Origin of the sequence: Qipengyuania sp. SS22 (assembly GCF_025736935.1) — a bacterium.
GTDB lineage: Bacteria > Pseudomonadota > Alphaproteobacteria > Sphingomonadales > Sphingomonadaceae > Qipengyuania.
The window spans coordinates 2,577,791-2,680,032 of sequence record NZ_CP107048.1; the positions used below are offsets into that span (position 1 = coordinate 2,577,791).

69 protein-coding genes, 1 tRNA gene, 1 pseudogene and 1 riboswitch (1 of these 72 cut by a window edge) are annotated in these 102,242 nt (G+C 64.4%); of the genes and pseudogenes, 46 read left to right on the forward strand and 25 right to left on the reverse strand.

What is annotated here, in order from left to right; genetic code table 11:
• On the forward strand, positions 1–1,678 hold the 3' portion of the coding sequence (locus N6L26_RS12895) for a RelA/SpoT family protein (RefSeq protein ID WP_263607314.1). 413 nt of this gene lie to the left of the window's left edge; only the last 1,678 of its 2,091 coding nucleotides appear in the window; its start codon lies off the left edge, out of view; it ends in the stop codon at positions 1,676–1,678.
• Positions 1,675–2,037 (forward strand): VOC family protein, encoded by a 363-nt coding sequence (locus N6L26_RS12900; RefSeq protein WP_263605955.1) that lies wholly within the window; start codon positions 1,675–1,677, stop codon positions 2,035–2,037. Before N6L26_RS12895 ends, N6L26_RS12900 begins: the two co-directional genes overlap by 4 nt.
• On the opposite strand, the gene N6L26_RS12905 is transcribed toward N6L26_RS12900, so the two are convergent.
• Together N6L26_RS12905 and N6L26_RS12910 are read right to left on the reverse strand one after the other, a co-directional pair.
• On the reverse strand, positions 2,034–2,351 hold the full coding sequence (locus N6L26_RS12905) for a DUF1905 domain-containing protein (protein WP_263605956.1): 318 nt from the start codon (positions 2,349–2,351) through the stop codon (positions 2,034–2,036). The genes N6L26_RS12900 and N6L26_RS12905 overlap by 4 nt on opposite strands.
• Complete coding sequence (locus N6L26_RS12910; RefSeq protein WP_263605957.1) at positions 2,348–3,334, reverse strand: peptidylprolyl isomerase; 987 nt, start codon at positions 3,332–3,334, stop codon at positions 2,348–2,350. Before N6L26_RS12910 ends, N6L26_RS12905 begins: the two co-directional genes overlap by 4 nt.
• 341 nt (positions 3,335–3,675) lie before the next feature.
• Here N6L26_RS12910 and N6L26_RS12915 point away from each other — a divergent pair.
• From N6L26_RS12915 to N6L26_RS12980, 14 genes are all read left to right on the forward strand, one after another.
• A tRNA-Ser gene (locus N6L26_RS12915) sits at positions 3,676–3,766 on the forward strand.
• 304 nt (positions 3,767–4,070) lie between these two features.
• Positions 4,071–7,019: a TonB-dependent receptor gene (locus N6L26_RS12920; RefSeq protein WP_263605958.1), complete on the forward strand. Its 2,949-nt coding sequence runs from the start codon at positions 4,071–4,073 to the stop codon at positions 7,017–7,019.
• A 152-nt stretch (positions 7,020–7,171) separates the two neighbouring features.
• Entirely contained in the window at positions 7,172–7,912 is a 741-nt protein-coding gene (locus N6L26_RS12925) for a FadR/GntR family transcriptional regulator (protein ID WP_263605959.1), read from the forward strand.
• 105 nt (positions 7,913–8,017) lie between these two features.
• Positions 8,018–10,279 carry a polysaccharide lyase 6 family protein gene (locus N6L26_RS12930; RefSeq protein ID WP_263605960.1) on the forward strand — a complete coding sequence of 754 codons (2,262 nt, stop codon included), beginning with the start codon at positions 8,018–8,020 and terminating at the stop codon, positions 10,277–10,279.
• Positions 10,276–12,447: an alginate lyase family protein gene (locus N6L26_RS12935; RefSeq protein WP_263605961.1), complete on the forward strand. Its 2,172-nt coding sequence runs from the start codon at positions 10,276–10,278 to the stop codon at positions 12,445–12,447. Before N6L26_RS12930 ends, N6L26_RS12935 begins: the two co-directional genes overlap by 4 nt.
• Before the next feature lies 1 nt (position 12,448).
• Positions 12,449–12,811, forward strand: coding sequence for a cupin domain-containing protein (locus N6L26_RS12940; protein ID WP_263605962.1), 363 nt, complete (start codon positions 12,449–12,451; stop codon positions 12,809–12,811).
• A 5-nt stretch (positions 12,812–12,816) separates the two neighbouring features.
• Entirely contained in the window at positions 12,817–14,088 is a 1,272-nt protein-coding gene (locus tag N6L26_RS12945) for an MFS transporter (RefSeq protein ID WP_263605963.1), read from the forward strand.
• A gap of 31 nt (positions 14,089–14,119) precedes the next feature.
• Positions 14,120–14,875 carry an SDR family NAD(P)-dependent oxidoreductase gene (locus N6L26_RS12950; RefSeq protein ID WP_263605964.1) on the forward strand — a complete coding sequence of 252 codons (756 nt, stop codon included), beginning with the start codon at positions 14,120–14,122 and terminating at the stop codon, positions 14,873–14,875.
• Between the two features lie 24 nt (positions 14,876–14,899).
• A complete protein-coding gene (locus tag N6L26_RS12955) occupies positions 14,900–15,787 on the forward strand; it encodes a sugar kinase (protein WP_263605965.1) in 888 nt (295 codons plus the stop codon).
• 217 nt (positions 15,788–16,004) lie between these two features.
• Positions 16,005–17,867, forward strand: a complete 1,863-nt coding sequence (locus N6L26_RS12960) for a DUF294 nucleotidyltransferase-like domain-containing protein (RefSeq protein ID WP_263605966.1) — start codon at positions 16,005–16,007, stop codon at positions 17,865–17,867.
• Positions 17,860–18,534: an exonuclease domain-containing protein gene (locus N6L26_RS12965; protein ID WP_263605967.1), complete on the forward strand. Its 675-nt coding sequence runs from the start codon at positions 17,860–17,862 to the stop codon at positions 18,532–18,534. Before N6L26_RS12960 ends, N6L26_RS12965 begins: the two co-directional genes overlap by 8 nt.
• A 116-nt stretch (positions 18,535–18,650) precedes the next feature.
• Complete coding sequence (locus tag N6L26_RS12970) at positions 18,651–18,929, forward strand: DUF4212 domain-containing protein (protein ID WP_263605968.1); 279 nt, start codon at positions 18,651–18,653, stop codon at positions 18,927–18,929.
• 10 nt (positions 18,930–18,939) lie between these two features.
• Complete coding sequence (locus N6L26_RS12975) at positions 18,940–20,715, forward strand: sodium:solute symporter family protein (RefSeq protein WP_263605969.1); 1,776 nt, start codon at positions 18,940–18,942, stop codon at positions 20,713–20,715.
• Between the two features lie 102 nt (positions 20,716–20,817).
• On the forward strand, positions 20,818–24,183 hold the full coding sequence (locus N6L26_RS12980; RefSeq protein WP_263605970.1) for a PAS-domain containing protein: 3,366 nt from the start codon (positions 20,818–20,820) through the stop codon (positions 24,181–24,183).
• On the opposite strand, the gene N6L26_RS12985 is transcribed toward N6L26_RS12980, so the two are convergent.
• Positions 24,153–24,788: a LuxR C-terminal-related transcriptional regulator gene (locus tag N6L26_RS12985; protein ID WP_263605971.1), complete on the reverse strand. Its 636-nt coding sequence runs from the start codon at positions 24,786–24,788 to the stop codon at positions 24,153–24,155. The two genes, N6L26_RS12980 and N6L26_RS12985, sit on opposite strands and share 31 nt — an antisense overlap.
• 5 nt (positions 24,789–24,793) lie before the next feature.
• Positions 24,794–26,725, reverse strand: coding sequence for an acetate--CoA ligase (gene acs, locus N6L26_RS12990; RefSeq protein ID WP_263605972.1), 1,932 nt, complete (start codon positions 26,723–26,725; stop codon positions 24,794–24,796).
• A gap of 169 nt (positions 26,726–26,894) precedes the next feature.
• On the opposite strand from acs, the gene N6L26_RS12995 reads away from it, so the two are divergent.
• A complete protein-coding gene (locus N6L26_RS12995) occupies positions 26,895–28,256 on the forward strand; it encodes a DcaP family trimeric outer membrane transporter (protein ID WP_263605973.1) in 1,362 nt (453 codons plus the stop codon).
• Positions 28,257–28,323: 67 nt separating this feature from the next.
• Here the strand turns inward: N6L26_RS12995 and N6L26_RS13000 are convergent, their stop codons facing one another.
• The gene (locus N6L26_RS13000; RefSeq protein WP_263605974.1) at positions 28,324–29,301 is read right to left on the reverse strand and encodes a GAF domain-containing protein; all 978 of its coding nucleotides are present in this window, start codon (positions 29,299–29,301) and stop codon (positions 28,324–28,326) included.
• A gap of 429 nt (positions 29,302–29,730) precedes the next feature.
• Here N6L26_RS13000 and N6L26_RS13300 point away from each other — a divergent pair.
• The 3 genes and pseudogenes from N6L26_RS13300 to N6L26_RS13020 all read left to right on the forward strand — a co-directional run.
• Positions 29,731–30,864: pseudogene (locus N6L26_RS13300) on the forward strand (hypothetical protein); the annotation flags it as partial.
• A 63-nt stretch (positions 30,865–30,927) separates the two neighbouring features.
• The gene (locus N6L26_RS13015) at positions 30,928–32,958 is read left to right on the forward strand and encodes a hypothetical protein (RefSeq protein WP_263605977.1); all 2,031 of its coding nucleotides are present in this window, start codon (positions 30,928–30,930) and stop codon (positions 32,956–32,958) included.
• 162 nt (positions 32,959–33,120) lie between these two features.
• Positions 33,121–34,446, forward strand: coding sequence for an alkaline phosphatase PhoX (locus tag N6L26_RS13020; RefSeq protein ID WP_263605978.1), 1,326 nt, complete (start codon positions 33,121–33,123; stop codon positions 34,444–34,446).
• Positions 34,447–34,511: 65 nt separating this feature from the next.
• Here the strand turns inward: N6L26_RS13020 and N6L26_RS13025 are convergent, their stop codons facing one another.
• Positions 34,512–36,365 carry an ABC-F family ATP-binding cassette domain-containing protein gene (locus N6L26_RS13025; RefSeq protein ID WP_263605979.1) on the reverse strand — a complete coding sequence of 618 codons (1,854 nt, stop codon included), beginning with the start codon at positions 36,363–36,365 and terminating at the stop codon, positions 34,512–34,514.
• Positions 36,366–36,456: 91 nt separating this feature from the next.
• On the opposite strand from N6L26_RS13025, the gene N6L26_RS13030 reads away from it, so the two are divergent.
• Positions 36,457–36,717, forward strand: a complete 261-nt coding sequence (locus N6L26_RS13030; protein ID WP_263605980.1) for a hypothetical protein — start codon at positions 36,457–36,459, stop codon at positions 36,715–36,717.
• Positions 36,718–36,739: 22 nt separating this feature from the next.
• On the opposite strand, the gene N6L26_RS13035 is transcribed toward N6L26_RS13030, so the two are convergent.
• The 9 genes from N6L26_RS13035 to N6L26_RS13075 all read right to left on the reverse strand — a co-directional run bounded on the left by N6L26_RS13035 (position 36,740) and on the right by N6L26_RS13075 (position 49,135).
• Entirely contained in the window at positions 36,740–38,155 is a 1,416-nt protein-coding gene (locus N6L26_RS13035; RefSeq protein WP_263605981.1) for a sigma-54-dependent transcriptional regulator, read from the reverse strand.
• A 2-nt stretch (positions 38,156–38,157) separates the two neighbouring features.
• Positions 38,158–38,691, reverse strand: coding sequence for a heme NO-binding domain-containing protein (locus N6L26_RS13040; RefSeq protein WP_263605982.1), 534 nt, complete (start codon positions 38,689–38,691; stop codon positions 38,158–38,160).
• Positions 38,692–39,090: 399 nt separating this feature from the next.
• Entirely contained in the window at positions 39,091–40,119 is a 1,029-nt protein-coding gene (locus N6L26_RS13045; protein ID WP_263605983.1) for a hypothetical protein, read from the reverse strand.
• Positions 40,120–40,121: 2 nt separating this feature from the next.
• Complete coding sequence (locus tag N6L26_RS13050; RefSeq protein WP_263605984.1) at positions 40,122–41,006, reverse strand: CsgG/HfaB family protein; 885 nt, start codon at positions 41,004–41,006, stop codon at positions 40,122–40,124.
• Position 41,007: 1 nt separating this feature from the next.
• A complete protein-coding gene (locus N6L26_RS13055) occupies positions 41,008–41,259 on the reverse strand; it encodes a hypothetical protein (RefSeq protein ID WP_263605985.1) in 252 nt (83 codons plus the stop codon).
• A gap of 682 nt (positions 41,260–41,941) precedes the next feature.
• On the reverse strand, positions 41,942–42,976 hold the full coding sequence (locus N6L26_RS13060) for a glycosyltransferase family 4 protein (protein ID WP_263605986.1): 1,035 nt from the start codon (positions 42,974–42,976) through the stop codon (positions 41,942–41,944).
• Positions 42,973–43,959 (reverse strand): glycosyltransferase family 2 protein, encoded by a 987-nt coding sequence (locus tag N6L26_RS13065; protein WP_263605987.1) that lies wholly within the window; start codon positions 43,957–43,959, stop codon positions 42,973–42,975. Before N6L26_RS13065 ends, N6L26_RS13060 begins: the two co-directional genes overlap by 4 nt.
• Before the next feature lie 462 nt (positions 43,960–44,421).
• On the reverse strand, positions 44,422–46,083 hold the full coding sequence (locus N6L26_RS13070; protein ID WP_263605988.1) for a response regulator: 1,662 nt from the start codon (positions 46,081–46,083) through the stop codon (positions 44,422–44,424).
• On the reverse strand, positions 46,076–49,135 hold the full coding sequence (locus tag N6L26_RS13075; RefSeq protein ID WP_263605989.1) for an ATP-binding protein: 3,060 nt from the start codon (positions 49,133–49,135) through the stop codon (positions 46,076–46,078). Before N6L26_RS13075 ends, N6L26_RS13070 begins: the two co-directional genes overlap by 8 nt.
• A gap of 366 nt (positions 49,136–49,501) precedes the next feature.
• Here N6L26_RS13075 and N6L26_RS13080 point away from each other — a divergent pair, with 366 nt between their 5' ends.
• Together N6L26_RS13080 and N6L26_RS13085 are read left to right on the forward strand one after the other, a co-directional pair.
• Positions 49,502–50,833 carry a sugar MFS transporter gene (locus N6L26_RS13080; protein ID WP_263605990.1) on the forward strand — a complete coding sequence of 444 codons (1,332 nt, stop codon included), beginning with the start codon at positions 49,502–49,504 and terminating at the stop codon, positions 50,831–50,833.
• Positions 50,834–50,902: 69 nt separating this feature from the next.
• On the forward strand, positions 50,903–52,090 hold the full coding sequence (locus N6L26_RS13085) for an MFS transporter (RefSeq protein WP_263605991.1): 1,188 nt from the start codon (positions 50,903–50,905) through the stop codon (positions 52,088–52,090).
• A gap of 46 nt (positions 52,091–52,136) precedes the next feature.
• Here N6L26_RS13085 and N6L26_RS13090 read toward each other — a convergent pair whose 3' ends face one another.
• Positions 52,137–54,530 (reverse strand): glycoside hydrolase family 3 protein, encoded by a 2,394-nt coding sequence (locus N6L26_RS13090; RefSeq protein ID WP_263605992.1) that lies wholly within the window; start codon positions 54,528–54,530, stop codon positions 52,137–52,139.
• A 490-nt stretch (positions 54,531–55,020) separates the two neighbouring features.
• Here N6L26_RS13090 and N6L26_RS13095 point away from each other — a divergent pair, with 490 nt between their 5' ends.
• Entirely contained in the window at positions 55,021–57,921 is a 2,901-nt protein-coding gene (locus N6L26_RS13095; protein WP_263605993.1) for a TonB-dependent receptor, read from the forward strand.
• Positions 57,922–58,006: 85 nt separating this feature from the next.
• Positions 58,007–59,581, forward strand: a complete 1,575-nt coding sequence (locus N6L26_RS13100) for a tryptophan halogenase family protein (protein ID WP_263605994.1) — start codon at positions 58,007–58,009, stop codon at positions 59,579–59,581.
• Positions 59,582–59,618: 37 nt separating this feature from the next.
• Here N6L26_RS13100 and N6L26_RS13105 read toward each other — a convergent pair whose 3' ends face one another.
• On the reverse strand, positions 59,619–60,641 hold the full coding sequence (locus tag N6L26_RS13105; RefSeq protein WP_263605995.1) for a LacI family DNA-binding transcriptional regulator: 1,023 nt from the start codon (positions 60,639–60,641) through the stop codon (positions 59,619–59,621).
• A gap of 203 nt (positions 60,642–60,844) precedes the next feature.
• Here N6L26_RS13105 and N6L26_RS13110 point away from each other — a divergent pair, with 203 nt between their 5' ends.
• The 5 genes from N6L26_RS13110 to N6L26_RS13130 are packed head-to-tail and all read left to right on the forward strand — an operon-like array spanning position 60,845 to position 66,514.
• Positions 60,845–61,942: an FAD-dependent oxidoreductase gene (locus N6L26_RS13110; RefSeq protein ID WP_263605996.1), complete on the forward strand. Its 1,098-nt coding sequence runs from the start codon at positions 60,845–60,847 to the stop codon at positions 61,940–61,942.
• 45 nt (positions 61,943–61,987) lie between these two features.
• On the forward strand, positions 61,988–64,126 hold the full coding sequence (locus N6L26_RS13115) for an FAD-dependent oxidoreductase (RefSeq protein WP_263605997.1): 2,139 nt from the start codon (positions 61,988–61,990) through the stop codon (positions 64,124–64,126).
• 27 nt (positions 64,127–64,153) lie between these two features.
• Positions 64,154–64,585, forward strand: a complete 432-nt coding sequence (locus N6L26_RS13120; protein ID WP_263605998.1) for a DoxX family membrane protein — start codon at positions 64,154–64,156, stop codon at positions 64,583–64,585.
• Between the two features lie 20 nt (positions 64,586–64,605).
• Complete coding sequence (locus tag N6L26_RS13125) at positions 64,606–65,889, forward strand: NupC/NupG family nucleoside CNT transporter (RefSeq protein WP_263605999.1); 1,284 nt, start codon at positions 64,606–64,608, stop codon at positions 65,887–65,889.
• A 19-nt stretch (positions 65,890–65,908) separates the two neighbouring features.
• Positions 65,909–66,514, forward strand: coding sequence for a CDP-alcohol phosphatidyltransferase family protein (locus N6L26_RS13130; RefSeq protein ID WP_263606000.1), 606 nt, complete (start codon positions 65,909–65,911; stop codon positions 66,512–66,514).
• On the opposite strand, the gene N6L26_RS13135 is transcribed toward N6L26_RS13130, so the two are convergent.
• From N6L26_RS13135 to N6L26_RS13145, 3 genes are all read right to left on the reverse strand, one after another.
• On the reverse strand, positions 66,504–67,301 hold the full coding sequence (locus N6L26_RS13135; protein ID WP_263606001.1) for a DUF1499 domain-containing protein: 798 nt from the start codon (positions 67,299–67,301) through the stop codon (positions 66,504–66,506). The genes N6L26_RS13130 and N6L26_RS13135 overlap by 11 nt on opposite strands.
• Positions 67,302–67,372: 71 nt before the next feature.
• Positions 67,373–68,350 (reverse strand): GTP 3',8-cyclase MoaA, encoded by a 978-nt coding sequence (moaA, locus tag N6L26_RS13140; RefSeq protein ID WP_263606002.1) that lies wholly within the window; start codon positions 68,348–68,350, stop codon positions 67,373–67,375.
• A gap of 62 nt (positions 68,351–68,412) precedes the next feature.
• Positions 68,413–70,440 carry a glycoside hydrolase family 3 C-terminal domain-containing protein gene (locus N6L26_RS13145; protein ID WP_263606003.1) on the reverse strand — a complete coding sequence of 676 codons (2,028 nt, stop codon included), beginning with the start codon at positions 70,438–70,440 and terminating at the stop codon, positions 68,413–68,415.
• Positions 70,441–70,570: 130 nt separating this feature from the next.
• Here N6L26_RS13145 and N6L26_RS13150 point away from each other — a divergent pair, with 130 nt between their 5' ends.
• The 15 genes from N6L26_RS13150 to N6L26_RS13220 all read left to right on the forward strand — a co-directional run bounded on the left by N6L26_RS13150 (position 70,571) and on the right by N6L26_RS13220 (position 93,836).
• A complete protein-coding gene (locus N6L26_RS13150; RefSeq protein WP_263606004.1) occupies positions 70,571–71,542 on the forward strand; it encodes an ArsR/SmtB family transcription factor in 972 nt (323 codons plus the stop codon).
• A complete protein-coding gene (gene metF / locus N6L26_RS13155; protein ID WP_263606005.1) occupies positions 71,539–72,465 on the forward strand; it encodes a methylenetetrahydrofolate reductase [NAD(P)H] in 927 nt (308 codons plus the stop codon). The genes N6L26_RS13150 and metF overlap by 4 nt, the downstream gene beginning before the upstream one ends.
• Entirely contained in the window at positions 72,462–73,502 is a 1,041-nt protein-coding gene (locus tag N6L26_RS13160; RefSeq protein WP_263606006.1) for a homocysteine S-methyltransferase family protein, read from the forward strand. The genes metF and N6L26_RS13160 overlap by 4 nt, the downstream gene beginning before the upstream one ends.
• Positions 73,499–74,026, forward strand: coding sequence for a GNAT family N-acetyltransferase (locus tag N6L26_RS13165; RefSeq protein ID WP_263606007.1), 528 nt, complete (start codon positions 73,499–73,501; stop codon positions 74,024–74,026). Before N6L26_RS13160 ends, N6L26_RS13165 begins: the two co-directional genes overlap by 4 nt.
• A 3-nt stretch (positions 74,027–74,029) precedes the next feature.
• The gene (metH, locus tag N6L26_RS13170; RefSeq protein WP_263606008.1) at positions 74,030–76,633 is read left to right on the forward strand and encodes a methionine synthase; all 2,604 of its coding nucleotides are present in this window, start codon (positions 74,030–74,032) and stop codon (positions 76,631–76,633) included.
• A gap of 57 nt (positions 76,634–76,690) precedes the next feature.
• A riboswitch (glycine riboswitch) is annotated at positions 76,691–76,787 on the forward strand.
• A gap of 151 nt (positions 76,788–76,938) precedes the next feature.
• Positions 76,939–78,114, forward strand: a complete 1,176-nt coding sequence (gcvT, locus tag N6L26_RS13175; RefSeq protein ID WP_263606009.1) for a glycine cleavage system aminomethyltransferase GcvT — start codon at positions 76,939–76,941, stop codon at positions 78,112–78,114.
• A 5-nt stretch (positions 78,115–78,119) separates the two neighbouring features.
• Positions 78,120–78,491 carry a glycine cleavage system protein GcvH gene (gcvH, locus tag N6L26_RS13180; RefSeq protein ID WP_263606010.1) on the forward strand — a complete coding sequence of 124 codons (372 nt, stop codon included), beginning with the start codon at positions 78,120–78,122 and terminating at the stop codon, positions 78,489–78,491.
• A 35-nt stretch (positions 78,492–78,526) separates the two neighbouring features.
• Positions 78,527–79,894, forward strand: a complete 1,368-nt coding sequence (gcvPA, locus tag N6L26_RS13185) for an aminomethyl-transferring glycine dehydrogenase subunit GcvPA (protein ID WP_263606011.1) — start codon at positions 78,527–78,529, stop codon at positions 79,892–79,894.
• The gene (gene gcvPB, locus N6L26_RS13190) at positions 79,891–81,462 is read left to right on the forward strand and encodes an aminomethyl-transferring glycine dehydrogenase subunit GcvPB (protein WP_263606012.1); all 1,572 of its coding nucleotides are present in this window, start codon (positions 79,891–79,893) and stop codon (positions 81,460–81,462) included. The genes gcvPA and gcvPB overlap by 4 nt, the downstream gene beginning before the upstream one ends.
• Before the next feature lie 94 nt (positions 81,463–81,556).
• A complete protein-coding gene (locus tag N6L26_RS13195) occupies positions 81,557–83,653 on the forward strand; it encodes an adenylate/guanylate cyclase domain-containing protein (RefSeq protein WP_263606013.1) in 2,097 nt (698 codons plus the stop codon).
• Entirely contained in the window at positions 83,640–84,365 is a 726-nt protein-coding gene (locus N6L26_RS13200; protein ID WP_263606014.1) for a hypothetical protein, read from the forward strand. The genes N6L26_RS13195 and N6L26_RS13200 overlap by 14 nt, the downstream gene beginning before the upstream one ends.
• 84 nt (positions 84,366–84,449) lie before the next feature.
• The gene (locus tag N6L26_RS13205; RefSeq protein ID WP_263606015.1) at positions 84,450–85,853 is read left to right on the forward strand and encodes a cytochrome c family protein; all 1,404 of its coding nucleotides are present in this window, start codon (positions 84,450–84,452) and stop codon (positions 85,851–85,853) included.
• A 23-nt stretch (positions 85,854–85,876) separates the two neighbouring features.
• A complete protein-coding gene (locus tag N6L26_RS13210) occupies positions 85,877–87,832 on the forward strand; it encodes a heme-binding protein (protein WP_263606016.1) in 1,956 nt (651 codons plus the stop codon).
• Positions 87,832–89,682 (forward strand): hypothetical protein, encoded by a 1,851-nt coding sequence (locus N6L26_RS13215; protein ID WP_263606017.1) that lies wholly within the window; start codon positions 87,832–87,834, stop codon positions 89,680–89,682. The genes N6L26_RS13210 and N6L26_RS13215 overlap by 1 nt, the downstream gene beginning before the upstream one ends.
• On the forward strand, positions 89,682–93,836 hold the full coding sequence (locus N6L26_RS13220; protein WP_263606018.1) for a multiheme c-type cytochrome: 4,155 nt from the start codon (positions 89,682–89,684) through the stop codon (positions 93,834–93,836). Before N6L26_RS13215 ends, N6L26_RS13220 begins: the two co-directional genes overlap by 1 nt.
• Positions 93,837–93,893: 57 nt before the next feature.
• Here N6L26_RS13220 and N6L26_RS13225 read toward each other — a convergent pair whose 3' ends face one another.
• From N6L26_RS13225 to N6L26_RS13240, 4 genes are read right to left on the reverse strand one after another with little or no spacing between them, the layout of a single operon-like run.
• A complete protein-coding gene (locus tag N6L26_RS13225; protein WP_263606019.1) occupies positions 93,894–94,745 on the reverse strand; it encodes a metallophosphoesterase in 852 nt (283 codons plus the stop codon).
• A 31-nt stretch (positions 94,746–94,776) separates the two neighbouring features.
• Positions 94,777–96,540, reverse strand: coding sequence for a cytochrome c3 family protein (locus N6L26_RS13230; RefSeq protein ID WP_263606020.1), 1,764 nt, complete (start codon positions 96,538–96,540; stop codon positions 94,777–94,779).
• Positions 96,541–96,550: 10 nt separating this feature from the next.
• Positions 96,551–97,447: a hypothetical protein gene (locus tag N6L26_RS13235; RefSeq protein WP_263606021.1), complete on the reverse strand. Its 897-nt coding sequence runs from the start codon at positions 97,445–97,447 to the stop codon at positions 96,551–96,553.
• Entirely contained in the window at positions 97,447–99,897 is a 2,451-nt protein-coding gene (locus tag N6L26_RS13240) for a cyclic nucleotide-binding domain-containing protein (RefSeq protein WP_263606022.1), read from the reverse strand. Before N6L26_RS13240 ends, N6L26_RS13235 begins: the two co-directional genes overlap by 1 nt.
• A gap of 126 nt (positions 99,898–100,023) precedes the next feature.
• Between N6L26_RS13240 and N6L26_RS13245 the strand changes: the two genes are divergently transcribed.
• Entirely contained in the window at positions 100,024–100,941 is a 918-nt protein-coding gene (locus N6L26_RS13245) for a tetratricopeptide repeat protein (RefSeq protein WP_263606023.1), read from the forward strand.
• Here N6L26_RS13245 and N6L26_RS13250 read toward each other — a convergent pair.
• Positions 100,938–102,206, reverse strand: coding sequence for a lipopolysaccharide biosynthesis protein (locus N6L26_RS13250; protein ID WP_263606024.1), 1,269 nt, complete (start codon positions 102,204–102,206; stop codon positions 100,938–100,940). The genes N6L26_RS13245 and N6L26_RS13250 overlap by 4 nt on opposite strands.
• Positions 102,207–102,242: the final 36 nt, after the last annotated feature.

The window sequence follows — 102,242 nt, forward strand, 5'->3', positions numbered from 1 at the left end:
TGACCGGTTGCACAACATGCGCACGCTGCATTTCATCAAGAAACCCGAGAAGCGCCAGCGGATCGCGCGCGAGACGATGGATATCTACGCCCCGCTGGCCGAACGGATCGGGCTGTACGAATATATGCGCGAGATGCAGATGCTCGCCTTCGAGCAGCTCGAGCCCGAGGCTTACGAGACGATCACGCAGCGGCTCAACCAGATCCGCAGCGAGGATGGCGGACAGGTCGATGCGATCGCGCTCGACATGAAACACGCGTTGTCCGAGGCGGGCGTCACCACCGAAGTGTCGGGGCGCGAAAAACATCCCTATTCGATCTGGCGCAAAATGGCCGAACGGCATGTATCGTTCGAGCAGGTCACCGACATCATGGCCTTCCGCATCATCTGCGAGGATGTGGCCGACTGCTATCGCACGCTGGGGGTCCTGCACACGACCTGGCAATTCCTGCCGGGCAAGTTCAAGGACTATATCTCGACGCCGAAGAACAACGGCTATCGGTCGCTGCACACCTCGCTGATCTACGGCAAATCGATGCGTGTCGAAGTGCAGATCCGCACGCAAGAGATGCACCGCGTGAACGAGTTCGGCTTTGCCGCACACTGGGCGTACAAGCAGGACGACCGGCCCGACGGACAGGTCGGCTGGCTGCGCGACCTGATCGAGATCGTCGACGCGAGCCACGATCCCGAAGAATTGCTCGAACATACGCGCCTGGCGATCTACCAGGATCGGATCTTCGCCTTTACCCCCAAGGGCGCGCTGTTCCAGCTGCCCAAGGGCGCGACCCCGGTCGATTTCGCCTTTGCCGTGCACACCGATCTGGGCGCACAGACAGTCGGTGCGAAGATCAACGGGCGGCACATGCCGCTGCGCACCCAGCTCAACAATGGCGACGTGGTCGAGATCATCAAGAGCGACAATGCCGATCCGCAGCTGAGCTGGCTGGGCTTCGTCGTGACCGGCAAGGCACGCGCTTCGATCCGCCGCGCCGTGCGCCTCAAGGAACGCGCCGAAGTGGCGGAAATCGGGCAGAAGCTGTTCGACGAGATCGCGCTGCGTGTGCCCGCCAAGATCGGCAAGAAGGCGCTGCGCGAGGCCTTGAAGCGGCTCGATATGGAAGAGGAGGAAGACCTCTATTACGCCATCGGTGCGGCCAAGATCGAGGATCGCGCCGTCATGGAAGCGCTGGTCCCCGGCTGCACCGCCGAGCTGGAAAACGAGCCCGACTGGGCCAAGAGCGGCAGGGCGCTGTCGATCCGCGGGCTTACCCCGGGGGTCGGCTTCCAGCTGGCCGAATGCTGCCACCCGGTCCCGGGCGACCGGATCGTGGGCCTGCGCAAACCCGGCGAAGGGGTCGAGGTCCATACGATCGACTGCAATCACCTCGCCAGCGGGATCGATAACGACTGGCTCGACCTGTCGTGGGGCAAGCGCTCGCGCGGCGCGGTCGGGCGGCTGCGTGTCACGCTGTACGACCGGCCCGGCACGCTGGCCGAAATGGCGGGCATCTTCGCGCAGAACCACGTCAATGTGACCAGCCTCGAGCAGACCCAGCTCGACCATCCCTTCACCACTTACGAGATCGACCTCGAAGTGCAGGACGTGCCGCACCTGACGCGCATTCTCAGCGCGCTCAGGGCCAGCGATTCGATCGCCCAGGCCGAGCGCGTATGACCGGCGTGCTGGGCATCGACCATGTCCAGCTGGCTATGCCGCATGGCGGGGAAGACCGGGCCCGCGCTTTCTACACCCTTCTGCTCGGCATGCGTGAAGTGGCCAAGCCGTCCAACCTTTCCCCCGCCGGATGCTGGTTCGAATGCGGAGCGGTGCAGCTACACCTAGGGGTCGACCCCGATTTCCGCCCGGCGCGCAAGGCGCATCCGGCGTTGCTGGTTGCCGATCTGGCCGATTTTCGCGCCAGGCTTTCGCAAGCGGGGTCAATCGTCAGGGAAGGCAAGCCGATCGCGGGCTATCACCGCTGCTTTACCGAAGACCCTTTCGGCAACCGTATCGAGTTGATGCAGAAGCTCTAGACAGGTCGCAGCGTGACCGCGACCGGATCACCCTCGGCGAGTTTCTCGGCCTTGCGCACCGGCGCCTTGACCGGCAGCATCCAGCCGCCCTCATCGTGCGGAAAGCATGATGTTTGCCAGACGGTTTTCCCGATGCATGCCTCGACCTTGAGCGAGCGGAAGCCGCGCTGGCCCCCCAGTTCGAGCCGCCGCATCGCTTCGGTTGCCGACAGCTCCTCGCCAGCATCGCCGTCCAGGGTCACGAAGAACCAGCTGACGCCGTTCTTCGCGGTCCACCGCCACAGCGGCGCGGTGACGGATACACTCTCGCTCAATCGGCCATCTGGCGCACGGGCACCGGAATGTTGCAGATATCCGCGCCGCCTGCGGCATGGATGAAGAACGGGTCGCGGCGGTTGGCGCGCGCTTCGGCATATCGCGCGAAGGTTTCGCCTTCAGTGGACAGATATTCGAACGCAGGACGCTGCGCTGCGGGCAGGTCGCTGGCGACGCGGACCGAACGGATCGGCATACGCTTGCCCGCCTCCTCGGCAGTGTAGAAGCCCAGCGCACCCGAACCGCGCGGCAGCGAAGACAAGTGCTCCATCCCTTTCAAGATGCGACCGACCAGCGCGATATTGCGGTCGAGATGGCGCGGTGCATGGCCGATCACGGTGTAGAGCTCTGCGCCCGATCCGGTGTCGGGCGAATAGCCGCGTCCAACGCCGACCATGCCGTAGCAGTGGACGGGAAAGCTGCGCACAACTTTGGTGTTTTCGGCAATCTCGATACCGATGGGCCACCCTTCGGAGAAGGTTGCGATGGCAGCATAACTGTCACTGAGAGCCGGTTTCGGATGCCAAAGCACGATCGCGTCTTCATCGGATTCTGCCCCACGGGCCGAGTTCACATAATCGCTTTCTGGCATGGTCCGGAGACCTTCCGGCAGCGGTTTAGCCTCGCCCTCAGCCTCGGGATTGTCGTAATTGGGATCGCCCCATTGGACGACGTAATTGTCCTGCACGCGGTTGATCGTGATGCCGTCATACCATTCGGCGCGCGCTAGCGTGCGGATGTTCTCGACCCAGCCTTGCGAGAACGGTTCGGGCATCAGCTGGATCACCACCTGACGCGCGCTGCCGTCCGTTGCCGGTGCGAGCGTCATCACCAGCAGGTCCTCGGGCGCGATGTCGACCCATGCATCGCGCGGGGCCTCGGCAACGATCTGGCCCGGGGACGGCGCGGCTGCCTCTTTCTGCGCCATCACGGGTGAACCCAGCGCAAGCAGCGCGGCGAGCGGGAGAAGCGATCTGGTCATGGCGGAAGGGGTGCCACTCGCGCGGACAAAACGGAAGCCTTATCCGATCGTGGGGGAGGCCAGCGCAAGCGCGCGCCGCTGGCGCACTGAGTTGCATAACCAAAAACCCCCTCTCGCACATTGAAGGGGCGGGAGGGGGCTTCGAGACGGTGTTCGCAGGGGATGCCTGATCCGCGCAGCACCGTCGTTAAACCGGCTTGTACCATGAAAAACGCCTGCCCGACCATCCCGGTTCCGCAGCGGCTTGCGATTCCCCTGCAGCGCCGCTAGACGCGCGCCTTCCTGTCAGCGCTATCGCCGCGCCCTCTGGGCGTCGGGATCGGTAGGCCGGACAGGAATGCGGAGCAGTGGCCGAGTGGTCGAAGGCGCACGCCTGGAAAGTGTGTATACGGTAACCCCGTATCGAGGGTTCGAATCCCTCCTGCTCCGCCACCTTCTGCTACCAATTATCACGCTATCCCGCTTCTCGTCTGGAGAAGGGTGGCTGCGGCGTTACCCGCATTAGTGTTTCTCCAACCGCATACCGACCCTCTCACGCGCTGCGTAAATTGGTATGACAGAAGATAACCGATGGGTATGTTATTACGGTTGACATATCTGGACTAGGCATTATCCCAAGCAACATAACAAAAACCCTTGGGAGGGAATTATGTCGAATACCGTCGATGGCGGCCGTTTGGCCGTGTGCAATGCTCGTTCTCTGACTCGTTTTCTTACCGGTACCGCGCTTGCGGCCATGGCGCTTCCTGGCGTCGCGGCGGCGCAGGCGGTCGAGGAAGATGCAGGTGTCGTCGACGAGGTGGTGGATGATGAATTCGCGAATGCCGCCGCTGATGGCGACGTCATCCTGGTCACGGGGATCCGCAGTTCGCTGCAGAGCGCGCTGACCGAGAAGCGCGATGCCGCAAGCCTGATCGAGGTCATCCAGTCGGAAGATATCGGCAAGCTTCCCGACCAAAACCTCGCCGAAGTGCTCGAGAATGTGACCGGTGTGCAGATCACGCGCGAAGCCGGTGTCGGCACCGGTGTGCAGATTCGCGGTACCAATGACAACCGCATCGAAATCAACGGGGTCTCCACCGTCGGTTCGGGTACCGGCCGCGGCGGGATAAATTTCGAGGACGTCAACGCCGCAATCATCGCTTCGGTCGAAGTGATCAAGGCGCCCGAGGCCAAGACGGTCGAAGGTTCGGTCGGCGGGACGATCAACCTGCGCACCATCCGCCCGCTGGATTTGCGCGAGCCCTTGCTCGTCGTGCGCGCGCAGGGCGAGTATAGCGAGTTGTCCGACGGCATCTCGCCCCGCTTCGCCGCAAGCTTTGGCGATGTTTGGGAAGTGGGCGGGGGCGAAATCGGCGTTGTGCTCGCGGGTAGCTACTCGAAGCAGGAAGCGACCTCGTTTCGTCCGCGTGTCGACCGCGACAATGTCGTACCCGCTGGTGGTGCGGTCACGGCGGGCGGCGCGGCAGGCCCGACCACGCCCTTCCTCGGCATCCAGTTCCTCAACCAGGAGCTGGAGAACTTCGAGTACGAAACCATCAATTTCGCCGGCAGCCTCGAGTGGGCTCCGAGCGACAATGTGAAGGTCTATTTCGACGCGATCATCAACGATCAGGAGCGCCGGCAGGACAGCTCGCGCGTGCAGGGGTCGGGCGTCAGCGCGCTCATCGGCAACAATGTTCCGGACACGTTCGAAACGGTCGATTTCGGCTCGCTCGACGGGGTGGCTCTCGGCAGTATCGATGCGGCCGAATCGGGCACCATCCAGCCGAATCTCGCGGTCGACGAAGACGACCCCAACCTCCGGTTCTCGAGCGATACCGGCGCGCGCCTGACCGACAGCAAGATATTCCGGCTGGGGACCGAATTCACTACCGGGCGTTTCTGGGGACGGGTCGAGGCATCGACCTCGCGGTCGGATTCGCGTAGTCCGGACCTCAGCACCACGCTGAATTTCATCAATCCCAATACGCCGACCAACGGGACCAGCAACGACAATGCGGTGCCGTTCCGCTACGACCTGTCAGGCGGGGCGCTGACCTTCGGCATCGACTTCGATTCGCCGTTTGCGCCTACGGTCGAGCAATTGCTCGATCCCAATAACGTCGTGCTCGACGCGGTCACGGTCGGCAACAATCGGACCGAGAACAAGGAAGATGCGTTCCGGCTCGACGGTTCGCTCGATCTCGACGGGTTGACCGGCTTCTTCACCTCGTTCGATGCCGGCTACCGCTATAACAAGACCTCGACCAATTTCGATCTTGTCCGTTCCAGTTTCGGAACCAGCGCGATTGATTCGAGCCCCAACGGCTCGGCTTTTGCCGATCTCCTGGTCCCTGGACCGAGCAATTTCGGCGAGTTCGACGGGCGCGAATTGGCATTTCGCAACTTCCTGTTGATTGATCCGGATCGCGCATTCTCGGATCCCGATGGCACGCTGGAGACGCTGCAGGCCGTGCTGCTGCAGACGCCGAATATGGTGGTCCTGGACGATGCGTCCTCGGATCCGGCAGGCTTCTTCGACATCAGAGAGACCACGCATTCGGTCTATGGCCAGCTCAATTTCGAAGCAGGCATATTGCGCGGCAATGCCGGGGTGCGCTGGGTTACGAGTTCGGTGGAATCGCTCGGCAATAGCGTTGCCGACGGCGTGGTTACGCCGGTCACCGCCCAAGGGAACTATGCAGAGTGGTTGCCGCGGGTCAATCTGAGCGCCGAACTCACGCCCGATCTGGTGTTGCGTGCCAGCTATACCGAGGACATCAATCGGCCGGACTTCAACGATCTGTCGCTATCGGTGAATTTCCCGACAGGGCCGAACAATGCCGTGGCGATCGGCAATCCGAACCTCGCGCCCGAAACGGTACAGAGCTACGATGCCTCGCTTTCGTGGTATTTCGCGCCCGCCTCGGTCGTCAGCGTCGGGGTCTTCCACAAGAAGCGCAAGAACCTGTTCGTGACCCAGCTCGAAGATGCCTTCGAAGATGCCGATGGCTTCCGCGATATCACTGCGCCGTGCGAACAGGGTGGCATTTTCAATCCGCTCCCTGATCGCAACGTGCTGTCGCCCGTCCCGGGCAACGGGCTGTGCGTCCCGATCCAGACGACTATCAACGATACCGGGAGCACCACGCAGACCGGGATCGAGGTTGCCGTCCAGTATGATTTGTCGCAGTTTGAAAATACTCTCGGCTTCGCTTCGGGCTTCGGCATCCTCGCCAATTACACCTATCAGGACTTCGGAGGTGGCGAGGCCACCAACGAGGCCTCGGGTCGCGGCGAAGACATCTTCCAGGCGATCAACCCCGGGATTGCAACGCCGGTCACCGCGGTCCAGGGCCTGCTCGATTTCTCGCCACATGCGTACAATGTGACGCTTTATTATGAGAAGTTCGGGCTCTCGGCGCGGGCGCGTTACACCTGGCGGGATTCTTTCCGCACGCTCGACACCGCGGGCGGCGCGACGCTCAACAGCACGCTGGGCTTCCCGGTCGTGACTCGCGCGCGCGGCCAGCTCAATGCGGGCATTACCTACGACGTGACCGATTGGCTGAATATCGGCGTCGAAGGCGTGAACCTGACCAAGTCGAAGATCGAGCAATATTGCGTCAACGACGGGGCCTTGCTTTGCTTCCAGGGCCTGCCCGACCGCCGGATCACCTTCGGCGCTACACTTAAACTCTGATCAGCGCGGGCCACAGCGCAGGATCAAGCAAACCGCCGGTGCCGCATCTCTCTCCCGGCATCGGCGGTAATGCTGTCTGGTCAGAGCCTCGCAGAGTGTTTAGGGAAATTGGTATAGTATCGAGCGGCTGAACTTATCGGAGACACGGGCGCATGGCCAATAAGAGACTCTTCCAATCTGTCGCAGAACAGATCGCTGAGTTGATCGACCAGGGCGCCTATCCTCCGGGGACAAGGCTGCCGGGCGAACGCGAACTGGCCGAGAAGCTGGGCGTCAGCCGCGTGACCATCCGCGAGGCGGAAATCGCTCTGCAGGCGGTCGGGCGGCTCGAAATCAAGACCGGATCGGGCGTCTATGTCAGCGAGAAGAAACCCGCGAGCATCGGTGCGCTGCCGCAGGCGAGCGCGTTCGAGGTGACCGAGGCGCGGCTGATGATCGAAGCGGAATCGGCAGCGCTGGCGGCGCATAACATTTCCGAAGAAGGGATCGCCAAGCTGGAGCGGCTGATCGAGCAGATGAGCTCTCCCGATGAGGAAGCGGCCAATGCCGCGGACGAACAATTCCATCTCACCATCGCCGAAGCGTCCAATAATGCGGCCATGGTCCATACCGTCAAATCGCTGTGGCAGATGCGCGAAGGTCTGCCCGAGGTGAAGGCAACCTATGAAGCGGTCTGCGTCCATGATGCTGCATCGCGCACCGAAGAGCACCGCGCGATCTTCGACGCACTGAAGGCGCGTGATCCGGGCGCTGCCCGTCAGGCCATGCGCGAGCATTTCCAGCGCCTGCTGGAATCCATGCTCGAGGCGACCGAGCGCCAGGCGCTTGAGGAGGTCCAGCAGCGTGCATCGCGCAGCCGCGAGCGCTTCCTCGCCGCCTCCAAGTTCGGTTAAGCCAAACTGGTATTACAAATAAATTCGATTCTATCAGTCCAGATTGATTGACAAGACGGAAAGGCTCCGTATGGTTTGCGCATAACTATACGAAAGGGCTGAGGGATGTTTGCAGGGCGTAGCCTTGTTTGCGCGATATTGGGGCTTGCTGCCGCGCCTGCCGCAGCAGACCAATTTCTCGTCCATGATCAAGCCGACTATGCCCGCGCATTGAAACGCGCGGAAGCGGGCGACACGATCATGCTGGCCGATGGCGAATGGCATGATTTCGACATGGTGGTGACCGGGTCCGGGGATGAGGACGCACCGATCATGGTCACCGCGCAAACCAAGGGCGGGGCGATCCTGACCGGTCGGTCGAGCCTGAGGATCGGTGGTGAATACCTCCTGGTGTCGGGTCTGGTATTCAAGGACGGTTACAGCCCGCGCGGCGAAGTCATCGCTTTTCGTGTGAGCGAAGACAATCTGGCCCGCCACAGCCGCGTCACCGAAGTAGTGATCGATGGCTTCAGCAAACCCGATCGCTACGAATCCGATTACTGGGTCGGCATCTACGGACGCGGCAATCGCTTCGATCACAACCATCTTGTCGGCAAGACCAACAAGGGGGTTACGCTGGCGGTCCGCCTCGATAGCGAGGAAAGCCGCGAGAACGCGCACCGCATCGATCACAATTATTTCGGTCCGCGCCAGTCGCTTGGCTCCAATGGCGGCGAAACGCTGCGGATCGGCACCAGCCATTATTCGATGTTCAATTCGAATACACTGGTCGAGAACAATGTCTTCGATCGCACCGATGGCGAGGTCGAAATCATCTCGTCCAAATCGGGCGGCAATATCTTTCGCGGCAATCTCTTCCTGCGCTCGCGCGGGAACCTGACGTTGCGCCATGGCGACGGCAATCTCGTCGAACGCAATGTCTTCATGGGCCATGGCAAGGATTACACCGGCGGTATTCGCGTTATCAATCGCGACCAGATCGTGCGTGACAATTACATGGAAGGTCTGCGCGGCACGGGCTTTTCCAGCGCGCTGGCGATCATGAACGGCGTGCCCAACTCGCCCGTCAATCGCTACGTCGAAGTCGAAAATGCGCGAGTGACGAACAATTCGATCCTCGACAGCGCGCGTATCGGGTTTGGCGTCGGGGCCGACGAGGAACGCTCCGCTGTGCCCAGCAAAACGGTGTTCGCCGGCAATCTGATGAGTGCGAGCGGGAGCGATGCCTTCATCACGGTCGACTCCCCGGTTTCGGGTATCACTTTCAGCGATAATCGGGTGCTTTCCGGCGATATTGATCCCGCGCTATCCGCGCTCAAGAGCGGCGCTGCCGAACTGCTTCGCGCGGAGAATGGGCTGCTTTATCCAGCTGATCCGGCGCTGGCGGGCGTGGGTGCGCCGCGTGATCTGGCACCTGTTGCGCTCGAGGATGTCGGGGTGACCTGGTATGCCAAGCCGGACGATGGCAGCCCGTTCGGCGCGAGCGGGACCGTCACCCCGGTCGCGCCCGGCAACGACACGTTGGTGGACGCAATTACCGCGGCGCAATCGGGCGATGTGCTTGAACTCGCGGCGGGCCGCTATGTCGTCGAACGCACGATCGGTTTGGACAAGGCGGTGACGCTGAGGGGCGCGGGCGACGAGGCCACGGTTATCGTCTTCGCACGCCCATCGCTGATCGAACTGCGCGAAGGCGCACACCTCCAGCTCGCCAATTTGCTGATCGACGGCGAACTCGCCCCGGATTCGGTCGGCAATTCGGTAATCCGGACCACGATCTACCCAATCCAGTCGAACATGCAGATCGAGATGGATGGGGTAGCGGTACGCAATCTGACGGTGAATAAGTCCTTCAGCGTACTGACGCTGGGCAAGAGCACTTTTGCTGACCGCATTAAGATTAGCAGGAGCAGCTTTTCGGATATTTCCGGAGCGATCGTCTCCGCCGCCGCCGAGACCGAAGATTACGGGCAATACAATGTCGAATATCTCGACATCACCCGCAGCAGCTTCGCCAATATCGGCGGTCCGGTCGCCGATATCTATCGCGGAGGCCGCGACGAAAGCACCTTTGGCCCTGCGGTCACGATCGCCCGCAACACGTTCGTGAACGTCGGCCAGGCGGCCACCAATGGCTTGAGTGCATCGGTGAATCTGCACGGCGTCCAGACCGCGACCATTGCAAGGAATGCGTTCACCGCGTCGGCTCCGCTGCGCGTGGTCCATACGGTAGGCACGCCGATGACTTCGGTGGCCAAGAACAGCTTCACCGACACGCCCGCACCCGTGCTTGTCGAACTTGTGTTCGACGGCGAACCGCGCGTTTCGCTCGCGGACAATGCGTTCGGCGGGGTGGGGGTCGAATGAGGCATCTCCTGCTCCTTTTCGCCGCGATCATGCTGGCGATGGCCGGTCTGATCGCACCCATCAGTGCCACGGGGCAGGATGTCGCCCAATCCGATCTACCGCCGCTTTACCGCGCGGAGATGACGCGGGCGCAGACTTTCGTGTCGGAGATGATGGAGCAGGGCGTTGTGGTGCCCGTGCCCCAGGACCCGGGCGGGGGCTACACGCATGAACAGCACAAGCGGAACTACCGGGCGATCTATCTGGCGGGGCAGCTTTATCGCATCACGCGCGAGCAGGCCTATGCCGATTACGTCCGCGATATGCTGCTCGCCTATGCCGCGCTTTATCCGACGCTTGGCGATCACCCCGCCAAGGCGAACCAGAATGTCGGCCGTATCTTCTGGCAGGTGCTCAACGATGCCGTCTGGCTGGTCCATGCAGTGCAGGGATATGGCGATATTCGCGACGGGCTGAGCGATGCCGACCGCACCCGGATCGATGAGGACGTGTTCCGCCGCGCGGCGCATTTCCTCTCGGTGGAATCGCAGCGGACCTTCGACCGCATTCACAACCATGCGACCTGGGCCACCGCCGGTGTCGGGATGACCGGCTATCTCCTCGATGACCAGGACCTGATCGACCGCGCGCTGCTGGGATCGGACAAGACCGGTACCACCGGCTTCCTGCGCCAGACCGAACTGCTGTTCTCGCCCGACGGCTATTATACCGAGGGTCCGTATTACCAGCGCTATGCGCTGATGCCCTTCATGGTATTCGCCGATGCGATTGCGCAGAACGATCCCGATCGCCGCATTTTCGCCTATCGCGACGGGATCCTGCTCAAGGCGCTGCGGACCACGATCCAGCTCACCTACGGGGGCTATTTCTTCCCCTTCAACGATGCAGTTCGCGACAAGAGCCTCAACACCGACGAACTCTATCACGGTGTCGCCATTGCTTATGCCGAAACGCACGATCCCGGGTTGCTGGCGATCGCCGAGTGGCAGGACCGCACCATCCTGACCGCCGACGGGCTCGAGCTTGCGCGCGATCTGGCTGCAGGCAGGGCGCAGCCGTTCGACTTCGGTTCGATGCTGCTGTCTGACGGACCCGAAGGCAAGCAGGGCGCGGTGGCCATTTTGCGTCATGGCGAGGGGCCCGATCATACTGCGCTTGTTGCGAAGAACAGCTCGCAAGGCATGGGCCACGGCCATTTCGACAAGCTGAGCTGGCAATTCTACGACGATGGTCACGAGATCGTGCGCGATTATGGCGCCGCACGCTTCCTCAACATCGTTGCCAAGGATGGCGGGCGTTACCTCCCGGAGAACGAGAGCTGGGCCAAGCAGACCGTCGCGCACAACGCGCTGGTGGTGAACCAGGCGAGCCATTTCGGCGGCGATGTGGATCTGGCCGACAGGCACGCCCCGACGCAGCTCCATTTCTCGGCAGAACCTGACCTGCAGGTCAGCACGGCGCGTATCGACAGCGCCTATCCGCAAGATCATGTGACCATGCTGCGCACGCTCGCGCTGCTCGATGTGGCGGGGCTCGAGGCCCCCGTGGTGGTGGACCTATTGCGCGCCGAGGGTGAGGGCGGGCTGACCTTCGATCTGCCGCTCCACTATTCGGGCCACATCGTCGAAACCGGCTTCGCAGCCGACCGCAATCTGACGGGGCGCCCGGTGCTAGGCGCGGACCATGGTTACCAGCATATCTGGGTCGATGGCACCGCCGTACCCAACGCCGACGAGGCCTTCATGACCTGGATCCTTGGCGGGCGCTTCTACACTTATCGTTTTGTGCCGCAGCCCGGCGCGCAAACGATCCTCGGCGAAAGCGGCGCGAACGACCCGGCCTTCAACCTGCGCCGCGAACCGCTGGTGATCCAGCGCGTGTCAGGCGCCGCCGATGCGACATTCGTCAGCATGCTTGAGCCGCACGGGCTCTATGATGGGGCGACCGAGCAGACTGTCGACAGCCGCAGCCTGATCGCCTCGCTGCGCCACGAGAAATACAACAGCTACGATCTGGTGATCGTCGAAACCAAGGGCGGCGAACAGACCGTTCTCGCGATCTCCTATGACGACGACCCTGCCCAGCGCCACAACGCGACCGTCGATGGTCGCACGTTGAGCTGGACGGGCTTCGCCGCGCGGATCGAGCTCGACCAGGAGAGGAACTGACATGGCCACGAAAGTGCGCGAACACAGCGAGGCCTTCGTTGCGGCCAACAGGGTCGCGAAAGAAGACCTTGGCGGCGGGATCGCCCGCCAGATTCTTGGCTACGGCCCCGATCTGATGGTGGTCCGCGTATGGTTTGAAAAGGACGCTGTGGGCGAAGTCCATGCGCATCCGCATAGCCAGTCGACCTATGTCGAAAGCGGTCGCTTCGAAGTCGTGATCGACGGCGAGAAACGCGTGCTCGGCGCGGGTGACGGCTTCTATGTTGCGCCGCATCTCGACCATGGCGCGGTATGCCTCGAAGCGGGTGTCCTGATCGACACCTTCAGCCCCGCGCGCGAAGACTTCCTAGGACGGGGAGACTGACCGTGATGAAGGGCAAGCTCCGCTACTGGATCGTCGCATTGGTCGCGCTGGCGACCATCATCAATTACATCGACCGCGGCGCGCTGGCGGTGCTGTGGCCCGAGATTTCCGAAGAACTCGGGCTGACCAAGGTCGAATATGCGATCATCATCAACGTCTTCACCTTCGCCTATGCCTTCGGGCAGACGATCTTCGGCAAGATATTCGACTGGATCGGCGTGCGGCTGGGCTTTGTACTGGCCATCGCGGCATGGTCGCTCGCAACGATGCTCCATGCGGTCGCCAGCGGGCTGACCAGCTTCGCCGTATTCCGCGGGCTGCTGGGCGTCGCCGAGGCGGGCAATTGGCCCGGGGCGACCAAGGCCAATGCCGAATGGTTTCCGATCAACGAGCGGGCCCTCGCGCAAGGCATCTTCAATTCGGGCGCGGCAATCGGCGGGATCGTTTCCGCCCCGATCGTCGGGCTGCTGTTCGTCTTCCTCGGCTCGTGGCAGGCGACTTTCATCGCCATCGGCGTGTTGGGCCTGCTGTGGCTGTTGCCCTGGCTGATCGTCTACAAGAGCGGACCCGAAGCGCACCCCTGGATCAGCGAGGAAGAGCGTCAGTTCATCCTCACCGGCCAGCGCAACAAGGATGTCGGCGAGGTTGCCGATTATGCCCCGGGCTCGGGCGAGATCCTCTCGCGCAAGGAAAGCTGGGGCGTGATCATGGCGTCCTTCTTCCTCGATCCGATCTGGTGGCTGTTTGTCGGCTGGCTGCCGCTCTATCTCTACGAAACATACGGCTTCGGGGTCGAAGAAATCGCCACTTATGCTGCGGTCCCCTATGTCGGCGCCATGTTCGGTGCCTGGTTCGGCGGACTGCTGGCGCAGAACCGTATCAAGGCGGGCTGGACGGTCAATCGCACGCGCAAATCGGTGATCGGCCTTGGCGGGTTGATCATGCTGGTCGCGCTGCTGGCCACGACGCAGGCGGCCACGCCGTTGATCGCCGTGCTGTTGATGGCGGTCATCCTGTTCGGTTTCCAGACCGCGGTGGGCAATATCCAGACGCTGCCGAGCGATTTCTACAGTGGCGCTTCGGTGGGGACGCTGGCGGGTTATGCCGGCACCGCTGCCAAGCTCGCCGTCGTCGGCCTCAACTTCCTGATCCCGATCATCACCGTGGACAGCTATGCGCCGGCCTTCGTCGTCGGCGCGGGGCTCGCGATCATGACCGTGCTTTCCGTGCTCGTACTGTGCCCGGAAATCAAACCTCTCAAACCCAGATCCGCCTAGCGCGGCCAACCCAAAGACGGGGACAAATCACATGAAATTCCAAGGCAAAACCGCAATTGTCACCGGTGGCAGCCGCGATATCGGCCGGGCCATCTCGGTCAAACTGGCCAGTGAAGGCGCCAATGTCGTCGTCAATTACTTCAGCAATGAAGGCGATGCCGATGCCACGCTGGCAGCGATCGAGGCCGCTGGCGGCGGCAAGGCGATCAAGGTCCGTGCCGACGTGACCAAGCCCGATGACGTCGCCAAGCTGGTGGCGGCTGCGACCGATGCGTTCGGCGAAGGGATCGACATTCTCGTCAACAATGCCGGCGGGCTGGTCGCGCGCAAGCCGCTTGCCGAGATGGACGAGGAGTTTTTCAACCACGTCATGCAGCTCAATTTGACCTCGACCTTCCTCGCGACCAAGGCTGCGGCCGAGCACATGGGTGAAGGCGGCGCGATCGTCAATCTCGCCTCGCTCGCAGGCCGCGATGGCGGCGGCGGTGGTGCCGCGGCCTATGCGACCTCGAAGGGCGCGGTGATGACCTTCACTCGCGCGATGGCGAAGGAACTGGGTCCCAGGGGAATCCGTGTGAATGCCCTGTGCCCGGGAATGATTGCGACGGCCTTCCACGACAAGTTCACCCCCGATGCCGCGCGCGAAAACGTCGCCAATTCGACCCCGCTGCGCCGTCAGGGCCGGGCGGAAGAAGCCGCGGATGCGGTCGCCTATCTCGCGTCGGACGAGGCGTCGTTCATCAATGGTGCGAATGTCGATATCAACGGCGGCCTCGGCTTCTCCTGAGCGCCGCGCAAGTCGGGATCCACGATGACCACTTTCATCTTCGGCGAGGCAATGCTGGAGTATCACAGCCATGGCGGAGCAGGGCTTCGCTATGGCGGTGATACACTCAACACGGCGATCCATCTCGCGCGTGCGGGGCATGAGGTCGCTTATGTCACCGCAGTCGGGACCGATCCGATCAGCGATGCGCTGGTCGCGGCATGGGCGGCCGAGGGTATCGATACGCGCCATGTCCTGCGCCACCCCGATCGCAATCCCGGCATCTATGCGATCCATTTGGACGAGCATGGCGAACGCAGCTTCCTCTACTGGCGCGACCGCAGCGCCGCGCGGGAAATGTTCGCGCTTCCGGGAATGGCAGAGGCGCTTGAGGCGGCGGCTTCGGCCCGGCTCGTCTATTTCAGCCTGATCTCGCTCGCGATTGTCGACGATGCGGGGCGCGATGCGCTGATTACGCTGGGGGGCCAACGCAAACGAGCGCGGCAGGCGGTCGCCTATGACAGCAATTTCCGGCCCAATCTGTGGCCGGACCATGCAACCGCCGCCGCCATATCGCAGCGCGCCGTGCACAATTGCACCATCGGCCTGCCGACCAACACGGATGAGCGTGACCTATGGGGCTCGGACGAAGGGGAAGGCGCCATCGCAAGCCGCTGGGCGGCCGGCGGGTGCGATCTGGTCGCGGTGAAGGCGGCAGAGAAGGGCTGCGTGCTATCGACCTCGGAGGCGGGAGAGCCCGAGATCATTGCCGCAGTGCCAACCGATGTGGTCGATTCGAGCGGGGCAGGCGATGCCTTCAACGGCGGCTTCCTCGATGGCTGGCTGAGAGGCAAGGCGGTCGGCGAATGTGTGGAATCGGGCCAACAAAAGGCGCGGGAAACGCTCGCGCACAGGGGTGCGATCCTGCTCTGAGCGGGAACTCTTGGAATACTTTCTTTGACCGACCTCAATCGGTCGCTGCGTAGCGTGGAGACGCTGAGCGACGTGCGCCGCATCGTCACCCCGTCGAGTCTTGACGGAATAGAGGTCGAGGTCTGGGTGGCCGTGCCGCCCGATTATCTCTTAGGCCCCATCCGATCGTACTAAAGTCGATACGGCCAAATGGCGCCAGTCGTGCTATCCTGGCCCGATGGTCAGCGAGCTGAGCGATATCCGGTCTTTTCTCGAGCACACGGCCCCGTTCGACGCACTCGACCGCGACACGCTGGTCTCTGCCGTACGCCGGGTGACGGTTCGCTATTACCGGTCGGGCGAGGAAATCCTGGCCAGCGGCGGACACAATGAACATCTCTATGTCGTCCGTTCGGGATCGGTCGAACTGCGGCTTGCTGGAGACGATCTGATGGCGCATCTCGATGCGGGAAGCTGCTTTGCCTTTCCCTCGCTTCTGCGCGAGGGCGAGGTGCGCAATACGACCGTCGCGCTGGAGGATACGCTCGCCTATCTTTTGCCGGGGGACCTTTTTCGCGAGCTGCGCCAGAAATCGACCCCCTTTCGTGAGTTCTTTGCCGAGAACGAGAGCGCGCGCATCCGCAATGCCGTGCGCGACCTGAAAAGCAGGCATTCCAGCCTGCTGGGGCAGCGCAGTATCGGGGAACTCCTCACGCATCGCCGACCGGTCTCGTGCAATCCGGATACGCTTGTTTCGGATGCCGCCACGCTGATGAGCCATCACGATGTGAGCACGCTGGCCATTTGCACCACCGAAAAGCTTGTCGGGATCTTCACCGATAAGGATTTGCGCAACCGGGTGGTCGCCACGGGGCGCAGTTTCGATACGCCTGTCAGCGCCGTGATGACCTCGGCGCCATGCACATTGCCCGAAAGTGCGACTATTTCGGAGGCGATGGCCATGATGGCGGCCGGGGGTTTCCGCCACATACCCGTGCTCGGCCCGGGCGGTGAACTGCTCGCCATTCTGAGCGCGACCGACATCCTGGCCCATCTCGGCGACAGCGCGATCGATACGGGAATGCTCGTCGCACGCGCGGCAACGCCGGGGGCGCTGGTTGCTGCAGCCGAGCGTATTCCCGAAGGTTTCACACGGATGGATGCGGGCGGGTTTCACGCCGAGCATACCATGCGTTTCACCTCCGCGCTGGGCGAGGCAGTGCACCGCCGGGCGGCAGAGCTGGCGGAGGCTGAGCTTGGTCCCCCTCCGGTCCCCTATGCGCTGATGGTGTTCGGCTCGCTTGCGCGGGGCGAACAATTGGTCGGGTCCGACCAGGACAATGGCCTGGTAATCGACGACCGGGTCGACGCGGCCGGAAGAGCCTATTTCGAGGCGCTGGGCACGCGCATATCCGATACGCTGCATCAGGCGGGCTTCGTTTACTGCAATGGCGGGATCATGGCTCGCAATGCCGACCAGCGGCTGACCTTGGGCGAGTGGCAATCGCGGTACGACGACTGGATCGACAATCCCGACGAGGACAAGATCCTGCGCGCGACGATCTTCTTCGACATGCGCGTGGTCCACGGGCGGCTCGAGGTGGAGCGCGATTTGCGCGACTATGTCCTCGGGAGAGTGGCGAGCAACCGGCTGTTCCTGAGTTACCTCGCGCGCGATGCGCAGCGCAGCCGCATCCCGCTCGGCATCTTCCGCAACCTCGTGCTGGAAAAGACCGCCGACGGCGCCAAGGGCTTCGATGCCAAGGCACAGGCGATCCTGCCGCTGATCGCCATCGCGCGCACTTTTGCCCTGTCCGAAGGCCTATCGGCAGTCGGCACGCTCGAACGGCTCGCTGCGCTGGCCGCAGCGGGACGCATGGCCAAGGGCGATGCAGAGAGCCTCAAGGACGCGTTCCTGCTCGTCAACGAGCTGCGGATCACCCACCAGGCGGCACAGCTTCGCCGGGGCAAGGCGCCCGACAATGTGATTGCCCCCTCATCGCTGTCCCCGCTGGAGCGGGATTATCTCAAGGATGCCTTTTCCGTCATTCGCGGCGGGCTGGAATCGCTCAAGCGCAATCTGGCGGGCGGCATTGCGTGAGGCGCTACGGTCGTGGCGTTTTGCGCGCGGCCTCAAGGCCTGCGCGGCCAAGGGCGATGCGCGGCTCGCGCATTATGCGCAGGCCGACTGGCCCGAAGCTGACACGCTCATCGGCGATGCATCCTTGCTCGCGCTCGATTTCGAGCTTGATGGTCTGTCGAGCAATGCGCATGTGCTGCAGGCCGGTTGGCTGGCGTTCGACGTGCGCGAAATCGATCTGGGCACTGCACAATCCTTCGACGTCAAAAGCGCTCGCAGGCTCGATGACGATGCGGTCGTGGTCCACGGGATCGGCGAGCAGCGGGCGCGTGCCGGGGATAGTCTCGACGGTGTCGTAGGCGAATTGGTCGCGGCGCTCGCTGGTCGCATCATGGTTGCCCATAGTGCGTCGATCGAACGCGAGGTGATTGCCCGCGTGACCCGGGCGCGCTTCGGCCTTGCGCTCCCGGTTCGGTCGATCTGCACGCTGGCGCTCGAGCGCAGGCTCAATCCCAACCTCGTCGGCAGCGGGGCATATCGTCTCGCTGCAACCCGCGCGCGGTACGGCCTGCCCGCCTACAGCCAGCATGATGCGCTGTCCGATGCGCTGGCGGCCGGCGAGCTGCTGCTCGCGCAGTTATCCCGCATGCCGAGGGACACCCGCCTCGGCCGTCTGGAAGCGCTCTAGACCCGCCCCCATTAGACTTATGTCGCGCTCGCCGTGTGTCTGCGCGCAGCATAGCCTCCCTTCGCAAAGCTTCCCAATTCCTGGGCGCTTTGCACATATGAGAGGGAGGGGATGCCATGTCCGACGAGAACGAAACCCATCAGACGAGCGAAGCGGAGGGCGCCTACTGGCGCGACAATATCCGCCTGCTGGTCACGCTGATGGCGATCTGGTTCGCCTGTTCATTCGGCGCCGGAATCCTGTTCCGCGACTTCCTCGACCAGTTCATGGTCGGCGGATATCCGCTCGGCTTCTGGTTCGCCCAGCAGGGCTCGATCTACATCTTCATTGCTCTGATCTTCTACTACGTCGTCAAGATGAGGAAGCTCGAGCGCAAGTACGATCTCGACGATTGAGGAGGGGACGATGGACACGCAAACTCTGATCTATCTCTTCGTCGGCGCCAGCTTCGCCCTCTACATCGGCATTGCCCTGTGGAGCAGGGCAGGTTCGACGAAGGAATTCTACGTCGCCGGCGGCGGGGTCAACCCGGTCGTCAACGGCATGGCGACCGCCGCCGACTGGATGAGCGCGGCAAGCTTCATCTCGATGGCTGGCCTCATCGCATTCCTCGGCTATGACGGGTCGGTCTACCTGATGGGCTGGACCGGCGGATACGTCATGCTGGCGCTGCTATTGGCGCCGTACCTGCGCAAGTTCGGACAGTTTACCGTGCCCGATTTTATTGGCACGCGGTATTATTCCAACGCAGCGCGGGTGGTCGCGGTGATCTGCCTGATCTTCATCAGCTTCACCTACATCGCGGGGCAGATGCGCGGTGTGGGAATCGTGTTCTCGCGCTTCCTCGACGTGGACATCACCATGGGCGTGATCATCGGGATGGGGATCGTCTTCGTTTACGCCGTGCTCGGCGGGATGAAGGGCATCACCTATACGCAGGTCGCGCAATATTGCGTGCTGATCTTCGCATATATGGTGCCGGCCTTCTTCCTCAGCTTCATGATCACGGGCAACCCGATTCCGCAATTCGGCCTCGGTAGCGAGATCAACGACGGGTCGGGGCTATACGTGCTCCAGAAACTCAATCTGGTGCTCACCGATCTCGGTTTCGGCGAATATACCGACGGGTCGAAGAGCATGGTGGATGTGTTCTGCATCACGCTGGCGCTAATGGTCGGGACCGCGGGTCTGCCGCATGTGATTGTGCGGTTCTTTACCGTCCCCAAGGCGTCCGATGCTCGCAAGTCGGCCGGTTGGGCGCTGGTGTTCATCGCACTGCTCTACACCACGGCGCCGGCCGTGGGTGCTTTCGCCCGCCTCAACTTCATCGATACGGTGAACGAGACGAGCTATTCGGAGGCACCCGGCTGGTTCAAGAACTGGGAGCGCAACGATCTCATCGCCTTCAAGGACAAGAACGGCGACGGTGTGATGCAATATCGCAGCGGGGCTGCCTTCGAAGGGGCACCCGCCTTTGGTGAAGGGACCGGGCCTTCGGGAGAACGCGTGGTCACCAACGCACCCGACGCCGACAGCGCGAACGAGGTCTATGTCGACCGGGACATCATGGTTCTTGCCAACCCGGAAATCGGCAATCTGCCGGGCTGGGTCATCGCGCTGGTCGCTGCCGGGGGTCTCGCCGCGGCTCTGTCGACCGCAGCCGGTCTGCTGCTGGTGATCTCCAGCTCGATCAGCCACGATCTGCTCAAGTCGACCTTCAAGCCCGACATAACGGAGAAAGGGGAATTGCGCGCGGCGCGTATCGCGGCGACCGCGGCGATCGTGGTTGCCGGCTATCTCGGCATCTACCCTCCGGGCTGGGTGGCACAGGTGGTGGCATTCGCCTTCGGGCTTGCTGCAGCCAGCCTGTTCCCCGCCATCTTCATGGGCATCTTTTCCAAACGGATGAACAAGGAAGGAGCGATTGCGGGCATGGTGACCGGCCTGGCCTTTACCTTCGGCTATATCTTCTACTTCAAGCTGGCCAATCCGGAGGCGAATGTAGCGGAGAACTGGCTGTTAGGAGTTTCGCCCGAAGGGATCGGTGTGGTCGGCATGGTGCTGAACTTCGTGATCGCCATCGTAGTCTCGAGGATGACGGCAAGCCCGCCGGTCGAGATCCGCAAGCTGGTGGATTCGATCCGCGTGCCGCGCGGTGCCGGAGATGCCCACGCACACTAGGGCCTATCGGGCCGGTCGCAGGGAAGGGCGGTGCTGCCGGGCGCCGCCCTTTCTTGCATGAAGCGCCAGTTGCGATAGTCTGGTACACGGAGGGAGACAGCCATGCTGTTCGGTGCAGCGATCATTGCGGCGACGCTCTACCTGGCGCTGCTGTTCTGGATCGCCGCGCGGCAGGACCGGCTGGCCGACGCGGGACAAATCGTGTCCGCGCGCAGGCGCGACTGGACCTATGGTCTCAGCCTGGCGGTCTATTGCACCAGCTGGACCTTTTTCGGCGGCGTGGGTTCGGCCGCAAGTTCGGGCTGGCATTACCTGCCGATCTATCTCGGCCCGGTGCTGGTCTTCACCCTCGGCTTCGGATTGGTGCGGCGCATTCTCGCGCAGGCCAAGGCGCAGCACTCGACCTCGATCGCCGACTTCCTGTCTGCCCGTTATGGTAAGAGCGCCATCGTCGCGGCACTGGTGACGATCTTCGCCACGATCGGTTCGCTTCCCTACATGGCATTGCAGCTGCAATCGGTGGGCGCCTCGCTGCTCGCGCTCGATCCCGAGCTCAAGGCCAGGGTTTCGGCCAACGAGCTGGTCCTGCTGGTCGCAGGCAGCATGGCGCTGTTCGCCATCCTGTTTGGCTCGCGCCGCGTCGGCCGGGCGGGCGACAATGCGGGCCTGGTGCTCACCATCGCGGTGGAATCGGCGGTCAAAATTCTCGCGCTATTGGCCGTGGCGGCATTCGCGCTGACAATCGTCGCCGACCGGCCGGAGGTGATTGCACCCTCGGTTTCCCCGTTTTCGGCCCGCCAGTTCGATGCCCGGTTTGCCGTACTCACATTGATCGCGGCCTGCGCCGCATTGTGCCTTCCGCGCCAGTTCCACATGAGCTTCGTCGAGGCCCAGACCGACCGCGCCGGCCCGCGGATGCAGTGGATCTTTCCCGCCTATCTTGTGGTCACTTCGCTGGTCATCGTGCCGATCGTGCTGGCGGGGATCGCCGTGCTTCCCGCTTCGACGCCCGCCGACCTGATCGTCATGGAGCTGCCGCTCAAAAGCGGCAATGCGGTGCTCGCGCTATTCGTCTTTATCGGCGGGTTTGCCGCCTCAACCGGCATGATCGTGGTCGCCAGCGTGGCTCTCTCGACGATGATCACCAACGACCTCGTCTCGCCGCTGGTGTTCCGGCGCGAACTCAAGGGCCGGGGCGACCGGACCCGGCTCGCGACCCGCCTGCTGATGATCCGCCGGCTCGTCATCGCCGCGCTGCTGTTTTTCGCCTACCTCGTCTATCTCGGCTTCGGCAACACGGCGAACCTTGCCGGTCTCGGGACACTGGCCTTTGCCGCCATGGCGCAATTCGCGCCGGGGCTCGTGCTCGGCATGATCACGCGGAACGGCAACAAGGTGGGCATGGTCTGCGGCTTGCTGGCTGGCTTTGCCTGCTGGTTGGTGCTGCTCATTCTCCCGCCCGCTACGGGACAGATGCCGATATTCCTCATCCACCCGGATCCACTGGTCTCGGGCGTTCTGATGAGCCTTGGCGCCAATACAGCGGCCTTCTGGGCAGGTTCGGCACTGGGGCGCGAAACGCTGGTCGATGCCGCGCAGGCGGCGGCCTTCGTCGGCACGGCGGCACCGGGAGCGCGCCCGGCCTTCACTACCGCCAAGCGCATCGCCGACGTCCGCCTGCTGCTCGCCCAGTTTGTCGGGGAGAAGCGGGCGAGCGAGACGCTCGGCGCGGGGTATCGCGACAGCGATCCGGCCGATCCCCAAATCCTCGCGATGGCCGAGCGGACCATTGCCGGCGTGGTCGGCACCCCTTCGGCGCGCATGCTGATGTCGAGCTGGTCGCAAGGGGATCCGGTACCGCTCGAGCAGGTCGTCGCCATGTTCGACGAAACCAACCGCCGCCTCTCCTTCAGCGGCGACCTGCTGCAGCTTGCGATCGAGAACATCGACCAGGGCGTCGCGCTTGTCGATCTGGACATGAACCTCGTCGCCTGGAACAGCCGCTACCAGGATATGTTCTCGCTGCCCGACGAAATGGCGAGCGTGGGCACGCCTATCGCCGACCTCATCCGCTACAATCTCGAACAGGGCGGCGTGCCCGAGCGGGAAATCGAGCTACAGGTCGCTCGCAGGCTCGAACATATGCGCGCCGGGCGCACGCATCGCCTCGAGCGCGAACAGCATGATGGGCGGGTCATGCGCATCATCGGCAATCCCGCACCCGGCGGCGGCTATGTCACCAGTTATAGCGATGTCACTGCCGACCGCCGCGCCGAGCAGGCGCTTGAACACAAGGTCGCCGAACGGACCCGGCAGCTGAGCGAGGCGAATACCAAGCTGGAGGCGGCGACCCGTTCGAAGACCCGCTTCCTCGCCGCGGCCAGCCACGATCTCATCCAGCCGCTCAACGCCGCGCGGCTCTTCGCCTCGGCGCTGGGCGAGGAAGTTCGGGGCCGCGAACCGCTCGAGGCGCTGGTCAAGGATCTCGACGGGTCGATCACCTCGGCGGACCGGCTGATCCGCACGCTGCTCGACATCTCCAAGCTCGACGGGGGAGGGATCGAGCCGAAGCACGAACCCGTCGCGCTCGACGATATCTTCGACGAAATTATGCGTGAGTTCTCGGTGCAGGCGGAGAACAAGGGGCTCACCTTTCGCCGCGTCTCGACAAGCGCGTGGATCCAAACCGACCGCGCGCTGCTCGCAAGCGTAGTGCGAAACCTGATGAGCAATGCGATCCGCTACACCGAAAGCGGGGGCGTGTTGCTCGGCGTGCGACGGGTGGGCGCCGACATCGAGCTTTGCGTCTTCGACACCGGACGGGGCATTGCCGAGGAGGATGTCGAACGGCTCTTCGGCGAGTTCCAGCGCGGGCGAACGCCCGACCGCGAGGGCCTTGGCCTGGGCCTGGCCATCGTACGGCGCATCACCGCGCTACTTTCGATCGACATTGTCACCCGCTCTGTTCTCGGGCGCGGAAGCAGCTTCTCGGTCCGGCTGCCGGTCCTGCGCTGGAGCGCCCGCGCAGAACCCGAGCGCCGGGGGCGCAAGGCGTCGACAATTGCGAATGCGCGCATCCTCGTGGTCGACAACGATCCGGGCGCTCTCAACGCGACCGCCGCGCTACTCGACCGATGGGAGCTCGAGGTGACCTGCGCTTCGGGCGAGGCGGAAGCGCTCGCAGTCGCGCCGACCGCGCCGGATGTGGTTATCATGGACTTCCGTCTCGATGACGGCGCGCGTGGCGACGGTGTTTACGAGGTCCTGTGCGCTGCATGGGGCACCCGCCCGCCAGCGATCCTGCTGACTGCCGAAGCGAGCGAGGAAACCGAGGCAGCCGCGGCGCGCATGGGGGCGAACCGGCTGCTGAAACCGTCCTCGCCAGCCGCGCTGCGAGCACTCTTTTCGGATTGCGTGGCGCGCAGCAGGCCCGAAAATCAGGCCGAGGTCGGGGTCGCTAAGTCCTGAGCCACCTCCAGCTTGCCCGCCAGCAGGACCGCCTGCGTACGGTTCACCACGCCCAGCTTGCGGAAAATGGCGGTGATGTGCGCCTTTACGGTCGCCTCGCTGATGTCGAGCTCATAGGCGATCTGCTTGTTGAGCAGCCCCTGGCTCAACTGGCCGAGAATCCGGCGCTGGGCGGGCGTGAGGTTGGCAATGCGGGCGAGGTCGTCGTCGGTTGCGCCGTCGCTTTCGGGAAACCAGTCGTCTCCCTCGCGCACGCACGACAGCGCTTCGCGCATGAGTTCCAGGCTCGCCGACTTGGGAATGAACGCCGCCGCGCCCAGCTGGCTCGCCGCATCATACACGCGGGGCTCCTCGCTCGCGGAGATGATGGCAACCGGAAGCGCGGGAAAATCCTGCCGGAAGTCCATCAGGGCGCTCAGTCCGTTCGAATCCTCCATGTGGAGGTCCAACAGCAGGACTTCGGCGCCCCGGTCCAGCTCGCGCCGTGCTTCGGTCGCGCTCGACGTTTCGACGATCTCGGCCCCGGGCCAGACCTTGGCTACCGCGTGGCTTAACGCCGTGCGGAACAAGGGGTGATCGTCGGCGATGATGATGCGACTTGCCATCTCGATCAGCGGTTCTGCCTCCCTTCGATCAGGCGATCAACCAGGCTTGGATCGGCAAGCGTCGATGTGTCGCCGAGCGAGCCGTAATCGTTCTCGGCAATCTTGCGCAGGATGCGGCGCATGATCTTGCCCGAACGCGTCTTGGGCAGGCCGTCGGTGAACTGGATGTGGTCGGGCGAAGCGATCGGGCCGATCTCCTTGCGGACATGGCTGCGCAGGTCGGTGTGGAGCGCGTCCGATCCCTTCTCCTTCGCGTTGAGCGTGACGTAGCAATAGATGCCCTGTCCCTTGATGTCGTGCGGGCATCCGACCACCGCGGCCTCGGCGACCTTGGCATGGCTGACCAGCGCGCTTTCGACTTCGGCCGTGCCCATGCGGTGACCCGAGACATTGATGACGTCGTCGACGCGGCCGGTGATCCAGTAATAGCCGTCTGCGTCGCGGCGGCAGCCGTCTCCAGTGAAATATTTGCCGCGGTAGGTGCTGAAATAGGTCTGCTCGAAGCGTTCGTGATCGCCATAAACCGTACGCGCCTGACCGGGCCAGCTGTGCGTGATGCACAAATTCCCCTCGGCGACGCCGTCGAGCACTCCACCTTCGTTATCGACCAATTGTGGTCGAATGCCGAAGAATGGCTTGCCCGCGCTGCCCGGCTTCATGTCGTGGGTAGATGGTAGGGTGGTGATCATTACGCCGCCCGTCTCGGTCTGCCACCAGGTGTCGACGATGGGGCAGCGCTTTTCGCCGACCACGTCGAAGTACCATTGCCAGGCTTCCGGGTTGATCGGCTCGCCCACCGTGCCGAGCAGGCGCAAGGATGACCGGTCGTGCGCTGTGACGAAACCATCGCCCTCGCGCATCAGCGCGCGGATTGCAGTGGGCGCAGTGTAGAGAATGTTGACCTTGTGCTTGTCGACCACCTCCCAGAAGCGGCCGTGGTCCGGATAGCTGGGCACGCCTTCGAAAATCACCTGCGTGGCGCCGTTCAACAGTGGGCCGTAGGCAATGTAGCTGTGGCCGGTGATCCAGCCGATGTCGGCGGTGCACCAGAAGACCTCGCCTTTCCGATAGTCGAAAGCGTAGGAGAAGGTCGTCGCGGTCCAGACACCATAGCCTCCGGTCGTATGCACGACGCCCTTGGGCTTGCCGGTCGAACCCGAGGTGTAGAGGATGAACAGCGGGTCTTCCGCGTTCATCGGCTCGCACGGGCAATCGGCACCGCTCGCAACCTCGTGATACCAGTGATCGCGGCCTGCGGTCATCGGAATGTCCGCGCCCGTATGGCGAACCACTAACATGCCGTCGATCGGCGTTTCGTGATCGGGCTCGGCGATCGCTGCGTCGACATTCGTCTTCAAGGGGACGCGCTTGCCGCCGCGCAGCCCTTCGTCGGCAGTGACCACGAAGCGGCTGCCGCACCCTTCGATGCGTCCGGCCAGTGCTTCGGGTGAGAAACCGCCGAAGACCACCGAGTGGACCGCGCCGATGCGTGCGCAGGCCAGCAGGGCAAGGACCCCTTCGACGATCATCGGCATGTAGATGGTAACGCGGTCGCCCCGTGTTACTCCGATCGCCTTGAGTGCGTTGGCCATGGCAACGACTTCGACGTGGAGCTGGCGATACGTCAACGTGCGGCTGCCGGCTTGCGGATCGTCGGGTTCGAAGATGATTGCAGTGTCGTCGCCGTATCGATCGAGATGGCGGTCCACCGCATTGTGGCACAGGTTCAACTTGCCATCGGCGTACCAGGCGATCTCTACTGGATCGTAAGACCATTCCCCTGCCTTGGACGGGTTATCGAACCAGTCCAGCCGCTTTGCCTGTTCGAGCCAGAAGCCGTCGCTGTCTTCGATCGACCGCTCGTACAGGCTGTCGAACTGTTCGAGCGTGCACCGGCTTGCTTCGGCGTTGCCAAGACGGCGGACAACATCGCGCATGAAATGTCTCCCTTCTTTATCGACCCAGATAGCAGCCCCGGCACCATACGCGCTGTCAGACCAAGGTCTTACGACCATCTGCCGATTTATCTGTCCCACCCGAAGTGCATCATCCCCCGGATAATATCTGAGGGAGGCTAACATGGGTGGCAGCGCATTCGGAAAATTCATGCGGGCAGGACTTCTTGCCGGAACCTGCCTTGCGGCGGCCCCGGCGGCAGCACAGGACGACGATGTCGAGGCTCGGTTGGACCGGCTCGAAAGGCTGGTCACGCAATTGGTCGAACGGCTTGACGCCAAGGACGGCGAACTGGATGCCCGGCAAGCCGAAACGGTCGCCCAGACGCAGCAGGCGCTGGCCGAGACCCGTATTCTCCATGAACGCCAGGAACAACTTGCCGCGCAGATCGACGAGCCGAAGAAGGACGAAGGCAAGGGTTTCCGGGTTGGCAGCACGCTCGTCTCCTACGCCGGTTATGTGAAGCTCGATGCGATTACCCAGCGCACCAGTGCCGGGCAGGTGGGCTCAAGCAGTATAGTGCGCGATTTTCTCATCCCCGGCGCCATCCCCGTGGGCGGGGATGCATCGGGTTGGGACACCGATTTCAACGCGCGCCAGAGCCGCCTTGTGTTCAAGACCGCGACCGATGTCGGGGGCGAGCATACGCTCGGCTCGCAGATCGAACTCGACTTCATGGTCACACCCGATGGCGATGAGCGCATTTCCAACAGCTACCAGCCGCGCTTGCGGCAAGCCTTCGTCACCTATGACAATTGGCTGTTCGGTCAGGCATGGTCGACCTTCCAGAATGTCGGCGCTCTGCCCGAAAGCCTCGACTTCATCGGGACCACGCCGGGCACGGTATTCGTCCGCCAGCCGATGATCCGATATACCGCCGGCGGCTTCATGCTGGCGACGGAGCAGCCGGAAACCACCGTGACCGCGAGCAATGGCGCGCGCGTGCTGCCCGGCGACGACACCATTCCCGACATGGTGGTGCGATATAATCTCACCGGCGACTGGGGCTCTCTCACCGCAGCGGGCATCCTCAGGAACCTGCGTATCGCAGACGATGACTTCGGGACGGGTTCGGACAGCGCGTTCGGCTATGGCCTGAGCGTCTCGGGCAGGGTCCGGCTGGGCGAGCGCGACGATTTCCGATTCATGGGGACGGCCGGCGACGGGCTGGGGCGCTACATCGGGCTCAACATCGTCAACGATGCCGCAGTAGACGCTGATGGCGACCTCGACCCGATCTTTACCTATTCGGGCTTCGGCGCCTTCCGCCACCAATGGTCGGACCAGCTGCGTTCGAGTATCGCGGGGTCCTATTTCAAGGCCGACAACCCGGTCCTGCTGACATCGGGCGCAGTCACCGACGAAAGCTGGAACGTCCTGGCGAACCTCATCTATTCGCCCGTCCGCCCGATCGATATCGGGATCGAGTACATGTATGCCGAGCGGACCACCGAAGACGGCCAGTCGGGCAATCTCCAGAAGGTCCAGGTCTCGACCAAATATTCGTTTTGAGCGCGGCCCGTTTGCTGGATTTCCGGTTAGCCGCGGGTCTTATCGATTTCCTGCTTCCGCCCCCCGGTTAGGCCCCCAAGCGGCGGCGTAGTTCGGCGGTCGAGGTGCGGGAGACCGGGGCCGGTACGGGGCAGCCCTTGACGAGTAACTCAAGATCCTGCCCGCCCGGGCGGCGGCGCAGGAGTTCGACCAGCCGGATATTGACGAGGGTCGAACGATGGACCCGCAGGAAATCTTGGTCGGGCAGGACCGACTGCCACCAGCGCAGCGGGCGGTCGTCGGTCAGTTGGGTGCCGTCGCGCAGGCCGACCAGCGACCCGTCGCGATCGGCGCGAACCGACGCGATAGACGCCAATGGCACGCCGCGGGCCGACCTGCCCGACTGGAGATAGATCGGGACCGAGAATTCCTCGTCCGCCGGTTTGCGTTTGGGGGCGCCTTCGGTGTTCGCCACCCCCATCAACGCAGCGATCTGGATCAGCGCGTGGACTTCGTCGATGGTCCAGCGGCGCGGGCTGCGCGCGGCATCGAGCCCGATACACGCGATCAACCGGCCGTCATCATTATGGACCGGGACCGTCAGCGTGCTCTGGATCTGCTGATGCCTGAATTCGACCTGCAGGCTGCGCAGGCTGCGGGGCAGCGTGGCCACATCGTTGATGGCGACACTGCGCCCCTCCCGCAGGGGGGCCAACATTTCTCCCATCATGCTAACCGGGACGTTCTGCAGATTCGCGACATGCGACGACACGCCCTCTTGGCACCATTCGTTCGAATTGCGCAGCAGCGTGACATCGTCGTTGAAACGCATCACCCACGCGCGATCGACCCTGGCCGCCACCCCGATATATTCAAGGACCTGCGGAATCGCCTCCTCGAACGGGAGCGACAGCAGGAACCGCGAGGCGATGACCGCCCAACACGGCGGATCGAGATATTCGGGCAATTGGGCCAGCTGCCAGATGTCCACCTCGCTGCCGAAACGTCGAGGTCCCCCTTCGAGCTCGATCAGGTTTTCACTCCATTCAGATGCCATGCTTGCCATTCGCCGGAATCCCCCTTGCCTGAATTCGTCCGAAATTGTCTGCCTTCGCCGAGCTAACTAGCCGCTTGGGCTCGTATTCAAAGGTTTCAGGGATTCGGGAAGATCAAGTAAACGAGGGAGCATAAAACGCGCGCAGCGATCGGGAGCTGCGCGTCACCTCGTGTGCGGGTCTTTGCTGGGCCTCGCATGCGCCGGGCTGCGAGCATCTGCGACAGATAGCCTCACCCGGCCACGTCACCGCCTGCCCACCGGCGCGGCGACAAGGCGTGTTTCCAAGCGATTGATCACATCCAGCAGCGGCCGCGGGCCGCGGCGGATCCAATTTGACTACCTGGGAGGGGGATAATCATGTCTATTTCTACGAGAGATTTCCGGCGCAGCTTGCTCGTCGCGACCGGCATCGGCGCGATCGCGGTATCCAGTCCGGCCATGGCCGAGGATTGCTTCCTCGACCGGGACGACGATGGCGCCATCGATGCAGCCACCGACGATGACGGTGGCGCGGATTCCGGCGATCTCGACACTAACCTTGCCTGCGGTGTCGACGCGACGGCGACGGGCGCTGACAGCACGGCGACGGGTGCATCCAGCACGGCGACCGGCGTCAGCAGCACAGCGACCGGGGCTGGAAGTGTCGCCAGTGCCACGCAAAGCACGGCAACCGGACGGTTCAGCACGGCCAGCGGAATGAATGGTACCGCCACGGGCGCCTTCACCTCCGCCGGGGGGGTAAGTTCCACAGCCACGGGTGCGTTTAGCAATGCAAGCAACCAGAATAGCACAGCGACCGGGGCGAACAGCGCGGCAACAGGCAATCTAAGCACGGCCACCGGAAAAAGTAGCGCGGCTTCGGGCACAGACAGCACCGCCACCGGCGGGAGCAGTGCGGCGAGCGCCACGAGCAGCACGGCCACCGGGGCGAGCAGTCTCGCAAGCGGTGTGCAAAGCACGGCGACCGGCGCCAGCAGCGAAGCCAGCGGTTTCAACAGCACGACGACAGGCGCATACAGCACCGCCACAGCCGTTAACGCGACCGCAAACGGATACGACAGTGACGCCACCGGCATGGACAGTACCGCAGCCGGCGCTTTCAGCGAGGCGAGCGGCGCAAACGCCACTACCACCGGTGCATCCAGCGCAGCGAGCGGCGAGAATGCCACCGCAAACGGCTATTCCAGCGCCGCCAGCGGAACCGACAGCACCGCCCTCGGCGCAGAAAGTACCGCATCCGCCGTCAGGAGCACGGCCACAGGGGCGAACAGCACGGCCAGCGGGCTGCAAAGCATGGCCAACGGCTATGGCAGTCAGGCCACGGCGTTCAACAGCCTTGCCGTGGGGGCCTTGAGCAGCGCGACCGGCAACAAGTCTACGGCCGTCGGGACCGATAGCACCGCGAGTGCCGAGAACAGCACTGCCGCGGGTTTTTCCAGCGTAGCGACCTTCTTCGACAGCACTGCCATCGGTGCCAGCAGCTCCGCCACCCAAACGAGCGCCACCGCGACCGGCGCGAACAGCACGGCCAGCGGCCAGAGCAGCACCGCTACCGGCACCAGCAGCACAGCTTCTGGTAGCAACAGCACCGCCACCGGGGCGAGCAGTGCGGCAACCGGGACCCAGACCGTCGCCATGGGTACGGCCAGCCAGGCGACCGGCTTCGATGCCAGCGCATTCGGTGCTTCCAGCAAAGCCACCGCTACCTTCACGACAGCGATCGGCGGTTTCAGCGAGGCTAGCGGCAGCAATAGTACCGCCGCCGGCACCTATGCAGTGGCGAGCGGTACGCGGTCGATCGCCATCGGCAGCGATGGTAGCGACAGCGGCTTTATCGGCGCGATGGCATCGGCGACCAATAGCATCGCGATCGGGAATGATGCGCTCGCCGATTTCGCCAGTGCCATAGCGTTGGGCGGGAACGCGCAGGCCAGCGCGGCCAATGCGGTTGCGCTGGGCACGGGCTCGATCGCCGACCGCGCCAATACGGTCTCTCTCGGAAGCACCGGCAGCGAGCGGCAGATCGTCAACCTTGCCGCCGGAACGCAAGCGACCGATGCAGTCAACAAGGGCCAGCTCGACAACGTGGCGACATCGGCCGCCACCGCGCAGACGACTGCGAATACCGCAGTAGCCAACGCTGCCACTGCCCAGGCCACCGGGAATACCGCGCTTGCCGATGCCGCGACGGCTCAGGCCGCGGCCGAAGCGGCGCAGACGACCGCCGACACTGCGGTGACTGCTGCCGCCTCGGCTCAGGCCACCGGGGATACAGCCCTCGCGAATGCGGCGACGGCTCAGGCTGCGGCGGAAGCTGCGCAGACGACCGCCGACGGTGCGGTGACCGCTGCCGCGTCGGCTCAGGCGACCGGGGATACGGCCCTAGCGAATGCAGCGACGGCTCAAGCTACTGCGGCGACGGCGCAGACAACCGCCGATACGGCGCTCACCAATGCCGCTGCCGCGCAGGGAACTGCCAACACGGCGTTGGACAATGCCGCGACGGCGCAGAGCACGGCGAACACCGCTCGCACCGAAGCGGCAAATGCTCAAAGCCGCGCGGATGCCGCGTTCGACACCGCAGCCACCGCGCAGAGCACTGCCGACACGGCGCGTGCCGAAGCGCGCGCGGCCCAGCAGGCGGCCGATCAAGCTGGGTCCGGCGCGATAGCGGCCCAGGCCCGGGCCGATGCCGCTTTCGAAAATGCGGTGGATGCGCAGGCGAGCGCCAACCTAGCACGCACCGAGGCGCAGCAGGCGCAAACCGACGCCAACACTGCCCTGGCACGGGCCGAGGCGAACAGTGATGAATTGGCGTTCTTCGACAGCAACAGCAGCGGGCCGGGGGCATCGGCCACCGGCACCGATGCACTCGCGATCGGTACGGGCAGCCTTGCCAGCGGCGAACAGTCGGTGGCGATGGGGGCGAACGCGCAAGCGATAAACGGGCAGGCGGTCTCGATCGGGGCGGGCAATATCGCTTCGGGCAACGGCGCCGTCGCGATCGGCGATCCCAATTTGGCAACCGGCACCGGTGCAGTGGCGCTGGGCGCGGACAACACCGCGACCGGCACCGGCGCGGTTGCCATCGGCAATCTGAACAGCGCGGTGGGGAATGGCGCTATCGCGCTGGGCAACGGCGCCTCCGCCAATGGCGCCGGTGCAATAGCGATCGGCAATGGCGCGATTGCGGCGCTGGACGGACAGGTCGCTCTGGGCGGCAGCGACAGCACCTATACGTTCGCCGGGTTGAATTCGGCCGAAAGCGCCGCGCGCCAGTCCGGGCCGGTGGCCCTGGTTACCGCGGATGCTGCGGGCAATCTGGGCGTAAGCACCTTCGACGTGGGGTCCCTTCAGAACATGGCCGGGCAGATGGATATGCTCCAGGGCAGTGTCGACACACTGTTCGATCTGGCAGCCGTCGAGCGTCGCGAGACCAATCGCGGGATCGCTGCCGCAGTGGCGCTGACGCCGGCGCCCATGCCGTCGGAAGTGGGCCGGGTCAGCTATGCGGCTAACGCTTCGGTCTATCGCGGAGAGCTGGGTCTGGGCGCATCGCTGGCGGCGCGGGTCAATTCCGAGACGCCGCTCGCAGTCACGATGGGCGTGTCCTACAGCGGCGGCAAGAATACCGCCGCGCGGGTCGGAGTGGCGGGCGAGTTCTGATTATTTGACCTCGGGGAGGGGCGGGCGGCTTGGGGCCGGCGATATGCCGGTCTCAAGACGCTTGCCACCGAACTGTCGCTAATCCAGCATATGTGTGGGCCGGCAGAGGCTTTGCGCCGGGACAGCGAGGTGTTGTCCGGGAGGCTTGCGAGGAGAAGCGAAGTGCAGATCGATCGTCGAGGATTCATGAGCGCGACCGGGGCGGCCTTCAGCGGGTTGCTGCTGAACGGGTGCATGGGCCGGACCGGCTCAGCCATGGCGACGCGGGCTTCTTTCTCGGATTACGGGCCGCTGGTGTCCGATCCGGCGGGAATGCTCGATCTGCCCCGCGGGTTTACCTACTGGCTGCTATCGAGCCTGGGCGATGCCATGGCCGATGGCGGGGCCGTACCCGACAAGGCGGATGGCATGGGCTGCCTGCCTCTGGGCGGGGATGAAATCGTCCTCATCCGCAACCATGAACTGGTCCCGGGCGACGATGCGGGCGGCACGCTCGCCCATGGCTATGGCACACATAACGGATCAATCGTCCCCGGTGGAACGACCAATGTGGTGCTCGATGCGCGCACGCTCGAAGTGAAGCGCGAATTCCGCACTCTGGCGGGCACGATCCGCAATTGTTCGGGGGGGATTACCCCGTGGGGCAGCTGGCTGACCTGCGAGGAAGCGCCGACCGGCCCCGGACAGCGCTATGGCGACGGGCTCGCGCTCGACCATGGCTGGGTGTTCGAAGTCCCTGCAGCTGCGACGGGGCTGGTCGACGCGGTGCCGCTGAAGGCGATGGGCCGGTTCAACCACGAAGCCGCCTGCGTCGATCCTTCGACGGGTGCCGTCTATCTGACCGAGGATCGCGGCGACAGCGTGCTCTACCGGTTCATTCCGAACTCGCCGGGGCGTCTGGGTGAAGGCGGGCGGCTGCAGGCCATGGTCGTCGATGGCCTTGCGGATACGCGCAATTGGTCGGCGCCCGATATGCCCGTCGGTGCGAGCTATCCCGTGCGCTGGGTCGACTGCGACCACGTCGAAGCGCCCGAAGATGATTTGCGCCAGCGGTCGGCAGCGCAAGGCGCCACCCTCATCGCCCGGGGCGAAGGTATCCACATGGGCACCGATGAACTGTTCATCTGCTCGACCAATGGCGGGCAGCGCAAGCTCGGCCAGATATTCAAGCTCGTCCCGGGGCGGGGCGGGGGCCATGACACGATCGAGCTGTTCTTCGAGAGCGAAAGCGAGGACCAGTTCAATTACGGCGACAACCTCACCGTCGGTCCCAACGGCCATCTGATCGTCTGCGAAGACCAATATACCGATGTCGTCGACAACCATTTGCGCGGCATCACGCCCGATGGCCGGGCCTATACATTCGGCCGCCTGCGGATGCAGACCGAACTGGCCGGCGGGTGCTTCTCGCCCGATGGCAAATGGTTCTTCGTCAACGCCTATTCGCCGACCCGGACGCTTGCGATTACGGGGCCTTGGGCAGTGTAAGGCGCCTGCCCGACGGCAGCGAGAAGGGCTAAGAGATCGGCCGTTTCCGCGGTCGGAAGGGCAGCTTATCTCTGCTCGGCGGCCTCCAGCGCGGCGCCCGCCGCCAGCCACTTCTCCTCGGTCGCGGCCAGTGTATCGGCGGCGTCGGCGCGCGCGGTGAGCAGGTCCTGCATCTTCGCGCCGTCCTGCGTGTGGTCGAGGATCAGCCGGTCGAGCTTTTCCAGTTCGGCTGTCAGGCGCGCCATCGCCTCTTCCGCCTTGGTCAGGTCCGACTTGGCCGAGCGAGCCTGCGCCGCCGTGTCCGCGCCGTTCGACCCGCGTTTCTTGCCTGCCCCGCCGCGCCGGCTTTCCTTGGGTTTGCGGCCCAGGACGAAGTCGATGTAATCCTGCATGCTACCGACATATTCGCGCGCGGTGCCTTCATCGACCAGGACCAGCCGGTCGGCGGTCAGTTCGACCATGTGGCGATCATGGCTGATGAGGATGACCGCACCCGAATAAGCGTTCAGCGCCTGGATCAGCGCCTCGCGTGCATCGACATCGAGATGGTTGGTCGGCTCGTCGAGGATGAGGAGATGCGGCGCATCGCGCGTGATCAACGCCAGCGCCAGCCGCGCCCGTTCCCCGCCGGACAATTTGTCCACTCGCGTCTGCGCGCGCGAACCCGAAAAACCGAAGCGGCCCAACTGCGCGCGTACAGCGCCCTGCGCCGCGCCTTCCATCGCGCGGTTCATCAGGTCGAGCGGCGTGTCTTCGCCGGCCAGTTCCTCGACCTGATACTGCGTGAAATAGCCCACTTTCAGCCGCCCCGGCGCATTGACCTCGCCCTCTGCGGGCGCAAGTTGCGATGCGAGGAGCCGCGCCAGCGTGGTCTTGCCATTGCCATTGCGGCCAAGCAGCGCGATGCGGTCGTCGGCCTCGATGCGGAAGTTCAGCCGCCGCAGGATGGGCGGCGCTTCACCATAGCCGACCGCCGCTTGTTCGAGCGTGATCATCGGCGACTTCAGCTCTTCCGGGTCGGGAAAGTCGAAGCTCAGCGTGGGGTCTTCCATCAGTGCCGCGATCGGCTGCATCCGCGCCAGCATCTTGGCGCGCGATTGCGCCTGCTTTGCGGTGGAGGCACGTGCGCTGTTGCGCGCGACGTAATCCTGCAGCCGCGCGCGCTGCGCATCCTGCGAAGCCTTCGCAGCGGCGAGTTGTGCGGCGCGTTCGGCGCGCTGCTTTTCGAACGCATCGTAGCCACCCGAATACAGCGTCAGCTGCCCGCCCTGCAGATGCAGGATATGGTCGACGACCTTGTTCAGCAGGTCGCGTTCATGGCTGATGACCACCAGCGTCGCGGGATAGGAGCGGAGGAAATTCTCGAGCCACAGCGTCGCTTCCAGGTCGAGGTGGTTGGACGGTTCGTCCAGCAGCAGGATTTCCGGCTCGGAAAACAACAGTGCCCCCAGCGCGATGCGCATTTTCCACCCGCCGGAAAAGCTTTCCACCGGGCGCTGCTGCATCTCTTCATCGAAGCCGAGGCCGTTGAGGATCTTGGCCGCACGTGCGGGCGCGCTGTAGGCGTCGATTGCCAGCAGGCGATCATGCACATCGCCCATCCGGTCCATGTCGGTGCAGGTTTCCAGCTCGGCCAGCAGTTCGGCGCGTTCGGTGGCCGAGGCCAGCACGACTTCCTCGGGCGTCATTGTGCCGCTGGGCGCTTCCTGCGCGATATAGCCGATCCGCGCGCGCGAGGGTTTGGTGATGTCCCCGTCATCGGGTTCGATTTCGCCGATCAGCGCCTTCATCAGCGTCGACTTGCCTGCGCCGTTGCGACCGATCAGCCCGACGCGTGCGCCCACCGGCACCGTCGCACTGGCGCGTTCGAGAATGGTCCGGCCGCCAAGCCGCACTGTGACACCGTCGATGGTAAGCATGCGCGGCCCCTTAACAGCCAATTGCGCTGTGCCCAAAGGAAATAGGGGCGGGGGAGTTTGCACCCTGCGCCCGGTGCGCTAGCGCGGGGGAATGGAGATGCAAGATTTGTTGCAGCGCTATTTCGGAACGCCCGATCTGGCCGAGGTTGATCCGGTGGCACTGCCAGCGGGGATCGATCGCATGCGTGTCGATTTCGGGCTCGAGCGCGACAGCGGTCGGCGGTTTGCGCTGTGGACGTTGCTCTACATGCTCGACGCCGCTCCCGATCTGGATGTCGCGTTCGAAGACCCGGCCGAGCGCGAGGCGGCACGCAATATCATGGACATGATCGCCAGCGCCTCACCGTCCTGACGCGAGCGACCGAGGCATGCGCTCAATTGGTTTCGGCGCGCTGCTTTTCCAGTTTCCGGTAGATCGTCGAGGGGTTCACCGCCAGCTCCTTGGCGGCGCGGGTTACATTGCCGCCGTGTCGCTGCAGCGCCGCCTCGATCGCGATCTGCTCGATCTGTGCCAGCGTCATGCCGTCGAAGGCCATTGCGGTCGGGGGGGAAGGCAAGGGCTGCGCGGGCGTGCTCGCGAACTCGGAATATGCCGGCTCGAACGAGGCGGGAGGCAGGGCTTCCGGCATCGCAGCATGACCAGTCGGCAGCGAGATGTCGATCTCGTTGCCTTCGCCGATCACAACCGACCGCCGCAGGGCGTTCTGGAGCTCGCGGACATTGCCCGGCCAGGAATGGGCGCGAATTTTCGCCCGGCTTGCTGCACTCAGCTGGAGCCCGGGGCGGCGCTCTTCCTGGGCGATCGTTTCAGTCAGCCGGTCCGCCAGCAGGACGATGTCGTCGCCGCGATCTCGCAAGGGCGGCAAGTGGATCGGGATGACATTGAGGCGATAGAGCAGGTCTTCGCGAAAGCGCCCCTCGGCGACTTCGCGCAAGGGATCGCGATTGGTGGCGCAGACGATGCGGACGTCAACCGGTTCGGCCTGGGCCGATCCGACCCGCTGGATCATCCCGGTCTGGATGAACCGCAGCAGCTTGACCTGGAGCTTGAGCTCCATCTCGCAAATCTCGTCGAGGAACAGCGTGCCGCCGTCGGCCGCCTTGGCGGCGCCGATGCGGTTCTCGACCGCTCCGGTGAAAGCGCCTTTGACATGGCCGAAGAGCTCGCTTTCGAGCAGGTTTTCGGGAATGGCGCCGCAATTGATCGCGACAAAAGCCTTGTTCCGGCGGCGCGATTCCGCATGCAGCGCTTCGGCGGTTACTTCCTTGCCCGTCCCGCTCTCGCCGGTGACGAAGACGCTCGCGCGCGAATCGGCGACCTGTTCGATCGTCCGGAACACCGCGCGCATGACGGGCGACTGGCCGATAAAGCCATGGAAGCGCGTGCCGTCCTCGACCGGCTTGATGACTGCCTTGGCGGGTGCGGTCTTCGATTGTTCGACCGCTGCCCGGATCGTCGCCAGCAGGCGGGTGCCTGCAACCGGTTTGACGAGGAAGTCGAACGCCCCCAGCCGCATCGCCGCGATCGCGCGCGACAGCGAACCATCGGCAGTGATGACGACAAAGGCGGGTGAGGTCTCGTCGCGCTGTTCGAGCAGCGAGAGGCCATCCCCGTCGGGCAATTGCAAATCGAGCAGCGCAGCGGAAAACCGCGTGTTGGCGAGCGCATCGCGCGCTTCGGCAAGCGTGGCGGCAAGCGCGACTTCATACCCCGCCTCTTCCAATTGGGCGGCAAAGCCGAGGGCCAGCGAAGCGCTGTCCTCGATGATCAGAATGGCGGGTTTCGACATACTTATCCCGTCAGTGCGAATTCGGCGCGCGAGCCATCGTCATTTGCGCCGACCCAGTTGAGCGCGCGGTGGTCGCCGAAATGGGTCATAGCCCCGGCCACCAGCCCATGCGCGATATGCGCGAAGGGGCGATGCGAGGCGTATTCGACGCGCAATACATCGCCTTCATCGTAAACGGTCACCTGCGGCGGCCGCGCATCGGGATAAAGAATCCGCACTTCCTCGTGGATGTGATCCCCGACATGCAACAGCAATTCCTCTGCGCTGGCATAGCGGCCGACGATATCGCCATAGAGCACGGTAAAGCGCTCGAAGAGATACGCGCCGAACTGATGACACAGATCGGCGAATTCGGCCCCCGTCTCGCGCGAGGCGGCTTCGACAACGCGGACGGCTTCCTGCCACGGATACTGGCCGACACGCGTATAGGCGCCGCCATGCGGCAGGCCGGCATCGGCCAACACCTTCTCGGCGAGCTCGGGCCCGCCGGCGCGATCGAGAAAACCGACCAGTTCCGAAAAGATAATACCTTTCACCGTAACCTCCGAATGCTTTGCCAAGATGTGAAAGCATCGATGCAAAGGCCGTGCCGGAATGAGGACAGGCGTATCGGGGCAAAACGGCGTCATAATTGCCGTACTATGCAACAGTCCCTTGCATTTTGCAAAAACGACTCTCGCATATTGCAACGAAGCTTTGGCGATTTGGCTTTTTGTGAGGTTCGCGATGCGAAATGCGGCTGGCACAGTCTGGGGGGTAACCCCATGGTACTCGTGAAAATCGCAGATGCTCGCGAAAATATGATCGTCGCTACCATGCTTCCGGCGCTTTGCGCTGCGGAGATGGACGAGTTCATGAGAGCCGCTCGGCTGGCCGGGTAGTTCGTAAAGTTTGGTGGCCCGCACTGCGCTTGCAGTACGGGCCACCGGGGGAAGTTATTCGACGTTGATGCTGACACTGTTGCCGATAGCGGCCGCAGTCGCGGCGGCGTTCGTGCTGGCACCGATGCTGGCAGCGACCTTCGCGACCTGACCGCCGTTGTTCCACTGGTTCATCGAGCTGGAAACGTTGCCTGCGATATCGCTGTCGACGCTGGTCAGAGCATAGCTGTTGCCGATCGCCGCCGCGGTCGCGGTGTAATCGACGGTAGCCCCGATCATGCCCGTCAGATCGGCGATCATCGTACCGGAATTGCTCTGCGCGGCGGTTACCGTGCTGCCACCCGGCATCTCCACGGCCAGGGAATTGCCGATCGATGCAGCCGTGCTCGTGGCCTCGGAGACCATGTTCTGGATGGTAACCAGCTGCGAGGTCTGACCACCAAGATTGGTCTGGTCGATCGCCAGGTCGAGGAGCGCGCCTTCGGCATTGAACGACGCCGAGTTTCCGATCGTCGCGGCAGTCTCGGTCACTTCGCTGACGGCGTTGTAGGCAGTCGCAACCGAACTGGTGCCATTGCCACGGTTGGTCTGGGTCAGGTCCGCCACGACATTTGCAGCTGCATCCAGCGCAAAGCTGTTGCCGATGCTGGCTGCGGTCGCATTGACGCTGGCAACCGAGTTTGCCGTAGCATTGAGGATCGAATCCTGGTTGCCATCATTGGTCTGGCCAGTGACATAGTCGGCGGTGCGGGCAGTGGTGCCAACAAGACTTTCGAACGCGCTGACCAGTTCCGAGCCGCCCAGTGTCTCCAGAGCGGTGAGGATGGTTCCGTCGAGCAGCTGAACATTGCTGCCGCCGGTCGAGCCTTCGATCAGGCCAAGATAGACGTTGAGCAGTTCGTCGCCGCCAACCTCGACCACCGCATCGAGAACCGAGCGGTCGCCGAGAAGCGCGCCCGTCGAAAGACCAATATCGACCGCAACCAGCGGGTCGGGTTCGGTCGGCAGCGAAACCTGCGCGGTTGCAGGGGCTGCGGCCATGGCGAGCAGGCCCGCCGTCGTCATCAGGTAAAACTTCGTCATTTTTAGTCTCCTTCAGGTTGAGTTTGCGGGCTTGCCGCTTGTTCTACGGCGTAGCTCACCGATTGAACGTTGGTTGGACAGAGAGGCGCGTCGGCGCCCCTTTGTTCGCGCATCAGATCGATCACCGCCTTTTCGACGATAGCTCTGATCGCTCCATGCACCGGCTCCTGGCGGCGGCGTCCGACGCCGAGATCCAGAGTAGTGTTGCCGATGAATTCGAAGATGCCGGCGCGGATTTCACGGCCGCGGATCTGTTTTTGCAGGCTGGCGACGTTGACGACGCGCAGGCTGCGGGCATCGATCAGGCGCAGGTCCACGCCGACCGACATGACATAGGAACGTGCTCCGCCGCCGACCGGACCGATCGAGGCTTCGGCCACATCGCTGCGAATATTGAAATCCAGTTCGGTGATACCGCCCAAGACGATCAAATCGGCTTCCGCAATCGACCCCGAATAGATCCGCCGGTAGTCGTCGGTTGGCTGCCCGTCCGGGCCGAGCAACTTGCTGTTGGCGTAATCGAGTTCCTGCAGGGCAATCCGCAGGTCCAGTCTTTCGGCAAGCGGAAAGCCTCCCTTGGCCAGAGCGGAAATCACCATGAGCGCAGCCCCTTGGGGAGCTACCGAACCGTTCAGCCCATCCAGGCGACCGGTGTAATCAGCAACTTCCCCCACCGCGATCCGCGGTTGCGCGGCAGCGCGTGTTTGCGAAGCCATGCAGCGCAGAATGCTCGAATAGGCGGTGTCACCATCGATAACGCGCGCGCCGCTGAGAGGCGTGATCCGCTGGGGAGGCGTGTCGGCAAAGCTTGCGCAGCCCCCCAGTGACAGGCCAGTCGCTGCAAGCGCGATTGCCCGATGGATGAGTTTCTTTCCCCCGATCATCATCTTACCCTCCCTGGCCGAGCGAGGAAGCGCTGGTCGCGACAACGGCCCGCTGGTTGCCCGAGCTGGCTTGGCGGGCGTTCACGACCACCGTGTTGTTGCTGCCGTGAACCGTGACGTTGATCATGTTGGCGATCGCAATCGCGCGGCTATCCTGACGATTCCGCAGAGCGGGATTGGTCATCAGTTTGCCGCCTTGCGAGGCGGAGCCCGCAATGATGACGCGATTGTTGTCGGCATCGCGCTCGAAAGACATCGGCGCGCTCTGCGGCCGGCCGGCGTCGGAGGCCTGCGTACCTGCCAGAGCTGCTGCTTGTGCGAGAACTAGAAGTATCATGTGTCATCCTCATTCGAAGTGATCTGGCCCTTGCTTTTCACAACCCGTGCCAAAAACACATAAAGGTCTAAAATCAGCTACTTATGCTCCTAGCCCACCGATGGCGGATTGCATTCCGCACCGCTGGCCTTGCAAAATGCGACAAGCAGGCGCCGCAGATTGCGAAACGCGCATCGGGCTCACACCCGAAACTAGAGCGAGGGAAAGCTGTCAGATTATCAGTGCCTTGCCGTGATTGGCGTGGGGGCCTCGGCTTCAAGGCAACTTTGTCCGACGAGTCCGGCGACGCGGAGCTGTTGGGCTAGGAGGGTCTATGAGGAGGTGGACGAACCTTCCCGGCGATCAATTCCCGCTCGATGTTGGCCGATGCGGACGCGCGGTGCGCGGCTTCTCGCCCGATCGATGGCGGAAACTGCTGCAAGATGCGGGTTGACCTGGTCTCGCACGGCGCCAGCGACCCTAATCATCGGCAAGGCGCTGGCTGCCGTTCATCCGCCGGCGTTCGATCCGGCGTTCCGGTCATACCCCAAAGGAAAACCGCCCCGCCCCCATCCGCAAAGCGGAGGGAACGAGGCGGCCCTGCGGCGCCTGGGGTCGCAATTCAGGCGCCAGCAGCCATGGCCGGTTGCATACCGGCTTTCTTTGGGAAGGGTTTGGCCGCACGGTGTGCCACCGCCTGCCAACCCGAGATAATCTCATCGTGCTGCCTGAGAACCCCCGCGCGTGCGGCCCGGCCCATTGTCGGCAAGTCCGCACCTTTCAGCCGGATGATCGCGCAGGCGATCTCGGCGGCATTGCGCATTGGTGCGGCAACCCCGCCGCCGCTGCGAACCTGTTCGGGCAGACCGTCGATATCGGCGACCAGCACCGGGCGGCCCGCCATGCGGGCTTCGGTCGCGACCAGGCCGAAGGCTTCGTAGCGCGACGGAACGATCACCGCGGAACAGGTAGCAAGCCGCGCGTCGATCGCATTGGTGGCTGGCAGCAGCCGGACGTTGTCACGCTCGCTGGCGAGTTCCGCCAGCCGTGCCTCTTCGGGGCCCGAACCGAACAGCGTCAGCGTGACTTCGTCAGCGCGGAACGAACGCATGGCTTCGATCAGTGCGGCGAAGTTCTTCTCCGGAGCCAGTCGCCCATAGGCGAGCAGGCGGAGCGGGCCATCGCGCGGCTCGAGATCGGGAACCTTGTACAGATCGTCGCGCCCGCTCCACGGGTGGATCGAGCGGAGTTTCTTCGAAGGAACGCCGGCCTCGGCAAGCCACCGATGCTGGGCCCGCGAAACGGCGATTACTTCATCAACCGGCCGTGCGGCAGTCTGCAGCAGCGTACGGAAACGTCCCGAGGAGGGCATCGCATTCGCCTCGAAAGCGCGAGTGTAGGAATGCTCGACCTGGACGATCCGCGCATGCGGGTTCTTGAGCCTGAGCGCCGCCAGGTAAGGCAGCCGGCCCCACGAGGGCGGCACGTGGATGATGATAAGATCGCTATCGAGCCGCACGGCGCCAGCCGGGCCGCGGCCCATGCGGACGGTCCGCGATTCGGCCTCGCGCGTCATGCGCGGATCGTTGAACAGCGATAGCGCGCGGGTGACCCCGCCCATGCCGAAATCGTCGAGGAGATGGGTGATCCGGATCATGCTGCCGCCTTGAGATAGGGGCGTGCCAGGCGGCGGAAACGTTCGGGTCCGGTCAGCCGGGCCAGCTTGATGGCGCCCCAGGTCGCTGCCGATTTGACCGGCTCTTCGAGGAAGATCCGCGGGGCGAGGCTGGCGGCGCGACTGATCAGGTCGTTCGCCAGGGCGACATTGCCGAGCTGGACCGACCGGCGCGCAAGGTAGCGCAGCTGGTAAGCGCGTGCCGCGTCGCCGTGCTTGGCGACCAGTTCGGGCGCATTGTCACGCGCGATGTCGAGCATGCGCGACCAGCTGAGGTATTGCTTGACTACATTGGCGGACAGCGCGCCGCCGATGATGCGGTAATCGGTCAGCAGTCCTTCAATGCCTTCGAAGCTGACGTCATGCAGCGAGGCGAGACGCACCCACAGCTCGATATCCTCAGACTGGCGGAAGCTTTCGTCGAACCAGCAGGTCCGCGTCCGCTCCTGCGGGTGGGGGAAAGCCGCACGGTCGAGCGCTGTGCGGCGCAGGACGGGTGCGCTTACATTCCCGATCGGATTGCGGCACAAAATGTCGCGCGCGGTGACATCGGTCAGCTTGGGCCGCATGGCGACCGACATCGCCGCACCGTGCTCGTCGATCATGCGCGAGCCGGCATAGCTCACCCCGATATGCGGGTTCGCCTGCAGGTGAACGAAATGCAGCATCAGCTTGTCCTGATGCCAGCGATCGTCGGAATCGAGCAGCGCGATATAGGGTGCCTGCGCTTCGGCGATGCCGATGTTGCGCGCGCCGGCGAGACCGCGATTTTCCTGCGGGACGATGCGGATACGCGGATCGTCGAAACTGCGTGCGAGGTCCATCGACCCGTCCTGGCCACCGTCGTCGACGATGATCAGTTCGAAGTCCTCGAAAGTCTGGTCGAGGACCGACTGGATGGCCTCTGCAATATAGGCCTCGACATTGTAGACGGGCATGACGACAGACATGCGGGGGGCGGTCATGGCTGGTCTCCTAAGTGTTGGATCAGGCGAGAATCGCGCCGCGGGCGCGGGCCGGAATGGCGCTGCCGGCAAGCGCTGCACCGGCGGTCATCACGCCGCGCGCGTCGTCTGACTAAAAGGCTTTGTGCTCGCGGGTAAGGCAGCGGCGGACGAAGGTGCGAGAAGGGACGGTGGTTGGGCCCGACCGCAGTGCCAAGTGCGATCACGCAGGTCCCGGCTTCGGCTAACGCAAAGGCGAATAGCCCTCGCACCAGAGGCGAAGCGGCGAGCGCGTGAGTTGACGTGCGAAAGGGGCATGGGGGTCCTTGGCGTGTGGTCGCCAAGTATTATTCAAGGTCCGTGCCAAACCCTGCATCCACGCAATTCCGTCGCTTCTGGACGCGGAGCTCTTCATGAATCGCAATTTGCGGCGGTCTGATTGCAAATTGCATGCTCGACTGCCGCATATTGCGAGCGTGGGGCCTACTGATCCCCCGCGATCAGCGCTTCGTAGAGGTCGTCGACTGCCAGCAGGCAGGCGGCGACCGCTTCGCGAAAGGCTTCGATCGACGCCTCGCCCTGGCCCCGTGCCTCGCGATAGTGCGCAAGTTCCTCGACGATCCCGACCGCCCCGATATTGAGCGATACCCCGGTCAGCGCATGTGCCGCGCGGGACAGGTCTTCCTCATCATCGGCCTCGACCGCGGTGAGCACTTCGCCCGCATATTTGGTGATGTCCTTCTTCGCGGCATCGCGCATCCGGTCGCGGTAGGCATCGGGCAGATCGGTGAAGGTCCGGCGGAAAAGGTCATGATCGAACCGCGCCTGGTTCTGGCGAACGTCGCGGCCCGAGATCAGCGCGGTGCGGATCGCGGTTTCGAGCGCTTCCTTCTTGACCGGCTTCGCCATGCAGGCGGTCATCCCCGCCGACAGCAGTCGCTCGCGCTCCGATTGCAAGCTATGCGCTGTTACCCCAATGATCGGCGTGCGCGCGGCGGGCCCGTTGAGGCCGCGGATTGCCTGCGTAGCCTGCTCGCCATTCATGATCGGCATCATCACGTCCATCAGCACGAGGTCGAAACTCTGGCGTCTGATCGCCTCGACTGCGGCTGCGCCGTTTTCCACCGAGGTGACGAGGCAGCCGAGATCGGCAAGCATGCGCTCCGTCACATAGCGATTGCTCTCGGTATCCTCGGCCAGCAGGATACGCGGCTGGTCGGGCAGCGCCGAGGCGGTTTCCGGTGTGGGCGTGCCGACGCCGCTGGCATAGGCGACCGGCTCTGCCTCGCCATCCGATGCCGCTTCCTCGATCAGCCGGGAGGCGAGTTCCCCCAGTTGCTCCGCCGCCTCGCGCGCGACCGAGAGATCTTTCCCGCCATCCACGCGGACCTTCGTGCGGAGCAGTTCCAGCCCGCCGCTCAACGCCGCCAGCGGGGTGCGGATGGCATGCGCCATCTCGGAAATGAACCGGTTGCGCGCGCTGAGCGCCTCTTCCACCCGATCCTTCGCACCGGCCAGCTCCAGCTGGAGGTGGGCAAGCTCGCGCACTCTTCTCTCAGCTCGCAATTGCAGCGCCCGCACACCGCGCTCGTTCTGACGCTCTTCGGTGATGTCGCGCATCGTCGCCATCAAATGGCCGGGACGATCCTCGGTGCCGGTTTCGCGCGTGATCGACCATCTGAGCCAGCGGGTCTCGCCCGTGTCCTGCCGGACGATGCGATGTTCATAAGCATGCGCCACCCCCGGCACGGCCTCGGTGAAGAACGCCAGCCCCACCCGCATGATCCGGTCGCGATCGAGCGGATGGAGCGTCGCGGCGAGCTTCTCGATCGTGGGCTCCTCGCCATCGGCCAGCCCGAGGATCGGCCCGGCGCTTTCGGACATGGTGAACCCGCGCTCGCGTTCGCCATACAGCGTGGCCATCCGGATGGTAGACAATGCGCCAAGCAGGAGCGCACTTTCGATCTCGAGCTTTCGCGCCAGTTCGCTCTGGCGCAGGCTGAGGTCCTGATTGGCGCGGAAGAGCTGCTTCATCCGCTTTTCGAGCGCGGCTTCGGCATCCCTTAGCGCGCGCTCGCTACGCTCTAGCCGCGTGGTGAGGATCTCGGCGCGGCGCTCGGCGGGAATGTCGTCCATCTTATCCATCGGCGACCTCGTCGAGGATACGGGAAAGCATGTCGAGCAAATCCGCTTCGCTGGCCACGATGCGCTTGCCGTCGCGCACGCTCTCCGCCGCTTCGGCGAGCTGGATGCTCCATTCGGCACCGCTTTGCGCGACGAATTCCGCATCGTCGCTGACCACTATATCGGCGGTAGCACTGGCGTCGTCAGCAGCGGAGTCGAGAACGGTGAAGCCCTCCGCATACGCGATGACTTCGACGCGCACGGCGAGCGAAGCGCGGGCCAGCCTGATCGCGATTGTGCCGCGAGCGGGGACTTGTTCCTCGTCAGGTCCGGCAGCCTGCAGGGGCAGCGTCAACGTCATTCGCGTCCCGCCGCTTGCCGAACTTTCGGCCGCGACCGTGCCGCCCATTTGCTCTGCAAGATCGCGCGTGATCGACAGCCCCAGGCCGCTGCCCGAGGACCGGCCGAGCGTATCGGGCGCGCTGCCGGAGAATGGCTCGAAGATGGTCTTCATCCGCTCGGGATCGATCCCGCCACCGGTATCTTCGACGTAGAATGTCCAGAGATCGGACCCGGGTTCGGGCGCGCTGAACGACAGCGTGACCTTGCCGATCGGTGTAAACTTGATCGCGTTGGAAACGAAGTTAGCGAGTACCTGCTGGATACGCGCCGGCTGGCCGCAAGCCCGGTCGTCGGAACCGGCCAGAACGTCGATGGCGAGGCCCTTGCGGCGGGCCAGCGGGCGAAACAGCTCGGCCACGCGCTCGACCAGCGCGGCGGGACTGAACTCCTCGTCCTGCGGTACCGATTGCTCGCGTTCCGAACGGGTGCGCTGGAGCGTCGCATCGAGCGTCTTGAGCAGCGCTTCGGAAGAATCCTCCACCAGCGTGAGCGCGCGGCTGCGCTCGCTTTCCGACCGTTCGCGGCGGATCTGGTCGATCAGGCCGAGAATGCCCGAAATCGGCGTGCGGATTTCATGCGAGATGACCGCGAGAATGTCGGTTTTGGAACGGGCTTCGGCGCGGGCCTCGTCGCGCGCGCGCAACAGCGCTTCGGCGGCTTTTTTCTGTTCGGTGATGTCCTGCGCGACCCCGTAAAAGCCGACCAATTCTTCCGTATTGTCGGCATCCTGGAACACTGCGGTCCCGCGCACGACGATCGGCAGGCGGTCGCCCTCGGCGCCGATCGCCAAAGTTTCGAAGGCGAATTCGGTGCGGGCTTCGATAGCCGCAGCGATCTCGCCCATGGTTTCTTCGCGCTTGCTCTCGTCCACCAGCGCGGCGAGGGCGTCCAGCGGAATGGTTGGCGTTTCGACGCCCAGCTTTTCCCGCAGCCATCCCGAGAGCGACAGTTCCATGGTGTGCGGATCGAGCGCGAAATGCCCCGCCTGCGCGCTCGACTGCGCCAGTTCGAGATAGAGCAAATTCTCCTCGATTGCGCGCTGTGCGGTATGCTTTTCGGTGATGTCATGGCCGATATACGCCGTCCCGAAGGGCGCGCCGAGATCGTCCTCGAGCGAGATCAGGATTTCCTCGAGCCAGACTTCGCGCCCGTCCGCCAGCTTGCGCGCGATGATCCGCGGCTGCGGTCCCGGCCTGGCAGGGTGGCCGGTCGCAGGCGCGGCCTCGGCCGACAGGCCCCATTCGCTCAGCAGCTTGACCAGCTCCTTCTCGCCGAACAGGTCGAGCGCGCCCTTGCTCGCCCGGATCAGCTGCCCGTGGTCGTCGAACAGCACCATGGCGTAGCGTTCAGCCGCATTGACCAGCACATCGAACGAATGCTGTTCGCGCGAGCGTGCCGTGGCCAGGCGGTCTTCCATCTTTTCGAAGGCATGCTCGAGCTGGCGGATCTCGTCCGTGCTGCCGGCATCCAGCGCCACGCCCTCTGTGGCCGAAACGCGGTCGATCCGTGTTGCCAGCCGCGCAATCCGCGAGGCTACCGTCCGGTGGAAGATCGCCGATAGGACCAGACCCAGCGCGAGCGCCCCGGTCAGCGCGATAAGGATGACCCGCTGCGCCAGCGACCATGCGCGCGCGCTCAGCGCCTGTTCGGGCAGCACCGTCAGCACATACCAGTCGGGTGCCTGCAACTTGCGCGCCGAGACATAGGCGTCGAGCGGCTTCGCGAAGACCGTGTGATCGTCGATCCCCGCATTTACATAATCCCAGATGGCGCGGAGCAGGGGCTCTTCCGAAGTCGCCAGATCGACATTCGCCTCGAGCCGCCGACTGTCGTCCCCGGCAACGCCCGAATGGTGGATCAGCTTGCCGTCCTGGCTTACGATGATCGTGAAGGCATCTTCGGGCGGGGGCGTAAGCCGCCGGGTGAACTGATCGAGCGGGATGCTGATGCCCCAGGCGCCGATATGCCGATTATCGACGCGGATCGGCAGCATGCAGCCGGTGGTCCAACTGTCGCCCGTCTCATCGTACAGCGGGCGTTGCAGGCTGGTGCAGCGTAGCATTCCGGCGGGATTTTTTGCCGGGGAGGTAATCCGGCTGAATTCAGCCTCCTGAAAATCGAAATCGGCGGGGGCCATGCGATAGAAGATCAACCCGTCCGGGCGCTGCGGCGCATAGATCAGCAGGTCATTGTCGGGCGAAAAGAAATAGAGGCTTTCGATATCGCTCGGCAGGCCATTGGTCATCTGCCGCAGGGTGTCGAATGCGGCCACAATCGTCGCCCGCCGCTTTCCGACGGGTTCGGGCGGAGCGGCGAAACCGCCGATCCCGCGCAGCTGGATCGCTCCTGCAGATGCCCGGCCCTCCCAAAAATCGTCACGGCTATGGAAGGCCCCGTCCGCTGCGGGAGCGAAGATATCGTCGAAATCGGTCGGGCTTGGCTGCTCCAGCTTGCGCGCCATGGTGGCGACCGCCTTTTCCTCGGTCTCGGCAATCAGCGAGATCTCGCGGCGGAGCGTGTCGGTGGCGGCGGCATTGGCGATATCGAGTTCGCGCACCGCATTGGCGCGATCTTCGTCGATACTGCCGGCATAGATGCTCCAGGCCATGGCGCCGATGACCAGCGCGACGATCGGCAGCGCGATGAACAAGCCTCGGAACGACAGCGACATCGGTCGGGTTCTCGCCTATTCTTTCACGTCGCACAACGGTCTTGAGAAACGGGCGCGACCGCGACGCTGAGTATCGCCAATAATCGGGACGCTCAGCAGTTGGTCTATCTATCCGGCATCTTCCTTCGGCCAGGTTTCGATACGGGGCGCAAGCCTGTGTGCTTCGCGCTCGTTGTCTGAACTCGTCGTCACCTTTGCTGCGCGGCGACAGGCTCTTCGTCTGCGGAGATATTTGTCAGAAATCGAGCGCCCACGAAGGCGGCTCGCCACTACCTCACGCCAATTTCTGTCAACGTTGACAGACGTGGCGCTCCCTCCTAATTTCCGCCCGCGTCAGACCGCACTTTACAGTGGATGCGGCGGCGAATGGGAGAACGATACGTGGTGACGGCAACGGGGGCCGCGGCGGACGCCGCGAAGCATTATTCTTCAAGCGATCCCGTGGGTGACGGGGCAGAGGGCCATGTGCATGCGCCAAGCCTGCCGCCCTTCGTCTTCGCGCTGTTCTTCATCTTCGGCGGGATCACCAGCCTCAACGATGTGCTGATCCCCAAGCTGAAAGAGCTGTTCACGCTCAATTACACGCAGGCGATGCTGGTGCAGTTCTGCTTCTTCGCCGCCTATCTGGTGATCGGCATTCCGGGCGCGAAACTGGTCAAGCGGATCGGCTATATGCGCGGCGCGGTGGCGGGCCTGCTGACGATGACGCTGGGCTGTCTGCTGTTCATCCCCGCAAGTACCACTGCGACCTATCCGCTGTTCCTGCTGGCGCTGTTCATCCTCGCGAGCGGGGTGGTAATCGTGCAGGTCGTGGCCAATCCGCTGATCAGCCTGCTCGGCCCGCAAAAGACCGCGCACAGCCGGCTCACTTTCGCGCAGGCGTTCAACTCCTTCGGTACCTTCCTCTTCCCGCTGATCGGTGCGGGACTGATCCTCGGCACCTTGGCGGATGTTTCCGCAGAAGATTTCGAGGGGGCTGCGCTGGCCGCCTATCGCACCGCGGAATCGGCGATGATCGTGAAGACCTATCTCGGCATCGCGATCGCGATCACCGTGGTGGCAGGCGCAGTGTGGCTGTTCCGCAACCGGCTGCAGGGCGAAAAGCACGAACCCTCGAGCGGGCTGGCGGGCTTCGACCTGCTCAAGCGCCCGCGGTTCGGCTTCGGCGCGCTGTCGATCTTCCTTTATGTGGGCGCCGAAGTGGCGATCGGCTCGATCGTCATCAATTACCTGCTGCTCGAAGATGTGCTCGGCCAGCCCGAAAACATCGTCGGCTGGATGGTCAGCCTCTATTGGGGCGGCGCGATGGTCGGGCGCTTCATCGGGTCGGCGCTGCTGCGCATGGTGAGCCCTGGCCTGATCCTGACCGCGGTGGCGATCGGCGCGATCACGCTGATCGCGATCTCGACCAACAGCAGCGGCACGCTGGCCGCCTATAGCCTGCTGGCGATCGGATTGATGAATTCGATCATGTTCCCGACTATCTTCTCGCTTGCCTGCGAGCGGTTGGGCAGCCGCGCAGCGGACGGTTCGGGAATCATCAATGTGGCGATCTTCGGCGGAGCGGTGGTCCCGCTGGCCACGGGCGCGCTGGCCGACCTGACCGGCAGCCTTGCGCTGTCGCTGGTGCTGCCCGCGTCCTGCTATGCGATAATCGCGGTGTTCGGCTTCTACGCACGGCGACCCGCGACCGCATAATTCGCGCAACACCGGGCGCATTGCCTTCCGCCTGCGCGGGAGGCAGGTTGCCGCGCGATGGAGCGGCACTTGCCCAAATTGCGGACCAATCCCCTGCTGACTGCGGTCGCACTGGCGCATGCCGGCGGGGTGGTGGCCTATCTGCCGCTGGTGACGCTGCTGCTGCCGCTGCAGGTCGAGGCGCTCGACAAATCGGCGAAGATCGACCTGCTCACCGCTGCGGTACTGATCGGCGGGGTCGCAGCGAGCGTGGCCAATATCCTGTTCGGCTGGCTGAGCGATCGATCGGTCGAGGCGGGCGGCGGGCGGCGGCGGTGGGTCGTCATCGGTCTGTGCGCGCTGGCGCTCTCCTATCCGGCGCTCGCGCTCGCCCGCTCGCCCGCACAATTGCTGATCGCCATCGCGCTGGCGCAGGCGGCGATCAATGCGGTGCTGGCCCCGCTGTTCGCGATTATCGCGGAGGAGGTCCCTACTTGCCAGAAGGGCACGGCGGGAGGGCTGCTGTCGCTCGGCAATCCGGTCGCGGCGACATTCGCGGTCATGCTGCTGGCGATTCCCGGGCTGTCCGACATGGCGCGCTTCGCGCTTGTTCCGGTCGCCGCGGCGGTGCTGTTGCTTCCGCTGCTTGCGCTACGCACGCGCCGCTTCGACCATGCGCCGGAAGCGGTGCGTAGCTGGGACCGGCGCGACCTCCTCGTCGCTTCGGGTTCGCGCCTGCTGGTCCAGCTGGCATGCGCCACGCTGGGGCTGTATTTGCTCTATTACTTCCAGACGCTCGTGACCGACGATTTCGATGTCGCCGCGGGCGTGGGGACCCTGCTGATGATTTCCTACATCATCCCCCTGCCGGTCGCTGTGATCGCCGGGCGGTGGTCCGACCGCTCAGGCACGCGCCGCCCGTTCCTGTTTGTCTCGGCAGCGGTCGGGGCTGTGGGGCTGCTCGGGATGGCTGCGGCGGCAGATGCCTGGCAGGCAGCGATCGCCTTCTGCGTCTTCGCCGCGGGAACGGCAGTCTTCTTGAGCCTGCATGCGACCTTCGCGATGCAATTGCTGCCGAGGCCCGATCGCCGGGGCCGCGATCTGGGGCTGGTCAATCTGGCCAATACGCTGCCTTCGATGATCGGAACGCTGATTGTGTGGCAATTGGCCACGCCCGAGGACTTTACCCTCGTCATGCTGGCCTTTGCCGCGCTGACGTTTGCCGGGGCGGTAATGATCCTTGGCGTACGCGAGCGCCCGCCGATCGCGGCCGACTAATCCAGCCACACGCCCGATCAGCGAGGCGAGGGCATTGCCCTCAGCCCTATTCAGTCGGGCATTGCGCGATCACATCGGCCTCGGACAGGCTGCCGAGCGCGATCCGCGCGAGGCTGAACTGCGCCGCATCGCTTGTCGTCAGACGGAATGGCGCGGTGATCTGCGTCATATCCGCGCCGCCCGCCCGGAAGCATTTGAGCAACACGCCGACCGTCTGCCACTGCCCCACGGCCAGATCGCCGAATTCGGCAATGGGAACATCCGCGCCGCATGAGGATCCCTCGCAGAGGACCGACATGCGCAGCGGCGCGGCAAGCGGTGCGTCGAGCCGGACCGTCGTCAGCAGCAGCACGTCGCCATTGGTCTCGCGCGACAGGTCAATCGCGTCATGCGTGCCGAGTTCGACGGCGGCCCCTGCCGGATGCGCGTCGATGGCGAAGCTGCGCGCGCCTTCCTGCACGTCATGATCGGTGGCCGATATGCGCGCCCGCCCCGACAGCGCGGTCGCAGGAACGGTCGTCACGCGAAGCGAATTGCCGCCATCCGCGCGCGCAACGGTGAGCGACCACGACGAAGCCGGTACGCCCTTGTCGAAGAAGACCCCGCCGCCACTGCCATCGTCATCAACGCCATTGTCTTCGGGCAGAGTGGTCCATGCCCGCGCGCCTTCGGCATAACGGAGGCCATAACCGAAGGGGAACAGCGTGGCCCCGCCGTGCTGGGCGGTCGCGGGCCAGGCTGTGGGCAGCCGTCCCTGAAATTCGAAAGCGGGTTCGCCATTGGCCCCGGCGAACAGCATATCGGCAACCCCCGCGCCTTCCGAACCGGGAAGCCAGGCGACCACGAAGGCGTCGGCGCTGTTCAGCGCCTCGTTCACATAGAGCGGGCGACCGGTGATCATTACCGCCACGGTCGGAATGCCTTCCGCCTTCAGCTTGCGCATGGTCTCGATCGGACGGCGCAGCTCGGGGCGCAGCTGAAGCGAGGCGATGTCGCCCTGGAACTCGGCATACGGTGTTTCGCCGAACACGATGATCGCGGCGTCGGGTCGCTGTTCGTACTCGCCATCGGGCGCCAGTTCGGCGCTGCCGCCGCCGGCCTCGACCGCTTGCTCGATCCCGCGCCACAGCGAGGTGGCGCCGGGGAACTGGCTGTTGTCCATACCGGTGCCCTGCCAGCTCAGCGTCCAGCCGCCCGATTGGCGCGCGATATCGTCGGCCCCGTCACCCGCGACGAGGATGTGCCCTTCCGGCTTGGCCGGCAGCACGCCATTGTTCTTGAGCATCACCAGCGATTTGCGCACCGCTTCACGGGCCACCGCGCGGTGATCGTCGGCACCGAGCAGTTCGTACTCACCCGACAGCGCGCGCGCGGAGGGCTTGCCGGCTTCGAACAGTCCGAGCCGCTGTTTGACACGGAGAACGCGGGCAACCGCATCGTCGAGCCGCGCCATCGAGATCGTGCCGTCGCGCGCCTCTGCCAGCGTGCTGTTGTAGAGGCTGCGCCAACTGTCGGGGGCCATGAACATGTCGATCCCGGCATCGACTGCCTTGGGGCAACTGGCATTGCTGCAACCGGCCACCTGTCCGTGCGCATTCCAGTCGGTAACCACCAGCCCGTCAAAATTCATGCGCCCCTTGAGGACATCGGTCACCAACCCGCGGTGCCCCGAAAGCTTGACGCCGTTCCAGCTCGAGAAACTTGTCATCACGGTGGCGACCCCGTTTTCCATTGCGGGCAGGTAGGGCGCGCCGTGGATCAGTCGCAGCTCGATTTCGGAAATGGCGGCATCGCCTTGGTCCTTGCCGTCGGTGGTCGCGCCGTCAGCAAGGAAGTGCTTGGTGCTTGCCGCGACGTACGGCCCCGCAAGGATCGGCTCGGTCGATGGTGGCCCTTGCAGGCCGCGGATCATGCTGCCGACATAGGATGCGACAAGCGCAGGGTCCGAGGAGTAGCCTTCGTAGGCACGGCCCCAGCGGTAGTCCTGCGGTACCGCAACGGTCGGGGCGAAGGTCCATTCCTGCCCGGTGACGCGGATTTCGACTGCGGTGACCCGCCCGATCCGCTCGATCAGATCGGGGTCGCGCGCCGCGCCAAGCCCGACATTGTGCGGAAAGATCGTCGCGCCGACGATATTGCTGTGGCCGTGCACTGCATCGGTGCCCCAAACGATCGGAATGGCGGGTTCGCCCGGGGCGGTATTCATCGAGGCGGCGTAGAAGGCATCGGCCAGCGCCAGCCATTCTTCCGCGGGGGCAAGATCATCGCCGCCGGGTCCGGAGTTGCCGCCGTTGAGTACCGATCCGAGCCGGTATTCGCGAACCTCTTCGGGGGTCACGCTGGCGATATCGGCCTGAATGATCTGACCGACCTTCTGCTCCAGCGTCATCTGCGCGAGCAGCGCCTGAACATGCGCTTCGCCTTCTTCGGTCAGGACCATAGGGAAGGCGACTTCGGGCCACTGCTCCGGATGAACGATAGCTTGCGGTGCCGAAGCCGTTACCGCTTCGTCCGTCGACGGTTGGGCCGACAGTGCCGACACTGCGAACGCCGCCGTGGCGGCGCCAGAAAAGATTGTTTTCGAAAGCATAAACCCCGTCCCATCATCCGGCTCTGGCCGGTACACTCGAGGCCGGGTCGCGTCTGACAACCTTGACAGAAAAGTCACACAAACGCCCGGCTACAGTCCAAATGTGAGGCGATGTTTGACAACGTTGACAGAAATATGCAACCAGTAAGTCGCGAACGGAGGTTGCCCCGCGAGTCGTGGGTGCAGCTGCCGAGACGTACGAAAGTCCGCACGCAAAGATGCGGCTTGGGAGGGATAGAGAAAGATGAACAGCGGGATTTTGCGCAACCGTGCGGCTTTGATGGCCGCCGCGTCGATATTTGCATTGGGGGCAACCGGTGCGCCAGCCTTGGCGCAGGATGTGACCGACACTGGGCCCGAGGCCGCCGACGAGACGGAAAACGTTATCATCGTCACCGGCTTTCGCGCATCGCTCGAAAACGCGCTGAATGCCAAGCGCGATTCGAACCTCATTATTGAATCGGTGACAGCGGAAGACATCGGCAAGTTCCCCGACCAGAATGTCGCGGAATCGCTCCAGCGCCTGCCGGGTATCCAGATCGACCGCGAGAATGGCCAGGGCTCGAAAGTCCGCATCCGCGGGCTCGATCAGAACGTGACGCTGCTCAATGGCGAGCTCTTCGTCAGCGGCCTCGAGGTCTACAAGGTCGGCGAGGGCAATTATAACCGCAACGACAGCCTCGAAGGGGTGCCTTCCGAATTGATCGGCGGGATCGAGGTCTTCAAATCGCCCAATGCGTCACTGCTCGAAGGCGGGCTTGGCGGGATCGTCAACCTCAAGACGCGCAATCCGCTCGACCTCAAGGAAGGCCTGACGCTGGCGGGCAACGTCAAGGGCAGCAAGGGCAGCGAGATTTCGGGTTGGGAGCCGGCGGGCGCCGCCGTGCTCGGCTACAATTTCAACGACCGTCTCGGGGTCATCGCTACCTTCAGCTACGAGAAGACGAACAATCACGTCAACGTGCTGGGCGGCGACAATCGCGGCAACTGGGCCTTCGACGAGGGCCGCCGCGACACCGCGACCGTGCCGACCAATTACTACGCACCGGAATATCGCTACGTCACCGACCGCGACCAGTATCGTCGGCGTTGGGGTGCTTCGATCGGCATCAATTACCGCGCGACCGACGAGCTCGAGGTCAGCGCGCAATATTTCCACTCGGACCTGAAGATCGACACGCGCGAAGCGTCGGTCAAATTCCCCTTCGGACAGGGCGAATCGCAGGGTCTCATCGGAGATTATTCGATCGACGGCAACGGTGTGCTGACCGATGGTACGGTGCGCGCGCAGTCGGCCGAAGCCATTTCCTTCGTCGATGTGTCGAATATCAAGTCGGACAATCTGCAGTTCGGCCTCGACTGGGATAACGATACCAATTTCCGCGCCTCGGTGATGGCCAATTATTCATCATCGAATATGAAGCGTGAGGTCGCCAATAACGACGTGCGCTATACCGCCTATGGCGTGCGCGGGCCGGGCACTTCGGGACCGCAACCTGGCTTCACACCCAATTCGGCTGCACCGCCGACCTTCGACTTCACGTATCGCAATGGCGAGTTTCCCAGTTTTGGCATCGCGCCGGGAAGCCCGCAGGACCTGTTCAACAATCCCGACTTTGGCTTCTTCAAGTCGCATTGGGCGTTTGGCGATCGCTCCGACATCGAGGGGCACTCGATCCGTGCCGATTTCGGTTATGACGTCGACAGCGACTACACCAATACGATTACGATCAGCGCGGGCTTCCGTTATGGCCAGCGCACGGTGGACTTCACGTCTGGCCGCTATCTCGCCGATCTGAGCGGTAAGGGCGAGCTTGACGCCACCGCGATCCCCGAATCCGAACGGGTCGACGGCTTCTCCTACAACTGGACGCCCTATAGCTACTTCCAGGATGGCGCGATCGGCTACAAGATCTGCGATTTGCCCGAGGTGAACAAGCCTGCGGCCTTTGCCGGGTGCAGCCGTTTCGGGGATTCACCCGCGCTGCTCACGCCCTATGAAACCTTCCTGAGCAATCCCGAACGCGTCGAGGCGATTACGAATTTCGCCGGGGGCGGCAGGATCGAGGGCGATACGGTACTCGTGGCCGACCGGTCGCGGATGACCAATGCGCTCGAGTGGATCCAGGCGCTCTATCCAGACACGCCGTTCAGCTTCTTCGAGGATCCGCTGCAGACCTACCGGGTCAAGGAAGAAACCAAGTCGGGCTACATCATGGCCGATATGGGCGGGGTCGATGATCCGTATCACGTCAATGTGGGCCTGCGGATCGTCAACACCGACCTGACCATCGACCAGAACCAGCCGTCCAATGCCGACCCGAGCTATTGGGGCACCGATAGCTGGAACGGCGTGCTGCGCGATTTCAGCACCAATACGGTGATGCGCAGCTACACCGACTTCCTGCCGAGCGCGAACGCGGTGTTCGACGTGAGCGAGAACAGCAAGGTTCGCTTTTCCGCGGCGCGCGTGGTCGCACGCCAGCCGCTGGTTTCGCTGGGTCAGGGCTTCTCGACCAACTTTACCCGCGATCCCGCCGACGATCTGTTCAAGTTCACCAATGGCGCGCGCGGCAACGCGGAACTCGATCCGTTCCGGGCGTATCAGTTCGACCTCGGTTTCGAGCACTACTTCGGCAGTCAGGGGCTGCTCTCGGCAGGCCTGTTCTGGAAGGAGGTCGACAGCTTCATCGTCAACGAAACGGTTGCCGTTTTCGTCAACGATCAGGCCGGCGGACGGCTCGGACCGGTGTCGCAGCCAGCCAATGGCTCGGGTGGCCGCGTGAAGGGTTTCGAGCTGGCGGCGCAATATGCCTTCGACTTCGGTCTGGGTTTTACCGTCAACTACACCTTCTCGGACACCGATACCGATTTCAGCACCGATTTCACCGATAATCTCCCGCTGCCGGGCGTGTCGAAGCATTCGGCGAACGGGCAGGTCTATTTCGAACGCTACGGGTTCGCTGCGCGCGCATCCTATAGCTGGCGCTCGAAGCAGTATCTGGGCAATTTCGGGTTCGCCGACGGATCGGTGACGCGGACGCTGGGGATTTACCAGAAATCCTTCGGCCAGCTCGATGGGCAGATCAGCTACCAGCTGACTGACAATTTCGAAATCTTTGCCGAGGCGATCAACATCACCAAGGCGGATACCAGCGTTTACCTGCAATTTCCCGAATTGCCCTTCCGCTTCGAATCCGGTTCAAGGCGGATCTATGGCGGGGTGAAATTCAACTTCTGATTTCGGTCCTTCCCGGAACTGATGGCGGTCCCGATCGGTACGGGCCGCCATCGATTTTCCGACGACGCATGTGGGAGACCGGGTGATGAATCACACGCATACTGGCGAGGCCTCGCCCCAAGCCTTGCGATCGATCTGCATCGTTGGCGGCGGTACCGCAGGCTGGTCCGCCGCCGCGCTGCTATCGCGCTTGCTGCAGGGCAGCGGCTGCCGTATCACGCTGGTCGAGTCCTCCGACATTCCGACCGTCGGAGTGGGCGAGGCGACCATCCCGCCGATCTTCGATTTCCTGCGCAATATCGGCGCGGACGAGGTTGCCTTCATCAGGCGCTGCCAGGCGACTTTCAAGCTCGGCATCCAGTTCCGCGACTGGCTGCAGCGCGGGCACAGTTATTGGCACCCCTTCGGCAATCTGGGTGTCACCATCAACCAGCGGCCGTTCCATCACTACTACTGGAAGAACCTCGCCGAGGGGCATGACGAGGGGCTGGCCGATTTCTGTCCGTCGGTCGCGTTGGCGGAAGACAACAAGTTCGCCTTTCCTTCAACCGACGGCAACTGGCCGGGCGGCGCGGTCGCCTATGCGCTGCATTTCGATGCCGGTCTGGTGGCCGCCTTCCTGCGCGAGCATGCCGAGGCGGCGGGGGTCGAACGGCTCGACCGCCGCATCCTGCGTGCCGAACGCGGTGAGGGCGAGCGTATCGCCGCGGTCCACTTCGACAATGGCGAATCGCTCGAAGCCGATTTCTACATCGATTGTTCGGGCTTTCGTGGGTTGCTGATCGAAGAGGCGTTGGAGGCGGGCTTCGACGACTGGCGGCGCTGGCTGCCAGGCGACCGCGCGGTCGCCGCGCCGACCGAGGCGCAATCGGTTCGCGCGCCCTACACAGTCGCCACCGCGCGATCGGCGGGGTGGCAGTGGCGCATCCCGCTCCAGCACCGGACGGGCAATGGCCTCGTCTATTGCAGCGACTTCATCGGGGATGACGACGCGGCTGAAGAACTGCGCGAGGGTCTGGACGGTCCGCCGATTGCCGATCCGCGCGTGCTGCGTTTCACCCCGGGGCTGCGCACACGCGTGTGGATCGGCAATTGCCTTGCGCTCGGCCTGTCGGCGGGGTTTCTCGAACCTCTCGAATCGACCAGCATCCATCTCATCCACACCGGGCTCAATCGGCTGCTCGACCTGTTTCCCGATCGCAATTTCGACCCGGTGCTGGTGGACAGCTACAATCGCGACGTCGAACGCGAATATGCGCATATCCGCGATTTCCTGCTGCTGCATTACTATCCCAACCAGCGCGAGGGCGAGCCCTTCTGGGATCATGTCCGCAATATCGAACTGCCCGACACGCTGGTCGAGAAGATGGCGCTGTTCGAACGAACCGGGCGGATCATGTCGAAGCAGCGCGAACTCTTTTCCGATATCAGTTGGTTCTATGTCGCCGCCGGTATGGGCTTGCGCCCCGCGGCGATCGATCCGCTGGTCGATGTCGCGCCGTTCGAGGAAGTGCGCAAGGTGATCGTGCAATTGCGCGAAGCCATGGGGGCCTTTCGCGCGGCGGCACCCACGCATGACGCGATCCTCGACCGACTGCTTGATCCGAGCGAGACGCGGCGCCCCAATTTCGGTGTGGGGGCGGGCTGGGCCAATCGATAGGCGTTCACGCGCGCACTAACACGTCCCAAGATTGCCTCTAAGCCGGCGGCGGACCGACGGTCAGCCGTTCGATAAGTCGGTGCGTATGGAACACGGTCGGGCCCGGGTCCTCACCCGCCAGTTGGCGCAGCAGCATATCGGCGGCGGTATGCGCCATTTCGACGACCGGCTGCCGCACCGTTGTCAGCCGCGGCCACACGACGCGGGCAATTTCGGAATCGTCGAAGCCGACCACGCTCAGATCGGCGGGGACATCGAACCCCAGTTCGCGCGCGGCCGACATCGCGCCGACCGCCATATCGTCATTCTCCGCGAGAATGGCGGTCGGCCGCAATTTGCGCGAGAGGATCCGCTTGGTTGCTTCGTAACCCGATTCAAAACTCCAATCGCCCGTCTCGATAAGCTCGGGCAAGTAGTCTACGCCCGCCGCATCGAAGGCAGCGCGATAGGCGATCAGCCGCTGCGCGCTTACCGGGTGGTCGGGATCGCCCTTGATGATCGCGATCCGGCGATGGCCGTAGCCGAGGACATGGTCCGCGATCTCGCGTGCCGCGGCAATATCGTCCATCGTCGTCGCCAGCCCCACGCCTTCGTGCGACTGCGGGGTGATCCGGGCGAAGGGAATGCGCGCCTGTGTGAGCCCGTCGAGAACCTCGGCGTGATCGGTGGCGGGCGGCGCAAGAATAACGCCGTCCAGCGCTGCGGAGCGGATGGTACGAACAACGTCCTGCGGGTGGTCGGCAACCGATTCCACCGGCAGCACGATCAGCCGATACCGTTCGCCATGCAACCGCTCGAGCGCGCCGCGCTGCAATTCGACGACATAGCTGGGGCTCGGCTTTTCATAGACAAGCCCGATCAGATAGGATTGCTGGCGTACCAGGCCCTGCGCCATCACATTGGGGTGATAGTTGAGTTCCTTGGCCGCGCGCAGCACCTTCTTGCGCAGCGCGGGCGTGATATGCGGTTCGTCGTTGAAAACGCGCGATACGCTTTTCGGCGACACTTCCGCCAATTTGGCGACATCGACGATAGTCGATCGCTTTGCTCCGCGGGCCATCGGAAAATCCGTGGCCCGATTGTCTTGCGTTGTCAACGACGCGCTCAGGAGGTGTCTTGTGGTTAAGCCGTAGGAAACTACTTGATCCGATCGGTGACGAGCATCCTCGGCGCGTAGGTGAAGGCCACGATTCCCAATCCGATTGACTTCTATACCGAGCCGCCACACCCACGGAGCGGATGCTGACAGCCGGACCCAGACTCATGCTCATCGGGGGCGGGCATGCGCATCTCGGGGTGCTGGCCGATTGGGTGCGCCGCGGCGGTCCCGAGGCGCGGACAACATTGATTTCGCCACATCGCTACACGCGGTATTCGGGTATGATCCCGGGAACGGTTGCGGGCGAATATGATGACGAGCATGGACGCATCGATCTTGTGGCGCTTGCCGAGCAGGCAGGCGTAGAACTGCTCCTCGACCGCTGCGCCACGATCGATCCGGAGCAGCGGACGATCACTACGGGCGATGGCCGTTCGGTTAGTTTCGACATCTGTTCGATCGATGTCGGCGGCGTGGAGCGAGCCAAGGGTGTTCTCGGAATGGATCCGCGGATCGTCGACGTCCGGCCCATCGGGAGCTTCCTTGCGCGGCTGGCCGAGTGGCAGACCAGCTCTCCCGGGGTGCCCGGTCATATTGTAGTGGCTGGCGGCGGCGCGGGCGGGGTGGAACTGGCGTTTGCCCTACGCAGACGTTTCGCCAGTGGGAGCTCGCGTATCACGCTGGTCACCGGGCAGGATGGCCTGCTCGATGATCTCGGACGCCGGACCGCCGTACTGGCGCGGCGTGAGCTGGTGCGACAGGATATCCCCTTGATCGAAGAGGATTTGCGGATCGAGCATGGCGCGATCGTCGCCGGGCAGCAGAAGCTCGAGCCGGTCGATCTGATCGTGGCATCGCTGGGCGCGGCGGCCCCGCGATGGCCAAAAGAGGGCGGGCTCGCAGTCGACGACGACGGGTTCATCGCAGTCGACCGCCATCAGCGCTCGCTGTCGCATCCGCATATCCTTGCGGCGGGCGATGTCGCGGCGAGACAGGACCGCCGGGTGCCGCATTCGGGCGTCCATGCCGTCCATACGGGCGCGGTCCTCGCTGCCAATCTGCGCTGCCTCGTCGCGGGTACGGGGGGACTGCGCAGCTACCGCCCCCGGCCCGCCAGCCTCTATCTGCTCTCGACCCGATCCGGAAAGGCGATTGCAAGCTATGGCCCGTTTGCTGCGCAGGGACGCTGGGCAGGCGCATTGAAACGCTGGATCGACCGGCGCTGGGTGACATCTTTCGCCAAACTGACCGATCCGGTGTAACCCGCTCGCCCACGGCGACGAACAGGCCAGCGACAGAAAGAACCCATGAAAAAAATTCTCATCATCCTGGCCCTCGCGGTGCTGGTCGCGGCCTACTTCTTCTTCGGGCTAGGCGACTATCTTACCGTCGACGGAATCAAGCAGGTCGCAGGCGAGGTCGGCGGCTATTACGAGCGCAATCCGGCGCAGGTCATTGCGCTGTTCTTCCTTATCTATGTCGCAGTGACCGCGGCATCCTTGCCCGGTGCCGCGGTAATGACGCTGGCGGCCGGCGCGCTGTTCGGGGTCGTGATCGGCACTATCGTGGTCTCCTTCGCCTCGACATTGGGCGCCGTGCTCGCCTTTCTCGCTTCGCGCTATGTCCTGCGCGATACGATCGAACAGCGGTTCGGCGCGCGCCTCAAGACGGTGAACCAGGGGCTCGAACGCGACGGCGCATTCTATCTCTTCACCATCCGCATGATCCCGCTGTTTCCATTTTTCGTGGTCAATCTGGTCATGGGGCTGACGCGGATCAGGGCCCGCACTTTCGCCTGGGTGAGCCAAGTGGGCATGCTGCTGGGCACGATCGTCTATGTGAATGCGGGCACGCAGCTGGCGCAGATCGACAGCCTTGCAGGCATCGCTTCGCCCGCAGTGCTGGCCTCCTTCGCGCTGCTCGGTATCGCCCCCTGGATAGCCAAGGCGATCATCGGCTGGATCAAGCGCCGGAAGGTCTATGCCGGCTTTGCCAGGCCGAAGAGCTTCGATCGCAATCTGGTGGTGATCGGCGCGGGGTCGGCCGGCCTCGTATCTTCGTTGATAGCCGCGACGGTCAAGGCGAAGGTGACGCTGGTCGAAGCGAACAGGATGGGCGGCGACTGTCTCAACACCGGCTGCGTGCCCTCCAAGGCGCTGATCAAGAGCGCCAAGGTCGCCGAACAGATGCGCCATGCGGATCGGTATGGCCTCGAGCCGTCCGAGCCCGAGGTTCCGTTCCGGCAAACCATCGCCAGGGTGATGGGTGCGATCAAGACGATCGAGCCGCATGACAGCGTCGAACGCTATACCGGCCTCGGAGTCGATGTGGTCGAAGGCTATGCCAAGGTCGTCGATCCGTGGACGGTGGAGATTGCACGCAAGGACGGGGCGACGCAGCGCCTGACTACGCGCGCCATCGTGATCGCCGCGGGCGCCGAGCCCTTCGTCCCCCAGATCGCGGGGCTGGAAGGGAGCGGGTATCTGACCAGCGACACCATGTGGGATGCCTTCGCGCAGATGGACCGCGTGCCTGCCCGCATCGCAGTGCTGGGTGGCGGACCGATCGGCTGCGAATTGTCACAGGCGCTGGCCCGGCTTGGCTCAAGCGTGACACAGGTCGAAATGACGGATCGTGTGCTGGGCCGCGAAGACCCTGAAGTGTCCGCCGCCGCACAGATCTCGCTGGAGGCGTCGGGTGTGTCCGTTCTGACGAACCACCGCGCGATCAGGGTCGCAGACGGGACCCTGTTTGCCGAACACAAGGGGGCGCAAGTCGGTATCGATTTCGACTGCCTGATCGTTGCCGTCGGGCGCGCCGCCCGGCTTACGGGCTACGGTCTTGAAGACATTGGCATCGACACGGCCAAGACCGTGGTCACCGACGAATTCCTGGCGACCAAATTCCCCAATATCTACGCCGCCGGCGATGTGGCGGGGCCGTTCCAGTTCACCCACACGGCCAGCCACCAGGCGTGGTTCGCCAGCGTCAATGCGCTGTTCGGCCAGTTCAAGCGGTTCAATGCGGACTACCGCGTCATCCCCGCCGTCACCTTCCTCGATCCCGAGATCGCGCGGGTCGGCATCAACGAAACCGAGGCGGAAGAGCAGGGCATCGCCTATGAAGTCACCCGTTACGATCTCGACGATCTCGACCGCGCCATTGCCGAAAGCGAGACGCGCGGTTTCGTCAAAGTGCTCACCCCGCCTGGCAAGGACACCATCCTGGGTGCGACCATCATCGGCGCGCATGCGGGCGAATTGCTGGCCGAATATGTGCTTGCGATGAGGCACAAACTGGGGCTCAACAAGATCCTCGGCACGATCCATTCCTATCCGACCATGGCGGAGGCGAACAAATTCGCTGCGGGCGAATGGAAGAAGGCGCACAAGCCCGAGCGGCTGCTCGCGCTGGTCGAGAAATATCACAACTGGCGTCGCGGTTAAGCGCGCCCAAGCGGACTGGAGAATACCATGCTCGGCAAGATATCCCTGCTCATCATGCGCGTCGGAACCGGCATGCTGCTGGTCCTGTGGGGCAGCCTCAGGCTGTTCGGCGACGGCATGGGCACCAAGCTCGCAGAGAAGTATTATGGCGGGGTCGGCGCGGCGAGCAATTTCCAGCTCGCCTTCGCCAGTGTCGAGGTGGTGATCGGCGCACTGGTCGTCCTGGGCCTGTTTCGGCGCGTCTCGCTGGTCGGTGCTGCGATCATCCTCGTTGGCGGCGCCTTCCCGATCTGGCGCCACTTTCTCGATCCCTTCGGACGGTATTTGTTCGCCAGTCCCGAGGATGCAAACCTGCTGTTCTTCCCGTCGATCACTGTGGCGGGCGCCGCGCTTGCTCTGATCGCGTTTCGCGAACATGACACGCTGGCGCTGGACAGCCTGGTCAAGCGGAAGGGCTGAACGGCCAGCGAGGGGCGGCAGTGGAGATCTTCGACCAGTTTCGCGGCCTGATCGGCATCGCCTTGCTGATCCTGCTTGCCTGGGGTCTGTCCGAAGACCGCGGGCGCCGCCCGTCATGGGGCTGGATCGCAGGCGCGGTTGCATTGCAGGCGTTCCTCGCACTGCTGATCGTGCGTGTGCCGATCGTCTGGAATGCGGTTACGCTCGCCAATGAGGTCGTTGCTGCGATCGAGCGCGCGACGCTCGACGGCTCGTCATACATGTTCGGCTATCTCGGCGGTGCCCCGTTGCCCTTCGCGCTCAAGGAAGGCGTGGCCGCTCCGGTGGTGATCGCCTTCCAGATCCTACCGCTGGTGATCGTCTTCTCCGCGCTTGCCGCCTTGCTGTGGCACTGGGGCGTCTTGCGCTGGTTGGTGAACGGCTTGTCTTTCCTCCTGCGCCGAACGCTCCGGGTCAGCGGCGTCGTCGGCCTGTCGGGCGGCGCTAACATGTTCCTCGGTGTGGTCGAGAGCCCGCTGGTAGTGCGCGCCTATTTTGCACGGATGAGCCGCGCGGACCTGTTCCAGGTGATGGTGCTGGCGATGGCGACGATCAGCGGGGCGATCCTGATCCTTTATGCCACCACACTGTCACGGACCGTGCCCGATGCGGTGGGGCATATGATCTCGGCCTCGCTCATCTCGCTTCCGGCAGCGTTGCTGATCGCGAAGCTGATGGTGCCGGGCGAGGCTGCGCTCGACGGTGAGAACGAGGGTGAGGCCGGGCTCAAGGTGCCCGGGTTACGTTACGAATCGAGCATCGATGCGATCATCAAGGGGACGATGGACGGGATGCAGCTGTTTCTCGCGGTGATCGCGGTGATCATCGTGGTTTTCGCGCTGGTTTCGCTGGCCGATCAATTGCTTGCACTCTTGCCGCTGGTCGATGGCGATCCGCTGACGCTCAAGCGCGGGTTCGGCTGGCTGTTCTCCCCGCTGATGTGGCTGATCGGCGTGCCGTGGGGCGAGGCGCAGGCCGCGGGCAGCCTGATGGGCACCAAGGCGATCCTCAACGAATATGTCGCTTATCTCGAACTCGCCGCATTGCCGGACAGTACCTTCGCTCCGCGCAGCCTGCTGATCGTGACCTATGCGCTGTGCGGCGTCGCCAATCTCGCCAGCATCGGGCTGCTGGTTTCGACGATCGGCACGCTATGCCCCGAGCGGCGCGGCGAAGTGGCGGGGCTGGGCGTCCGCAGCTGGATCGCAGGGAATATGGCGACGGCAATGACCGGGGCCTGGATCGGGCTGATCACCTGGGCATGAGCTGGAAGGAGACCGACCGATGTTCGACGCCAAGCTGCGCCCGCTGATCGATCCGCCGCTGAACCGCATCGGACGCGCGCTGGCGGCGCGCGGCGTGACGGCAAACATGCTGACCTTCGCCGGGCTTGCGCTCGGGCTGGCGGGCGCTGGCGCGATTGCCCTTGGCCAGCTTGCAATCGGGCTGGCGCTGATCATCGCCAACCGGCTGCTCGACGGGCTCGACGGTGCCGTTGCGCGCGCCAACCGTCCCACTGCGCTGGGCGGCTATTTCGATATCGTCGCGGATTTCGCCTTTTATGTTTCGGTCCCGATGGCCTTTGGCTTCCTCGATCCCGCCAACACGCAAGCAGCCTTGGTGCTGGTCGCCGCATTCGTGCTGACCGGGGTCAGCTTCCTGGCCTTTGCGGTTGTCGCAGCCGAGCGCGGCGAAGAAACCCGTGCGCATGGCCGCAAGAGTTTCTTCTATTCCACCGGTCTTGCCGAAGGCGCGGAAACGATCGCGGTGTTTATCGTCTTTGCGCTGCTCCCGGCATGGTTCGTGCCGATCGCCTATGGTTATGCCGGACTATGCGTGCTGACCGTGTTCCAGCGCAGCGCGCTGGCAATGATGCAATTCAGGGATTGAGGCGCGCGGCGACCGCGTCGCGCAACTTCGCGATCCGCGCCACATTGGCACCCAGATCGCTCACCCCGACGCGCGAGACCGAACGGAAATCGACCTCTCCATCTGCGATGCGCACCACCATGTCATCCTTGAAGCCGAACCAGAAGGTCTCCGCGACGCCTTCGACGCGCCCGGCTGCAGCATCGGCCATGACGTCCACGAAGCCCAGTTCTTCCATTGCGTCTGCCACGGCAGCAACAGCCACCTCGCGGTCGGTCGTGCCGATGGGCAGCGATGCGAGATCGGGATAGGCTTGCGTGATGACCTGCGCATGCGACTGGTTCGCGAGTGGCGCATCGGTTTGCGACCACATGTCCAGTTCGCCGAGCGGAATGGTATAATCGTTGAGCGGGTTGGCATCGCTCGCATTGCGGCGATCGACTGCCGCTTGCGAGAGAGTCGGAGGATTGGCGACATCCGTGGCGATGTCGTGGATCGGCGGAATATCCGCGGCCTGACCGCGAACATAACCCAGCGCGGCGAAAATCCCGAGCGGCACAAGCAGCGCGATCAACGCAAGCAGCCAGCCCCGGCGCGGTTTGCGCAGCAGCGTGGCGAGCAGCGCCACCAGCGCGACCAGCGCGACGATACCGAGCAGGATTGGCCCCGCCTTGATCGTCATCGTCAGCAGGCCCGTCTGCCAGCTCCACAGCCCGAACTTGGTGCCGAGCGCGGCAATCGCGAAATAGACCGGCAGCAGAAGCGCAAGGACAAGGGCGAGGCGGCTGTACCAGGGCGATCGTGTCATGCAGGGTTCCTAACGCGGCGAAGCGTTTTTGCCTACGCGGGAATTGCGGGTGCCAGACAGGCGGGGCTTACCTAGCCGCCGGTCACACTCATATGGCGAGCAAGCGCGGGTTCGCGCTGCTCTAGGTCGAAGGCATGGCGCAGGGGCTTGCCCGCGAGCAGCCGGTTGAGCGCTTCGTCGAGCGCGCCTTCGCCGCCGGCACGGATGATGTCGCGCAGTTCGACCTTCTGGTTGTGCCCGAGACAGCCATAGACCGTGCCCGTGGCGCCGATCCTGATGCGATTGCAGCCGGCGCAGAAATTGTCGCTGAGCGGCGTGATGAGGCCGAGCCGGGTACCGGTATCGGCGACGTCGAAGTAACGTGCCGGTCCGCCCGTGCGGTGGAGCGAGGGGACGAGCGTGAAACTGCGTTCGATCTCGGCGCGGACGTCGTCGAGCGGCACATGCGTGGATTGCCGGTCGAGCGACACGTCGCCCAGCGGCATCGCCTCGATCAGGCCAAGATCCATCCCGCGCTCGCTGCACCAGCCGAGCAGCGCGGGCAGTTCATCATCATTCAGGCTGCGCATCGCCACGGCGTTGATGCGGATCGCGAGGCCTGCCGCGCGGGCCGCCTCGATCCCGGTGATGACCTGGTCGAACTCGTCGCGCCGCGTGAGTTTGGCAAAGCGTTCGCGGTCGAGCGTGTCCAGGCTGACGTTGATCCGCCGTACACCGGCATCGTACAAATCCTGCGCCATGTCGGGCAGGCGGGTGCCATTGGTGGTGAGGGTGAGTTCCTCGAGGCCCTCACCGCGCAGCCTCGCCAGCCGTTCGACGAGGTCCATGATGCCCTTGCGCACCAATGGCTCGCCGCCGGTCAGCCTGATGCGGCGGACGCCGCGCGCGACCAGGTGCCGCGCAAGCGCCTCGATTTCCTCGAATGTCAGCAGGTCGCGGCGGGGGAGGAATTGCATGTCTTCCGCCATGCAATAGGTGCAGCGCAGGTTACAGCGATCGGTCACCGAGAGGCGAATATAGTCGATCCGGCGGCCGAAAGCGTCGCGCATGGCGGTGCCCTACACGCTGGCGGGCGAAGTCGAAACGGATTTCTTGGTGCCTGAGGAGGCGGTTAGCCGACGCTGCGCAGTTTGCCGAACAGGGCCGGCAGCGGTTCGGAGGCGCGCGCCTTGCCCATCGCGTCGGCGACGGCTTGCGGAACCGCGATCTCGATCGCATGCGCGCGGTCCTCGCTCAGCCCGACCGAGACTTCATAGGTGCCCGGCTCGATCACGAAGCGTCCATCGCGTTCGAACCGGCCAAGCTGGTTGCCGCCAACCTCGAACAGTATTTGGCGGGTTTCCCCGCCGCCGAGCGAGACCCGCTGGAAATCGGCCAGTTCGGTCCGGCCTCGACCGCGTCCGCCGGGACGGCGCAGGTAAAGCTGGACGGTTTCGATGCCTTCATGTGCCCCGACATTGTGCAGAACGGTACTTACGATGAGCCGGTCGTGTCCCAGTTCGGTCGTGGTCTGGCCGAGCCCGAATTCGGAATAATTGAGGCCATGTCCGAAGGTCAGGCCCACCCGCCCGCGGTCGACCAGCGGGATCGGCAGGCGGCCGCAGGGCGCGAACTCGCCGGTCAGGACATCGGTAATGGCATGGCCCGACATAGTGCCCAATTGCCCCGCGTGGATAACGCAGGGCAGTTTCGCGCCGCTGATATCGGGATCGAGAGGGCGCGCTCCGAGCGTGACCAGCACGATGCTCCGGTTGACCGCATACAGCGCCTCGAGCAGCGTTTGCTGCGCTGCGGTCAGCATGCTGGTTTCGCCGAGCGTGACGATGACCGTCCCCGCGCGGCGGGCGGCTTCGCTGGCCATCCCGATCGCCATGTGATCGGCATCGATCAGATCACCCGATGGCGATTTTGCCCGGTCCCGGCGCAAGGCAAGGCCCGGTACGTATCTGTGTGCCAGTTCGCGGGTATTGAGCCCGTCGATCAGGCTGGCCGCCTCCTGCGGCAATCCGCCGGTGGGCAGCGACCGGTCGCTGGCGGCTTGCCCGATGATGAGGATTTTGCCCGAATCGATGCTCAGCGGAAGCAGCGCGGGGTCGTTGCGGAGCAGAATGATCGCGTGGCGCGCAGCATCGAGCGCGACCGTTCGCGCTCCTGCGGCCGACCGCGTTGGCGTCTCGATCTCCTCCGGTCCGGCGCTGCGGAACAGCCCGAGGTCGTATTTCGCGCCCAGCACCTTGCGCACGGCATCGTCGAGCTGCAGCGGCGTCACGCGCCCGTCTGCAACCGCCGCCACCACTGCGGCGACCGATATGTCGGCATAGGGTGCGCCGGTCAGATCCTGTCCCGCCGCCCTGGCGATTTCCGTCCATTCGGCAAGGTCGATCCCTTCGAAACCGCCGGGTCCGCCAATCGCAAATGTCGCGCTGGTCGAATGGTCGCCGTTATCGAGCGAAGAGGCAATCCGGCCAAGCGCGACACTGGCCGGAGGCGATTCGCGCAGCACACCCGCGACCAGGCGCAGCTGGTCGGCGGGCAAGTGCGCGCCGCGGCGACCCGTCCACGAGGGGTCGTCCACGCGCAGGCAGGCGAGCATGCTGCCACCGTCCTGATCCTCGAACTGCAGTCCGCGCACAGTGGCCGACGCCAGGCACCGGGCCAGCAGCCCCGATGCGCCCCAGCTCGCGGGAAGATTTTTGTCGGTATGCGATGTGCTCAGCGCGACGGAAGGCCCGAGCAGCCAGTTCTTGCCTTTGTCCCGTGCCTCGGCGGCAACGATGCGCGCGGCGCGCTCGACCACCTCGGGCGCCCAGCTTGCGGCCAGCGCGAAGGGGCTCGGCATGATTACCGCTTCGCCGCGACCGGGAGTGGCGGCGTAGAGCAGGGGAATGCCCAACCGGGTTTCTTCGATCGCCATACTTTGGAGGGCAGCGAATTCGGCGGGCGAAGCGGTACCCACGAGACCGCTCAACTGGCCATGGCGTAGTTGGTCGCGCACGCGATCGATCGCCTCGAAATCGGCGGGATCGGGTGCGCGCTCGAGCGCCAACTGCCCGACCTTCTCCTCCACCGTCATGATGGCGAGCAAGTCTTCGACGAAACGCTCGCGTTCGGCGGCGTAATCGGTGGGGCGGCGTGCCATGGCAGGCCCGTTTCCCACAAATAGGTAAACATCCTGTTTTGGTAGGTTCGTTGGCTTGCTTTCGCCCCGTTCGCCTTCCTCGAAGGGAGACGATTTACAGATATAAAAATATCTTTATATCTAACTTCCAATGCAGACCGACACTCTCTTCCGGGCCCTGGCCGACCCCACCCGCCTCAGGATCATGCGCCTGCTGGGTTCGATGGAACTGGCCGTGGGCGAAGTCGCGCAGGTGCTCGGGCAGAGCCAGCCCCGTGTATCGCGGCATATCGGTATCCTGTGCGATGCGGGTCTGGCCGAACGGCGCCGCGAAGGCAGCTGGGTATTCCTGCGCGCTTGCGCGAATGCCAGCGAAGCGCCGCCGCTGTGCGCTGCAGTCGCCGATCTGCTGGTCGAAGCCGAGGCGACCGACGCGCCGTTTGCCGAGCAATGCGAGCAGGACCGCCGCAAGCTTGCAGCGATCCGCCAGCATCGCGAAAGCGAAGCGCAAGTGTACTTCTCCGACCACGCGCATGACTGGGACGAACTGCGCCGCCTGCATTCCTCTGACGAGGCGGTCGAGGCCGCGCTGGGCAAAGCCCTGGGTACAAGGTCGCTGGGGCGCCTGCTCGATATCGGGACCGGCACGGGTCGCATGGCCGAACTGTTCGCCGAACGCGCCGAACGGATCGTGGCGCTCGACAAGAGCCTCGCGATGCTGCGGGTGGCGCGCGCCAAATTGCAGCACCTGCCGACCGAACGGGTCGAACTGGTGCAGGGCGATTTCGCCTCGCTCTCGTTTGCCGCCGAAAGCTTCGACACGGTGCTGTTCCACCAGGTCCTGCATTTCGCGCAGAACCCGGGTGCTGCCTTGGCCGAGGCGGCGCGCGTGACCCGCCCCGATGGAAGAATCGCGATCGTCGATTTCGCCGCGCATCAGCGCGAGGAATTGCGCGATCGCCATGCCCATGCGCGACTGGGCTTCGAAGATGGCCAGATGGTCGGACTGCTCGATGAAGCAGGGTTCGAACCGGCGGCCCCGACTGCGCTGGAGGATGGAGAGCTGGTGGTGAAAATCTGGATTGCGCAACGACGCGCCGCAAACAGGAAGGCCGCATCATGAGCCCGACGATGGACCAGATGCGCGAGGCGCAACGCGCGCTCGACACCCCACTGTTTTCCGGCCTGCCCGGCGATGTCGAGGTAAGCTTCGAATTCTTCCCGCCCAAGAACGAAAAGATGAACGAAACGCTGTGGCACAGCGTCGAAACCCTCGCCCCGTTGGGACCGCGCTTCGCCAGCGTCACCTATGGGGCAGGCGGCTCGACGCGCGAACGCACGCATGAGCAGGTCGTGCGGATCCAGAACGAAGCGCATATCCCCGCCGCCGCGCATCTGACCTGCGTGGATGCCACGCGTGAACAGGTCGACGCGGTCGCGCGGCATTATTGGGATGAAGGCATTCGTCATATCGTCGCGCTGCGCGGCGATGCGCCCGACGGCCATTCGCGCTATACGCCGCATCCCGGCGGTTATGCCAATGCGGTCGAGCTGATCGCCGGACTGAAGCAGATCGCGGATTTCGAGATATCGGTCGCCGCCTATCCCGAAGTTCATCCCGATTCCCCCGATGCGCAGGCCGATATCGCCAATCTCAAGGCGAAATTCGATGCTGGCGCGACGCGCGCCATCACCCAGTTCTTCTTCGATCCGCAATGCTTCTTCGAGTTCCGCGACACCGCCGCCGCCGCCGGGATCGAGGGCGAGATCGTGCCGGGGATCATGCCGGTGATGAGCTTTGCCGCGGTCCAGCGGATGTCGGGGCTTTGCGGCACTGCAATCCCGCACTGGATGGAAGGGCTGTTCGAAGGGCTCGACGACCAGCCCGCCGCGCGCCAGCTGGTCAGCGCGACCATCGCCGCCGAAATGTGCCGCCGCCTCTATGCGGGCGGGGTGCGCCAGTTCCATTTCTACACTCTCAACCGCGCCGAGCTGAGTTATGCGATCTGTCACATGCTCGGCCTGCGTCCGAAAGCGAAGACATGACCAAGCGCGAGGAATTCGAGGCTGCCGCGGCGCAGCGCATCCTGATCAAGGACGGCCCCTACGGCACTGCAATCCAGCAGGCCGGGCTGAGGCCTGAAGACTACGCTGCGGGCACGGCTCTGGAGCAGGAGCAGAAGGGCAATAACGACCTCGTCAATCTGACCCAGCCGCAGGTGATCCGGGCGATCTGCGACAGCTATATCGACGCGGGCGCGCATATCCTCGCGACCAACACCTTCAATGCCAACCGCATCAGCCAGGCGGATTACGGCGCGGAAGATATGGTTCACGAGATCAATGTCGCCGCAGCGCGCATCATCCGCGAAGCGATCGACGCGCGCACCGATGGCGTGCCGCGCTTCGTCGCGGGGGCGGTTGGGCCGACCAACAAGACGCTGTCGCTATCGCCCGATGTCGAGGACCCGGGCTATCGCGAAGTCACCTTCGACGAGATCGTCGCGGTCTATGTCGATCAGTGCCGTGCTCTGGTCGAGGGCGGGGCCGATTTCATCCTTATCGAAACCGTGTTCGACACGCTCAATTGCAAGGCCGCGATCATGGCGGTGAAACAGCTCGAGCGCGAACTTGGCCGCGATCTCCCCCTGATGATCTCGTTGACGCTGACCGATTTGTCGGGACGCAATCTGTCGGGCCATACGGTCGAGGCGTTCTGGTACACGGTGCGACATGCCAAGCCGCTGACCATCGGACTCAATTGCAGCTTCGGCGCGGAGCAGCTGCGCCCGCATGTCCAGCTGCTGTCGGATATCGCCGACACCTATCTGATGGCCTATCCCAATGCCGGCCTGCCCAATGATCTGGGCGAATATGACGAGCTGCCCGAAACCACCGCCGCGCTGACGCGGGTCTGGGCGGAGAACGGCCGCATCAATGCGTTGGGCGGGTGCTGCGGTTCGACCCCGGCGCATATCGCGGCGATGGCGGAAGCGGTCGAAGGACTCGTGCCGCGCATCCCGCCGAGCGTGAAACCCGACATGCGCCTCGCCGGGCTCGAACCGTTTTCGGTGGCGGCATGAGCGATCGGCTTGCGAACCGCGCGGTCATCCGCACCGCGGGCGTCGCTGACGCCGGGCGGCTGTCGTTGATCGCCAACGCCACCTTCCTCGAAACCTTCGCCGGAATGATTTCCGGCAATGCGCTGGTGACGCATTGCGAGACGCAGCACGCGCCCGCCTATCTCGGCAAACTCCTGGCCGAAGGCGCACGCGCCTGGCTGGCGGAGGTCGACGATGCCCCTGTCGGCTATGCGCTGCTCAACCAGCCCGAACTCGATGCCGCGCGTGAAGGCGATATCGAGCTCAAGAAGATATACCTGCTGTCGCGCTTCCACGGCAGCGGGGTCGCGCGCGAGCTGTTCGATGCGGCCCGCGCCGGTGCGCGGGGACATCAGCGCCTGCTGCTCGGCGTGAAGGACGACAACCGCCGCGCCATCGCCTTCTATACCAAGCAAGGGTTCCGCCAGATCGCGACGCGCCGCTTCGATGTCGGCGGCACGCTTTATAACGATGTCGTGCTCGCACGCGAACTCGACCGGGACTGAGCAATGACCGACCAATCCTCCGCCCGCTTCGTCAATATCGGCGAACGTACCAATGTGACCGGCTCCGCACGGTTCAAGAAACTGATCATGGCGGACGATTACGATACCGCGGTGGAAGTCGCGCGCCAGCAGGTTGAAAACGGTGCGCAGGTGATCGACGTCAACATGGACGAAGGCCTGCTCGATGCCGAGCACGCCATGACCACCTTCCTCAAGCTGATCGCGGCCGAACCCGATATCGCGCGCGTGCCGGTGATGATCGACAGTTCCAAATGGGACGTGATCGAGGCCGGGCTCAAATGCGTTTCGGGCAAGCCGATCGTCAATTCGATCAGCATGAAGGAGGGCGAGGCGCAGTTCCTCGAACAGGCCCGCAAATGCATGGATTATGGTGCGGCAGTGGTCGTCATGGCCTTCGACGAGACCGGTCAGGCGGACACCAAGGAACGCAAGGTCGCCATCTGCTCGCGCGCCTACGACCTGCTCACCGGCATCGGCTTTCCGCCTGAGGACATCATCTTCGACCCCAACATCTTTGCGATCGCGACAGGGATCGAGGAGCATGACCGCTACGGGCTCGACGTCATCGAGGCGCTGGCCGAGATCAAGGCGCAGCTCCCGTATGTGCGCACCAGCGGCGGGCTGTCCAACCTGAGCTTCAGCTTCCGCGGCAACGAGACCGTGCGCCGCGCGATGCATTCGGTCTTCCTCTACCATGCGATCCCCGCGGGGCTCGACATGGCGATCGTCAATGCGGGCCAGCTCGACGTCTACGACCAGATCGATCTCGTCCTGCGCGAGGCGTGCGAGGATGTGATCCTCATGCGCCGCGCCGATGCGACCGAACGACTGATCGACTTGGCCGAAAGCTACAAGGGCAAGACCGCCGCCGAAGAACAGGCCGCCGAGGAATGGCGCGGCTGGCCGGTCGAGCGCCGGCTCGAACACGCGCTGGTCAAGGGCATCGACGCGCATGTGGTGTCCGACACCGAAGAGGCGCGCCACCGGTTCGATCGTCCGATCGAAGTGATCGAGGGCCCGTTGATGGACGGCATGAATGTCGTCGGCGACCTGTTCGGCAGCGGCAAGATGTTCCTGCCGCAAGTGGTCAAATCGGCGCGCGTGATGAAGAAGGCGGTCGCGCATCTGATCCCCTTCATCGAAGCGGGGAAGGAAGAAGGCGCGCGCGCCAAAGGCATCATCATCATGGCGACGGTGAAGGGCGATGTGCACGATATCGGCAAGAACATCGTCGGCGTGGTGCTGCAGTGCAATGGCTATGAAGTGATCGATCTGGGCGTGATGGTGCCGTGGGCGCAGATCCTCGCCGCAGCCAAGGAACACGATGCCGACATGATCGGCCTGTCGGGTCTCATCACTCCCTCGCTCGACGAAATGGTCACCGTGGCCGAAGAAATGAAAACCGCCGAGATGGCCATGCCGCTGCTGATCGGCGGGGCGACCACCAGCAAGGTTCACACTGCGCTGCGCATCGATCCCGCCTATCCCGGACCGGTCATCCACGTGCTCGACGCCAGCCGCGCGGTCGGCGTGGTAAGCCGGCTGTTGTCCGACACGCAGCGCGACGAATTCGTCGACACGACCGCTGCCGACTATGTCCATGTCCGCGATACGCGTGCGGGCAAGGGGCAGAGCGAATTGCTCAGCCTCGTCGATGCGCGGGCGAATTTCTACGACGCCTTCCTGTCCGACAAGGCCGCCCCGCCGCTGCGCCCGGGCGTGCATGTGTTCGATGATTGGGACCTTGCCGAACTGCGCAGCTATATCGACTGGACGCCGTTCTTCCGCGCGTGGGAATTGCACGGCACCTATCCCAAGATCCTCGATGATCCGGTTGTCGGCGAAAGCGCGCGCAGCCTCAAGGCCGATGCCGACGCGATGCTCGACCGGATCGTGACCGAGAAATGGTTCACTGCGCGGGGTGTTGCGGGTTTCTGGCCCTGCGCGCGAGACGGCGACGATGTTACGCTCCACCTGGCCGAGGAAGAGCGGCATGTGGCGCTGCCCTTCCTGCGCCAGCAAGTGAAGAAATCCCGAGACCGCGCCAATATGTGCCTCGCCGATTTCATCGATCCGGCGGGTGACTGGCTGGGCGGTTTTGCAGTTGGCATCCACGGGATCGAGGAGCATTCGAAACGCTTCCTTGCCGACAAGGACGATTATTCCGATATCCTGCTTAAGGCGCTGGCGGACCGGTTCGCCGAGGCTTTTGCCGAGCGGCTGCATCAGCATGCGCGCACCGATCTGTGGGGCTATGCCCCGCAGGAGCAGCTGACCAATGAAGCGCTGATCAAGGAGCAATATCGCGGCATCCGTCCCGCGCCGGGCTATCCCGCCTGCCCCGATCACAGCCTCAAGCCGATCCTGTTCGAACTGCTCGATGCCGAGGTGAATACCGGCATCAGCCTGACCGAGAATTTCGCCATGTATCCCACCGCCGCGGTCAGCGGGTTCTATTTCGGCCACCCCGAAGCGCAGTATTTCGGTGTGGCCCGCGTCGGACGCGACCAGCTGGAAGACTATGCCGCCCGGCGCAATGTGGATATCGCGACGGCGGAACGCTGGTTGCGGCCAAACCTGGATTGACCGCGCTGCGGTAATATCGCAGTGCAGCACAGGTCGGCGGCAGGAGCGATTCTGCAGCAGGCGCGCACGGGAGAGTCCGGATGGCGACGTCCATCCGGCGCCGAAGGAGCAACCGCCCCGGAAACTCTCAGGCTAAACGGACCGTGCGCTCCATCGACACTCTGGAAAGCGCCGCGCGCCTGCGCGTGGCCACCGAAGGGGTAAGCGCACCCATCCGTGCGCCAGTCTCTCAGGTTTCCCGACAGAGGGGGCATGGTTTTAGGCGCACCGCGAGGGCGCGCCCCCATGCTTGTGAGGGACGGGACTTGAGCGACGACACCGACGATACGATTGCCGAAATCGAAACGCTGCCGCTCGACGCGTGGCATCGCCGCAAGGGTGCCCGGATGGTGCCCTTTGCGGGATACCACATGCCGATCCAGTACGAAGGCATTGTCACCGAGCATGGCTGGACCCGCACCCAGGCGGGCCTGTTCGATGTCAGCCATATGGGCCAGCTGATGGTCACCGGCGAGACCGCCGCTGCGGAACTCGAAAAGCTGCTCCCGGGCGCGATCGCGTCGCTCAAGCCGGGCAAGGTGCGCTATTCGCTGCTCCTCGACGACCAGGGCGGCATTCTCGACGATCTCATGGTCACCAATGCCACGCCGTGGATCGAGGGCGACGAGGAAGCGGGCACCGAAGGGAAGTGGGGCGAACCGGCCTATTACCTCGTCGTCAATGGCGCGATGAAATGGGACGATATCGCCCATCTGCGCGAGCATCTCGATGACGATGTCACGCTCACGCATATGGACGAACATGCGCTGATCGCGCTGCAGGGGCCCAATGCCGCGACCGCGCTCAACCGCGTGATGCGCAATGTCATTGACGACATGGTCTTCATGGAAAGCGTCTGCCACGATTTCGGCGAATGGCCGCTGAGGATCACCCGCTCGGGCTATACCGGCGAAGACGGGTTCGAAATCTCGGTCCCGGCCGAATTCGCCGAAAGTTTTGCCGACCGCCTGTGCGCCGAAATCGAGGTGCGCCCGATCGGGCTTGGCGCGCGCGACAGCTTGCGGCTCGAAGCGGGCCTCCCGCTCTATGGCCATGACATCACTACCGAAACCGATCCCGTCTCCGCCGATCTCGGTTTTGCGCTGACCAAGCGGCGGCGCGAGGAAGGCGGCTGGATGGGCCACGAACCGGTGATGAAGGCGTTCACCGAGGGACCCGCGCAGAAGCGTGTCGGCTTGGCCATCGACGGCCGTATGCCCGCCCGCGAAGGCGCGCTCATCTATTCGGGCGATACGCAGGTCGGCCGCATCACCAGCGGCGGCTTTTCGCCGACGCTCGAGCGCCCCATCGCCATGGGCTATGTCGATACCGCGCTTGCCGCCGAAGGCACCGAACTCGAAGTCGAAGTGCGGAAGAAGAGGCTGCCCGCCACGGTCGCCTCGCTCCCCTTCGTCCCCCATCGCTACCACAGAGGGAAATGATCGAAATGGCCCGTTACTTTACCGACGAGCATGAATGGATCGACGTCGATGGCGACACCGCCACCGTCGGGATCACCGATTACGCGCAAGGCCAGCTGGGCGACATCGTCTTTGTCGAACTGCCCGATGTCGGCAGCGTGATCGAGAAAGGCAAGGACGCCGCAGTGGTCGAAAGCGTCAAGGCGGCGAGCGATGTCTATGCGCCGATCAGCGGCGAGATCATGGAAACCAACGACGCGCTGGAAGACGACCCCGCGCTGGTCAACACCGCTCCGGAAGAGGGTGGCTGGTTCTTCAAGATGACCATCGGCGACAAGTCGCAGTTCGACGGCCTGATGGACCAGGCGGCCTACAAGAGCTTCTGCGACGGGCTTTGATCCGCTGATGCCCTGCGGGGCCTGAAGGAACCAAGATGCGCTACCTACCCCTGACCGATACCGACCGTTCGGCCATGCTCGATACGATCGGCGCGCCCGATATCGATGCGCTGTTTGCCGATGTACCCGAGGCCGCACGACTCTCCGGCCCGATCGATGGCCTGCCGATGCATGCCAGCGAAATGGCGGTCGAAAAGCATATGCGGCGGCTGTCTAAGAAGAACCTCGCCGCTGCCGATGCGGCCTTCTTCCTCGGGGCGGGGGCCTATAAGCACCACATCCCGGCCAGCGTCGACCACATCATCCAGCGCGGCGAGTTCCTGACCGCCTACACGCCTTACCAGCCCGAAATCGCGCAGGGCACGCTACAGATGCTGTTCGAGTTTCAGAGCCAGGTCGCGCGGCTCTATGGCTGCGCGGTCGCCAATGCCTCGATGTACGATGGCTCGACCGCCTGCTGGGAAGCGGTGGCGATGGCGGGCCGCGTGGCGCGCGGCAAGAAGCGCAAGGTCGTGCTCTCGGGCGCGCTGCATCCGCATTATGCCGAAGTGGTGCGGACGATGGCCAAGTTCACCGATGACGAGATCGCCGGAGCCCCGCCCAGCCTGACCGCCAAGCCCGACGATGACGGGCTGATTGCGCGGATCGACGGGGAGACCAGCTGTGTGGTCGTGCAATATCCCGACATTCTCGGCCGCCTGCCCGACCTCGCGAAGATCGCGCAGGCCGCGCATGAAAAGGGCGCGCTGCTGATCGCGGTCAACACCGAACCCGTCGCGCTCGGCGCAATCGCCTCGCCCGGCGAGCTGGGAGCGGATATCGTGGTGGGCGAAGGCCAGTCGATCGGTGTCGGCCTGCAGTTCGGCGGCCCCTATCTCGGCCTCTTTGCAGTGCGTGATGAAAAGCATGTCCGCCAGATGCCGGGCCGCCTGTGCGGCGAGACTGCCGATGCCGAGGGCAAGCGCGGCTTCGTGCTGACGCTGTCGACCCGCGAACAGCATATCCGCCGCGAGAAGGCGACGTCGAACATCTGCACCAATTCGGGCCTCTGCGCGCTGGCGTTCAATGTCCATATGACCTTGCTCGGCGAAAAGGGGCTGCGCAGGCTGGCGATGGAGAACCACCGTCTTGCGTGCCTTGCCGCCGACCGTCTGGCCAAGGTGCCGGGCGTGAAGCTGCTCAACGAGGTGTTCTTCAACGAGTTCACGCTGCTGCTCGATGGCGATGCCCGCAGCATCGTGCGTAAGCTGACGCAGCAGGATATCCTTGCGGGTGTCTCGCTTGCGCGGCTGTTCCCGGGCAATGAGGGGCTGTCCAACGGGCTGCTCGTCGCGGTCACAGAAACCACCAGCGAGGAGGATGTGGAAACACTGGCCTCAGCACTCGAGGAGGTGCTGGCATGAGCGCGCCCAACGCATCGGGCTGGAAGCCCGGCACCCCGGTCGAAGGTCACAACGCGTTGAGCGGTCCCGATACCGCCACCGGCAATCGCGCACTGATGCTCGAAGAACCGCTGCTGTTCGAGATCGGCCATGTCGAAACCACCGGGGTGGACCTGCCCGAACCGCAAGCGGGCGCCAATCGCCTCGGCGGGTTCGACCGCAAGGATCCGATCGGCCTGCCCGGCCTGTCCGAGCCCGAAACCGTGCGCCATTATACGCGCCTCAGCCGCCAGAACTACGCGATCGACCTCGGCCTCTTCCCGCTTGGTTCGTGCACCATGAAGCACAATCCGCGGCTGAACGAGAAGATCGCGCGCATGCCCGGTTTTGCCGATGTTCATCCGCTTCAGCCGGTCGATACGGTCCGCGGGGCGCTGGAAGTGATCAACGAGCTGGCCTTCTGGCTGGTCGATCTCACTGGCATGGACGGCGTCGCGATGAGCCCCAAGGCGGGTGCGCATGGCGAATTGTGCGGCATCCTCTGCATCCGCGCCGCGCTCGAAGCGCGCGGCGATGCGCGCGAGGTCATCCTCGTGCCCGAAAGCGCGCATGGCACCAACCCGGCAACCGCGGCCTTCGCCGGCTACCGGGTCGAGGATATCCCCGCCAATTCGGACGGAAGGGTCGATCTCGAAGCGCTGAAAGCGCGTCTCGGCCCCGATGTCGCGGGGGTGATGATCACCAATCCCAACACCTGCGGCCTGTTCGAACGCGACATGAAAGCGATTTCGGATGCGGTCCACGAGGCCGGCGGCTTCGTCTACTGCGACGGCGCGAACTTCAATGCGATCGTCGGCAAGGTGCGCCCCGGCGACCTCGGCGTCGATGCGATGCACATCAATCTGCACAAGACCTTCTCGACCCCGCATGGCGGCGGCGGCCCGGGTTCGGGTCCCGTGGTGCTGTCCGAAGCGCTGTGCCCCTATGGTCCGCTGCCGTTCACCGCGCGCACCAAGGATGGCATGGTCCATCTGGTCGAGGAAGAAAACGCCGCCGAATTCGATCATACCAAGGCGTTCGGCCGGATGACCGCCTTCCATGGCCAGATGGGAATGTTCACCCGCGCGCTGGCCTATATCCTCAGCCACGGTGCCGACGGCCTCAAGCAGGTGTCCGAAGACGCCGTGCTCAATGCCAATTACATCCTGCGCAGCCTCGAAGACGTGCTCGATGCACCCTTCGGCCATAGCGGGCCGTGCATGCATGAAGCGCTGTTCAGCGACAAAGGCTTTGCCGAGGATGTGTCCACGCTCGATCTGGCCAAGGCGCTGATCGACGAGGGCTATCACCCGATGACGATGTACTTCCCGCTGGTGGTACACGGCGCGATGCTGGTCGAACCGACCGAGACCGAGAGCAAGGCGGCGCTCGACCAGTTCATCATGGCGCTGCGCAGCGTGGCCGATCGGGCCAAGGCGGGCGATGAAACGCTCAAGACCGCGCCGCATTACGCCCCGCGGCGCCGGCTCGACGAAACGCAGGCAGCAAGGAAGCCGGTGCTGGCGTGGAACGATCCCGATATGGCGTGATGCGAACGGGGGTTGCGGCATTGCGTTACTGCTCTAGAACCGCCGGATAATACAATAAAAATGGGTCGTTCGATGGACCGCGGGGAGGCGGGGGTTGAGCGAGGACAGAGACGATAATCTGCTGATCCGCGGCTGGCGCAATGTGCGCGAGGCCGGCCCGCGTCGTCTCGTATTGACCGCGGTGCTGGTGCTCATGGCGCTGCTGATCGCGCGCTACAGCTGGAACATCCCCCACGAAGTGGTGCCCGACGAATGGCGCATCGAAGGCGCCGAGAATGTCGATATCACCACGCCGGGTACGGGCGATGCCGAACGCGCGCTGTATGACTGGCGCAGCTCGATCCTAGCGGACAAGATCGAGCAGGACGATCGCATCACGATGGTGGTCTATGATGACCAGACGCTGATCGCGGCGCGCAAACGCTCGCCGCTCGATCGCGGGATGCTGTCGCGCGCGCTGCTGATCATCGACGAGATGGAGCCCAAGGCGATCGGGCTCGATATCCTGTTCGACCAGCCGCAGGACGAGGATGCCGAACTGCTCGCTACTTTGCGCGGCATGCAGACCCCGACGCTTGTCGGCTATGCCAATTTCGCGACCAACGAAGCCGACATCGTCTACGACCAGCAGGTCTATCTCGAAGAGTTTCTCGCCCAGCTCGAAGGGTCGAACGCGACCCCCGCCAGCATCCGGCTCGACAACACCAATGGCGTAACGCGCAAGTGGCCGAGCATCGAACCCGACCTGCCGCCTGTGCTGGGCCGCGCCATGCTCCGCGCCGCGGGTGAGGGCGAGCTGGCGCTGCCGGGCTATGAAGGCTCGCTGCGGTATCGCCATCCGGCGTTCGAGAACGAACCGATGTACGGGCGCCTGCAGATCGACAATTTCCTCGATCCGGTGCTGATGGAAATTCCCGAGGTGCGCGCCATGCTGCGCGAACAGATCGAGGGCCGCTATATCCTCGTGGGCGGCGATATCATCGATTATGATCGCGTGCAGACGACGCTCTCCAGCGTGATCGGCGAAAATCCCGCCGGGCTGCGTGTCCATGCTGATATGATCGCGCAAATGCTCGACAGCGACCGGCGCGCGCAGGTGGGGGACGTCACCCTGTGGCTGATGGCCATTCTGGTGGTCGCCACTGCAGTGCTCACCGGTCTGCTCGAATGGGGAAGCTGGCGCATCTACCTGCTGCTCGCGGCCCAATTCGGCACCTTTATCGGCGTCCCCTTCGTGATGGAGTGGCAGGGGGTCGATACGCTCGGTGTGCCCGCTGCCGGCTGGCTGCTTGGCTGGATCATCGCCTTTACCGCAGTGGTGTCCGCCGCGCGTGCGAGCGGCGCGGTACAGCGCAATTTCGCGCAAGGCGCGCTGGGCAAATACCTCCCGCGCGAAATGGCGCAGGAAATCCTCGAGAACCCGCAGTTGCTCTCGCTCCATGGCGAGAAGAAGGAACTCTTCGTGCTGTTCTCAGATCTCGAGGGCTTCACCAAGATGAGCCATGCGATCGAACCGGAAATGGTTGCCAAACTGCTCAACCGCTATCTCGACATGCTGTCGGACGTGGTGCTCGAACATGGCGGCGTGATCGACAAATTCGTCGGCGATGCGGTGGTCGCCTTCTGGGGCGCGCCGATCGCGCGGCCCGACGATGGCGAGCGTGCCGCCCGCGCGGGCTATGCCCTGTGGCAGGCGGGCGAGGCGTTTCGCGAAGAAGTCGCGGCGATGGACGCGGGGCTGCCCAAGATTGGCAAAACCCGTGTCGGATTGCATTTCGGCGAGGCGGTGGTCGGCAATTTCGGCGGCGAAAACCGCATCCAGTACACCGCGCTGGGAGACAGCATGAACACCGCCGCGCGGCTCGAGGCGGCCAACAAGGCGCTGGCATCGAGCGTCATGGCCAGCCGCGAATTCGCCGACCGGGCGGGGCTCGGCTGGTGGCGTCCGATGGGCCGTGTGGTCCTGCGCGGGCGCGCGCGCGCCGTTGAACTGATGGAGCCGGTACCCGATTTCCCCGCTGCCGATCGCGCGTTGTTGGCGGATGCATACAAGCTGGTCGGGACGGACGATGCTAGGGCAGCGGAAATCATCGCCGATGTCCTCAGCCGTCATCCGGCTGACACGGCGTTGAAAAACCTGTTATATCGAATTCAGAATCTGGATGATGGAGGGGCTTATGTCCTCGGTTAAGAACATACTCGCAGGGGCCGCGCTCTCGTTTGCAGCACTCGGCTTTCTCGGCTCGGCACCCGCGCAGGCCGGGGTGGTGGTCAAGTCCAGCGGGCCGTCCGCCGAAACCTACCCGGTGGGCAAGAAGCTCGACGATGCGGCGAGCGTTACGCTCCGCACCGGCGATAGCATAACCGTGCTGACCGGCAGCGGAACGCGCGTCATTTCGGGTCCGGGCACGCACCGAGTGGGGGCACGCGGTGCGAGCAAGCGGACTGCCTTCGCCATGCTGACCCGTCAGCGGTCGGGCGCCCGCGTCCGGACAGGGGCGGTGCGCGGCGGCGCTACCGGATCGTCCACCAATTCGAACCTGTGGAATATCGACACCAGCAATCCGGGCAAGATCTGCCTCCCGGCAGGCGATGCGATCACCTTCTGGCGCCCATCGGTCGAGGGCGGCGAGACCTGGATATTGGGTTCGGCGATTTCCGATTTCCACGTCCATTTCACGTTCGAGGATGGCTCGGCCACCGCTTCGCTCAGCGCCGACGAACTCCCGCTGGGGCAGAACCGGCTTTACGACCTTTCGGGCCCCGCAGGCGGCGCGAAACAGCGTGTCGAATTCATTGCGCTGGATGAAACGCCGCAGGATCCTGAAGACTTGGCGGTCGCGCTGGCCAATCTGGGCTGTATGGGCCAGCTCGACCTGTTGAGCGAGAAACTGGCGAGCTAAGCGAATACCGGTGGCCCCGCGGTATGGGGCAATGGGGGCTGTCGCGGGGGCGGCAGCGGCACACGAGGCAATTGGGGAGGGCCGATGAAACGCCGGGCAGCAGGCTGGCTAGGGGGACGGGGCGGAGCCGTGCGCGCGTTCGCGCTCGCGCTGCTACTCGCGCTGGTCACTCTCGCGCCCGCCAGCCCGGATAACTCCGCCGCCAGGGCCCAGTCTTCCACTGCAAACTTCGAAGGCGTGGCGACCTGTGCCGGCTCGACCTGCCATGGCCGCTCAGAAGGCAATGGCGCGATCGTCCGGCAGGACGAGATCGCGACCTGGCAGGCCCCGTCTTCAGCCAGCGGGGCGCATAGCCGCGCCTATTCGGTGCTGGCCAGCCGTCGCGGCCGCCAGATCGCACAGACATTGGGACTGGGGGCGGCGACGTCCGCACCCGCCTGCCTCGGCTGCCATGCAACCTATGTCCCGCAATCGCGCCGCGGCGCACGTTTCCACACCAGCGACGGGGTAGGCTGCGAAAGCTGCCACGGCGCGGCAGAGGGCTGGCTGCAGGTCCATTACGAGAAGGCGGCCAGCCATGCCTCCAATGTGCGCGCCGGACTGGTGCCGCTCGAAGACCCTCAGGTGCGCGCGAAAATCTGTCTCGATTGCCATTACGGCAGCACCGATACCGGCCAGTTCGTCACGCATTCGATGATGGCCGCGGGTCACCCACGCATCTCGTTCGAACTCGATCTTTTCTCCTCGCTGCAGCAGCATCACACCGAAGATGCCGACTATGCCCGCCGCAAGGGACGCAGCGACAGCGTGCGTTTATGGGCGGTGGGCCAGGCGGAGGCAGTCGCGCGGGCGACCGATCTGTTCGCGCGGCCCGGCTTCGGCATGCGCGGCATGTTTCCCGAATTCTATTTCTACGACTGCCACAGCTGTCACCGCGCTATCACCGACGGGCCTGCCCGGCGGCTGACTTTCGAGACCAATCCGGGCCGCCCGATCCCCTTCGGCAATGCGCCGTTCAACGATGAAAACATCATCATGCTATCCGCGGTGGGCCGGGCGCTGGCCCCCGGCGCGGGCGAGGCATTCGGCACCGCGAGCGTGGAATTTCACCGCGCAATGGGCCGCGACCGCAGCAGCGCGCAGCAAGCGGCGATTGCCCTGCGTGAGCGCGCGCAGGCGCTGTCCAATGCGCTGGCCGCGCGGTCTTTCGGCAGCAGTGATGCCTATCAGGTGATCGCGGCGATCGCCTCGCAGGCGACCGCGCCGCGCTTCACCGATTATGCAGGTTCGGTCCAGGCGGTGATGGCGGTCGATACGCTGCTCAATGCGCTGGTGCGTGAAGGCCGCGTGACGGTCGGCGCCGCGGCTGCGATCCGCGCCAATATCAACCGCGCCTATGCCGCGGTGGCCGCGCCGGAAACCTATCGCCCCGCCGAATTCCGCAGCGCGTTGGCCAGCGCGACATCCGCGATCGGGAGCCTGCGATAATGCGGCGGCGCGCCCTTGGCTGTATGACCGGTGCCCTCGCCCTGGTCCTGGCATCCTGCGGCGGCGACGGGGGTTCGGCGGGCGGCGGCGGGGGCGGCACCGCCACTCCCACACCCAGTCCGACGCCGACCACCGGGGGCAGGCTGTTTACCGATCCGGCGCAGCGCGCGCTGTCGGCCGGCGATGTCCAGCAGATCATCGCGCAGGCCGTGGGCGAGGCGCAGGCACGCGGCCTCCCCGCCACCGTCGCGGTGGTCGACCGCGTCGGCAATGTCCTCGGCGTCTTCGCCATGACCGGCACGCCCGGTAACACCCGCATCAGCCGGCGCACGATCGCCGGGCGCGCCGCGCCGGGTGACGAGGTCGGGCTGCAGGGCGTCCAGGTGCCTACCGCCGCCGCCGCCATCGCCAAGGCGATCACCGGGGCCTATCTCTCAAGCGGGGGCAATGCCTTTTCGACCCGCACCGCAAGCCAGATCGTGCAGGAGCATTTCCCGCCCGCCGCCTCGACCGTGGGGCTTGAAAGCGGGCCGCTGTTCGGCGTGCAGTTCAGCCAGCTGCCCTGTTCGGACTTGTCCGCGCGGATGAGCGACGGGATGATCGGCCCGCAGCGCTCGCCGCTGGGGCTGGCCGCCGATCCGGGCGGTTTTCCGCTCTACAAGGACGGCGTCGTGGTCGGCGGTATCGGCGTTGCCGGCGACGGCAATTACGGCTTCGATCCCGATACGATCGATGTGGACCGCGCCGCCGAGGAATTCGCCGCACTTGCGGGGACTCAGGGGTTCACCCCGCCGCGCGAAATCGAGGCGGACCGGATCCCGGTCGACGGGACCAGCCTGCGTTATAGCGATATCGCGGCCAGCGATTTGGGGCCGCTGCAGCGCAGTTTCGGCGCGGTCAACGGCCCCTTCGGTACGCTGGTGCCGGTGTTCGGCTACAATAACGGCTCGATCCGCGCGGGGACCGCCTATGGCACCAATGCCTCGGGCATCCGCCGCAGCACTGCGGGCGAGTTTGCCAATCGCGATGCCTATGTGCTGGTCGACGCGGCAGGAACACCGCGCTTCCCGATCCGCGCGGGGACCGACAGCGCAAGCATCGCCAATCCGCTGAGCGCGGCCGAAGTGCGCGCGACGATGGAGGAGGCATTCACCGTCCTCAGCCGCGCGCGCGCGCAGATCCGCCGCCCGCTCGACAGCCGGATGCAGGCGTCCATCAGCGTCGTCGATACGCATGGCGCGGTGCTCGGCATCGTGCGTTCGCCCGACGGGCCGATCTTCGGCACCGATGTTTCGCTGCAAAAGGCGCGCACCGCGGCGTTCTTCTCGAACCGTGTCGCGGCGGCGCAATTGCAGGCCGCCGGGCCGGCAGCCGCGCGCTATGTACAGCGGGTGCGCAGCTTCCTCGGCGATGCGAATGCGCTAACCGGAACCTTCGCCTTTGCCGATCGGTCGGGCGGCAATCTGTCGCGGCCCTATTTCCCCGATGGGGAGGTGGGCGATGTCGCCGGCCCGCTCTCGGTCGAACGACCGGGCCAGTTCAGCCCATTCATGACCGGGCTGCAGACCGAGCTGATCGTTCCCAATCTCGTCCAGCATCTCGGCTTCGTGATCTCGGGCGGGACCAGCCCCGATACGCCGCGCGGCTGCACGCAGGTGCCCGATGCGCCCGGCGGCGGGAAGCGGCTGGCCAATGGCATCCAGATATTCCCCGGCTCGGTACCGATCTATCGCGGAGACCAACTCGTCGGCGGCATCGGGGTGTCGGGCGACGGGATCGACCAGGACGATATGGTCAGCTTCCTCGGCCTGCATAATGGCGGGCAGCGCGCGGGCGGTATCGGCAATGCGCGCTTCGAAATCCGCGCCGACCGGATCGTGGTCAATGTCAACGGACGCAACGTGCGGCTGCGCTACGTCAATTGCCCCTTCGCGCCGTTCCTCGACGATCCCCGCCAGAATGTTTGCGAGGGGCTGTGATGGCGGCGGCCGCGCTCACCCCCTTGGCTTTGTTGCTCGCTGCCCAGGCGGAACTGCCGCCCGAGCCCGCACCTGCCGAAGCGCCGCCGGTGGTCAATCCCGAACCGGGCGAACCCGCAGCGGTCGACCCTGCAATCATCGATGGCCGCCGCCGTCCCGATTATACCGAGCCGCTGCCCGATCCGGTGTCGCAGACCAATGAGGGCGCGGTGCGCGCGCCGCCGCCCGAGGCGTTCCCGGTCGACCAGGTCCCGATCCTCGACCGCTGGCGGCTGGTCGAAAGCCTCGGCCTCGTGACCGAACGCTGGTGGGACCCCTATAACCAGAACACCTACAAGGGCGACCGGCCGATCAATCCGGATAAGGTGCCGTGGCTGCCGATTACCGGCGACGACTGGTTCTTCATCGTCAATGCGATAAGCGACACGGTGTTCGAACCGCGCACCTTCCCCATCCCCGTGGGAGTGCAGACGACCGAGCGGCCCGACAGCATCGACGTCTTCGGCAAGGACACCAGCTACGTCCTGTCGCAGAGCTTCATCGTCGGCGCCGCGCTGCTCAAGGGCAGCACCGCCTACAAGCCGCCCGATGTCGAATACCGCGTCACGCTGGCGGCCAATCTCAATTATGTCGATGTGCCCGAGCGGCGCGTGCTGTTCGTCGAACCGAGTAAGCCCTCGCATCGTTTCGACCACTTTGTCGGCGTGCAGGAGGCCTTCTTCGACTATCACTTCCGCAATGTCTCCGACCGCTATGATTTCGATAGCGTGCGGATCGGTATCCAGCCGTTCCAGGCCGATTTTCGCGGGTTCCTGTTCAACGACAACCAGTTGGGCGTGCGCTTTTTCGGGACTCGCGACAACAACCGCTTCCAGTACAATTTCGGCGGCTTCTGGCGGCTGGAGAAGGACACCAACAGCGGGCTCAATGCGGTGCTGCAGACGCCGCGCGACGATTTCGTCTTCTACGTCAACGCCTACCGGCAGGATTTCCTGATCCCCGCGCTGACCAGCCAGCTGACCTTCGTGTGGAATGCAAATCGCGAAGCCCAAGACGTCCAGATCGACGACAATGGCTTCCCCGTGCGACCGGCGCTGCTGGGATCGCTGCGCGGGCGCGATTACGATGTTTTCTACATCGGCTACAATGCCGATGGGCGGATCGGGCGGATCAATCTGACGGGTAGCGCCTATTACGCCTTTGGTGAGGACCGCAATTCCTTCTTCACCGATCAGCCGGCGGACATCAGCGCCTATTTCGCCGCGCTCGAGGCGAGCTATGACCGCGACTGGATCCGCTTCCGCCTGTCCGCCGCCTATGGCAGCGGCGACGGCGATCCCTATGACGATGTCGAGACCGGCTATGACGCGATCTTCGAAAATCCGGTCTTTGCCGGGGCCGATACGTCCTACTGGATCCGCCAGACGATTCCCTTTGCCGGCGGCGGCCGCGCGATCAGCGTCAACGGGCGCAATGGCATCCTCAATTCGCTGCGCAGTTCGAAAGAGCAGGGGCAGTCCAATTTCAACAATCCCGGGCTGATGCTGCTGGGCGCCGGCGCCGATTTCGACATCACGCCCGAGTTTCGCCTTTCCGGCAATGCCAACCATTTGTGGTTCGAGAACACGGCCACGCTGCAGGCGCTGCGCAACGAAGGCTCGATCCCCAAGGCGATTGGCTGGGACCTGTCCGCCGCAGCGATCTGGCGGCCCAAGGCGACGCAGAACATCGTTTTCCGCCTCTCCGCAGCGACGCTGATTTCCGGTGACGGTTTCGACGACCTGTTCACCTCGCTCGGCAATCCGCGTGCCTATTATTCGGTGCTCGCCAACGCGGTGCTGACCTACTGATGCGCAGTCTTTCCCGCCTCCTGCTGGCTATTGCGGTCATGCTTCTCGCCGGGGCCGTGGGCCTGCGCGCGGCGGAGAAGGAAAACCCCGTCAAGCGCGACTACAGCCTCGTCACCGCCGCGCCTGCGCCGCGCGTCCAGACCGAGGCGCAGATGGCGGCGAAATCGGCGGGCTGCGTTTCCTGCCATGTCCGCACCGACCAATCGACGATGCACGAAACGCCCGCCGTGCGGCTGGGCTGCATCGATTGCCACGGCGGCAATGCGGAAGTCTTCGGCGACAGCGAGCTGCCGCATGACGACCCCGCCTATACCGCCGCGCGCGATGCGGCGCATGTGCTGCCCAAATATCCCGAGAGCTGGCACTGGCCGTCTTCCGCCAATCCCAAGCGCAGCTATGGCCTGCTGAACAAGGAAGACCCGGTCTTCGTCCGCTTCGTCAACCCGAGCGATTATCGCGTGGTGCGCGAAGCCTGCGGCGCCTGTCATATCGAGACCATCGAGGCCTCCGAACGCTCGATTATGGCGACCGGCGCGATGCTGTGGGGCGGTGCATCCTACAATAACGGTATCCTGCCCTTCAAACGCTACATCCTCGGCGAGGCTTACACGCGCGAGGGTGAGCCGGCGAAGATCGAGAGCCCCGGCGCGCCGGTAGCCACCGTGACCGACAACCAGGAGGCGCGCGGCGCACTGGCGGCGCTCTATCCGCTGCCGACCTGGCATGTGATCCCGCCGGGTGACGTGTTCCGCGTGTTCGAACGCGGCGGGCGCAATGTCGCCAGCCAGTTTCCCGAGGTTGGCATTCCCAATCCCACCGGGCTGATCCAGCGATTGGAGGAACCCGGGCGGCCCGATCTCAAGCAGTCCAACCGCGGCGCGGGCACCGGCCTGCGCGTCGCGATTCCCGTGCTCAACATTCACAAGACCCGCCTCAACGATCCCTTCATGTGGTTCATGGGGACCAACGACCAGCCGGGCGATTATCGCCATTCGGGCTGCGCGAGCTGCCATGTGGTCTATGCCAACGACCGCGAACCGCGCCATTCGCTGACTTATGCGCAATTTGGCCGCGACGGGCAGAGCGCGACCGTCGATCCGACCATCGCGGGCCTCTATGAAGGCGCGCATGATGATGGCCATGGCGGGGGTCACGGCGCGAGCGATGACGGGAGCCATGGTGCGGTCAAGCAGCCAGGGCATGACGAGCAAGCGCTCGATCAGAATAGCGATGGCGCGGACAAGGAACGCGGTCACCCGATCCGGCATACTTTCACCCGGTCGATCCCGACCGCGCAATGCATGAACTGCCACATGCACCAGCCCAACATCTTCCTGAATTCCTACCTCGGCTACACGATGTGGGATTACGAGAGCGACGCGCCGCATATGTGGCCCAAGGAGCAGAAATACCCCACCGCCGCCGAAGTGCACGCGGTGCTCGATCGCAATCCCGAGGCTGCCGCACCCAAGGGCAAGTGGGCCGATCTCGATTTCCTGCGCAATGTCTACGATCTCAATCCCGAGCTCAAGGACACCCAGTTCGCCGATTATCACGGGCATGGGTGGAACTTCCGCGCGATCCTGAAACGCGACCGCGAAGGCAATCTGCTCGACAAGGACGACAACATCGTCCCGCCCGACGATCCGGAAAAATGGCGCCGCGAGGGTGAGGGCAAGTTCGTCGAGCCCGGCACCAATCCGGGCAAGACCGTCCATATGATGGACATCCATGCCGAAAAGGGCCTGCAATGCGCCGATTGCCATTTCGCGCAGGACAGCCACGGCAACGGGCTGATCTATGCCGAGGTGGCCAATGCGGTGGAGATCGGCTGCAAGGATTGCCACGGCACGCCCGATGCCTATCCCACGCTGCTGACCAGCGGCCCCGCCGCGCCGCCCAAGGGCAACGACCTCTCGCTGCTGCGCAATCCCGATGGCAAGCGCCGGTTCGAATGGACTTACGGCGACGATGGGCAGCGAGTGCTCGTCCAGCGTTCGATCGTCGATCCCGAGCTTGAATGGAAAGTCAGTCTCGTGCGCGACAGCGTCGATCCTGTCTCGCATGACTTCAATGCCAAGGCCGCACGCGCCAAGCTGATGAGCAAGAATGGCGCGGAAACCGGATTGTTCGAATTCGGCACCGGCATCGCGCCCGAAGACCGCGCGCATGGCACCGAGGAAATGGCCTGTTTCACCTGCCACTTGTCATGGACCACCAGCTGCGGCGGGTGCCATCTGCCGATCGAGGCGAACTGGAAGACCAAGTCGCACCATTACGGCACCGAGGAAACGCGCAATTTCGCGACCTACAATCCGCAGGTCGCGCGCGACCAGATGTTCCAGCTTGGCCGCCACCAGACCACCAAGGGCAACCAGGTCGCCCCGATCCGGTCGACCAGCGCGCTCGTGCTGTCCTCGACCAATATCAATCGCGAGCGGATCTATGTGCAGCAGCCACCAGTCTCGGCCTCGGGCTATTCAAGCCAGGCCTTTGCGCCGCATTTCCCGCATACGGTGCGGCTGACCGAGACCAAGACCTGCACCGACTGCCATCTGTCGGCGGAGGACGATAACAATGCGATCATGAGCCAGCTGCTGCTGCTCGGCACCAATTTCGTCAATTTCGTCGGGCTCAACGCCTGGGTCGGGCTCGATACCGGGTTCGAGGCGGTGCGCGTGACCGAATGGGACGAGCCACAGACCGTGCTGGGCAGTTACCTGCACAAATACGCCTATCCCGACTACTGGCGCATGCATGTCGAGGACAATGATCGCGAACTGAAGGACTGGATCCGCGGCCAGACCTTCGATGGCGACGCCAGCGGCGAGACCAAGCCGTTCGAGCAGTTCGCCAATGTCCATGAAGGCACGCGCGATGGCGTCGGCTGCCTGCAATTGCGCGGCGAATATATGTTCATCGCCGAAGGAAAGGGCGGCTTCCGCGTCTACGATGTCGCCTCGATCGCCAACAAGGGCGTCTCCGAACGCATCCTCACCGCGCCGTTCAGCGCGATGGGGCATGACACGCATGTGAAGACGAAGAACGCCACCTGCATGGCACTGGCGACCACCCAGCCGGTCCGGCCCGACCGCAACCGCGCGATGGCCGCGACCCCGGTCAAGGATGCCGCGGGCAATCCGGTGCTCAATGCCGATGGTACGCCGATGACGCTGCTCCAGGTTAACGAGGAGCAGCCGATGAAGCCGATCTACGACTATGCGGTGGTCACCGATGCGGTCGAAGGGCTGGTGCTGGTCGATGTCGTGACGATGGCCGACGGCGAGTTCCGCAACAACCAGCTCGAGCGCACGCGGTTCGTTGATGGCGGCACTGCGTGGAACCCCGATGGTGTGCTGACGGGCGCGCGGCATGTGACGCTGGCGGGTGACATCGCCTTCATCACTGCCGATGCCGGGCTGGTGGTGGTCGATCTGGCCACGCCGGACAACCCGCAGCTGATGGCGGTGCGCGAACTCACCGACGCCCGCGCCTCGACCATCCAGTTCCGTTATCTCTGGGTCACCGATGCCGAGGGGGTGAAGCTGTTCGACGTCACCGACATGCGCAATCCTGTGGCCATGCCGCAGGCGACGGTGCCGCTGGCCAATGCGCAGCGGGTCTATGTCGCGCGCACCTACGCCTATGTCGCGGCGAAGCAGGACGGGCTGGTGATCCTCGATGTGACGCGCCCGTTATCGCCCCGCATCTACCAAAAAGTCACGCTCGGCGGGACGCTCAACGATGCCGAGGACGTGATCGTCGGTTCGACCAATGCCACGCTGTTCGCCTATGTCGCCGATGGGCGTAACGGGTTGAAGGTGCTGCAGCTGACCACGCCCGACAGCCAGCCGAATTTCTATGGCTTCAGCCCCGCGCCCAAACCCGAACTGATTGCCTGGGCGCGCACCAAGGGGGCCGCGCGCTCGCTCAGCAAGGGGATCGACCGCGACCGCGGGGTCGATGAAACCGGCGGCCAGATGGCGGTCTTCGGACGCCTCGGATCACGGCCGTTCAACCGCGAGGAGATGGAAAAGCTGTTCCTCACCCGCGCAGGCGTGCCCTGGAAGGTTTCGGACGAGCCCGATATGGGCGCATGGGTCGGCGGGCGCGGACCAGTGCTGGACCGGGACGGGGCGGCACTGGGCGACTGAGTCCTCCAGCACATTTCCAGGATCGGTAAGCCCGGTCGCACCGGGCGCGCGACAGGGCTAGCGGCGTTCGGCCTTCATCTCGCGCACCATCGGTTTGAGATGCTCGCCGTAATGCGCGAGCACTTCCCATTCGCCGCAGCTTTCGTAATGCGTCACGAGGTCCTCGCCGTCCCAGTAATGCAGCGCATAGCTGGCCGGCTCGGTGGTGATCAGCGCGCGATTGTCCGCCGCATGCTCGTCGATCGGTCGCAGGTCGAGCGCCACCAGCGGCGCGACCGACGGCGTGATGCCCAGCGGGATGCCCTTGAACCGCGCGGCGACCCGGCGATGCAGATGTCCGCAATGGATCGCCTGGATCGTATCCTGGTATCCGTCGACGGCGGCGGCGAAATTGGCAATCCACGGCTCGTCCGGCGCGGGGTCCATCCAGTCGATGCCGCTGACGATCGGCGGGTGGTGCATGAAGATGACGCAGGGCTTGCCGCCGCCCTTCGCCAGCTCCGCGCGCAGCCAGTCGCGCCTTGCTTCGCAGAAAGCCCCACCGTGACGGCCCGGCTCAAACGTATCGAGGCAGATGATGCGCAACCCGTCCTGCTCGATCACATATTGTAGGAACTCGCCTTCGCAGGGGGTGTCGGGAAAGGCGCGCAGCAGCTCTTCGCGGTCGTCGTGATTGCCGACCAGCGGCAGCATCGGGCAGGGGACATCGGCCAGCACCGCGGCGATCTTCGAAAAGCTGTCGCGGTCGCCATGGTCGGTGAGATCGCCCGACAGCACGAGGAAATCGAGCGTGTGCGGGATCTGCGCCAGCCGTTCGAGCACCGCGCCGAAGCGGATGCGGTTGAGCTCTTCCGGACGTGCATCCGGATCGAAACCGATATGGACATCGGTCATCTGAGCGATCAGCAAAGCGTCTCTCCCCGTGATGCCACGCCGACCCTCATTCGCTGCTCTCGCGCTGCCGCAACAGGCGGGCGACCCGATCGGGTGCCGGGCTTTGTGGCCCATCCTCGCGGCGTTGGAAGGTCGGCGGGTGATAGCTGTGGCACATGGCGCAGGTCGACGGGACATCCGCCGCGACCGCGTCCGCGCCCTGGTGGCACTCGCGGCAACTGGTCAGCGTCGGCAGCAGCAGATCGGTCGCGCTGGCGGAGGTATCCGCAGCGTGGCAGCTGCTGCATTCCTCCTGCTCATGCGCCTTGTGGTCGAACCTTCCGTTGAGGAAATAGTGGCTGCGCTGGAACACCGGAACCACGCTTGGCTGCCCGTCGACCGTGATCGGGATATGGCATTCGCCGCATACGCCATCCTCGGACAGCGCCCGAGCGACGCCGACATAATTGCGCGCAGGCGCGCCGAAATCCTGGAAATAGCGACCGCCGCGCTTGAATTCGCCCGGGCGCCTCAACCCGCTGGTGATCGGTTCGCGCGGCGCGCGGTCCATCGCGATCAGGTCGGCGCGCATCTGCGCCACATCGCCATGGCGCAAGGATCGGAAAGTCGCGCCGACCTTGTCGTAGACGAGGCTGTGGCAGCTCTCGCAATCGCTCTCCATTTCCACCGGCAGGAAGCCCACGCGGTCGGCGGTGGGGCGGTGGCAATCGGCGCAGACCAGCGCTTCGCCATATTCGGGCAGCGTCCCGGCCATCCGTGCGACGCCATTGGTGCTCGACAGATGCATGTCATGCGGGAAGCGCAGCCCGCTGTTCTCGCGCGCCTTGCCGTCGAGTGTCACGCGTGCGGTGCGATCGCTGCCAGCCTCGGTGAAGACCAGCGCCTGCAGCTCGGGGTGGTCGGTGCCGAAATCATGCGCATTGCCAAGCGCGGTATCGCCCAGCCGCGTATCCATCGCCTCGTGGCAGCTCGAGCAGAATTGCTGCGCGGCAGGCTCCATCCGCCCCGCGCTTTCATGCTCGGTATGGCAAGTGGTGCAGGCTTCGGGGCCTTCCTTGCCGAAGGCCTGGGCGATGTCCCACAGCAGCGCGTCGCCCGTACCCATCGGCCCGCGCGAAGTGGCGAGCCGGTCCATTTCGGCATGGTCGCCGATATTCTCGTGGCACGACAGGCAGGTCTCGTCGCGGACCGAGACGAAGGGCTCGACGTGGCAGGCCTCGCAATTGTTCTCGAGCGAATGGTGCGCGAGGCTGAGCTTGCCCGTGCTCCAGCTATCGTCCCATGCCACCTGGTCCACGCCATGTGCGCCGGGCTGCTTGTCCTCGCGCGTGAGATTGGTCCAGATCGGCACCGCGAGGAAGGCGATCAGGATCACCAGCACGCCGATCCAGGCCGCCGCGCGCTTGCTTGGCATGGCGCTGGCGAGATCGAAGCCGCGCACGGCATCGCGATTGCCGAACTCGCGCTCTTCCTGCGTCACTGTGACCAGCGTGCGCCCGTCCGCCTCGAGGCCGATGGTCAGCGTATAGAGCCCGAGCGTCAGCGCGCCGCCCGCCGCCGGGTCGATGCTCACCGATCTGCGCTTGTGCCCGTCGAAGGTGAAGTCGCGACTGCCCGCCGCCTCGATCGCCAGATGGCCGCGATCGGTGCGGGTGATCGAGATATGGTGCTGTTCGACCGCGAGGTCGGCGACCACCACATCATTGGTCGTCGCGCGGCCGATTGCCAGCGTGTCGCCTTCGACCACGCGATCGCGCACGATTTCGCGCCCGGTGGCGGTGAGGTCGATGGTGCGGATGAGGAATGTCATGGTCCGTCCGTCACCAGTAATAGAACACGCTGACGACATGCGCCGTCAGCGCCGCGAGCAGCGCGATGGTCAGCGGCACATGGACATAGAGCCAGATCTGGAGCAGCGCCTTGGTCTGCATGTGGCGGCGGATCTGGTCGATCTGCGCGGCGCGCTTGCCTAGCAGCGAGCGGACCTTCTGCTGCGCGAGGTCATGCGCATCGTCGTCATAGGCGCGCCCGGTCGAGATATGTTCCAGCGCGGTGCGCGTTGCATCGCGGCGGCCCGAGCCGCGGAACCGCGCGGCGATCCCGGCGGAGAAGACATCCTGCTCGAGCGCGGCGATCACCCGGTCGGCATCCTCGCGCGACAGCGGCTGCGCCGCGGCCTCCAATTGCTTGTCGATCGTTGCGAGGCTTTCGATCATCTGTTCGCGCGTCATCTCGCGGCGGTTTTCCGACAGGTTCTGCGGCAGCGAGGTATAGACCGCGATGCCATAGGCGCCCGAGATGATCACCAGCATCATCAGCACCCAGGCGAGCGTGTGGACGTTCCACCCCAGTTGGAAACCGGTGTGCAGCGTGCCGATGATCACCAGCGACAGGCCGAGATAGACATGCGCGCTGGTCCACGCCTTGAGGCTCCAGCTGCCCGGTGTCGGGCGCCGCTTGCGAATGCCCAGCCACGCCAGCCAGACGATCAGTCCCGCGCCTACCGTGCCCAGCGTATAGCCATACCAGCTCCCGCCATTGTGCCGCGGGTCGACGTCGATCAGCACATAGGTGAGCACCACGAACAGGCCGAGGAAACCCGCCACCCGCGCCCAGTAATAGGCGCGGTGCGCGAGGAAGCTTTCGTGGCTGGCCGAACGGCGCTGCTCGATCTCGGCATAGCCGGTGGCATCGTCGCTGGACGAAACGCTCGCCATCAGTCGGCCCCTTCTTCGAGCCGCGCGACGGTGAGGAAGCGTTCGGGGCTGACCCGGATCGCCGCGCCAGTCGGGCAGGCGCGCACACAGGCGGGGCCGCCCTCGATCCCGCTGCACATGTCGCATTTGATCGCCAGCTTGGCAGTCTCACCCACTTCGGCGGCCTTGCGCGTACGCCAGGCATAGCTGGCTTCGCCGGGCCCGGGGCCGGTGCCGAACAATAGCCAGCTGAGCAGCCCCGGCTTGGGCGGCGGCTTGGCATCCATCCGGATCACCCCATAGGGGCAGTTGCGCTGGCAATTGCCGCAGCCGATGCAAGTTTCGTCGATCACCACCTCGCCATCGGGACCGCGCTTGATGGCATTGGGCGGGCAATCGGCCATGCAGTGCGGATGCTCGCAATGACGGCAAGAGGTCGGCACGTGCAGATGCGCATAGGTCCGCCCCGCCTCGCGGTCGAGCCGGCTGAGGCCATCATGGCTGTCGGCGCAGGCCTTTTCGCAATTGTCGCAGCCGACGCACAGCTTCTCGTCGATCAGCAGCACATCGGTCGCTTCGCCAAGCCCGTTCTCGACGAGGAATTGCGCGGTCTGCGAATACATGTCGACTGCGCCGCCGAAGCTCGCCTTGCGGCTTTCGACGAAGTCGTTGATCTCGCGCCGCGCCGCCATGTCCTTGAGCGCGCGGGTGCGGATGTCGGGCTTGGCGTCGAGCAGCGCGTTGAACATTTCGCCCGGGAAGCGGATCACCTCGCTCTTGATCGCTGCGCGCACGCTGGCGGAGCGTTTGGACCCGTCGATCACCGCCATTTCGCCGAAATAGGACCCGGCGGGCAGGTAGGAGAGGAACACCGGCTTGCCGCCCAGATCCTTCTCCACCACCATCGACCCCACGCGGACGATATAGATGTCCTTGTCGTCGGCGCCTTCCTCCACCACCACTTCGCCCGCGGGGACCGAGACGACCTCGGCCGCCTCGACCAGCTCGGCGATGTCGGCAGGGGTCAGGCCCGCACCGAAGATCTGCAGCACCTGCCGCTCGATCGAGATGCGGTTGACTGCGCGATTGGCCGAGGGCGCGGTGGCGAGCAGCTTGAGCGCGGCGAGGCGCGAGAATTCGACCACCACCGTGGGTTCGGCAGCGCGGATGGTGGAACCGCGCTTGCGGCCCGAAATCAGCCCGACCTCGCCAAAGATCGATCCGGTTTCGATCGGCACGGTGATCGAACTGTCTTCGGGATTGACCTCGACCAGCACCGAACCCTCGGCAATCGCGAACATCGACGACCCCGGTTCGTTGCGGGTGAAGATCACTTCGCCGCGGTCATAGGCATGGACCCGGCTGTCGAGCATCAGCTCGCGCATCTGCAGCGGGCTCAGCTCCTGCAGGATGACGACTTGCGAGCGGAACGCCTCGAGCCAGTCGTCGACCGTCCGGCCACCCGGCAGCGCGGCGAACTTCTCCGCCAGAATCGGTTCGTCGGCGGGTTTGAGATCGGTATTGCCATCGAGAAATTCGATGACATCATAGCCCTGGTTCATGCAGTGCTTGATCAGCGGATAGCCCGCCAGCGCGCCGATCACATGGATGCCCGGCTGCGTGGTCTCGAAGCTGGGAGTAAGCTTGGGAAAGGCGGTGCGATCCTCGCTTGCAAACTCGACGCCGCATCCTTCGACGAAGGCACGCGGCGGCTGCGAGCCGGTGCGCGCGATGATCCGGTCACAGCGTATGGTTTCCTGCCCGTCGCGCGTTTCGAGCACGATTTCACCCGCGCGCACTTCCAGCGGGCTGGTTTCGCGGCGCACCGAAATGCGTCCGTCGGCCTCGCCCTTTTCGAGCAGCTTGACGTTGGCACCCTTGGCGCGCGCGAAATCGGCGCGGCGGTTGAGGATGGTGACGACATTGCCCTGCGCCTCGTCGGCGGCGAGGCCGAGCGCGTTCTCGATTCCCGCATCGCCCGAGCCGATCACAGTGATATGTTCATCGACATATTCGGTGGGATCGTCGAGCTGGTACTGGACGTGCGGCAGGTCGCCACCCGGCAGCCGGAGCAAATTGGGATTGCCCTGCGTCCCGATCGCCAGCACCACCGCTTCGGCCTCGACCGTCGAGCCGTCCTGCAGCGTCAGCGTGAACGCGCCTGCCTGCCCCGCAATGCCGGTGACATCGGCATTGGTGCGCACTGTGACCTGGCCGTCCGCCACCTGCTGGTCCCAGGTGTCGAGGATCACCTCGCGCTTGCCGGCATCGAAATCCAGATCGCTGCGCAGCACCAGATTGCTGGGCGTCGCCATGACGTGCTTGCCCTTCTGGTATTTGTAGATGGTGTCCGACAGATGGTCGGTCTTTTCGAGCAGCACATGGCTCATGCCGCGCTCTGCCGCATGCGCAGCCGCGCTCAGCCCGGCGGGACCGGAGCCTACAATCGCAACACGAACTCTATCGCCCAAACCGCAATCCCCCCCGGAGGCTTGCGAACCCGTATTTTGTTATGGGGCGGCATCATAGGCAAAACTCGAGCGGTGGCAATTGCTTGTCGGCCCTAGCCGCGATAGCCAGCCTACAAGGGGGATGTGATGGGCGAGAAAAAGACCGGTAACCGCGTGACCGGGGGCGTGCTGCTGTTCGGCCTGGCGCTGGCAGCCATCCTTGCAGCGGTAGGCTATCGCGCGCTCGACGGGGCAGATACCGATACGGACGAATCGCCCGCAGCCACTCCGCTTGAAGCGCTCGAGGCGCGCGTCGCCGAAGAACCCGGCGATGCCGCGGCATGGCAGGAACTGGGCTTCACCCGCTACGGGCGCGGCGAATTCGGTGCAGCGGCTACGGCCTATCGCGAAGCCACCGCGCTCGAACCCGACACCGCAGTGCTGTGGTCGGCCTTTGGTGAGGCGCTGGTGATGGACAGCAAACGCGACCCGCTGCCGCCCGAAGCGCTGGCCGCCTTTCGCCGCGCGATCGCGCTCGATCCGGCGGACCCGCGGGCGCGCTATTTCCTTGCCGTAAAGCGCGATCTCGATGGCGACCACGAAGGTGCGATCGCCGCGTGGCTGGACCTGCTCGAAGACACCCCGCCGGGCGCGCCGTGGGAAGCCGATCTGGCACGGACGATCGAGCAGGTGGCGACGATCAACAAGCTCGAGGTCACTCCGCGGCTCGAACGTGCGCAGGCGGCGCGTGCGGTTCCGGCCTCAGCGGGCGCGGGGCTGACCGCAACCGGCGCGATTCCCGGGCCGAACGCGGCGCAGCTTGCCGCCGCCTCGCAAATACCCCCGGGCGAGCAGCGCCAGATGGCCGAGGGCATGGTCGCCAGCCTCGAACAGAAGCTGGTCGCCGATCCGTCGAACCTCGACGGCTGGGTGATGCTGATGCGGTCGCGCGCCACGCTGGGCCAGCCCGATCGCGCGCGCAAGGCGCTGAGCGATGCGGTGGCGGCCAACCCCTCCGCCGCAACACGATTGCGCGCCGAAGCGGAGGCGCTCGGGATTCGCTAGCCCTTGGGCGGCAGCTCGGGCGCGGGTTTCACGGTGATCGTGATCTGCGCGAGCGAGATCACCGCCACCCAGAAGCCGAGCACCGAGAGCGCGGATGCACCCATCACGGTGAAGGCTGCGCCCTTCAGCCCGTTCCAGCCCATCGCCACGTCGAGCAGCGTGAGACCGATGATCGTGGGGATCGCGCGGATCAGGAAGGCGGTGCCTGCCCGGCCGGCGCTGACCAGCAGCGATTCGAGACTGGCCCCGACCAGTTCGATCGCGCCGGCGATCGCAAGGATCACCATGGTCCAGAACACGCGGAATTCGGGCCCCGCGATCAGGACCAGCGCGGTCCGCCCGAAGAACAGCGTTACCAGCACCGCCAGCACGCCGGCGATCAGCGCGATATTGGCCATCCGCCGGGCCATGTCATGCGCGGTCTCCCGGGCATGGACCAGTTCGGGATAGATCGCCTTGGAGACCGTCTGCGCGAGGCTGACGAGCGCCTGCCCCAGCTGGCTGGCAACGCGGTAGCCGCCCGCCGCGGTTTCGCCGCCGATCGCGCCGACGAGCAGGATCAGCACTTGCTTGGCGCCGACATTGAGGCTGCCCGACATGTTGGTCGACCAGACGAAGCGCCAGGCTCCCGGATGCGCGCGCGGAATATGGCGTAGGCTGATGCGCGAGAGGTTGATCCGCTCGAGCCGGCCAGCCGCGATCCACAAGGATACGGCCACCGCGATTTCTGCGGCGGCCCAGGCGAGGACAAAGCCGGTCACGGTCGGCATGGCGATTGCGGCAGCTGCCGCGCCCGCCGCGCGCACCACCGGCTGCACCGCTTCGGCTGCGGTGGTGCGCGCATAGGCGAAGCGCAGTCGCAGCAGGCCGGTGGGAGTGGTGCGGATCGCCAGCAGCGAGATCACGCAATAGCCGAAGGCGACCGGTATCAGCTCGTCGGGCAGCGGCAGCCAGAGCGGTGCGCTGCCCACCAGCGCGGCTGCCAGCACGAGGCCCAGCGCGACCGACAGCAGGTCGAGCGCGATGGCAAAACCCGTCGCATCGGCGGGTCCGTCTTCATCCGCGCCCCAGCGCACGACGAATTGCCAGGTCTGGAAATTGGCCAGCCCGGTGACCGTTTGCCCCAGCGCGAGGATGATCGCGAAATAGCCGAAATGGTCGAGTCCCAGCGTCCGCGTAGCGAGCGCCAGGTAGATGATGCTCAAAACGGCATTGAGGCCGCGCCCGGTCAGCAACCAACCGATATTGCGGAGCAGGCGATGCATCGTCCGGTCGGCAGCGTCAGACGGTGGCGAGCCGCT

Coding starts and splice junctions, on each gene's coding strand:
- N6L26_RS12900 (WP_263605955.1), top strand. CDS start 1,675: ATGACCGGCGTGCTGGGCATCGACCATGTCCAGCTGGCTATGCCGCAT.
- N6L26_RS12910 (WP_263605957.1), bottom strand. CDS start 3,334: ATGACCAGATCGCTTCTCCCGCTCGCCGCGCTGCTTGCGCTGGGTTCA.
- N6L26_RS12920 (WP_263605958.1), top strand. CDS start 4,071: ATGGCGCTTCCTGGCGTCGCGGCGGCGCAGGCGGTCGAGGAAGATGCA.
- N6L26_RS12925 (WP_263605959.1), top strand. CDS start 7,172: ATGGCCAATAAGAGACTCTTCCAATCTGTCGCAGAACAGATCGCTGAG.
- N6L26_RS12930 (WP_263605960.1), top strand. CDS start 8,018: ATGTTTGCAGGGCGTAGCCTTGTTTGCGCGATATTGGGGCTTGCTGCC.
- N6L26_RS12935 (WP_263605961.1), top strand. CDS start 10,276: ATGAGGCATCTCCTGCTCCTTTTCGCCGCGATCATGCTGGCGATGGCC.
- N6L26_RS12940 (WP_263605962.1), top strand. CDS start 12,449: ATGGCCACGAAAGTGCGCGAACACAGCGAGGCCTTCGTTGCGGCCAAC.
- N6L26_RS12945 (WP_263605963.1), top strand. CDS start 12,817: ATGAAGGGCAAGCTCCGCTACTGGATCGTCGCATTGGTCGCGCTGGCG.
- N6L26_RS12950 (WP_263605964.1), top strand. CDS start 14,120: ATGAAATTCCAAGGCAAAACCGCAATTGTCACCGGTGGCAGCCGCGAT.
- N6L26_RS12955 (WP_263605965.1), top strand. CDS start 14,900: ATGACCACTTTCATCTTCGGCGAGGCAATGCTGGAGTATCACAGCCAT.
- N6L26_RS12960 (WP_263605966.1), top strand. CDS start 16,005: ATGGTCAGCGAGCTGAGCGATATCCGGTCTTTTCTCGAGCACACGGCC.
- N6L26_RS12970 (WP_263605968.1), top strand. CDS start 18,651: ATGTCCGACGAGAACGAAACCCATCAGACGAGCGAAGCGGAGGGCGCC.
- N6L26_RS12975 (WP_263605969.1), top strand. CDS start 18,940: ATGGACACGCAAACTCTGATCTATCTCTTCGTCGGCGCCAGCTTCGCC.
- N6L26_RS12980 (WP_263605970.1), top strand. CDS start 20,818: ATGCTGTTCGGTGCAGCGATCATTGCGGCGACGCTCTACCTGGCGCTG.
- N6L26_RS12985 (WP_263605971.1), bottom strand. CDS start 24,788: ATGGCAAGTCGCATCATCATCGCCGACGATCACCCCTTGTTCCGCACG.
- acs (WP_263605972.1), bottom strand. CDS start 26,725: ATGCGCGATGTTGTCCGCCGTCTTGGCAACGCCGAAGCAAGCCGGTGC.
- N6L26_RS12995 (WP_263605973.1), top strand. CDS start 26,895: ATGCGGGCAGGACTTCTTGCCGGAACCTGCCTTGCGGCGGCCCCGGCG.
- N6L26_RS13000 (WP_263605974.1), bottom strand. CDS start 29,301: ATGGCAAGCATGGCATCTGAATGGAGTGAAAACCTGATCGAGCTCGAA.
- N6L26_RS13015 (WP_263605977.1), top strand. CDS start 30,928: ATGGGTACGGCCAGCCAGGCGACCGGCTTCGATGCCAGCGCATTCGGT.
- N6L26_RS13025 (WP_263605979.1), bottom strand. CDS start 36,365: ATGCTTACCATCGACGGTGTCACAGTGCGGCTTGGCGGCCGGACCATT.
- N6L26_RS13030 (WP_263605980.1), top strand. CDS start 36,457: ATGGAGATGCAAGATTTGTTGCAGCGCTATTTCGGAACGCCCGATCTG.
- N6L26_RS13035 (WP_263605981.1), bottom strand. CDS start 38,155: ATGTCGAAACCCGCCATTCTGATCATCGAGGACAGCGCTTCGCTGGCC.
- N6L26_RS13045 (WP_263605983.1), bottom strand. CDS start 40,119: ATGACGAAGTTTTACCTGATGACGACGGCGGGCCTGCTCGCCATGGCC.
- N6L26_RS13050 (WP_263605984.1), bottom strand. CDS start 41,006: ATGATGATCGGGGGAAAGAAACTCATCCATCGGGCAATCGCGCTTGCA.
- N6L26_RS13055 (WP_263605985.1), bottom strand. CDS start 41,259: ATGTCTTTCGAGCGCGATGCCGACAACAATCGCGTCATCATTGCGGGC.
- N6L26_RS13060 (WP_263605986.1), bottom strand. CDS start 42,976: ATGATCCGGATCACCCATCTCCTCGACGATTTCGGCATGGGCGGGGTC.
- N6L26_RS13065 (WP_263605987.1), bottom strand. CDS start 43,959: ATGACCGCCCCCCGCATGTCTGTCGTCATGCCCGTCTACAATGTCGAG.
- N6L26_RS13070 (WP_263605988.1), bottom strand. CDS start 46,083: ATGGATAAGATGGACGACATTCCCGCCGAGCGCCGCGCCGAGATCCTC.
- N6L26_RS13075 (WP_263605989.1), bottom strand. CDS start 49,135: ATGTCGCTGTCGTTCCGAGGCTTGTTCATCGCGCTGCCGATCGTCGCG.
- N6L26_RS13080 (WP_263605990.1), top strand. CDS start 49,502: ATGGGAGAACGATACGTGGTGACGGCAACGGGGGCCGCGGCGGACGCC.
- N6L26_RS13090 (WP_263605992.1), bottom strand. CDS start 54,530: ATGGTCCTGACCGAAGAAGGCGAAGCGCATGTTCAGGCGCTGCTCGCG.
- N6L26_RS13100 (WP_263605994.1), top strand. CDS start 58,007: ATGAATCACACGCATACTGGCGAGGCCTCGCCCCAAGCCTTGCGATCG.
- N6L26_RS13105 (WP_263605995.1), bottom strand. CDS start 60,641: ATGGCCCGCGGAGCAAAGCGATCGACTATCGTCGATGTCGCCAAATTG.
- N6L26_RS13110 (WP_263605996.1), top strand. CDS start 60,845: ATGCTCATCGGGGGCGGGCATGCGCATCTCGGGGTGCTGGCCGATTGG.
- N6L26_RS13115 (WP_263605997.1), top strand. CDS start 61,988: ATGAAAAAAATTCTCATCATCCTGGCCCTCGCGGTGCTGGTCGCGGCC.
- N6L26_RS13120 (WP_263605998.1), top strand. CDS start 64,154: ATGCTCGGCAAGATATCCCTGCTCATCATGCGCGTCGGAACCGGCATG.
- N6L26_RS13130 (WP_263606000.1), top strand. CDS start 65,909: ATGTTCGACGCCAAGCTGCGCCCGCTGATCGATCCGCCGCTGAACCGC.
- N6L26_RS13135 (WP_263606001.1), bottom strand. CDS start 67,301: ATGACACGATCGCCCTGGTACAGCCGCCTCGCCCTTGTCCTTGCGCTT.
- moaA (WP_263606002.1), bottom strand. CDS start 68,350: ATGCGCGACGCTTTCGGCCGCCGGATCGACTATATTCGCCTCTCGGTG.
- N6L26_RS13145 (WP_263606003.1), bottom strand. CDS start 70,440: ATGGCACGCCGCCCCACCGATTACGCCGCCGAACGCGAGCGTTTCGTC.
- N6L26_RS13150 (WP_263606004.1), top strand. CDS start 70,571: ATGCAGACCGACACTCTCTTCCGGGCCCTGGCCGACCCCACCCGCCTC.
- metF (WP_263606005.1), top strand. CDS start 71,539: ATGAGCCCGACGATGGACCAGATGCGCGAGGCGCAACGCGCGCTCGAC.
- N6L26_RS13160 (WP_263606006.1), top strand. CDS start 72,462: ATGACCAAGCGCGAGGAATTCGAGGCTGCCGCGGCGCAGCGCATCCTG.
- N6L26_RS13165 (WP_263606007.1), top strand. CDS start 73,499: ATGAGCGATCGGCTTGCGAACCGCGCGGTCATCCGCACCGCGGGCGTC.
- metH (WP_263606008.1), top strand. CDS start 74,030: ATGACCGACCAATCCTCCGCCCGCTTCGTCAATATCGGCGAACGTACC.
- gcvH (WP_263606010.1), top strand. CDS start 78,120: ATGGCCCGTTACTTTACCGACGAGCATGAATGGATCGACGTCGATGGC.
- gcvPA (WP_263606011.1), top strand. CDS start 78,527: ATGCGCTACCTACCCCTGACCGATACCGACCGTTCGGCCATGCTCGAT.
- gcvPB (WP_263606012.1), top strand. CDS start 79,891: ATGAGCGCGCCCAACGCATCGGGCTGGAAGCCCGGCACCCCGGTCGAA.
- N6L26_RS13200 (WP_263606014.1), top strand. CDS start 83,640: ATGTCCTCGGTTAAGAACATACTCGCAGGGGCCGCGCTCTCGTTTGCA.
- N6L26_RS13205 (WP_263606015.1), top strand. CDS start 84,450: ATGAAACGCCGGGCAGCAGGCTGGCTAGGGGGACGGGGCGGAGCCGTG.
- N6L26_RS13210 (WP_263606016.1), top strand. CDS start 85,877: ATGACCGGTGCCCTCGCCCTGGTCCTGGCATCCTGCGGCGGCGACGGG.
- N6L26_RS13215 (WP_263606017.1), top strand. CDS start 87,832: ATGGCGGCGGCCGCGCTCACCCCCTTGGCTTTGTTGCTCGCTGCCCAG.
- N6L26_RS13220 (WP_263606018.1), top strand. CDS start 89,682: ATGCGCAGTCTTTCCCGCCTCCTGCTGGCTATTGCGGTCATGCTTCTC.
- N6L26_RS13230 (WP_263606020.1), bottom strand. CDS start 96,540: ATGACATTCCTCATCCGCACCATCGACCTCACCGCCACCGGGCGCGAA.
- N6L26_RS13235 (WP_263606021.1), bottom strand. CDS start 97,447: ATGGCGAGCGTTTCGTCCAGCGACGATGCCACCGGCTATGCCGAGATC.
- N6L26_RS13245 (WP_263606023.1), top strand. CDS start 100,024: ATGGGCGAGAAAAAGACCGGTAACCGCGTGACCGGGGGCGTGCTGCTG.
- N6L26_RS13250 (WP_263606024.1), bottom strand. CDS start 102,206: ATGCATCGCCTGCTCCGCAATATCGGTTGGTTGCTGACCGGGCGCGGC.